This is a genomic window from Dolichospermum heterosporum TAC447, from assembly GCF_024584745.1.
Classification (GTDB): Bacteria; Cyanobacteriota; Cyanobacteriia; order Cyanobacteriales; family Nostocaceae; genus Dolichospermum; species Dolichospermum heterosporum.
This window is the reverse complement of record NZ_CP099464.1, coordinates 3,145,413-3,260,755: the sequence shown is the minus strand read 5'-3', so window position 1 is coordinate 3,260,755 and position 115,343 is coordinate 3,145,413. Positions and strand designations below refer to the sequence as shown.

The following is a 115,343-nucleotide window of genomic DNA, read 5'->3' as shown; positions in this document are numbered from 1 at the left end:
TAAAACCCCAAAGACGAGTATATATTTGGACAGTAACTCACGGTATCGTCGAGTACGGTCAACCCCGGAATACCACTCAACACAATACTGTCTCTCCCGAAGCAGCCATTGATTGGATTATTCGGCAAAAAGAACCCAGTATATTTATTCTTAAAGATTTACATCCCTTTATTGATGCGCCGGCAACAACCAGATCGCTCCGGGACGCGATCGCTAGTTTTAAAGGAACGCAAAAGAACATTATCTTAATGTCTCCTGTGCAGCAAGTTCCGATTGAATTAGAAAAAGAAGTTGTTGTTTTAGATTTTCAATTGCCTGACATGGCTGAGTTAAATAAGGTTTTAACCGCCCATCAAGAGCAAAATCGTGGACGACGGCTGACAACCGAGGCGCGAGAAAAGCTACTCAGAGCCGCTTTAGGTCTAACTAAAGATGAAGCTGAGAAAGTCTACCGCAAAGCACAGGTAACAACTGGGCAATTAACGGAAAATGAAGTTGATATTGTCTTATCCGAGAAAAAGCAACTCATCCGCCGCAACGGTATCTTGGAGTACATCGAAGAAGATGAAACCATTGATGCTGTGGGTGGCTTGGAAGAATTAAAAACCTGGCTCACCCAACGCTCCAACGCCTTTACAGAAAGAGCGAGAGAGTATGGGTTGCCCCAACCAAAAGGAATGTTAATTCTCGGTGTTCCTGGTTGTGGTAAGTCACTCATTGCCAAAACTACCTCCCGTTTATGGGGTTTACCAATTCTGAGATTAGATATGGGGCGGGTCTACGACGGCTCAATGGTGGGTCGAAGTGAAGCCAACCTGCGGAACGCCCTGAAAACAGCAGAATCAATTTCCCCCACGATTCTGTTTATTGACGAATTGGATAAATCCTTTGCAGGTAGCGGTGGTTCTGGCGATTCTGATGGGGGGACATCAAACAGAATTTTCGGCTCTTTCCTGACTTGGATGCAAGAAAAGAAATCTCCAGTTTTCGTTATGGCGACTGCTAACCGTGTAGAACGCCTACCTGGAGAGTTCTTGAGGAAAGGTCGCTTTGATGAAATTTTCTTTGTGGATCTGCCCACACCGGAAGAACGTCAGGATATCTTCGGTATTCACCTGACCAAACGTCGGGAGGAAATTGCTAGATTTGATCTAGAACAACTAGCAAAAATGTCCGACGGCTTTTCCGGGGCAGAAATTGAACAAGCGATCGTGGCAGCTATGTATGAAGCCTTCGCCCAAGATCGGGAGTTCACACAGTTAGATATTATTGCTGCATTAAAGTCTACTTTGCCGCTGTCACGAACGATGCAAGAACAGGTCACAGCCTTAAGGGACTGGGCTAGACAGCGTGCTAGACCCGCAGCCTCCGCTGTCGCTGAATATCAGCGCATGGAGTTTTAAAAGCTTTCCTCTGCTGTTTGTCAGGGGGAAAGGTTAGTCACAAGGCTAACAGATAGAAAAAAGCCGTTCCCAATTAATGCGGCTTCGCTGAAAAAGAACCGTTGTCGTTTTTCTCATCAATCTTCTTATTGGAGGAAACCCAAATGTCTCACTTTAGCACTCTGCGTACCAAGATCACCGATGCCGAAATTCTTAAGTCTTCTTTGCGCGACTTAGGTATCAGCGTTAAGACTGAAGCTGATGTCCGTGGTTATAACGGTCAGCGTCTCCGTTCCGACATCGTTGCTGTATTGGAAGGCGAGTACGATCTAGGTTGGTCTCGTAACAGTGACGGTTCTTTTGACCTTATTGCTGACTTATGGGGTGTCGCTAAGAAGCACAACCAGACCGAGTTGATCAACTCTATCAATCAAAAATATGCCGTTAACAAGACTTTGGCTGAAGTAAAACAGCGTGGTCTGCAAAATGCCAATGTTAAGTTGGTATTGCAGTAACAATTTCTGTAGCGCGTTCCCAAAGTGAAACGGGTTAACCTTCTAATAAGCGGTTAGCCCGCTTTTTTTTGTCTTTATTTGTCTTTATTTGTCTGAATCAGGATTTACAGGATTTAAGGATGTAGAGGATAAGAACGCAGATAAACGCAGATAAACGCAGATTGTCTGATAGGGAAGCGTGGCGTAGCTATATCAGGATTTCCAGGATTTGAGTACACATTTTAAACCCAAGACTCTAATGCAAAAGAGTAAACTTGCTGAATACGTCGAAAATCATTGTCTGTGGAAACTATAGTTAGATTATAGTGAATGGCGGTAGCCGCTATCCAAAGATCGTTATCTCCAAAGCCTAGAGTTTGGATATTAAATTTTCGCCGTTCTGCTTTTTCTTTAGGACCAAATGTATTAATGAGTTTGCCTTTGAGATCGCCGTAAATGTCTGATATTGATAAATTAATAGGGTAGAGATCAATGGTGTTTAAAAAAGCTTTCACCTGTTGGATATTGGCCGCTGTTTGTTGAGATTTGGCTGCCATGTAAAGTAATTCTCCACGGACAATGACGCTAGTAGCAACGCCGGCTTCGCAGTGGAGTTCTAGCTGTTGGATGAGATTAGTTTCACCAAAAATGAGGCGACTACAGTGATTAGTGTCTAAAAGATACATCAGAATTCAGCTTCAGATCGGGTATCATAAACAAGCTGGAGACATTTCTCAAAGTCATCACCTTGCCAAGTTCCAGCAAATTGTAGCAAATCTTTGGCTTTAGATCCGCGTAATATTGGTTCTCCATCTTGTACAGGAATACTGCTTGATTTAATGGTAGAGGCAGTTATTTTGGTTTTGAGATATTCGAGATAGTCGAGGGTTTGTTCCAGAATAGGTTCTGGTGCGTTTTCAATTGACGCAATGAGTTTTTCTTTAATGGTGGTCATCAAATGTTTAAGTCCTACTAGGAGTTGAGAATTGTAAATACTGAAAATAGTTTTAGCTACTTAATATTATTATTGTACAGTCACTAAAAATATAGAGTACAACTGATTGACTTAAATTGGGTAGTAGTATTATACTGTGTGATATAGTTTACTTTAACTTCATAGTATGAGTTATAAAAAATACTCAAGGCCATCTTTTCGTTACAAAGAATATGAGAAGGCTTCATTAAAACACTTAAAGGCTTGCCAAGCTATGCTTGCTGGTCTGAGTTGTAAAACGACAACTATTTCTGTAGCAGAAAAAGAATATTTACTAATGGATATTTTTTATTTATCCAGTTACACATTAGAGTGTATTATTAATTATGCTATATTAAAATTAATATATAAGCAATCTTATAATAAGTGGCATGATAACGAAAGTGTTCGCAAAGTTGTAGATCCTAATTATAGTTTTGCTTTTAAAAGTAAAGATCAGAATGGCAATAAATATAGGTTTTATATTGAAAGTCATAATTTTTGGAACAATATTGATTTATTAAATCAATTGCTTAGTGGTAATACTATTCCTCTGATTAGTAATAAGAAAAATTTGCCTCCCAATCACATTTCGCCTATTGTATTAGATATGATAGAAAGTTGGGAAGCTAGAAGTAGATATCATACATACCCAAAATATAATGAAAAAGAAATTAGAGATTTGGTAGAATTGACAGAAAAGGTTTATAACGCAATAATAAACCCGCTATCGGGCGTAGGTTTATAAAGATTTAAAAATTCCTCAGAGGTAATGATATGTTGACCTTATTTGAAGAAGCTCAAAACATAGATTTAGAATTAGCTGAATTTCGCAAAAAGAGGCTGATTTCAGATTATAGAATATTTATAAATTTGAATGTAGAAATCGAAGTATATCTTATTACTGAACATAGCGATGGATTACAAAGCTATTTTGATGGCAAAGAAGAAAAATATTGGATAAATTTTAAACCTTTTACTCAAGATGAAATAAGAAACTACCCTGCTCTAGAAAATATTTTCGTAGATGATCAAGATTCTAAAATACATTTAGGTTTAAAATACCGTTTTCATTCTCTTTTAGACAGTGTAGAAAAGATATCTAATAATGATAATGGCTCAGTTTGTCCTGTAGTTAATTTTTACAGCTACAAGGGTGGAATGGGCAGAACTACCACTTTGACCTCTTATGCAATTCATCTTGCTTTAGCTAAAGGTAAAAAGGTAGTCATTATTGATTGTGATTTAGAAGCTCCTGGTTATTTGAATTTCTTCAATTTATCTGAAAATAGAAGTCTGTTAGCAGGAGATAAAAACGGTATTGTAGAATATCTTTTAGATGAACAATTTATAAAAGAAGAGAAACCAAATTTATAAGACTATTATTTGCATTGGAACGATCCAAAAACAGGAGAAGGTGATATTTTTGTATTTCCTGCGGGTAATCTCAGCGATGAATTTACAGACGAAAGTAACACCTATACACACAGAGAACATTATTTACAGGGTCTTGCTCGTTTAGATACAGCTAGTAGAGAAAAAATAATAGAAGGGTTTAAACACTTATTTCAGGAAATAAATAAAGGCTTATTTCGTCCATCATTAGATGAAGAGTCAGAACCAGAAAAAGTAAAACCTGATATTATTTTAATTGATTCAAGAACAGGATTTAATGACATTTTTGGATTTACTGCATTAGCATTATCTGATTTAATTGTTGGTTTTTTTGGCAGTAGTGAACAAACAAAACCAGGTTTGTTATTTTTATTAGAAACATTTTATAAAAATAAAATAGCCAATGATAAGAATAATGAACTTCTTTTAATTAATTCTATTCTGCCAGCGAACCTAAAAGAAGAGTATTTTGCAAAATTTAATAGTAATATTCATGAGATCAAAATAGTCCAAGACCAACGTGATAATTATATGCCTACTGTACTTCCTTTAAGCAGAGTTGATAATTTAGAAGGAATAGGACTATTCAAAAACTCAGCGGAAGAAACTGATCATAATCAGAAAGAAAGGGAATGGATTAATTTTATACTTGGAAAAAGTTATGAAGATTATCAAACAATTTTTAAGATGATTGATGAAATTTCATTTCCTTTAGTACAAGAAATTGATTCAACTGAGATCCAATTAAGAAATGATATTCTCCGTGATTTACAAAACATACTTCCTGATCTTTATGCTGAAGATGTAGTATTAGAACCTAGTAAGTTTTTTTACAGAGATTGTATGAAAGATTTATTTAACACTGATATGTTCATAGTACAGGGTTTTAAAGGTACTGGTAAAACATTTCTTTATAAGGCTTTAAAAGAACAGAAGGAAATTCAAAATGAATTAAAAAAATTGGCAGAAATCAAGGAAGATTTTGAGTTTAACTTTATTGACATAATTTCAGAGAAAGGTAATAAAAAGAATAACAACAAAGATAAGCTATTTGATTTTAAGTCTTTAAAGTTATCAACTATTGAAGATAAAGACTATTATTTCAAATATTTCTGGCTGGTTTATACATGGAATTCTGTGATGCTGGATGCAGCAGATAAATTAGGCTATAATTCTCAACTAAAAGAGATAGTTCAACCAATTAAACCTGATCTAGATACTACTAAAAGATTTAAGGAAATAATTAAAAATGAATCTAAGTTAATAGATATTGAAAAAGACTTAACTAACTTAGACCAATTTTTGAAAAACAAGAAAGTAAAATTAATTGTTCTTTATGACCAATTGGATAATTTAGTAAGACCAGATAATTGGAGTTTTGTTATTTCACCGCTTATAGACTATTGGTGGAACTCACCATTTAAAAATATTTTTTCTAAAATTTTTGTAAGAACTGATTTATTTGACAGAATGAGATTAACTAATACAGAAAGATTAAAATCAAAAACTATTCAGATTGAATGGTCTAGAAATGAAATATATTCTTACTTTTTTAAATTAGTTTTTTCTAATGAGAAATGCAAACAAAATATCTTTGAATTAATGAGAAGAAGCGGAAAATGTGAAGATACTTTTATTCATAAAGTTAAAAGTGATTTAGATAAAAATAAAAATCAACTTATGTTTGAACGAAATATAATTGAACCTTTCATGACAGTATTTTTTGGTGAAGAAGTAAGAGCAAAATGGTCTTTAGGTAAACCTTATGATTGGTTCTATAAAAATTTGAGTAATGCAGATGAAAAAAGCATTAGTCTAAGACCATTCATTAACTTAATAAAAGAATCTGTCAAATTTGCTTCACAAAATGAAACTTCTTACCCACCGATTCTTCATTATGCCTATTATTGTAATTCGCAAAATCGAGCTAAAGCTGTAGAAGCTCATTTCAATGATTTGACAAAAGGAGAGTTTAACCAAGATTTAAGGATAATCTTTGATGATTTAAGAGCGTTTGGGGATGATTATAAACAAATATTTTTAACAAAAGAAGAATTAAATAGTTTTTTAGATGAAGTTTATAAGCGCAATCAAAGTGACTTAGAATCTAAATCAAGCGGTGATTTAATAAAACTTTTAGAAGCTAATGGTATTATACATGAAAATCCTACGCCAGATGGTCAAATTTATAAATTTGCTCAATTGTATCAATATTGGTTAGGGTTAAAAAGTAGAAAATATGAACTTCGTAGTAATAGACAACGTAGCACTAATAAACCTAGCACTAATAACTGGGAAAAACCCAAACCCAAGAAACACCAATAAGAAGAACTATAAAATTCCTCATTTTGCATTAAAAGTAGATAGAGATTGAGTTTTTAATATAGGAAAATTAATCGGGATTAAATAACATGATAGGATTAATCAAAGAATTTGGGTATATTTAAACATCCTGTAAATCCTTAAATTCTGTATATCCTGATATGGCTTGCGCCACGCTACGCTATCAGACAAATGATTTTTGCAATATAGTTTTCAGAAACCCGAATTTATGCTACAATTGTATCGTTATCAAAAATTATTAAAGTAAAAAATATTAATTGTAATTAGGAGGTCAAAATTATGAACTCTCTTGAATTAAGACAAAAAATCGAACAAAATTTATTAACTATTTCACCAGAAAATTTGAAATTTATTGATGAATTTGTGGAATTTATTAAATATAAACAAGAAACAAGTTTATCAGAAAAAACTAACTATAAGCCAGCTTCAGGACGCTCAATTTTACGTCATGCTGGTACATGGGTAGGGGATGACTTGGAAGAATGTCTGAAGTTAGTCTCTGAAACTAGAGGTAAAGTGAAAATTAATAATCGTATTAATCCTTTTGAGTGATGTATCTTTTAGACACTAATCATTGTAGTTTAATTTTTCTAAAAAATCAGCCGGTTCTGGATTATATACAGGAAGTTGGAGAAACCGATATAGCTACTACTATCATAACAGTAGGTGAGCTAACTTATATGGCAGAAAATTCTAGTTATAAGGAAGAAAATTTAACTCGTATTGAGCAATTTATCGCAGATATTAGAATTTATTATGTAGATGATGTAACTGCTAAAATTTATGGACAAATAAAAGCAGGATTAATTAACAAATTTGGACCAAAGCAAAAAACGTAACCGTTCACAGGGGGTGAGAATTTATTAAAAAACTTGAAAGCTTTGTCTGTTGGGTTTTTCAGGCAACTTGACATATTAACGAATGGTTCTTAAATTGGCTGGAAAACGATTTGCAAACCGATATAGAGATTTTGCGAATTTCAAATGACCTAAAAAAATTAAATCTATAACGTTTTTCATGCTGTTTTCGTGGAATCTCATATAGAGCGTTTTTTGTACCCCCCGTGAACGGTTACCACTATTGGTCATTCCAATCATACAATTGAAACATTTATCGAACTGTTACACCAACATCAAGTAACAGCCTTAGCTGACGTGCGTTCTAGTCCCTATAGTCGCCGATTTCCTCAGTTTAAGTTGGTATTGCAGTAACAATTTCTGTAGCGCGTTCCCAAAGTGAAACGGGTTAACCTTCTAATAAGCGGTTAGCCCGCTTTTTTTCTGGGTAAATTTTCCATCAATGCCTGAAACTGGGATAACTGAGGGATATAGACTGAAACTCCCTATAGAATCTCCGCGTCTTTAGACCGGAGACTGTTAATAGGAATCAAAATCCCATGTCGAGGACTAAACAACAAAGCCAACGTAAATAAACCCGAAACCACTAATACAATCGCTGGACCAGAGGGTAAATTATAAAAGTAGCTGAGATACATTCCACTAATACTAGAAATTACCCCAATTACCGCCCCCAAAATCATTACCTCATGTAAACGGTTCACCAATAAATAAGCAGTTGCCCCTGGAGTAATTAAAAGTGATAATACTAAAATTACTCCCACAGCTTTCATACTGGCAACAATTGTTAAAGCAATTAACAACATTAAACCAAAATTTAAGCGATTAACTGGTAAACCGGCAGCTTGTGCGCCCAAAGGATCAAAAGTGTAAAATAACAGTTCTTTGTATAATAAGAAAACTATTATTAAAACAATAGCTGCAATAATAGCAGTGTCTCGGACTTCGTCTCTAGTTACGCCCAAAATATTACCAAAAAGAAAGTGATTCAAATCAATTTTATTATCCTTTTGAATGACTGTAATTAAAGTAATTCCAAGGGCAAAAAAGGCAGAAAAAACTATGCCCATAGCGGCATCTTCTTTAATGGGAGATCGGGTTTTAATTACGGCTATAGCCATTGTACTCAAAACACCGGCAATAAACGCCCCGACAAAGATATTAGCACCAATCATGAAGGCGATCGCTAGTCCTGGTAATACTGAATGACTAATAGCATCACCCAGCAATGCAAGGCGTTGTACCATTAAATAACTACCAACAATGGCACACAATAAGCCTACTAATATGGCGATGATTAAGGAACGCTGCATGAAGCCATATTGCAACGGTTCTATTAGTGCTTGAAACATATTGCTGATTGGGAAACAAATTAATTATCCTAAAATAGTCGGTTAAAACCGACTTTAGCTATAAGACAGGGAATTTATTCCCTGGCTGATTCTGGCTGATTCAAACACATAATAAATTAAGCCGCAAAGTACATAACTTTACCACTATAAGCACGATATAAGTTTTCTTCTGTCAAGACTTGTTGGCGTGAACCTGTGGCAATTACTTCGCAGTTTAGTAAGATTAAATCATCAAAATGGGTGATTGATTCGCCTAAATCATGATTAACTACTAAGACGATTTTATTGTTTTTTGCTAATTCTTCAAAGACTTCAAAAATGATAGCTTGGGTTTTTTGATCTATCCCGACAAAGGGTTCATCAAAACAGAAAATTTCCGCTTCTTGAGTTAACGCCCTGGCTAGAAATACCCGTTGTTGTTGTCCTCCAGAAAGTTCACCAATGGGACGATTTTTTAATTCTTCTATTCCCACTCGTTCTAATGCTTGTTTAGCGATTTGACGGCTAACTGTGGAGAAGCTCCGTAACCATCCTGTTTTTTTGACACGCCCCATCATCACTACATCCCACACAGTAGCGGGGTAATTCCAGTCAATTTGGCTACGTTGTGGTACATAAGCAACTTTTTCTAGTTGCTGCATTAAAGGCTTGCTTTTATATAAAACTTGACCACTACTCATGGGAACTAATCCCAAAATAGCTTTCATTAATGTACTTTTACCCGCGCCATTGGGTCCAAAAATTCCCGTTAGCTTTCCTGGTTTAATTATGCAGTTAACATCCCGAAGTGCTTCTTGTGAGCGGTAATGTACACCTACATGAGTGATGTTAATTGCTGTTGATGAATTCATGTCAATAGATTTGATAATTTGTGCAGGTATATCTACTTGATTTACAGGAGATAGGCTAAATTTTTGGTAAAAAGAGAAGTTTTGCATAACTCTATTTAAAATACTTATTTTTTGAGCTTACCATAAAAATGAGAGAAATATGAGAATATCTATAACTAGAAGTAATCAGTGAGATAAATGAAACTAATAATTAATCCAATGTATGACTTATTACTGAAATCTCTCTCCAAACCTCTACCCTGTGAGGAGAGAGGCTTTTATTCTTACTCCCCTTCCCTCGCAGGGAAGGGGTTGGGGGTTAGGTTCTCTTTACTTAATCCCCTTTGGCTAGGAATGTTCTTATCTTTGGCTTTAATGAGTTGTACTCCCAACTCCCAACCCCAGACAAATACTCAGCCGCAGGTTGTAGCAACAAGTACCATTATTGCTGACTTGGCTGAAGAAATTGGTGGGGAAGAAGTACAGATTACGGGTATTCTTAAACCAGGTGCAGACCCTCACGTTTACGAACCTGTACCCGCAGATAGTCGGGTTTTGGAAAAAGCTAACTTGATTTTGTATAACGGTTACAATTTAGAACCGGGACTGATTAAGTTAATGAATGCAACTGGAGGGAAAGTAAAAAAAATCCCTGTGGGGGAAGTTGTTATATCTTTAAAGTTAGATAAAGGTAAAGGACAAATTGTTCCAGATCCTCACGTTTGGGGCAGTGCAGAAAATGTTATATCTATGGTGAAAGCCATTCGAGATAGTTTAATTGAATTGTCACCAGAGGACAAAAATAAATTTACTCAAAATGCCCAAAAGCTAACTGATGAATTACAGCAATTACATATTTGGATTCTTCAAGAAATTCAAACAATTCCCGCAGATAAACGGAAACTCATCACTACCCATGATGCTTTTCAATATTATGGAAATGCTTATAAAATAGCGATCGCTGGAACTTTAATTGGCATTAGTACGGAAGAACAACCCAGCGCCCAAACCGTGAAAAAGTTAGTAGAGTCAATTAAAAAAATCGGTGTTCCTGCCATATTTGCTGAAACAACAATTAATCCAGCTTTAATTAAAACAGTAGCCGAAGAAGCCGGAGTAAAATTAGCACCAACTTCACTTTATTCTGATTCTATTGGGGCAAAGGGTAGTAATGGCGATACTTATATAAAGATGATGGCAGCAAATACCCGCGCTATTGTTGAAGCATTGGGGGGAAAATATACGCCATTGCAATTAAAAAGTGAAAAATAAGGATTAGATCCCCGACTTCTCGAAGAAGTCGGGGATCTGATTGATTGATTAATTAACAAACTTGTTCACGAGTTGCTTCTGTGTTGATGGGTTTAATCAGAAAAATCTTGAACATATACCAAAAAATCATTAAAGTCAAGGGAATTTTTTGGATAAATTTCACAATTCCCCAATCATTAATTTGATTGAGATCAATTATTTTCTGATTATACAATGCACATTGTTCCAAATACCAGAAAAAGTATGGGTGATTGGTATTTAAAATAATTGGAAATGCCTTAGCTGCGGTTTTGTTGGTTTCCTCAATTACTTGAGTATTATATTTACGAGGGTGCATACCTAAGATTTCATAGAAATTCCCTCTTTCAAATACTGTCATAGTGTGGGTAGCGAATACAGTTAATAGGAAGAATCGCACCCATAGCCGAGATTTCCAATTATTCCATAACTGGGGTTGAGAACGTAACAAAGCCTTGAAAAAATCACCGTGTCTATTCTCATCTTGACACCAACTTTCAAACTTTCTAAATAGAGGATAAAACTGGTACTCTGGATTTTTTTCCATATGGCGAAATACCAAAATGTAACGCCAATAACCGATTTTTTCCGATAGGTAAACTGTGTAAATAACCCACTCGATTGGGAAAAATGTATAGGTACGATTTTTAGTGAGATAACTCAAGTCAAGGGAAAGGTTAAAATCTGCCATTGACTTATTCAAAAAGCCAGCATGACGGGCTTCATCTCGCGCTAAATAAGCAAATGCTTCTGATAGCAAAGGGTTACTATCCTTGAGACGACGAGATAATTCTTTAAATAGTAAAAACCCAGAGAATTCCGAAGTACAAGAACGTTCTAAAAAGTCAATAAAAGCAAGTCGTTTTTCACCAACAATGTGATCCCAACCTTGCTTAAATTCATCATCTCGCACAAAGTGATGACGGTTATAATCAGCCTTGAGTTCGTCAATTACAGCCCTTAATTCCGTTTCATACCCAGAAATATCCATTTTTGCCACCGTATCAAAGTCAGTGGTATAAAACCTGGGTGTTAATAATGTTTCTTGAACTGGTGTTTTTACACCCGATTTCGATAAATCAAGTGGCGGTTTATCCAACGATTTAACCATAAGTAGTCCCTTTACCATTATCTGCCTTAAAATTATATAAGCATAAATATTTGTTATTAGTCATCAGTTAAATTATTGAAACTAATTCTTACAAAAATACTGAATTATTCTTGATTTTCGTATAGTTTAAATACCTATTTACGGGACAAATGTATTTATGAAACCATAAATAAATATGAATACTCTTATAGTTATACAAAGAATAATAGTTAAATAATTTTAGGAGCAGTAGAAATAGCCGAAATCCACATCGGTAGTAATTTGTGCTAGAGAAATTATTCTCAAAACCCTATTCCCACAGAATAGCAATTTTCCTGTGATGATAACGACGGTGAACTGATAAACAAGTCGTTGAAATTTGCAAACCCTGACACATAAACAAGAAGGAACTAAGAATGAGTAATGATTTAGCAATGAAACTGCGTGTAGGAACTCAACAAGCACATACAGATTCAGAAAATCTCGGCTTCATGAAATGTTTTGTGCAAGGAGTTGTAGATAGAGATTGTTTCATTCAATTGTTGAGAAATTTCTATTTTGTTTATAGTGAACTAGAAACAGCAATCGAGAAACATAAACAGCATCCTGTGATTAGTTTGATTTATTTTCCCGAACTAAATCGCCAATCTTCCCTAGAGCAAGATATGTTATTTTATTATGGGAGTCAATGGTACAAGCGCATCACCCCTTCACCTGCTGCTCAAGCCTATATTGCGCGTATCCAACAAATTTCCACTCATGAACCTGCACTATTGTTAGCTCATTCCTATACTCGTTATTTGGGTGATCTTTCTGGTGGACAAATGCTCCAAAAAATTGCTCAGTCAGCCTTAAAACTTTCTGGATATGAAGGAACTGCATTTTACAATTTTCAGCAAATTCCAGACAAGCAGGCTTTCAAAGGAAAGTATCGTCAAGCATTAGATAAAGTTAATATTGATGATACAACCGCTGACAAAATTGTAGCAGAAGCTAACCATGCTTTTAAGTTAAATATGCAGATACTTCAAGAATTGGAAAGTATCTTAATCGAAGCTCTTGGTAGAGCCACTTACAATGATTTAGTTTAAGTCACTGCATAATTTACAAAAATATAATTCATCACCCAATTAACTTTAGCAACGATGAATTATATAAAAATCCATTCTCTTCCTCTGTGTTCTCTGTGCCTCTGTGGTTCGTCAAAAAATAATGCTAACTACAAACAAATAGAATAAATATATTCTATTTGCTAAATCCTAAATTACAACATTAAATCGGGAAAATTGATTACTTCCCAACAACACAGAAATATACTCACATTTATTGGAGACTGTAATGGTTTTTCTATTACCTGGCGTTAAGTTTGATTTTGATCTAATTCAAAAGTATGATACTCGCGCTCCTAGATACACGAGTTATCCCCCAGCAACAGAATTAAGTGAAAATTTCACCGCAAGAGAGTTTCAATCTGCAATTACCGCTTCCAATCAACGAAAAACTCCCCTATCTTTGTATTTTCATATTCCTTTTTGCCAAAGTGCTTGCTATTTCTGTGGTTGCAATACGGTAATTACCAATAACAAGAATATGGCTATTCCATATCTAGAACATTTGGAACAGGAAATCAAAAATACTTCAGCTTTAATTGATAAAGATAGAAAGGTACTTCAGATTCATTGGGGTGGAGGTACACCAAATTATTTAGAACTTAATCAAGTAGAATTCCTGTGGAAAAGTATTACCCATAATTTTCAAATTGCTTCAGATGCAGAAGTATCTATTGAAATTAACCCCCGCTATGTGACTAGAGATTACATCTTGTTTCTGAGGGATATTGGCTTTAATCGTATTAGTTTTGGTATTCAAGATTTTAACCCAGAAGTACAAAAAGCAGTGAATCGCATTCAACCAGAATCATTGCTATTTGATGTGATGAGTTGGATTAAGGAGGCTAAATTTGATAGTGTGAATGTAGACTTAATTTATGGTTTACCCTATCAAACTCTTGATACTTTTCGGGAAACATTACACAAGACAATGACGTTAGATGCTGATAGAATTGTTGTGTTCAATTTTGCCTATGTGCCTTGGATTAAACCTGTGCAAAAAATGATTCTTCAAGACGCATTACCGGGAGCAGAAGAAAAGTTAGATATTCTCAAAATGACAATTGAGGAATTAACTAATAACGAGTACCTGTTTATTGGCATGGATCATTTTGCTAAAAATAATAACGAATTAGCGATCGCTCAACGTCATGGTACACTAAAACGTAATTTCCAAGGTTATACTACCCATGCAGAAACCGAATTATTTGGGTTTGGGGCTACATCTATTAGTATGTTAGAAGATGCCTATGCTCAAAACCACAAGGAATTAAAGGATTATTACAAAGCAGTTGCGAGTGGTGTAATTCCTACTAGTAAAGGTATTAAACTCACTCAAGATGACATTATTAGACGGGATGTAATTATGTCCATAATGTCTCACTTTCAACTAAATAAGTTAGAAATTGAACAGAAGTATCATATCAATTTTGATAGATATTTCTCCTATGAACTCAAAGAATTAGCACCTCTACAAGCTGATGGATTAGTAAATGTCTTAGCTGATGAAATCCATATTACTGATATTGGCAGATTGCTAGTTAGAAATATTGCGGTTGTTTTCGATACTCATACAAGAACTAGAGAGACAAAATTCTCTCGTTCTATTTAATTAGAATTGCTATGCAATACTACTCGGTTAAGACTAAAAAACATTATATGGTAGGTTTGGTTAACGCAAAGAAACCCAACATTATCAAGAATTTTGTTGAGTTTTGCTGTGGCTTAAACCAACCTACATTTTATTAACCGAGCAGTATTAAATTGGTATGTGTGATGATTTATGAAGAGAACAAAACTACATACCTTTTGATTTATATAGTTTACGTCATTAGATAGAAATAAATAATATGAAGCTTTGATAAATTTAACATAACTTGAGTCAAATTTTTGAGGACATCCATGAATATTATTACTTGGATAATTTTAGGACTATTAGCTGGTGTAATTGCCAAATCAATCTATCCTGGTTATCAAGGTGGGGGGATGATATCCACCATGATATTAGGTATTGTTGGTGCTTTTATCGGTGGAACTTTATTTACTCTCATTCGTACAGGGACCTTACAACTTACATCTGCATCTTTAAGTATTCCTGGAGTAGTAGTGGCAGTTATAGGGGCAATTATTGCGATTTATTTATGGGGGTTATGGCAAAGAAGCAGCAGAGTATAACTTAACAATAGTTAGGATGATAAATTTTGTTTTTTAGGTGAAAGTTTGCAGGAGCTAAAATCATGCTTTTTCACAAAAAAGAATCAATTCACCCTGTCAAAGTTGAGTGAATGTCTTTTTGGTAATATTCAACCAGATGAAACTGTCTGCTAAATAAAAATTTTATTGTCAGAATCAGGATTTACAGGATTTAAGGATTTACAGGATTTATTAATCATCAAGCATCCTTAATCCTGATTATCCTGATATGGCTACGGTATCAGACATTTTTATGGTTCTACAGACTTTGCTATTACCCCTAATTGTAAACCTGGGGGAAAGCTCCCTTCCTCCTTAATTCGTTTAATTTCCGCAGCAGTAATTGGCAAATTTAACTTTTGTGCTAATGCTTGGACAATATCCCCTCTATCAATGACACCAGCAACAGCATCCGCAGGAGAAAGAACAGTAATTTGAGATAGTTGTTCGGTTTCTAATTTCCTAATTACCTCAGCCAAAGAAGCGGATTCAATCACAGTGGGAATTGTCGTCAAAGGGTGAACAATAGTTTGTAAAGTTTGAGTTTCCCATTCACTTCTTTGCGTTGTCCGCAAGTCATTAATTTTAACTAAACCCCGATAACGACCATCAGCAGCCGCAAAATAAACTTGCGATGTAGTAGTTTCTAAAAGATATAAATCAGCAAATTCTCGCAATGTTTGATTGGCATCAACTACCCGAAAATTACGAGTCATGCCATCGGCTGCTACTAACTTGAGTAAGGTTTCTTGTAATGTGGTGACACGGTCATAACTCTTAGCATTGCGGACTGCAAACCAGCCGATCAAAACCATCCATAAACCCGTGATAAATTCTCTGGTAAAGAAGTCAATCGCAAACCCCAAAGCGATCGCACAATAACCTAAAATTTGTCCAGCTTTTGCTGCCCAGTGTACCGCTAGAAAACGATCGCCTGTAACTTTCCACAAAGCCGCTTTTAATACCTGTCCGCCATCCAAAGGCAAACCAGGAATTAAATTAAATAAAGCCACCACCAAGTTAATCCTCGATAAATCTCCCGTCATTTCATTTAAGGGGTTACTATCAGGAATCAAACTTGAACCTAGACGCAGTAAGAAAAATAGAATCACACTTACCGCCGGACCAGCGATCGCCACCTGAAAAGCCTGACCAGGAGTTTTTGACTCCTCCTCAATTGCCGCCACCCCCCCAAACAAAAACAAAGTAATTGAATTCACCTTAATACCTTGGGATTGTGCAACCAAGCTATGTCCCAACTCATGTAGCAGCACCGAAGCAAATAACAGCAGTGCCATCATCAAACCAGCACTCCAACCCGCAATAGCCCCCCATTGCTGATAAGCTAACCCAAAATTGAGAGTTGTTAACCCCAAAATCACAAACCATAAGGGGTCTAAAAATAAAGGAATGCCAAATAAAGAACCTATTTGCCAATTTGTTTGCATTATTAGATATTTCCAGAAATTCTTTTATAGACAGAAATGTATGTATAAGTAGGTGAACACAATAAAACCAAACTATGTAAAGAAACGTAAAATCGCCCAAACCCTCTTCACTCTTGCCTCTTGCCTCTTGCCTTACTATAACGACAATTTTCAACGCCAACCTACTTAACTCTAGGATAAACAATTTTAAATAGCATAGATCCCCGACTTCTCCAAGAAGTCGGGGATCTGGAATTTGTTAATCTAACTTACAAACGACCAATATTAGTCAGTCCTAACACAATACCAATACCAATTACATGACCAAAAGCCATTGCTCCAATGAATCCTGGTACACTTACAGGCAATACAGGCATCGCGGGTCCAACTTTAGCAGATTTCAGTGCGAAAGTAAATAATAATACAACTGCGCTGCTGGCACTGATAATGATACCGACCGTAGGACTCCACACTGGTGTAACAGGAACGGATGCTGCGGCTAATAAAATTGATGACATGAAATTGTTTTCTCCTAAATGAAAAAATGAATATAGTCCTACAGAATTATAAAATTACCCAGGACAAAGCAAAAGTCTTTAACTTGAATTAAGATACTTTTGTGATTATTTGTAACTTTTCTGATAGAAATGCGGGTTAAAATTTGCGGTATTACTCAACCAGAGCAGTCTCTAGCTATAGCTGCCTTGGGTGCAACAGCACTAGGATTTATCTGTGTTCCCACTTCTCCTCGTTACGTTACCATAGCCCAAATTCAGGCAGCCATAGCTGCACTGGCTGAAGGCAACGCCCCGATTTCCAAAAATATTGATAAAATCGGCGTTTTTGCTAACACTACTATTTCTGAAATTAGTCAAATAGTCAAAAAGTCTGGTTTAACCGGTGTCCAGCTACATGGAGACGAAACACCAGAATTTTGCCAGCAATTACGTCAATCCCTACCCCAAGTGGAAATCATCAAAGCCTTGCGAGTCCGCAGTTTAGAGCATCTACAAACCACCATACATTACACCGATTATGTAGATACTCTACTACTTGATGCTTACCATCCCCAACAACTAGGAGGAACAGGACAAACCTTAGATTGGCATCAACTAAATCAGCAATTTAGCCCTAATCTTCCTTGGTTCTTAGCCGGAGGACTCACACCAGATAATATTTTGACTGCTTTAAGTCAAATTAAACCCAATGGTATTGATCTATCTAGTGGTGTCGAACATTCACCAGGTAACAAAGATTTAGATAAAGTAGCCCTATTATTTCAAAAGTTAGAGAATTGGTAATTGGTAATTGGTAATTGGTAATTGGTAATTGGTAATTGGTAATTGGTAATAGGCAATAGGCAATAGGCAATAGAAAGATAAATAATCTCCCTGCCCCCTACTCCCCCTACTCCCCCTACTCCCCCTACTCCCCCTACTCCCCCTACTCCCCCTACTCCCCCTACTCCCCCCCTACTCCCCCTACTCCCCCTACTCCCTACCCCTATCCCGCATTAAAATAATGACGCTTGATGACGAATCAAGTTGAAAAATTCTTCACGGGTTTTGTGTTGTTCTTGGAAAATACCTACCATCGAACTGGTAACTGTCCAAGAACCAGGTTTTTGAACCCCCCGCATCACCATACACATATGAGTAGCTTCCATGACTACAGCCACACCTTTGGGTTCGAGGACTGCTTGTAGTGCCTCAGCAATTTGTCGAGTTAGTCTTTCTTGAACTTGCAATCGGCGAGAATACATTTCCACAATTCTTGCCAGTTTGCTTAATCCTACAACTTTTTGATTGGGAATATAAGCAACGTGCGCTCTACCCATGAATGGCAGCATATGATGTTCACACAGGCTAAAGAAGTTAATGTCTCTTACCAAAACCATTTCATCATGTCCTTCATCAAATATCGCACCATTGATGAGGTCTTCTAGAGATTGATTGTAGCCGCTGGTAAGAAATTTCATCGCCTTAGCTACGCGCTTAGGTGTTTTTAGCAGCCCTTCCCGTTCAGGGTCTTCTCCTAATCCCACTAACATTGTCCGCACAGCTTGCATCATCTCATCCATTGTTTCTTCCGAGGGTGGATGTATTTCTGGTTCTTTGCCATTATGGGTATTGCGGTCTGGTCGGACATTGATAGCTTCTGCTAAATCAGGAATCAGAGGCGATTGCGAGGTATTAGAACCGTTTGAACCAGCGATAGTCATGATTAAATTTTAGTAATTTTTCAGTTGTCAGTTGTCAGTCGTCAGTGGTAATTAATCATTTAAAGGGATAAATGAGGAAATTACCAATTAGAGAACGCCAGCATTAGACATAATCGTCAATTCTTCAATTACTGCTTCTTGTGGTAATAAGACAGTATGTAAAATTGTTGTTGCCACAATTTCTGGAGTTAACATTTGGGAACGGTCAAAGTTAGCCTGGACGGTTGGAGTATCCCAAATTGCCGTATTGACAGAACCAGGACAAATGGCAATGACGCGAATACCATTAGCCCGTTCTTCTTGTGCGAGGGTTTGGGAAAGGAAAAGAAGTCCTGCTTTGCTGACGCAGTAAGCACCCCAACCTGGAAAGGTTTGTTTGGCTGCTATAGAAGCAATGTTAATAATTGTGCCTTGCCCTTGTTGGCGCATTCCTGGCAAAATTCCCATCATGCACTGAAAGACACTGGTGAGGTTCAAGTCAATGACTTGTTGCCAGTCTTCCAAGGGTGTTTCACTCAGGTTGCCTGTATATCCAATTCCAGCGTTATTAATGAGAATATTTATGTTGCCAAATTCGTCAGCTATTCCTTGAATTTTGGATTTAACTTGGGTAACTTCAGCTAAGTCTAGACAAAAGGCTTGGGCTTCTACTCCTAACTCCTGTGCGGCTCTAGCTACAGACTCTAGTTTATCCTGAGAACGGCTGACTAATGCTACATCTATTCCAGCTTTTGCAAATGCTAAAGCTGTTGCTCTGCCAATTCCGCTACTAGCACCAGTAATTAAGGCGCGTCTTTTTTGCTCAGAATTCATAAAATCAAGTAAATACAAATGCCTATAGCTCTTGAAGATTGTTAAAAATCTTTAAGCAGCCATAGGCAATTATAGCATTGCTATTATTCTATACCATTTTCTTGAGTATTTTTAGTGGGCAAGTTCTGTGAAAACGCCGATATTACGGAATTTATCATAACGGAGTTGGCGGCGCTCCGCTGGGGTGAGACGATTGAGTTCGTCTAAGTTTTCCACTAAGGCTTGTTTTAAGTTGGTAGCCGCTGTTAAGGGGTCTGAGTGTGCGCCACCCAAGGGTTCAGGGAGGATTTGGTCAATAATACCCAAGTTTTTGAGGTCGTGGGAGATGATTTTCAGGGCTACGGCGGCTAAGTGAGATTTACTGGCATCTTTCCACAAAATTGCGGCACAGGCTTCCGGGGTAGCTACGGTGTAAACTGAGTGTTCAAACATCAGTAGACGATCGCCTACACCAATACCCAAAGCCCCGCCAGATCCACCTTCACCGATAACTGTACAAATGATGGGTACGTCAAAACTGAACATTTCTCGCAGGTTATAGGCGATCGCCTCTCCTTGTCCTTGATGTTCGGCTTCGATGCCTGCCCAAGCCCCAGGAGTATCAATAAAGGTCAAAATTGGCATACTAAATTTATTGGCGTGTTCCATGAGGCGCAGAGCCTTCCGGTAGCCACCAGGAGCAGCCATACCAAAGTTGCGGGCAACGTTGTCTTTAGTATCTCGACCTTTTTGATGTCCTAACATCATCACTGGTTGTCCAGCTATGCGACCAACGCCACCAACTAAAGCCGGATCATCGCTACCACAGCGATCGCCATGTAATTCCATCCATTCATCGCTGATAGACTGGATATAATCTAAAGTGCTAGGGCGGCGGGGATGACGAGCTACCTGCAATCGTTGAGATGGTGTCAGACTGCTAAAAATCTCCTCCCGCAATTGCGTCGCCCGCGTCTCTAGTTGGCGAATTTGTCCAGAAACATCAACACCATTTTCTTCAGCTAATTGGCGAATTTGGTCAATCCGAGTAGCCAGTTCTGCTAAAGGCTTTTCAAAATCTAACAGTAGCGGTTTGCGCTCAGTGGTTGCCATAATTATGTTCGTTGTCAGTTGTCAGTTGTCAGTTGTTGGTTGTCAGTTGTCAGTTGTCAGTTGTCTTTTCTTTGCCACTGACCACTGACCAATGACCAATGACTAAACTAGTAATGGTCTAAAACCGTGTTTAATGGACACACGACCAATTTGCTCCATTTTGTCTACGGTAATCTGATTACGCCCCCAAGAAAAGTTTGTATATAACTTCTCAAATTCCAGCAGCATTGATTCGGCAAAACAAGCAAATAATTGCCGCCCTGGCACATCCATATTGACAATTTTCATGATTTTCCAGTCAATATCTAGGGAATGCTCCACAATGCCGCCATTTAATACATATACCCCCGGATGCTGAACTTTTGTGCCTAAGTTTTTAGGATAGCCCCCATCAATCAATAGACAGGGTTGTTTTAATGTTATTGGGTCAATTTCTACGCCTTTGGGCATACTCGCCACCCAGACGACAATATCCGCTTGGGGTAATGCTTCCTGTAATCCCATAATTTTACCCCGTCCTAGTTCTGCTTGCAGTTCTTGGAGACGTTCTTGATTTCTCGCAATTAATAATAATTCTTGAACATCTGTTTTTTTATCTAGCCAGCGGGTGACTGCGCTGCCAATATCCCCCGTTGCACCGCACACAGCTACAGTTGCTTTGGACAATTCAATCCCTAGTTGTTTGGAAGCTTCTTCTACTTGCCGACAAATAATGTAAGCTGTATGAGTGTTGCCTGTAGTAAAGCGTTCAAAATCTAGGTTAATATTGCGGACTTGTTTGAACTGCTCTAAATTAAAGTTCTCAAAAATAATTGAGGAAAATCCACCCAAGGCTGTAATATCAATGCCATGCTTTTGAGCATGAGCCATAGCATTAAGAATTTTGCGTGTTGCGGCTTTAATGCGGCGATTAGCCAGCATTTCCGGTAAAAAGCATGATTCTACATACTTTCCTTCTATTTTCTGCCCGGTGATACTGGTGACAGTGATATGATCAACTATTTGCGGCGGGGCGCTACACCAAAAGTCTAGCCCTTGATCGGCATATTCTGGATATCCCAATTCTTGAGCTACTGATTGAGCGTGTTCTAAACTAGTCAGATGTCCAATTAAACCAAACATGGAGTGATATATTAGGCGTGTGCTGTCGTGCAAAACCAATTTTAGATTTTAGATTTTAGAGAAATCGAAAAACTATGCCAACTTAGAATCAGATACAGCAGAATTCAGGAGTCAGGAGTAAAACAGGCTTGTTGTCAGGCTTTAAATTTAAGATCCTGTACCGCATCAATCTGCAATCTGCTATATGATGTCTAACTATTAAAAATACTACATAAAGTGTCCAAATAATTCGTAATTCGTAATTAAGTACGGCTTGCTGAATAAGTTGTCTGTGAGGGCAGGGAACTCTTAACTCTTAACTGGGAACAGTTTCAGCCATCTGGATATCCTCAATTTTCTAAATCCGACCCAGGAAAATGCACCAATTTTGAGACTCCATTTGCCAAAACCTTGCACATTCTTGTGATAAAAATCAGCGAAACCCCTATTAATAAAAGGTTTCAGTTTTATATGGCTTACGCCACAATACGCTATCAGCAAGCCCTAAATAACCCAGAAATTTTTGAGTAAACTTTAGATAAGTAGTGAGACAGAATTAATTGCACAATGTCATTGCGTTAGCGCAGCGTGGCGTTAGCCATATGGAACGAAGTGAAATGAAGCAATTGCCAGGGTTGTGATTGCTTCCCTTCGCTCGCAATGACTGTAAATATTTTTGTCCAATTACTTATTAGCCCTGATAGCGTAGCGTGGCGTTAGCCATAATCCATTTCAGGGTGGGTCTGTCAGCCAAACAAATAAACCATCTGTAGCTTAAATTGACACCAATGAAGCTCTTGCTAAACCCCCTACAAACACGGTGTTTTCGTGATTTTACAAAAGTCCATCTCCCAACCGCTTTGAGTATAAATCCTTTTTCTCCCTGCTCCCTGCTCCCTGCCCCCTGCCCCCAAAACCTAGGGTAACATAGTTGTCACCCTAAGGGCATTATTAAGCGGCTACAAGTCCGTAGGCAGAAAGACGCATGATATCACGGGTAGTGAAGCCAATGTTACTTAAGGCATCACCATATTGAATCATAAAATCTTCTACTAAAGCGTCTTTTTCCATAGCTAAAACTTTGGCATCATCTGCTACTTGATTGAGCATTCTCCATACTAGAGGCAGGTTTTGGCGGTTAGCTTGCTCTAATTCGGCTTTGGATTCTGTAAAGTTTTTTTGCAACCACACTTCACCAAAGTTGAGATGGCTGTATTCTTCTTTTACTACCCCTTCTGTGATTTTACGAGCAAAATCATCAGCCACAGGAATATAGATATTGTAGGCAGCGATCGCAAAACATTCGATAATTAATGATTGAATCAAAAGGCAAGTCACGACTTTGCCTTCTTTGGCTGCGGTTTGGAAATTGTCATGTAGTCCCAAGAAAAACTTTTTCGCAAATTCTAAATCTGGAGTCACTTTTAAGTTCCGTCCACAGGCTTCAAATCCTTTTTTGTGGCGACTTTCCATTTTCGAGAGAGCAATTAGTTCCTTTTCCTGTGCCGGCAGTAGTTGAGCTAATGTAATGTAATTTTCGTGGGCTTCCTGTTCCCCTTCAATTACAATGGCATTGATGCGGCTATAGGCATCTTTATATATTTCACTTTGAAAATCAATTGTTTTAATTTGGTCTACAAGTTGCTGCATTGTCTGTATTACTCCGTTAACCCTGCTTATTTGATACAAAAACTCAACTTACCCGATAAATTTGGGGTAATTATCACTGTGATTTAATTTAACTTAACAAGAAACTATAGTTATTAGATTAATTTTTACTGATAATTGTACTACCAGAAAAACAAATGTATGAAGTCATAGCCAATGTCCAAGCTAAACTGGAATCTCAAAAATGCCAATTTTGCAACCTGTTAGCCGTAGAAACAGGTACATTTAGAGTTTTGCTGCCGCTAATTGTGGTTTTCCTGACTTCCTTTGGGTTTGAAGCTACCACAAACAACAAAGTCTTCCCAGTATTATCTTGTGGTAGGGAAGTTTTTACTGGACTTTGAATATTCTACCTTAGTAGCGATCGCACTTACAACTTTTCCAATTTTCACTTAGGGATACACAACTAATGTAGTTATACTCAAAACGGCTAAAAGCTGGACTTTTTTATCATACAAAGAACAAGTTCAAAGCCTCTCCAATTATAAAAGCTGCTCCTTTTCCCTCCCTTGTAGGGGAGGGTCAGGGAGGGGTGCAAAGGAGAGGTTTACCAGAGGGGTTTCATACTTGGTTAAACTATGAACCGTTTGCAGTATAACCAAGGTCAAATAGCGTCAATTGCTTATAATTCGCTCTCTGATTGACCTTACTCGTAAGTTTGCTTTGAGGTTCTAGAGCCTGGGTCACTATCCTTGCCCGTTATCGCCTCGGTTTCCACTAGGGAATCGGTGAAACTTCTGAGTCCGTTCTAACAAGATTACCTTCACAAATGATAGTAGCAAGGATAATTGCTACGATAGCCGTAATAATGTTATTTTTAATTAGTCAAAGCGAATACTTTTCAAATTCAGGAATGATTGATCTAATTTTGTTCGCCACGAAGAAAAGCGATTAATTGTCATTCCACGTCTTGTTGAAATTCGCTAAAAGTTCTATGTGTCTTTTTTAAGTCGAAATCAGTCGCAATTAAATCAATACCATCAATAATTTTACTGGGTTCGGCAATTCGCAAAGCCGTAAAACATTTGTCTCGATAATTGGGGTGATTTTGGAAAAAAAGTATCGCTTTTTTTAAAGGTTCAATTACAGGATAAGCTGATTCTGCCTTCTCAATAGCTACTTGAGGAATGGGAGAATTGAGCCTTTGCATAGCCAAATCAATCAAATCTCTCGACTCTACTGAGGAATCATTCCATCTGTCAGAATTAGCTAAAAGTTTTTCTGCAAAACTGTCAATTTGATTTAAGCATGGGACAGGCGACCAAATGGGATAATTTGCTTCTCCCAATTCAATCCGTCCTTCCATAATTATCTCAAATTTAATCAGGGTTTCATCAACTATAATGGCAAATCTTATTCCGTACTGGTCAGCTTTAATTTGTCCGGGTAGATTGAGATTATTTTGAGTGTTGAAAAGGGCATTATATTGATTTTCAGCTATTTTTTGTCGTAGTAATCGGTAGCCTGTACCAGTAGAACAGAGAAAATCTATATCTTTGCTTAATCTATATTCTCCATGATTTAAACTAACCAGAGTCCCACCGCCAAAATATGCGCCACACTCTAATAAAAAATTAGCCTTTAATTGATTAAGAACATTTAAAATTTTTTGATGAAACTCCCTCTCAAACATTTTCGCTCCTAACCATGAATGATAATATTGAGCTAATTGTTGCACAAATAAGGTTTCTATTTGGCTTAAGTCGCCTAAAACTCCCCGGTAGTGCCACCCGCGTTCATATATTCTCAGTATTTCTAAAGGAGTAAGATCTTCGGTATTTTCTCTTTGCCAACATAATTTTTGCAAAAAGGGTAATTTTTCAAATTGGGTTAACATTTTCATCAATGAGATTGCAAACGCAGATGGACGCTGATTAACGCAGATGGGTTGGTGTTAGGTTTTTAACTCTTTTCTTAAATACTATCATTTTCTACTGCCCCTTCTAATAATTTGGCTGCATCAGCATCGGTTTTTCAATGGGATGTTCTTTGTCCCATTGCTGATTAAAATTTTAGGATTTCGATAATATTTTTACATTTCTACCAATTTCTCCGCCAACCGACTTAATGCAGGTCAGACAAACAAATCAAACGTCTGACCTGCGGATTTAACTTTTAAGCACAAAGAGCTAAAATCTGTTCCACAACTTGGGGGTTAACGTCTTTATTTTCCCCCAAAGCGGTCATCCCATGTTTTTCTAAATTTTTGATAACTGCGGGAATAGTTTCTACTCCCACACCATAATCAGATAAATGAGTGCGAACACCAACTGATTCAAAGAAATCACGAGTTTTAGTAATTGCGGCATTTACCCGTTCTTCCTCCGAACCACCGACAACTTGCCAAACTCTATCTGCATATTGTAGAAGTTTTTGCCACTTGCGATCGCGTCTAATCGTCAAAGTTCCAGGTAACACAACCGCCAAAGTTTGAGCATGATCCATACCATGTAACGCTGTCAACTCATGACCTATCATGTGAGTCGTCCAATCTTGAGGTACACCAGCCGCAATTAACCCATTTAATGCCATTGTCGCCGACCAAACCAAATTTGCCCGCGCATCATAATCTGTAGGATTTGCTAAAGTTTTGGGTCCTTCTGAAATCAAAGTTAGTAAAATTGATTCAGCCATGCGGTCTTGTAATGGTGCATTCACCGGATAGGTCAAATACTGCTCCATCACATGAGTAAAAGCATCAACAATACCATTGCTAATTTGCCGAGGAGGCAGGGAGAAAGTTGTTTCTGGGTCAAGAACGGAAAATTTCGGAAACACCAAGGGACTAGCGAAAAATAACTTTTCTTTAGTTTCCCACTTAGTCACAACTGAATTTGTATTCATTTCTGAACCAGTCGCAGGTAAAGTCAAAACCACCCCCATTGGTAAAGCCGCCGTTACTGGTGCGCCATGAGCTAAAATATCCCAAGGGTCGCCCACAAAAGAAACCGCAGCCGCTATAAACTTAGTCCCGTCTGCAACAGAACCACCACCCACAGCCAACAGAAAATCAATACCTTCTTTGCGGATTAACTCAACCGCCTGCATCAAAGTTTCAAAATGAGGATTGGGTTCAATACCGCCGAACTCAAATACATTTCTACCAGCCAATGCCGATTTTACTTGATCATAAACCCCATTAGCTTTAATACTACCACCACCGTAAGTAATCAGAATTTTCGCGTTCGCCGGGATTTCTGAACCAATATTAGCGATTTGACCCCTACCAAACAGGATTTTAACTGGGTTGTAAAAAACAAAATTTTCCATAACTTTAGTCACTCAAGAGAATTAGATTTCACCTTGAGTATTGTAATCACTTTCTTGATTTTTGTGCCTGTACCTACAGAATACTATTTTCCCCCAATCTAATTAAAAGTTGGGGAATTGTGTCCCAGACATTTTTATCAATTTAAACAAATAAACTGCCAACAAGACAAACAAAATCAGGAAATAAAGGTGTTGTCATTTACTCACTATCAACAGCAGTTTTATTAAATTTACCATTACGCCAAGTATCAGCGATATCTTTAATAAAACTAGCAAGAGGAATAGCAACCAATAACCCCAATACACCGCCTAACTTTGCGCCTATTAATAAAGAAATTACCACCCATACAGGATTTAAACCAGTTAAATTTCCTAAAATACGTGGGGCAATAATATTAGAATTAATTTGATCAATAGCCACACCTATAGCCGCAACCTCTAACCCTAAACCAAAGTCTTTTAAAGTTATTAATAAACTAACAATACCAATACCAATACCAGTACCAAAAGGAAATAGGGAAAACAAACCAATTCCTATGCCAAAAAGTAGTGATAAAGGCACTCGTAAAACGACAAAAGCCAATGTTATGGATACGGCTAAAATAGCCCCTAAAGTAGCTTGACCAATGAAATAATTATTAAAATCTTCTCGCAGTAATTCTCGCACCTTTTTCGCTGTTTCTGGGGGAAACCAAAGATAAATGCCATTCCATAAACTTTCCCCATTCAATACTAAATAAATAGTCAAAACTATGGTAATTAATAAATTCAATAAATTGCCAATAGTATCGAAAGCAAAACCTAAAATTTTCCCAGTAAAAGATTGCAATTGACTTGATATTTTTCCTAAAATTTCACCAGCTAATCCACTTAAATTTACTGGTAGTTGCTGAGTAGCTGCCCAATTTTGCAAAGCTTCTATTTGTTGAGTTGCCGATTCTATCCAATAGGGAAGAAGATTAGCTAACTCATTCAATTGTTCCAGAATAAGTGGTAGCAGAATTACACCTACAGCACCCAAAATAATAATAGATAACAGTAATACCACTACAACTGCTAAAATTCGAGGTACTCCCCGTTTTTGGAGAAGTTGAATGGGGTAATCTAGTACAAAAGCCAGAAGAATAGCAACGGAAATAACGCTAACCAAAGGCTGAAAATAGTTAATGAATTGAATTAATAACCATCCATTTAAAAGAATCACAGGAAAGGCTAATCCTATGTTTAACCATTTGGGTAAATTTGTTAGACTTTTTACTGGCTGCATGGCATTTATTAATAATATAATTTTGGCAAAATGTCTGGAAAACTCAAAAAGTTCGTGAATCGGATTATCAGACTATAGAGTTTTGATAAAATCCAGCATAATTTTCTGAGGCAAAGTTGCTAAAGGTCTAATATCTCCGGCTTTTTGAGAATAATATTCACCCTTGTCAATATCTGCTGCTGTTAATAAATCTAAATCCCACCCTTCAGAAAGTACAAGTTGACTCACTGGGACTAACAATGGTGCTTGAAATACATAACGCACAGCTTTTTCATCGCTATAAATTCCAAATTTTGTAAAGTCAGTCAACTCATAACCAATTTCTTCGACAACCTCGCGCTGAACAGCTATTTCTGGAGTTTCTCCTGGTTCTATATGTCCACCGAATAAAGCCCAACAACCAGGAGCTATAATATTAGGAATATTATCCCGTAATTGCATTAAAAACTTATTCTCTCGATAGAGAATGGCAACGGCTACATAAGCTAGTTGACTGTTCATAAATTACTTTTCCTCTAAATAAACTTCACCGTATTCTTTACCAGCCAAAGGCACACTTTGATACTGAACATTACCCTTCAATACTACCTGTTCTCCGACTTGGAAATTACCCTGATTAGTGATTACCCAAATTTTCCCAGTTGAGTCGTTAATTTGATATGATTTTTTCTTGATTAATGGAGCATACTTTTCTACTTTACCTTGAATGTAAACTGTCGTGTCCTGATTTTTTTGGGTAATTTTTTGAATCTGTGTTACATTAGCACCAATATTGAAATTTTGAAGATTGATACCAGAATTTTGTCTCTTACCACAAGCATAAAGTCCCGTTACCAGAGAGAAAGATAGTCCCACAGTAAAAATTTTTGCAGGTGGCATCAAAGCTATAGATTGAGCGAATTTTTGCATGACTGCCAATTTTATCTCCAGGTTACACAAATTAATCGCTATTGATCATAATGCTATTTGGTCGCAAAAAGATAGTCATTCTGTCAAAATCATAAAGAGATGCATAAATTCTCAGCGATACCTTCAGTTAGTAACCTTCTTATCTTTCTTGTTTGAGAACGAGTCAATATTGCAAATAATGGCTTTTTTATGTTATTAATTAATTTATACCAAAATAAGATGAATCTGCATAGAATCAGAGATCAGAAATAATTGACCGCAGATAAACGCAGATGAATTAACAGATTTGATGATTTTGTGCGGACTCATATAAAATTGGTATTAGCAATTTAGTACAATTTATCCTAAATTTATGTCTAACTTTAACCAACCTCTGACCTATCCTACTGTTAGCAAAAGTGAGCAGGTGGATAATTATCACGGAATGGCGATCGCCGATCCTTACAGAGCCTTAGAAGACCCGGATACAGACGTAACAAAGGCTTGGGTAGAAGCCCAAAATCAAGTTACCTTTAGCTATTTAAACGAAATTCCTGCCAGAGAAAAAATCAAACAGCGGCTAACAAAACTTTGGGATTATGAAAAATATGGAACTCCCTTTAAAGAAGGTGAAAGTTACTTTTATTTCAAAAATGATGGACTGCAAAATCAAAGTGTCCTCTATACTCTGCCAACTTTAGATGCAGAACCAAGAATTGTACTTGATCCTAATCAACTTTCAGAAGATGGTACAATTGCCCTTTCAGGAATTTCCATCAGTGAAAATGGTCAACTTTTAGCCTATGGTTTATCTAGTTCTGGTTCAGATTGGCAAGAATGGAAAGTTAGAAATATTGCCACAGGTGAAGATTTACAAGATTATCTCCAATGGATTAAATTTTCCGGTGCTTCTTGGACTCATGATCATCAAGGGTTTTTCTACAGTCGTTATGATGAACCAAATGAAAAAACCAAATTAGAAGATGTTAATTATTACCAAAAACTTTATTATCATCAACTTGGTACACCCCAATCAACAGACATCTTAATTTACCATCGTCCTGATGAAAAAGAATGGGGTTTTACTGGGAATGTCACGGAAGACGGCAAATATTTAATAATTTCAATCTGGCTAGGAACTGACTCCAAAAACTTAGTTTTTTACAAGGATCTAACAAATCAAAATTCTGAAGTCATCGAACTAATCAACCAATTTTTAGCAAATTATAGCTTCATTGATAATGACGATTATGTTTTCTACTTTCGCACAGATTTCAATTCTCCAAAAGGTAGAGTTATTGCCATTGACACGAGAAAACCAACTCCCGAAAATTGGCAAGAAATTATTCCTCAAGCAGTAGAAACATTAGAAAGTGTCAGTGTCTTAAATAATCAATTTGTGGCTGATTATTTACAAGATGCCCATAGCCAAATTAAGATATTTAATCTCAAAGGTAATTTTATTCGAGAAGTAGAATTACCCGGAATTGGTGCAGCCAGCGGATTTAGTGGTAAACGGTATGATACGGAAACATTTTATAGTTTTACCAGCTTTACTACCCCTGGAACTATTTATCGTTATGACATGAAAACAGGTAAGAGTGAACTTTTCCGTCAGCCAGAAGTAGATTTCAATGCTGATGAATACGAGACAAAACAGGTTTTCTATGCAAGTAAAGATGGTACAAAAGTGCCAATGTTTATTACTCACAAAAAAGGAATTAAATTAGATGGTAACAATCCTACTTACCTCTATGGATATGGTGGGTTTAATATCTCCTTAACACCAAGTTTTTCTGTTAGCCTTTTAATATGGCTAGAAATGGGAGGAGTCTATGCTGTTCCTAATTTACGTGGTGGTGGTGAATATGGAGAAGAATGGCATCAAGCAGGAATGAAATTGCAAAAGCAAAACGTTTTTGATGATTTCATTGCTGCGGCTGAATGGTTAATTGCTCATAATTACACCCAACCTGGAAAATTAGCTATTGGTGGAGGTAGTAATGGTGGTTTATTGGTGGGTACTTGCATGACACAACGCCCTAATTTGTTTGGTGCAGCCCTACCCGCAGTAGGCGTTATGGATATGTTGCGCTTCCATAAATTTACCATTGGCTGGGCTTGGGTGGCTGAATATGGTTCTTCAGAAAACGCAGAAGAATTCGCAACTTTATATGCTTATTCACCTTTGCATAATCTGAAGCCGGGAACAGCTTATCCAGCTACGTTAATTACTACCGCAGATCATGATGATCGTGTAGTACCTGCTCACAGTTTTAAATTTGCTGCGGCTTTACAAGCAGCGCATAGTGGTTATGCACCTGTATTAATTAGAATTGACATGAAGGCAGGACATGGTGCTGGTAAACCAACAGCAAAAATTATTAAGGAAGCAGCAGATAAATGGGGTTTCTTAGTCAAAGTTTTGAAAGTTGAAATTTAATTTCCCCTACCCATGTACCAGCATGACGTAAAATCGAGCGTCCTGAAACTAACCTTTGTCAGAATCAGGACATCCAGGATTTAAGGATTTACAGGATGATAATAAGATTAACTTGATAGATTACAAGTAGGTGAACACAATAAAACCAAACTGTGTAAAGAAACGTAAAAAGGCAAACCACGTTGTAGAGACGGTTCATGAAAGATCTCTACATCAGCATTAAACCATCCTGTAATTGATGAGATATGTAAGGGTAAAGCATGAGCTAAACCCCTACGATATATCGAAGTTCAGGAGTATGGCTAACGCCACGCTGCGCTATCAGGGAGTAGGGGCGCAGGGACTGCGCCCATTCAGGAGTATGGCTAACGCCACGCTGCGCTATCAGCAAACCCTAAATATCGCTAAAATTAATAACATTGCCAGGTTGAATACTACTTTTTTGTCAATTTGTCAATAGAAAATTTTTGCGATCGCTCAAATTAGATCATTTCTGAGCAAAAACGCCAAAGGGTGTATGAAATTCTACTTTTCCCAGAACAAACTGACCTAGCTTATATTTAGATTTAATATTTTCCGAACTTGTACTATCCATAAAAAATTATCTTCACCCAAGTTGCTAGTTACTCTTATCCTACTATTAAATTACCTAAATTTTTAATAACGAACCACAGAGGCACAGAGAACACAGAGAAAAAACATGAGTAATTTTGGAATGGGAAGGAAGTATCAAGTCGAGGTTTGTACAAGTGATGATACGTAATTAGTGAGAAAATTACTGTCTTCATCCTGTAAATCCTTAAATCCTGGACATCTTGATTCTGACATTCTCACATACAACAGGCTTGAGAAAAAAGTCAATTAGTCTGAATTTTAGTTACAGTTAGATCACAAATAAATCGTGAGGGGTGATACTATGCGTGTTTTGCTAGTTTATCCAATATTTCCAAGTACATTTTGGTCTTATGAGAAAATTCTGGCGCTAGTTGACAGAAAGGTTTTGTTGCCACCATTGGGTTTGGTGACGGTAGCGGCAATTTTGCCCCAAGAGTGGGAGTTTAAGCTTGTAGATCGTAACATCCGCGCTGCTACTGAGGAAGAATGGGCATGGGCAGATATGGTGATTTTCTCCGCCATGATTGTCCAAAAACAAGACTTACTTGAGCAAATTCGGGAAGCGAAAAGACGCGGTAAGCTGGTGGCTTTGGGTGGTCCTTATCCTACCTCTACACCCCATGAAGTGGAAGCAGCAGGGGCAGATTACCTGATTCTTGATGAAGGGGAACTGACTTTACCCATGTTTGTGGAAGCTGTGCAACGGGGAGAAAAATCGGGAGTTTTCCGGGCTGCTGAAAAACCTGATGTTACCAGTACACCTATTCCCCGCTTTGATTTATTAGAGTTTAATGCCTATGATATGATGTCGGTGCAGTTTTCCCGGGGTTGTCCTTTCCAGTGCGAGTTTTGCGACATCATTGTTTTATATGGACGCAAACCCCGAACCAAAACTCCTGCACAACTGTTAGCCGAGTTGGATTATCTCTATGATTTGGGTTGGCGGCGGGGTGTGTTTATGGTGGATGATAACTTTATTGGCAACAAGCGAAATGTGAAGTTGTTGCTGAAAGAGTTAAAAGTTTGGATGGAAGAACATCAATATCCGTTCAATTTTGACACGGAAGCTTCCATTGATTTGGCACAAGACCAAGAAATGATGGAGTTGATGGTTGATTGTGGCTTTAAAGCGGTATTTTTGGGGATTGAAACCCCAGATGAAGATAGTTTACAACTAACTAAGAAGTTTCAAAATACTCGCAGTTCCTTAACTGAATCTGTAGAAACCATTATCAGAACTGGACTGCGGCCAATGGCTGGGTTTATTATTGGTTTTGATGGTGAAAAAGCGGGTGCAGGCGATCGCATTGTCCGTTTTGCTGAACTCGCAGCTATTCCTTCTACTACCTTTGCCATGTTACAGGCGTTACCCAATACTGCGTTGTGGCATCGTTTAACTAAAGAAGGCAGATTGCGAGAAAACCAAGACGGGAACATCAATCAAACCACATTGATGAATTTTATTCCTACCCGTCCTCTAGAAGAATTGGCTAGGGAATATGTGGAAGCCTTCTGTGCTTTATATGACCCGACTGCTTACTTGGATCGCACCTATCGCTGTTTTATGATGTTGGGTTCTCCCAAGTGGACAGCACCGGCAAAAACACCAGAATGGGTAGTTGTCAGGGCCTTACTCATTGTGATTTGGCGACAAGGATTTAAACGACAAACTCGCTGGAAATTCTGGCATCATTTGTTTAGCATTCTCAAGCATAATCCCAAGGTAATCGAACAATACGTTTCTACCTGCGCCCACATTGAGCATTTTATGGAATATCGGCAAATTGTCCGCGATGAAATCGAAAGTCAATTAGCTGCGTATTTAGCCCAAGGTGCGGAAAAACCTTATGTACCTGTGAAGGAAAAAGTCGTAGAAAAGGCAGAAGCGGTAGTTTAATATAATTCAATATTTTTTAGATCCCCGACTTCTCTAAGAAGTCGGGGATCTATTTTGTTATCGGCAAAGTCACTGTAAAAGTTGAACCTACTCCTACTTGACTATTAACTGTAATTTCCCCTCTGTGGGCTATAACGCACTGTTGGACGATTGTTAATCCTAGACCACTACCAGGAATTATGCCTACATTTTCTCCCCGGTGAAATGGTTGAAATAATTTTTTTTGGTCTTTTTCGCTCATACCAATTCCCTGATCTTGAAATCTCAAAATTACGGTTTTTTCTTGTTTAATTAATTCAAATAGAACTGTACCTCCGGGAATTGAATATTTAATGGCATTATTGAGTAAATTATTGATAATATGCTTTAAGAGGGTTTCATCTCCCAGGAATTCAAAACAGTGTTCAGAACTGGTGAAAATTAAGTTCAATTGTTGTTCTTGGGCAGGTAATTGAGATTGTTCTACTAATTCAGAGCATAAGTTTTCTAAATTGAGTACGTGTGGTTGGTATGCTAGTTGTCCAGAATCAGATTTACCAATTAGTGAGGCTTCATCTACTAAATGTGATACATTTTTGATGGCAGAGCGGATGAGTTGTACATAGTCAATTTGGGAATTATTTGTCAGTTCTTTTTGATATTTTTCTAGTAATCCAGCCGCGAGAAGAATGGTGTTTAGAGGATTGCGAATATCATGGGAAAGCATAGCCATAAATTCAGATTTAAGCTGATTAATTTCTTGGGATTTTAAGAGTTCTGTGGTTTTTTCTTCGACTTGAGTTTCTAATGTTTGATTAATTTGATTTAATTGTTCTAAAAATTGTTTGCGTTCTACAGCATATCGCACAGAACGTACCAATGTATCTGGATTTACGTGCCTTTTGACTAGATAATCTTGCGCTCCTTGTCTCACTGCTTCAATGGCTAGTTCTTCATCATTTGTGTTAGTCAGAACTATGATGGGATTGCTGGGATTTTGCTGAAGTAACTGAGGGATGGAACATAATCCTTGACTGTCAGGAAGGGTCAAATCTAATAAAATTACGTCGTATTTTTGGCTATTTAATTGTTTGATTCCGTCTTGAAGTCTTTGGACGTGAACTAAACCAAAATTTTGAGATTTTGTGAGTTTAATAAACTCTTGCAATAACCTGGCTTCTGCTAAGTTATCTTCAATTAAGAGGATTTTTAGTGTGGAAGTTGCGGTAATCATTTCCTGGTTTTACCTTTTGCGAGTTCTTGGTTAAATAGACTTTTATTAGATTAGTTTTCAAGGATATATTGAATGTAGTAGTATCTACTTATAGGAGATATAAAATTTACAGTAAGAGCCAGAAAGTAAAAGACTATTATTCCTAATTCTTTCTTCTTCCTGAATGGGCGCAGGCCCTGCGCCCCTATCTCCTGATTCGGTAGTTTTATTCTAATGGTAAGGTAACGGTAGAAAACCAAAATTTCTCAATACTCTGGATGATTTGGAATAGCTGACTCAGGTTACGAGATTTGGTAATATAGCAATTAGCGTGTAAGTCGTAACTATGGAAAATGTCATCTTGATTTTTTGAGGTTGTTAAAATGACGACGGGAATGCGTTTGAGTTGAGGATCGGATTTAATTTCTGCTAATACCTCTCTACCATCTTTTCTGGGTAAATTTAAGTCTAATAAAATCAAGTCAGGACGTGGTGAGTTAGCATATTCTCCTTCTTGGTGGAGGTAATTCATAGCTTCTACACCGTCCCTAACTGTGATTACTTGATGAGGTAATAAACTGGTTTTTAATGCTTCTTGAATGAGACGAATATCAGCCTTATTGTCCTCCACTAAAAAGATAATTTTGTGTGTTTCTGCCATTTTGACGCTCATGATTACAACCTCTGACGGGAATTGTAAAGTAAAAAGTCGCACCCCGACCGAGTTGTGACTCTACCCAGATTCGTCCGCGATGACATTCAATTATTTTCTTACAAATAGCCAAACCTATTCCTGTACCCGGATATTTATCTCTGGTGTGTAGACGTTGAAAGATGGTAAAAATGCGATCGCTAAATTGCGGATCTAAGCCAATTCCGTTATCTTGAACTGAAAATAACCATTCATCTTCCAATCTTTTCGCACTAATATGAATCCTTGGTGGTTGACTACTGTGGAATTTGATCGCGTTACCAATGAGGTTCAAAAATAGCTGGATTAACTGTGTTTCATCAGCCATAACTGCGGGTAAGGGATCATGGGTAATAATTGCGCCGGTTTCCGCAATGCGTTGACGTAAATTCTTCAAGGTCCGATTTAAAGCTGTTTCGACTTCGGTAACTTGAAAAGTAATTCCTAATGTATCTACGTTGCAGTATGCGAGTACGTCATCAATTAAGGTCTGCATTAAAATTACACCTTCGACAACATAGCCAATAAACTCTTTTGCATCTGCGTCTAGTTCTGCTTCATAGCGCATTTCCAAAAGCTGCACATAATTGGCTACTTGATTTAATGGTTCTTGCAAATCATGGGAAGCGACATAGGCAAATTTTCTCAATTCTACATTAGAACGTTGTAAATCTTCAGCTAATTGGGCTAATTCATCAGCTTGACGGAGGATAATATTGATGATGGATTTTTGTAATTCTAATGCAGCTTTAACTTCTACATTTTGCCAGGGTAAAGATGTTAATTGAACTATTTCTTTCCATAATTCAAATGATTTACGGGGACACAAACGGACATTTCCTTCAGATTCATCAACTGAAAAAGCCTGATGGGGATTTCCACCCCAATTGACAGTTTGAATCATTTCTGGTCGAAACCATAATATATAATTTTTCCCAGAGATGGGGATAGCTAATAAACCACTCGCCACATTTTTAAAGCTAATCGCCTCTGGATAGATTTGCGGTAAAGAATCGGTGAAAAATACATCGTCTTCTCCATTGTTTCTCAGCCATTCTCCTAAAAAATTCAATTCTTCTTCTTGAGGAGTATTACCAATCAGAGTATATTTCCCACCAAAATAGATGGCTGCACCTTCAGCATTAGTTAAATTGAGCAGATTTATTTGATTTTTGACTAAACCATCAATAAAGTTCGGTTCTTGAGACATATATTCAACCAATAGTGATTGAATATGGTTTAAATTTAGCTGATAGTCGTAATCTTCAGTTTCTTCTTTGCCAGAAATTTCTGAAAATATGATTCTTCCTAAAAATTCACAAGCTTTTCGTAATTCATAGGAAACATATTTGGGTGATTGATGATGACAAGCAATTAAACCCCAAAGTTTGTGATCCTTAATTAAGGAAATTGTCAAAGATGCAGCCACGCCCATATTATGTAAATATTCTAGATGACATGGTGCAGCACTTCTGAGAATTGAATTAGTTAAATCAATGGGTTGTCCGCTAACTGGGTTAATTCTAGGGAAAAGTTCGGCTGATGATTGAATATTTGTATCGGGAATAACTCTAATAGAATTTTCTAGAAATAATTGTCGTGCTGGCTGAGGAATATCTGATTCTGGATAATGTAATCCTAAATAAGACTCTAAAGTAGCTATTTTTTCTTCAGCAATTACAGAACCATGTGCATCATCACAGAATTTATATAACATTACTCTGTCAAATCCGGTTATTTTGCGGATTTCTTGCACAATTATTTGACTAAAATCACGGAGACTTTTACTTTTTTCTAAGCGATTAATTGAGGATTTAGCTAAATGATAAAAACTCAAGAAAGGAATATTTTCTTGAGATGCTGTAGGTTCTAATTCTAAGATTAAAAATCCTTCAGAGTTACGATAGAAAGTGGCATCAAATATTGTGTATTCATCCCCTTCTTTCTTAATCCAAATTTTTGTAGGATTAATAAAATCCAGATTTTCTTCTGACAACCAAAATTTGATTTTCTGGATTTGGTAAGGATCTAGTAAATCTTCTAATTCCTGTTGCAGTATATCTTCTGGCGATATGCCAAAAGTGCTGAAAGTATTTTGACTAACTTGTAATATTTGTAAATCTGGCTCTTGTAAGACTAACAAAACCCCATGAGGCTGAATTTCACTAACCAAATGTATTGGTGCTTCTTTTAAGCTGGTGATATTAATATGCTGCTGCTTGACATTGATATCCATAAAACCCTTTCCCTATAATTTTGGAGCATAAAACCTACGGGTTTAATCTAAACTCCTCACACCTATAAAAATTCTTTTCGATTCAGTACCTGTGATAGTGGCAAAGCCCATAGTTATAGTTTCTCTTACTTAATATTCTTACACAGAAGAACTAGCTGTCACCAAATATATAGATAAGAAATGTAAAAATTTACATGATTGAAGCTACAGGATTTGTGTATATATATTAAGAAATTTCTATTAAATCCAGGAACTAAACCACATCCGCATTCTATATCCATCAGCAGAAATGGGTAAACCTAGATAAATAGGCATCCAGAAGATGAAAGCAGCAATAATGACAAAAGTTATAGTCACACCTACTGCCCGAATTTGCCGATGATAACTCAGCAGACATTGATCAACAACCCAAGCGATCGCTATAAATGTAAATACAACAGCAGACATATAATGATAGATAAAAACACACCTTGTTACCTCCACCCAAGGGAGGAGATTAGCCCCATAATTTATGACTAAAAATAAGCCAATCCAAGTATCAACGGTGAGATTTTTGGGGATAAATAACCGCTTTTTTGCGATTATCGGCATTGTAATTGTGATGATTACCATACCAATTAAAAAGATCATTGCAGCCAAGCCAAACCACCATAGAAAAGGATTCCCCATAGCATGAACATCATAAATTACTTTACCAGCACCATCAGGTAAGGGTGGTCCAAATACGGGTAAGGAATCCTTGGTACTTTGAGCAGTTTGATAATAATAAGCCATTGGTCGAGTTAATAATGGCCATTTATACCATGCAGCACAATAAGGATGAACGCTAGGACTATTACCACCTAATTGCAGATGAAAGTGTAAAATTTGTTTATGAACTTCAATAAATCCATATCTTTTATCTAGTTGGAGGTGAGGAATCCAAATCAGACTATAAATAATTGTGGGAATAATTCCTAAATAAGAACCCATTTGCCAAATATTTATTTTTGTCAGATTTTGTAAGGGTGATTTTATAGTATCCGTTGGGGAATTATTCGCAGAATTTAAGAATCGTAACCAAGAAAATAATGGACTACGAGATGGATGATCTTCATATTGCAACCAGCGAATTATCCAGGCTGCTATCCATACACCATAAGCACCCGCTAAAAACCATAAACCATTCCATTTTGTACCCATAGAAGCACCAAAACTAATGCCAGAGAGCATTAACCACAACCAACGGTTTTGTTTTTGCTGATCTAATGCCAATAATAATAACCATTGTCCGAGTAAACCAAAGATAACTATATAGACATTACTTAAAGCATAACGAGATTCTACTAAAAATAATCCATCACAAGCTGTAAAAAATCCTGCTAATAAAGCAAACCGATGACGATAACTAAATTGATAAGTTAATAAAGTCACGATTACGGGAATTAATGAACCAGTGAGCGCATTTACCCACCGATAATTCCAAGGAGATAATAAAGAATCTGTGAGACTATTGACAGTATCTCGACCAATAGGAATATATTGACTCATCCAAATCCCTAACCCAATCAGATATTGACTTAATGGTGGATGAGCATTGAAAAATGGTGTATGGGTCAGATAGTTGTTACCAAATTTAGCAAAATAAACCTCATCAAATACTAAAGTATTAAATCGGCTTAGTCCCCAAAAACGTAAGCTCAAGGAAAGTAGAAATATGCCTATTATGCCTAATCGAAACCAATTTTTTCTCATGATGTTCTTCAGGTATTTTTGCAAAAACGGGTTATATCCCCGACTTCTTAGAGAAGTCGGGGATATAGTTGTCGATCTTGTTGTCCACAAATGTAGAATAATAGCTCTAACACCTTCAGAAAACTTAATTTACTATGTCACAATTAGAGCGATTGTTAAAAATGGCAGAAGATGAACTTACGGAGTATAGCACTGATGCCCGCAAAATGGAAAAACTCCGCCGCAAGATTAGTCTATCAGTACCATTAGCAGAACAGAGGCAACTAAGAGCGACATTATTAGCTACAATACCATCTGGTAAAATTGCAGAAATTGTGGAAGAGCAAAGACAAACCGTAGCTTTGCCATTTTGGGGAATTGCTGGTTTGGGTTTGTTATTGGGTATTTCCCTGAATCAACCCATTGGCTTATTAGCAGCTATTGGGGGGACTGTAGCAGCCTTTAGGATTCAGAAATGGGGTTGGCAATTACAGGCAAATCGCCTATTATTGCGGACTTTGGAAGATATTGAAACCCGGATTTCTCAACCTAGTAATTGAGTACAAACAACAAATTAATTGAGGAGATAGAAGTTATGACAAAGTATGATTATATTTTCAAATCGAAAGAGACGATCAAAGAATCATTAAATGCACAAGAAGCGGTAGCGGCGATCGCTGTAATTACAACAATAGTTGATTCTGGCAGTGAAGACATAGATGCCGAAAGTTTAGCTGATATTCTTTGGGAGTTTGAGATATTTGATGAATACTCAGAAGAAGAAATGCTAGAAACGGTGGATAGACTCATAGAAATTGCCGGAGAGGTGGGATTAGGTTCTTTGTTTAATGCTGCTAATGCGGCGATTTCTGGTGAGGCAGTTTTAGATGGTTTTGCGGCTGGAGTGATTATGCTTTTAGATGCGGAAAATTTAATTATTCCGGCAAATAAAAAGGTTTTTCTGAAACAACTACAAATAGCTTTAGAACTGGATGATGAAGAAGCAGAAGAAATTATCCAAGAGATAATTGCCTCAGTAGAAGCTGGGGATGAGGAGGAATATGTCGAGGAAGAATATGAAGCAGTTATTTTCAATGAATCCGGTGAACAATTTTATCAATCACCTTTGGGTAACTTTATAGTTCCTATTCCTGTAAATTCTGAACAGGGAGGAACACTGCAAACTGAGGAAGGAATGGTGAGTTTTGCGGACGATACTGGGACTTTACTCAGAATTGATTATTATCCTCTCTCTCTAGAAGAAATTGATGATCTAGAATCCCAAGAAGATGAGGTATATCTACATAGAGTTTTGGTGGATAAATATGTCCCTCAAGCCATTATTTCTCATGTTCCTACGGCGGAAGTGAAACATAAAGAATATTGGCAAGATACTTTAGAAACTTATTACTATGTATTAGTAAATATGCCTCAAGGTTCAACTATATCCAAGCAAGAAACTAATGGCAATAATGGCATAAGATTAGATGCCTATAGAGGATTGCTGTCTTTTGTCAATAATGAATGTTTGTATATAGTTAGTAGTCAACGCAGCTTTTTAAATGGTGAAACATCTGGTTCTGTGAAGGAAGAGGCGAAGAAAATGAAAAAAGCTATTTTAGATTTTGTCAATACAATTGAGTTTGCCTAAATCTAAATTTCTCAATTTTAGGTACTCTTCTGGGGTCCGTCAGATTTTTGGGCGCAGGACCTGCGCCCCTACTGGCTCTGGTTATAAAAGATTTGAATTTAATGTAGGGGTAGCGCCCCCGTCCTACCCCTGTATTTGGGGCAACCACAGGGGTAGGCCCCCTACAAGATTGATGGGTTTAGTGATTTTGAAAATGTTCAATAAATTTTGCACAGGTACTTATTAGCGATCGCATAGGACACAATTGCGAGAAACTAAGAACAGGTCTATTGAAAATAAGGAGAATCTCATGGCTTGGACTCAAGTTTTAGCTGCTAACGCACTGGCTGCTGGTGCGCGGGAAGTAGTCAAAGTGGGCGATCGCAAGATATTACTCTTAAACCACGAAAATCAGCTTTATGCTGTAGATGATACCTGCCCTCACTTAAAAATGTCTTTGAAAAAAGGAAAAATTGAAGATGGGGCGATAGTTTGTCCCTTCCACCGCAGTGCATTTGACTTGGGTAATGGAGAAGTAAAAACTTGGTGTCCCTTCCCACCCGTAGTTGGTAAATTGCTGTCAATGGTTTCCTCGGAAAAAACCTTACCAACCTATCCTATTAAAGTGGAAGCAGGCAACATTTTAATTGATGTCTAAGCAGCATCATAGCAAAAGTAGGGGCGCAGGGCCTGCGCCCAGAAATCTGAATTTCACGATCAATTAATATGTGACTACCTTGTCCGGTTCTCAATTTCTCTCATTCCCATACTCTGTATGGGAATGAATTCTCAAAGGCTTTGCCTTAAATCATTTTTAGGTACAAAATCTCAATACACAAAGCCAGTTTTACTCCTGAATTCTGCTGTAAGTAGGTGAACACAATAAAACGAAACTGTGTAAAGAAACGTAAAATCGCCCAAACCCTCTTCACTCTTGCCTCTTGCCTCTTGCCTTTTGCCTTGCCATAACGACAATTTTCAACGCCAACCTACTTAACTGATTTCTGAATATTTAGTAATCATTGTTTTCACATTTAATAAATGTTCTTCAACAATTTCAGGAACTTCAGTATTGGTTTCAATAATTAATTCACCAATCGTATTACTAGCTATTTCATTAATAGCATCAATCAAAAGATTGGGCATAGTAATATTAGCTTCAGCAATTTCTTTAATAGTAGCTTTGGGGTTGTCTTGTTCCAGTATGGCTTTCAAAACCTGAATTTCATAACCGGGGAGATGGTTGAAAAAATTATTCCATTTCGCTGGTAAATTCTTGGTGTGATCAGGTTTCCCATTTATTGGATCTAATGGTTCTAATAATTCATCAAAAGGAAATAAATCTAAATTATTTTCTTCATTATCGGGCAATGTTGAGGGATTGATTGTTTCCACTTGTTGAAGTAATTCCCAAACTTGATTTTGTAATAAATCCCGTTCATCTTGTAAGACAGAAATTTGATTTTGTAGTTGATTAACTTCCGTTTTTTGTTCTAATGTCTTATTCTGTAATGATTTGAGCGTATTTTCCAGATTATTTTTAGTTATACCTGTTTCTACTAGTAGATTATTTTGTTTAGTAATTTCCAGTTCTTGATTTTGAATTTCTATTCGTAGTTCATAAAGCTTTTCTTCTAGTTGTGGTTTAAGTCTTTCTAATAAAATTACATCATTTTCTAATTCTTTTTTCTGCTGTTTGATCGTATCAATTTGAGGTTGAATTTGGTTGATTTCAACACGGGAGGCGTGACAATTTAGTTCTAATCTTCGCTTTTCTGCAATCAAATCATTGCAACTATTATTTAGCTCTATATTACTATTCTCTAAATGTACAAATTCATTTTTAAGATTATAAATTTCGGCTTCAATTTGCTTTTTTTGAGCCGCAAATGTCCCGATATCTCGATGTAAACTATCTCTTTGACTACGACAATCTCCAATTTGGTTTTCTAACTGCTGAGTTTCTGCATACAATAAATTTCTATATTCTTCTAATTGGTGTATTTCTTTGAGGATACGCGATTTTAACCCTTCTATATCTCGAATCCGTCTTTGGAGAGAACCAATCATTTTCCACTCATCATTTCTTCGCCGTTTATCAACGAAAAATGCGGCTGTATAAGTAGCTAATACCGTAATTATTCCCGTCAAAAAGGCTCTAGAAATATCCCAATTAGGAACAAGACTTAAACCAAAACTGACACTAAAAGCGGTTATTCCTAGTACGACTCGATGACTAACTATAGTTGGTTGCATCTTACTAGGTTTTATGGTAGCCAAGTTGTTAGAATTATTAGTAATTAACGTCATTATTCCTCACATTTTCACCAAATACAGCTAAATCTGCCTTTAAAAAGTCAATAAACTGCCTTGCGGTTCTGCCAGAACGACCATTATGACGGGTTGCCCATTGTAAAGCTTTGTATTCTAAATCTTCGGGAGAAATATTGATATTTGCTGCTAGGTGCTGGACTATTTGTAAATAGGTTTTTTGATCTGCGACTTCAAAAGTTAATGTTAGACCAAAGCGATCGCTAAAAGACAACTTTTCTTGCATTGTATCCCAACCATGAACTTCATTGTTATCCTTGGGGGCTGGTCTATCAGTAAAATATTCCCGGATTAAATGGCGACGGTTAGACGTAGCATATACAACTACATTTTCCGGTCTGGCAGTTACATTTCCCTCTAAAACTACTTTCATTGCTTTAAAACTATTATCATCTTCTTCAAAGGAAAGATCATCTACAAAAATAATAAATTTCTGGGGAACACCTCGCAACAATTCGACAATTTTTGGTAAATCTGGCAATTCTGACTTAGACACTTCTATTAAGCGCAAGTTTCGATGACTATATTCATTTAATAAAGATTTAACTAAAGAAGACTTACCTGAACCACGACTACCATAGAGTAAAACGTGCAATGCAGTTTCGCCTGACAATAAGAACTCTGTGTTTTTGACTAAAGCATCTTTTTGCCACTCGTAACCCACCAATGTAGACAGTTTTACCGCATCAGGACAAGTAATACCAACTAACTGCCCACTTTGCCAACGGAAAGCCCTATATTTGGCAAATGAACCAGTTCCATATTGCTGATAATAAGCGGCTAAATCTGCTACCGCATCACCCCAATTTGCCAACAAGGGAAGAGATACCATTAAACCCGTTTCTCCTGCTAGGGTTTCCGGTTCTCGATACCAAACCACAGGAGAAATCGGTAAATGCGCCGCCATTTGTACCCACTCGCTCAAAACCGCACTATTACATTCATACAAACTTTGTAATATTTGCAAATCATGTTGCACAGCCACTACTAAAGCCGAGGGTAATTGCCTAAACTCTTCTCGTTGTGCCAATTTGCTAAAAGGATTATCCGCAGTCAGAATTTGCTGAATCAGATATTCTTCCCAGGTTTGATGACTGTTGGCTAAAGCTTGGAAATAACTACCGTAAGCCTGGAGGCAATCCCGCCCATCTGCATCAGTATAACGGATGGTTTGTAATAAATTCAGAAACGCTCTGCCTACGTCGCTGTCTAGGACAGATTGGTACAGTAAAAGAGAGGCGGCTTGGCGTTGTAAAAGTTGAACCGCTGTATAAGATATAGTATTTGCCGTCAGCATTGGTAGATGATCCATCAATCAACTGGTTAAAAGGGAACAGGTAACAGGTAACAGAAAAATCAATTGTGTAATTAATTCTGTCCCATTACTTATGTCTAATTTATATTATTCTTGCCTCCCTCCAATTCTTTCTCCTGAACTCCGAACTCCAATTCTTCCTCCGAACTCCGAACTCCGAACTCCGAACTCCTGACTCCTGACTCCTGACTTCTGACTCTTGTACCTACAGGAATACAAGTGTAGTCATTTATATATTATACTAGAGGGGATTGGGGACAAAAGTAAACTAATACTGATTGTCAGGATAAATTGCTAACATACATACAGGAAACATGGATCACTGACAAATGTAAGTAACCGTTGTTTTCACTGGATATGTACCAGCAATTATTTTGGCAACAGTAATGTTTGATTCAAGGTGCAAAGCTCTACTACAGATATTGTAAAGATTTTATAGTTTCTTCCGTAGACTTGAAAGTAGAAAAATAGCTAATATTGCCATTTTGGCAGGTCTTTCTGACACAAATGGGATATTAGTAGATAGTAGCAATGGTTCGTAAATTTTTTACCATTAACTTAAGAACTGCTACAGCCACCTCAATATTGACTGCGGTAATTCTTTAGCCATTTAAATAACTAGGAAATAATTCATGTTATTATCACTGTCTTCTCAAAATGTTATCCAGTATCTGCACAAGGCAGGGCTGTGTAGCGCGGAAGATGGCGCTGCATATAAATCTGTATTGCCAGAAAATAGCAAGAAAAATGGGAATTTACTGGTAATCCTGGCAGATAATCGCCAACTGCTAATTAAACAAGAACGTCACATTAATAATGGGCAAAATTGCCATGAACTCTTTAATGAGTGGCTATTTCATCAACTATTACAGCAATTTCCAGTAATTGGTAATATTGGAGCGATCGCATCATCATTGTTACATTTTGATGAAGAGAATTCTATTCTGGTGCGGAGCTACTTCAGCGAATATGTGGAGTTAGGAAAATTTTATCAACAGAGTAGTATCTTCCCCACAGCGATCGCCAGCGCGATTGGTAATACGTTAGCAGGATTACACCGAGCCACGTTTAATAAACGTGAGTATCGTGATTTTATGTCCACTGCCCCCGCAGGACAGTTTCGCTATAATTTTTACAATCCTGCTCAAGGTATACCCTCAATAAATCCAGACACATTTGGGACAATTCCCACCGAAGCACTACAATTTCATCTCCTGTATCAGCGTTACGAAAGTTTAGAATCAGCGATCGCTGACTTAGCTTATGATTGGAAACCATCTTGCTTAACTCACAATGATCTACAATTAAGCAACATTCTAGTTCATTCTCGATGGGAACAGCTAGATAACTGCTTGACAAAATTAATTGACTGGGAAGCTTGCGGTTGGGGAGATCCAGCTTTTGATTTAGGAAACTTATTAGCCAGTTATTTAGGCGTGTGGCTGTCTAGCCTAGTAGTAGATCCAACATTAGACCTAGAAGAATCTTTAAATTTAGCCATGATTCCTTTAGAAACAATACAGCCTTCTATTTTAGCTTTAATTCAGGCTTATCTTGATGCTTTCCCCATGATTTTAGAATATCATCAAGACTTCATTTTACGGGTAATTAAGTTTGCAGGTCTAGCATTAATTCAACAAATTCAACACAGAATTGAATCCCAAAAATCCTTTGATAATAGTAATCTGTGTATGCTCGAAGTTGCTAAAAGCCTCTTAACAGTGCCAGAACAGGCAGTATTGACGATTTTTGGCATCTCCGCCGCAGAAATCCTCCAATCTGTCCCCACACTCCAGAAACTTCCTCAACCCCATAAAGAACAACAATTAGTGCGTCTTTATTACGAAAAAACTCGTCTACGCGGTTGTTAGTAATAATGATTCCATCATATTGTGAGGCTAAACAGAATCATAAAATCCATGAACTCATCCCTTCTTATCCGCGTTTATCTGCGTTTATCTGCGGTCAATTTTCTTGGAAATATTATGCCATACAGCCTCATCTAAACCTGATATTTCCCATATATTTTCCGAAAATTTGAGGTGCAAAACAAATTAATGCTTGATGACTCTACCAATCAAATTCTCAATTCATTATTCGATATTGCCAATAATATCCAGATTGAACCTAATTTTTGTATTTACCATCCCAATTATCAACCTTTTGCCTTACCCACAAATATAGCAAACAGGTTTCAACAAAACTCACCTTCTTTAAAACAGAAATATTTGAATATACTGTTGAGAAATTTCCTCTATGGTATTTATTACAACGGTTCACTACAAACAGTCTTAGCCACAAACAGTAATTGTCAATCTCAGATACATTTCCTAGAAAATAATAGTTTGGGTGTAGATGAAGAATTCTATGAACAACTACATCATCGCAATCATGGTACAGGTTATTATGAACCGAATTGGCAGATTTTGAGAATTGAACCTGATGGTAGTATGGCTGTAAATAAGGATGGATTAACCTTATATATTGAGCCAGAATGTCATCTGCAACCCCAGAAAAAGTCCCCTAAAGTGGGGGAATTAATAGCAATATGGATGCCTAAAAATCGCTTGCAAAATGGCTGTTATGTGGCAGTAAGTAATACAGCAATAGAAAATCAAGCTCCCCAAAATACTGATTTAGGAGGAGGACGAATTTATTTTCATGTGAGATCATCCGGGGCAATTGTCCTCATGGATAGCTTAACCAAAGCCTTGAATAATGTGGCAATTGCCTTTAGTTTCCAAGTTCTTTATAATCCCGCAGCATATCAGCGTTATGATGCAGGTGTGCTGCATTTTAACCGCCAAGATTACCCCACAATTCGGAATATTCTTCAAGATATTTATCAAAAACATCAAGCTTACTTTCAGCCGGAAATTCCCTTATTTACAAAATTTTTAGCACCGGGATTAGGGTTAGCCGAAGAACCAAATCAAAAATTTGCTCCTCAAGAAAGTTTTGGGATGAACCGTTGTCAAATTGTTGCCAATGCGCTGTTAGAATCTTGGCAAAGGGGTAAAAATGCTTTAGAAGAAAGAATAGAATTAATTAACCAACACTTTGCCAGAAATTTGATTGATGTGCAGCATCCCTATCTTAATCCGGCTTCTGAGGATATTTATCAGCCGTTAATTTGAGGAGAAAATGATTAGTGATAAGCTATCAATCATTTTATAAATTTAACCAGCTAAATACTTCTTGAACAGTTATATCTAATTCAACCCCTGTGAGAACTGGTAAGTGATTGCTATTTTTAAGTTCCCTAACTCGGCGATCGCTATCTACTACTAAAATACTCTCATCTTCAGGATCAAGCAACCAACCCAACTCAGTACCATACTCAGCACAGTGTAGTAATTTGGCTAGGACTTGTTTATATCTCTGATCGGGAGAGAGAATTTCAATAGCCCAATCTGGATGGATTTCAAAGCGATTGGCAATGCGTCCTGATGGCAACCGAGGGATTCGCTCCCACCGAAATACGGCTATATCTGGAACGATCGCTAATCCACCAAAAACACAGCGTAGTTCTGGAAAAGCTTTGGCAATTTTTTGAGGTTTAGTAATTTGATTAATAGTTTCGCATAGATCGATCTGAAGTTGGCTATGTTCCCCTTGAGGCATTGGTTTCTGTGTGATTTGTCCATGAATAAATTCAGAAGCAGGTTCTGTTTCTGGCAATTGCAAAAATTCTGCGATAGTTGTGGGTTTAATTGCTGCAGTAGTCATAGCTTTATAAGAAGATAGGCTATACTCAACATGGTTGAAATATGGACTTTTGTAAAATTACGAAAAACCTAGATTTGTATGTAAAGCAAGAGCTTCATTGGTGTCAACTTAAGGTAAAACCCATAACCCGACTGGGAATGATAGCGTAGCGTGGCGTAAGCCATATTCCCAGTCTCATAGCAGAAGTTGTCTTTTGATGACTGAATAACTAGAAAATTTTTGAACTTGTTTAGTTTAGTAAACTTTAGCTATTAGGACTGGAACTGAAGTTCCAGGCGGGTCTGTCAGCCAAACAAATAACCCATCTGTAGCTTAAGTTGACACCAATGAAGCTCTTGCTTTACTCCTACCCGGAGAATCAAATAATTAAGCCGTGTTGGGTATATATCTAAATCGGGATAGTGGGTTATGAACCCACTTGATAAAACTACACATTTAACGGCTTTTTTGTGATAACTGGCGTGTGATTATCACTATTTACAATTGGTACAGGGGCAATGGTTTCCTTACCTGTAATTAATCTCGCGCCACGATTGCGGGTAAAATAACTCCACAACCATTGAATCATCACAACTAACTTATTATCAAATTCAATCAAGAAGTAAATATGAATAAATAACCAAACAAACCACGCCAAGAAACCTCTGAGTTTGATAAATCCTAAATCAACAACTGCGGCGTGTTGCCCAATCATTGCTAAACTACCTCTATCCACATATTTGAATTGGGGTAGTGTTTCACCTTTCAAACGTTTTTGAATGAGTTTAGCTACATATTCGCCTTCCTGCATGGCGACTGGTGCAACTCCCGGTAAAGGTTTATCATTTTGATGGGCGAAATTTGCTAAGTCACCAACTACGAAGATGTGGGGAAATCCTTTAATACTTAAGTCTGGTTCAACCATAACACGACCAGCACGATCGCTCTCAACTCCCGTCTTCTCTGTCAAAACTTTCCCCATTGCTGAGGCTTTCACACCCGCAGCCCACAACACAGTTTTTGCTGCAATTTCTTTGACATCATCACCTTGCTTAATCGTCACAATATCATTTTCAATATGTGTTACCAAAGTTTTGGTTTGCACATCTACGCCCAAAGCCTTTAATGATGTTTCCGCTGTGTGGGATAATTCCGGGGCGAAAGGGGGAAGAATCCGATCTAAACCTTCTAACAATAAAACTCTGGTTTCTGAGGTGTCAATGTTGCGGAAATCTTCTGTCAGGGTTTTAGTTGCCAATTCAGCGATCGCCCCCGCCAATTCTACCCCAGTTGGACCACCACCAACAATCACAAAAGTTAACAAAGCTTGGCGTTTTACCGGATCACTTTCGCTTTCAGCCGCTTCAAAGGCAGAGAATATCCGCCGACGCATCTCAATTGCATCTTCTACAGTCTTTAAACCCGGTGCAAATTCTTCCCAGTTATCCTTACCAAAATAGGAATGCTTCGCCCCTGTAGCCACAATTAAGGTATCGTAGGGGACAGTTTCCTCACCCACCATCACCTTTTGGGCGTTAGCGTCAATATCATTCACCTCACCCAACAGCACTTTTGTATTCTTACTTTTGCTGAGGACAGCCCGCAAGGGAGAAGAAATATCCGCTGGGGATAAAGCACCTGTGGCTACTTGGTACAGAAGAGGTTGAAAGAGGTGAAAATTGCGTTTATCAATCAGGGTGATTTGCACATTAGCCTTAGCCATAGACTTAGCGGCATACAATCCACCAAAACCACCACCAATAATCACGACTTGATGAACCGGTTTCTTGTCAGCTAGATCAACCATAAAAAATATTTCCTTCCATTACAGGGCTGTAACTATTCTTAACAAATTTGTATCAAAATTGTCACAATTATTTCTGTTTATCTTGAACTTCTTAAAAAAAAAGAAAAGTAACAGATTTGGTAGGGGCGCAGGGCCTGCGCCCACCCAGGAGTCAGGAGTCAGAAAGAAATTCCCCCTATTCCCTATTCCCCAATTTGCGATACAATCATAAGTCTGCCAATTTCATGACAGCCTTTATAAACAGGAGATGCTTCTATGGCGCGTATGTATTATGATGAAGATGCTAATTTAGACCTTTTAAAAGGTAAAACCGTTGCTATTATTGGTTATGGTTCTCAAGGTCATGCTCACGCGCTGAATCTCAAAGATAGCGGTGTAAATGTCATTGTCGGATTATATCCCGGCAGTAAGTCCACAGCCAAAGCCGAAGCTGCTGGTTTGACAGTTAAAAATGTGGCTGATGCTGCCAAAGCTGCTGATTTTATCATGATTTTATTACCTGATGAAGTCCAAAAAACAATTTACAAAAACGAAATCGAACCCAATTTAGAAGCTGGAAACGTTTTAGCTTTTGCACATGGTTTTAATATCCATTTTGCACAGGTTGTACCCCCTGCTGATATTGATGTCGTCATGGTTGCGCCTAAAGGACCTGGACATTTAGTGCGTCGTACCTACGAACAAGGACAAGGTGTACCTGCATTATTTGCAGTTTATCAAGATGCCACTGGTCAGGCACGCGATCGCGCTATGGCTTATGCTAAAGGTGTTGGTGGTACACGCGCCGGTATTTTGGAAACTACTTTCCGTGAAGAAACCGAAACCGATTTGTTTGGGGAACAAGCAGTATTGTGTGGTGGTTTGAGTGCCTTGATTAAAGCTGGGTTTGAAACCTTAGTTGAAGCAGGTTATCAGCCAGAACTCGCTTATTTTGAATGTCTGCACGAAGTCAAATTAATTGTTGATTTAGTCGTAGAAGGTGGTTTAGCCACCATGCGCGATAGTATTTCTAATACTGCCGAATATGGTGATTATACTCGCGGTCCTCGCGTTGTCACCGCCGAAACTAAAGCGGAAATGAAGAAGATTCTCAGTGAAATTCAATCTGGACAATTTGCGCGGGAATTTGTCTTAGAAAACCAAGCTGGTAAACCTGGTTTTACTGCTATGCGTCGTCAAGAAGCTGAACATCCTATTGAAGCAGTTGGTAAAGATTTACGTGCCATGTTTAGTTGGTTGAAAAAAGCGTAATTTGGGGGAATTGGTAATTGGTAATTGTTTACCTTTTACCAAATTCTTTATTTTGCACGCAGAAAATATTTAGCAAAGTATGACAAATATTTGCATAGAAGTTAAACTAATATTTGTAAATAAAGAATTAAATGCCATGACACTCAAAATCAAATCTATTACTAGTCTTAAAGTCCAGGGGTTAATCTTAACTATCCTGCTATCAACCTTAATACCTGAAACTGTTCAGGCGCAAATTATTCCCCCCATCAAATTACCAACCACTACAGTTCCTAAGCCAACCATTAAATTTCAAGTACCTAAGCCAACCATTGAAACTCCATTAACCCCATTAGTATTTCAAGGACCTAAGCCAACCATTGAAACTCGATTAACCCCATCAGTATTTCAAGTACCTGCTAATTTTGTCGTCAGTCCAGCAGTTAATACAACTTCTAGCTTCGTTTCTGGGATCAAAGAGGGTAGTAATTCACCTCAAATTCAGACAAGGACAGTGACAGGGACGGGAAGTGAATCTATTGCTATTCCGGTCGCAACTACGACATCAGGAACTGTATCTACTATTAATGTAGTTCTACCTTCTAAAAATTCTGTTTCTAGTGGAGATGTCAATTTTAATGTTGATACAACTCCAATTTCTACCGTTGGTTCTGTAATAAATAGTGTTAACCTTTCATTTCCTGTACCAGTTTTAGATTAGACATCTCCGAAAATTGGCGTTGCTGAATTGAGGTATGAAATTCCCAAATTGAACCTTTAAAAATCTTACCTTTGCGTCTTTGCGCCTTTGCGTGAGACTAAAATTCATACCCTTAATCAGCAACGCCCAAAAATTAAGTATGCGTGGCATGAAACCCCTGTAGAGACGTTCCATGGAACGTCTCTACAATTTTTGCTGGAGATGTCTACTGATTTGGAAGCTAAAATTTAAGTTCTAGATTCATGTCCCCTCTAAAACCATCCTCACTTTTACCTAAACGAGAATTCATCACTAAACCAGAATTAGCACTTGCATAACGGAATATCATCCCATAGTTAGGATCTTTTAACTGACTTTCAAATCCTTTGGTAGCTGTAGAATAAGTTGAATAGTATGGACCAATTGTGACAGTCCCTAATTCTTTATCTTTCAAAACATCATAGGTAGCTTCAAGTTGATATGAAGGTTCTTGATTACCAAAAGAGAAAGAACTATTAAAATTCAAACCACTTTTATGAGAAAAATTAAGCAATAAAAAAGCGCTAATTTTATCTAAACTAGTAGATTGAATATCAGGATTAAGCATTTTAGGAGAATAACTCAATACTGGATAAAAAGTTATATTAAAATCTGGTTTGACAAACTGAAATACATTACCAATAGTCAGGCCTGATAGATTCAAACGATTAGGATTAGTGTTATAAGTTAGTGAGAAAAAAGGCGAATTAACTATAATCGTATGCCATTGTTGATTTTTATCATAAAAAGTATTGCGAAAATCTGCTTTAGTCGCAAACTTTAACATTCCTCCCAGAGAACTTTCTGCTGTAGCATTAGGATTCAACTTACCCAAATTATTATCAATCATTGGTGCAGAATCAGGAAATAGATTAAACCACATACCTGTGGATAGGGAATAACTTAAATTATCAATACTTCCAGACATGACAAATTCCACTGCTGGTAAATAAAGATTTCCAGTATAAGAAGATGTTTCAATTTCCCTTTGTCGAGACGTACTCATTTGAATTCTATCAAAATTTATATCAAAAGTTTTCTCTCCCCCCATAATAGGAGCTGCTGTAAACAAATTATTGAGATTATGACTAAAGACATAGGATTTATCAAATAAAACTCTTCCATCTGAAGTTTCTGCCCGCAAAAAGCTAAATCTAATCGTTTGAGGAGCATCAATTTCAGTTAAACTAGTAGGAATATTAATACCTGTAAAAAATATTGGACCAAAATCACTAAGATTAATTGAATCTATGACAACAGGAGTTTCATCAGTCCAAGGTTGGATGATTTGCTCAATAAATTGGACATTTCTTTGATAAATACCTGTTCTTAGTTGTAATAATAATGAACTATCTGAAGCGATATTTCCTAAAAAAGTATAACTTCCAGAAACTTGGGCAAGGTTACTATTAGTATTACCATAACTTAGTGTATTATTTAACCTTTCATTCATCTGTCTGCGTTGTTGAGATGTAGCTTTTGTCTTCAAAATTCCCAAAGGTTTTAAGGTGTTATACTGTTCTTTTGCTTCATTAATAGTTGCATCCAAATTACCCGGATTAATAGCACTAAAAACACTACCCAATATTAATCCTAAACTAGCATTTGTGGTCTGATTCAAATCCGTATCTTCCCATTGGGCTGTAGTTACAGATAAGCCAGGATTAGCAAAAACATTTAAATAATTTAATCTAATTTTTTCTGGGTCATATTCTAGTAAGGTGCGGTTATGTGACCAACTCAAAGTATATCTATACCAAGCTTGAGTTTTAGGACTTAATATAGAGTAAGTGGTAACTTCAGGGCTTTGTGGTCCAAAGTTATACCACATCAAGGAATTGAGATAATGAAAATCTTTCTGTTCTTTAGTTAAAAAGGGATTGCTAAGAACTGCCAGAAGATCATTATTATCCATTTGATTAACTTGTAAAGTTTTGATCCCAGGTAGAGACGTAATTGGAGCTTTGAATGAATATCCCTGTCCAGTAAAAAAATCACCTAATGTTAGTCCGGTAGCAAGGAGATTTTCACGGGGAATAATACTACCAGCTTCCAATTTGACACCATTATTTAATAAAGGTTGTAAATTGACAGTTGGAAAGCCTTGCAAAAATTTTGGTGCATTTGTAGCATCTAAATTACTAAACAAAGTGCCTCCTCCTAATAGTTCATCTGTAGTTGCTTTGTCTGTGTCATTTAGGAGAATAATTTTTTGGAATAAACTACCATCAGAGCGAGTAATATTCAGATTAAAACTGGCATTATCAGGTAGATTAACTCCCGGAGGTAGGACGATTTCCGCAGCCGCACTAGTAATATTTACGTCATTTAATTTCTTCTTATCTCCTACTAAATCTGCTAAAACACTAGGAAGACCAAATGCTGTTTGTAAACCCCAAAAGGACGTAGAAACTTTAGCAAATTGTCTCAATTTTTGTTGATAACTATTGCCCTGATACCCAAAATTTAGATGGTTTCCATGGGTTTCAATAACCACACGATTACCATCTAATACCCAATATAATTGTTCGTCATCGGGATAAATAGAAATATTAGCTGATTTAAAAAGGGGATCACTAAATTGCTCTTTTTGAAACGCATTATCCGGATCAAAGTTATCTAAATCAAAACCGAAATTTGCATAGAAAGTAAATTTTGAGGGTTGAAAATTACGAGGATTAATAATTAGTTTATCACTTGTGTTTACGAAAAATGGATATCTTGACGCGCTGTTTTCTAACAAACTACGCATTAAAATTCTCAGGGCTTGTTTATTTTGTTCTGGAGCTAATGCTGGTTTCTCCTCTGGTTTATCATCTGGAATCGGTAAAGAAGGTACTTCCTTGGGAAATACAGGTAGATTTGGCTCAACTGGAGTTAATTGCGCTTGCTGCTGATTGCTTGTTTCCTGTGCGATTAATGTCTTGCCACTAAGAGTAGTGTTGTAATTAGATTTATATAAATGAAAGTTATTAGTATTATTTATATTTAAATCTTGATCTGAAATATTATAATAAGTCCTATTAGCACTATATTCACAGCCAAAGGTGTGTCGCTTTAAATCTTCCTTCTTTCCTAGCCTATTTTCCTCACAACTAGACGTTGTCTGGAGGATATTTTCTGGTAACTGATATGCAGAATATTGATTGAGACTGATTTCTGTATCGTTTAACTTTTGTTGTGGTGAGAAAGGAGTAATAGTAGTTATCTCTGGGGTAGAAGAAGTTAATGCTGGTTTCTCCTCTGCTTTCGTTTCTGGTTTATCATCTGGAATCGGTAAAGAAGGTACTTCCTTGGGAAATACAGGTAGATTTGGCTCAACTGGAGTTAATTGCGCTTGCTGCTGATTGCTTGTTTCCTGTGCGATTAATGTCTCGCCACCAAGAGTAGTGTTGTAATTAGGTTTGTATAAATGAAAGTTATTAGTATTATTTATATTTAAATCTTGATCTGAAATATTATAATAAGTCTCATTAGGACTATATTCACAGCCAAAGGTGTGTCGCTTCAAATCTTCCTTTACACTGGGGATATTTTTCCTAGTGACGAGTATTGGTGCAGAATCCTTCAGCCTATTTTCCTCACAACTAGACGTTGTTTGGAGGATATTTTCTGGTAACTGATATGCAGAATATTGATTGAGACCGATTTCTGTATCATTTAACTTTTGCTGTGGTGAGAAAGAAGTAGTAGTAGTTATCTCTGGGGTAGAAGGAGTTAATGCTGGTTTCTCCTCTGGTTTCGTTTCTGGTTTATCATCTGGAATCGGTAAAGAAGGTACTTCCTTGGGAAATACAGGTAGATTTGGCTCAACTGGAGTTAATTGCGCTTGCTGCTGATTGCTTGTTTCCTGTGCGATTAATGTCTCGCCACCAAGAGTAGTGTTGTAATTAGGTTTGTATAAATGAAAGCTGTCAGTATTATTTATATTTAAATCTTGATCTGAAATATTATAATAAGTCTCATTAGGACTATATTCACAGCCAAAGGTGTGTCGCTTCAAATCTTCCTTTACACTGGGGATATTTTTCCTAGTGACAAGTATTGGTGCAGAATCCTTCAGCTTATTTTCCTCACAACTAGACGTTGTCTGGAGGATATTTTCTGGTAACTGATATGCAGAATATTGATTGAGACTGATTTCTGTATCGTTTAACTTTTGTTGTGGTGAGAAAGGAGTAATAGTAGTTATCTCTGGGGTAGAAGGAGTTAATGCTGGTTTCTCTTCTGGTTTCGTTTCTGGTTTATCATCTGGAATCGGTAAAGAAGGTACTTCCTTGGGAAATACAGGTAGATTTGGCTCAACTGGAGTTAATTGCGCTTGCTGCTGATTGCTTGTTTCCTGTGCGATTAATGTCTCGCCACCAAGAGTAGTGTTGTAATTAGGTTTGTATAAATGAAAGTTATTAGTATTATTTATATTTAAATCTTGATCTGAAATATTATAATAAGTCTCATTAGGACTATATTCACAGCCAAAGGTGTGTCGCTTCAAATCTTCCTTTACACTGGGGATATTTTTCCTAGTGACGAGTATTGGTGCAGAATCCTCCAGCCTATTTTCCTCACAACTAGACGTTGTCTGGAGGATATTTTCTGGTAACTGATATGCAGAATATTGATTGAGACTGATTTCTGTATCATTTAACTTTTGCTGTGGTGAGAAAGGAGTAGTAGTAGTTATCTCTGGGGTAGAAGAAGTTAAATTATTTAACTCAAAACCTATGTCTCTAGATTGTACCTGTATTTCAGTCTGATTATTGGTATTAACGCTGATAAAATCGGTTGCTTTTTCTTCGTCATTTGCCAGGACTTTTACGGGAAGCAGTGCCGACACCGACAAAGCTACCAGCAGTTCAGCACCGCAGAAAATATCTTGTTTCTTCATTTTATCGACAATATTTCAATGAGGTTAAGTAGGTAAACAAAATAAAAATGAGGGGTATTGCATTTTGTAAAATGACTGAAACTCAATCGGAATCTCGCATTGAGACAACTTTACATACCGTTATATACCTTTAAATTTTTCTGTTCACTTACTTAGGGATCACCAAAAAATAAATTACCCAATTTTGTGGGATGGGCATCCTGCCTGTCCTTGGTAATTAGCGGGCAAGATGCCCGCACCACAAGAAACTTTTGGGGATTTTTTTAATTGGAAGTCCCTTAGAGGATGTTTGAAAAATTAGTGAGTGTGTCAGAAGTGTTGACTTCTTTGTTAGTCCGTCAATGCGTAAGTTATATACATAATATTATTGCATTAGTGCAGCGTGGCGTTAGCCATATAAAACGAAGTGAAATGAAGCAATTGCCAGGGTTGTGATTGCTTCCCTTCCCTCGCAATGACTGTAAATATTTTTGTCCAATTACTTAAAGCCTAGTGTGTTACTTCTACATATTTTTGGAGGGACTGTCCGGAAAATTATTGATATTACCGTAATTTACATTTAAAACATCTGTTACAGGCACTTTCTCATAAAAATATGGCGACGTATTTTGTGCATTAAGTCTTATGGGATAAGGAATTCAGAATTAACACCCTACTTAAAGCCAAACATTATAAAGTTTTATTGCAGAAAAATTGTCTTAAAATTGTCTTGAATATAACTTGACAGACAAGAATATTCACTTATATAATAAAATTTCACATATATCCCACCAGTCAAAAAGACTACTAAACCATAAGTTTGTATAATTCACACTGGTGGGGATTTTTGGCATTTAAGTTCAATATCAAGGAATGAGTAAAATCATGAAAACATCTAACAAAGTATTAAAAGCTGCCGCCATTGCTTCTCTCTTAGCAGGTGGAACAGTTGCAGGTTCATTCATCAATGCTGAGTCCGCTCAAGCTGGTCCTCAATCTTCCAAAGTATCCGGTGCGCTGACTAGTGTTTTAAGCAATGGTGTAACCAATAGCTTTGCTTCTGAAGTTGTACTGCCACAGGAATCTATAGCCTCTACTGGTGCAGTCACAATGAATGTTACATATGCTTCAGTAGGTACTGATGGCAGTCAACTTGCGATTACAACAGCAAACATGAGCGCTGGTACAGCAACTTATTCTGCCATGACAGTTGAAGCTGCTACTGCTCGTACAATTGGTGCTGCTTCTGCTGCAAGTCGCTTCGGTGATATTATCGGTATCGTTAAATCTTTTCAAGGCGGTGGGTTGGACTAGTTAGAGAAAGTCGGCGATCCCTACTCATTAAAGGAAATAGAAGGAATCGTCAACCACCTTTATGGGACATAGGCTAAAAAATTGATGCCCTATGCTCCAGACTTTATCCCCTAGCTTCAACTAGGGGATAAGTTGATTTTATTCTAAATTTGAATTAATGTCTGCTATCTTTGCTCCAGATGTGAAAATTTGAGTTGGGAAATATTGGGATAGTCCAACACTGGAGTGTCCCAACCATGAATACCAACTGTATCCACACATCAAAAGCATCTGTCGTTACATTTTTGTTGACAGGGATAGCAGTTACCAGCTTATTTATCCCTGGGAAACCTGTTCAGGCTCAATCTGTTGGTAATAATTCCCAGTCTAGAGTTTCTGCGGTAGTTACTAGTATTTTATCGAATGGGACAACTAACCGTTTCGCCTCGGAAATTGTATTTCCCCAAGGTTCTATTAGCCCTAGTGGTGATCTGACAATAAAAATTATCTATGGTTCTGTAGGTAATGATCCCAGTCAGGTGGCAATTATTAAAGGCAATATGAATGCTGGAACTGTTAATTATCCAGATAACACCATTCAAGCTGCGATCGCTCGCGCCATTGATACTGCTATTAATGATCATCGCTTAGGTGACATTATTGGCATTGTTAAATCATGGCAAAGTGGTGGTTCTGCTGCTTTAGATTAACGATGTGATATTTGGAAAGTAACAAACTTATGCAAAAACCTCTCTCCTTGCTTTATACAAGGGAGGTTTTATAAACCCATTGTCATCTCAAAACAGTTTGTATAGTTTTTTCGCACTATCTCTAACAATATGACTATTTCTGAGAAAGAATACTTTGCCCAACGTAGTAAACAAATCGAGAACCGTAAACGAATTTTTACCATAGTTTCCATAGTTTCATTTTTCGGTTCTATTGCTTTTGGGGGTATCAGTGCGGTATTATCATCGCTATCATCAGCAAAACAGCAACCTCAGCAACCTGCTACTGAGTCAGTGATAACGCAATTGCAAAAACAGGCACAGGGTTATAAATTAGTTTTACAGCGAGAACCCAATAACCAAGTAGCATTGGAAAAGTTATCTATTATCCGGGTAAGGTCTGGAGATACACAAGGAGCGATCGCGCTTATAGAGAGACTAGTTAAGCTGCATCCTGATAGGCAGGATTATAAAACGGTGTTGGCGGAAGTGAAGAAAAGAGTGGGAAATTAAGAGCGATCGCTAGAAAAAGCATACAAAAAACTAGGTTGATGTTGTCAGCTTAAGTAATCTAATAAAAATTCTCTGACCAGATTCAATTAAATATTTAAACCCTATACAAACGGAGTTAGAAATAATGACATTTATTTCCTATGCCCAGAATTATGAAGATGTTCTGCTAAATCGTGTATTTAAAGATAAAACTCAAGGTTTTTATATTGATATAGGAGCATTGCATCCAACTTTTGATTCAGTAACAAAAGCTTTTTATGATCGAGGATGGACAGGGATAAACATAGAGCCTATCAAAGAATTCTATAGCATATTTATCAAAGACAGACCAAGAGATATTAACTTAAATATTGCTATTAGTAATACAGAAAGCAATCTGGATTTTTTTGAAGTATTAGGACAACCAGGAAACTCTACTTTAAATAAAGATATAGCTTATAAAATTGCTCAAGAAAAAGGTTTAGATGTTGTTCAATATGCTATTCCAGTGAAAACTTTAGCCTCTATTTGCCAAGAGTATGTTAATCAGAAAATTGACTTTCTCAAAATTGATGTGGAAGGATTAGAAGAAGAAGTTATTTTAGGTGGAGTCTGGGAGCTATTTAGACCTACAATATTATTAATAGAAACAACTCTGCCAAATACTAACATTCGCTGTGAAAATAATATTCCTGAAATTCTAAAACAAAAAGGTTATCAGCACGTTTTTTTTGACGGAATCAATGATTATTACATAGCTGAAGAGTCAAAAGATTTAGTCAGACATTTTTCTTACCCAGTCAATGTTTTAGATTTTTATGTAAATTACATATTCATTGAACAGCAAAGACAGATAAACGAGTTAAGCACAATGATAAATTTAAATAATAATGCACTTCAAATAGTGCAACAAAATAATTGTCTATCAGAAAACATAATTTTATATAACCCAATTATTCTCATAGACTGCGTATTCTTTCAACTCTACCAAACAGGTATAGCTCGTGTTTGGAAATCTCTGTTCCAAGAATGGGCCAACAATGGATTTGCTAAACATATTATCATTGTTGACCGGGCTGGAACTGCACCCAAAATACCAGGAATTAGATATCGCACTATTCCCGAATGCGACTATAACAATACAGAAGCGGATAAACAGATGCTCCAGCAAATCTGTAATGAAGAAAGAGCAGATTTATTTATTTCTTCATACTACACCACGCCAATTACAACACCGTCTGTATTCATGGCTTATGACATGATCCCAGAGGTAATGGGATGGAATTTGAATGATCCTATATGGAGAGAAAAACATCAGAGCATTAAACACGCATCTGCATATATAGCCATTTCCCAAAATACAGCCCGTGATTTGTGCAAATATTTCCCAAATATAGCTGTAGACTCTATTACCGTTGCCCATTGTGGAGTTAGCAATATTTTTGCACCAGCTAACCCATTACAAATCAATACATTTAAACATAGATATGGTATTAATAAGCCATATTTTTTATTGGGAGGTAATCTAGGTGATTACAAGAATAATATTCTATTTTTAAAAGCTTTTTCAAAACTCGCCAACAGGTACGAATTTGATATTATTTTCACTGGGTTCGGCGGAGTATTTCCACAAGAATTGAGAGATTATACATCTGGTAGTGCTGTACATCTTTTATCACTTAGTGATGAAGAATTAGCAATAGCTTACTCTGGTGCAGTGGCTTTAGTATATCCTTCTAAATATGAAGGTTTTGGAATGCCTATAGTGGAAGCAATGGCCTGTGGTTGTCCTGTAATTACTTGTCCTAATAGTTCAATTCTAGAAGTAGCTGGAGAAGCGGCTATATATGTCAATGATGATGACGTGGAGGCAATGGCAAATGCTCTGATTTCAGTGCAGAATCATAATTTACGCACGTCGTTAATTACAGCCGGTTTAGCTCAGGCACAAAAGTTTTCTTGGACTAAAATGGCAGAAAAAGTGAGTTCAGCATTAATTGATGCAACTTCTTTGTCGTTAAAACTCAGAGAAATTAATTTAATCATCTTCCCCGATTCTTCACAACCAGAACAATCAATTTATCAAGACTTGGTAAATGTTATTACAGCTTTAGAAAATCATCCTGATAGTGAAAAGATCACCCTACTGATTAATGCCAGTAATTTCCCTAGCCAATTTACACAAATATTTATGGATAATTTGTGTAAGCAAGATGAAGAAGAAATCAATGAAGGATTAGAAATTTCCTTAGTAGGTAAATTATCGCCTATGCAGTGGGAATCTCTATTACCTCAACTTACTGCTAGAATTATTTTGAGCAACGAGGATCAACAAGTAATAGAACAACTGCAACTAGAGAAACTGCCATCTTACCAGATTGATAATTTAGAAAATCAATTATTTACTCTATTGAAGGTAATAAGACAAAACAAATATCAAGTATACAAAAATTGTGTTACTTACCATATCAAAGAAATCCCTCTTAGCCTTCCTCCTGATCATGCCTTGCCGCAATATCAGAATATGTTTAGACTTTATGATAAATTTATTGGTGTTCTCGCTAAACATTTACCAAATAATGAGGATTTAATAGTTGACATAGGAGCAAACGTTGGTGATACAACAGCTTTATTACTTCAATACTGTGAAAATCCAATTTTATGTATTGAAGCAGATACAGATTTTTTCTCAATTATGGAATATAATCTTTCTGATTATAGAGAAAGAATTACCTTTGTAAATTCTTTTGTATCGGCAAAGGATTTAAAGAATGTAGAACTGGTAAAAAATAGAGGCACAGCAAGAGCAGTAGAAAGCAAAGATAAACTTGTGAAATCAGATTCATTAGTATCTATTATTAAGAATTCAGAATTAGGTAAATGTATACTTTTGAAAACTGATACAGATGGATTTGATCTTGAAATTCTACTTTCTAGTCTTAGTAGAATCGAGGAAGATAGTCCAATACTTTATTGGGAAAATGAAATTTCATCCCTAAAAGATATAGAAGATGTAAAAAAATTACTCGAAGAATTAGGAAAAATTAATTACACAAAATATATTGTCCTAGATAATTTTGGAAATCCCTTAATTTATGAAGGAACATCAGAATTTGTAAAACAAATAAACGAATACTTGTTAAATAATAAGTATAATAAAAACCAGACTTTTTATTATACAGACATAGCGGCTTTTCCAGATAAATATAGTTACCTAGTTGCAACAATTGCATCTGACTATAATAATTTTATGAGAAGCTCAAATGTATACCCATGATTTTAGCTGTTGTTTAATTGTTGTTTAATAAATACAGGACTGGTTTTGAAATATGATTATTTTTTGTGGTGGAATTAGTAATGATCAGAGAATTATTGCTTACGAACTGTGTCAATCTCTACTCTCTCAAACTGGGAAAATAAATATCCAAGGAACTATTTGCAATACTGCCTTGGAAATAGATGCTTATTTTCAGCTTTTACAACAACCCTCATCTGTAACACTAATTCAATATCAGATTCCTTCAAAATTAGCTTTAGAGAAAATTCAGCACGGTGAAGCTAAGAGTATTTATCTGCATCAAGACCCCCGTGAAATTTTGGCTGCTGTTCTTGCTTCTTTAGAACAGAAATTAACCTTTGAATCTACTTTTATCAAACTTTGGCAACAATATCAAGACAAGTGGTTTCCTGATAGCCATCAAACTTTATTAATGCGTAGAGAAAAATTAATTTCAGAACCACATTCAGAAATTTCTAAGTTAGCCACATATTTAAACATTGAATTTACAGAATCGGAAATTGATTTGTTATTAAAGCAGTGTCCGTTACCAGCACAGGCAACTGTACCACAATGGCAAGAAATTCTCAGTTCTGAGCAATGCTTAATTATTGAAACCTTACTAAAACCATTACTACTGCAATTTAATGACGAAGACGAGTTGAGTATATCTGAAAGATTAGAACAACATTTAGCAGCAATTCAATTAGAACCATTACTAATCCAAATTGATAAAATTATTGGTCAATTTAGCCAGATAAAGCCCGAAGTACGGGGGCAATTTTACGAATCCATTGATCAATATCTGATCACCACTTTAGCGGCAATGGGGCGGTTAAATGAAGCAGCGGAAGTCTGCCATTTACTAGGAACAGCCCTAACTTTACAAAATGACTTACAACTAGCAGTAAAATCGTATTTACGCGCTCTGAATATCCAACCTCAGTTAGCCAAATATCACTATAATCTAGGCTTTGTTTATGAACAAGAGGATGATTGGGAAAAGGCTATTGATCATTATACTCATGCTATCACCATTAATGATAATTATACTAAGGCTTACTATCGCTTAGGATTGATTTTTAAACGTCAAAAGCAATTTACTCAAGCCATAGAACAATTTTCTCAAGTCTTGCACCTAGATCCAAAGCATCAGGGGGCAAAATTCAATTTAGCTTTACTTTGGCAACAAGGAGAAGGTGCAGATTTCATTCAAAATTTGTTAGGAGAAACTGACCTGGAATTATTGCCTCATTTGACAGAAGAAATAAACGACACTGGGGCAATGTTGGTGGGTGAACGAAAATGGGAACAAGCTAAAAGCTGTTTTAAATCGGTGATTGAGCTAGATCCTGATTGTGTTTTGGCTCACTATAATTTAGGTTGTGTTTTACAAAATCAAAACCGCTATCCAGAAGCAATTACTTCCTATCTTCGGTCTTTAAAGATTGATGCAAATTACATTGATTCCTTAAAAAATTTAGGTTATGTTTACTATAGAAATGGACAAGCAGATTTAGCCCAAGAATGTTTCCAAAAAACACTAAAATTAAATCCTAATTATAGCGAAACTTATGAACTTTTGGGATTTATTGCTGGTGAACAAGGAAAATTATCAGAGTCTATTAGTCTGTTGAATGAAACTCTGAAAATTAATCCTAATAATCCTAAATTACATTCTGCTTTTCTGTTTAATTTATCTTCTCTTGTCAGTTTTACACCCCAAGAAATATTAGATTCTGCTAAATTGTGGTATCAACAGCAAGTAGTTAGTCAATGGCTACCGACTTTAACCACTCACCCTAACGATAAAACTTCACACCGTCGTTTACGCATTGGCTATATTTCCCCTGATTTTCGCAGACATTCGGTAAGTTCATTTATTAAACCCGTTTTTCAACACCACGACCGCACCCAGGTTGAGGTTTTCTGCTATGGGGAAGTCAAAGAACCGGATGCAATTACAGAGGAAATTATAGATATCTGCGATGGTTGGCGTTCTACTGTCGGTCTTTCTGATTTACAAGTAGCTGAATTAATTCAAACAGACCGCATAGATATTCTGGTTGATTTGGCAGGGCATACGGCAAACAACCGGATGATGGTCTTAGGAATGAAACCAGCACCGATTCAAACTACATATTTAGGCTATTTTGCTACTACAGGTTTACCCACCATTGACTATTGGATTACTGATCAGGTTCTTCATCCCCATGATACAGAGGAAAAAACCAGCGAAACTATATGGCGTTTACCCCGTTGCTATGTAGGTTATGAACCTCTGAAAAATGCCCCGGAAATTACTGGGCTTCCTAGCAAAAAAACGGGAATTTTCACTTTTTCATCTTTCAATAATTTACGCAAACTTACACCAGAAACTTTTGCGCTGTGGATTGAAATCCTCAAAGCAGTTCCTAATTCTCGCTTGGTATTAAAATGCGCTAGTTCTGATGTATTCAGTCCCTTAATTACTGAAAAAATCCAAACTCCCTTTGTGGAACAAGGTATTGATCCTAAACGGATTTTCTTATATGGTGCATTTGCTACTGATGAAGACCATCTGAATCTTTATAATCAGGTTGATTTGCATTTGGATAGTATTCCCTATACAGGATGTACTACGACTTGTGAGGCCTTGTGGATGGGAGTACCGACATTAACCCTAGCAGGGACTCGGAAAATGGAGCGCATGAGTGCCAGTATTCTCCACAGTGTTGGTTTGGATGATTGTATTGCCCATAGTGCCACAGAGTATGTTCAAAGAGCGATCGCATTAGCCCAAAATCCAGATTATCTCCAATCTTTGCGCTCAACTATGCGCGAACGAATGCTGCACTTTCCTTTGTTGGATGTGAAAAACATCGCCAGCACTTTAGAAGCAGCTTATCGCCAAATGTGGCAGATTTATATTGAAAAAAACACAGGATCTAACAGCGCAAATCTCCCTAATCATGCTTCTGTTCCGGTGGAATTAGAACCCGCTGATGCTATTAATTACTATCAGCAACATATCGAAAATCATCCTGATGATGCCCAGGGATATTATCATTTAGGTCTAGCTTATCAAGCCTTAGATGATGTAGAAAATGCGATTCCATCTTATTTGCAATCTCTTGCCATTAATCGCGGTTCTGCTGCTACTTATCAAGCTTTAGGTAAATTGTTAGAAGAACAGGAATTAATTGCAGAGGCTGAAAAATATTATCGGTGTGCATTGTTATTAGCACCTGATGATAGTGAAATACGAGAAACTTTCAAAGGTTTTTTACAGGAATATCGTTCTCAACCTGCTAATAAAATTATTCCCATTTTTCAGGAAAATGCTAACAATTCTGAAGAGCGTAAATACTTTAAATTCACTAATGCTGATCCTCATGAATGCCTAGTAGAGATTGAGGGTGGAATTAAAGTATGTGTTAAGAATGATATCAACAGCTTGACAACTTATGTTTTGCTAGAACAGGGTGATTGGTTGGAGTCAGAAATGGAGTTTATTCGCAAACTGATTACACCAGGGATGGAAATCCTAGATATTGGTGCTAATCATGGAGTCTATACCTTAACTATGGCTAAGTTACTCCAAGGAGAAGGTAAAATTACGGCTTATGAACCTGCTAGTTCAGTTGTTTCCTTATTGCGAAAAGGTGTAGAAGCTAATGGTTTCACGAATGTAGAGATAGTTAATGCCGGCTTATCAGATTGTCAGGGTGAAGCAACTTTATTTCTATCAACAAATAGTGAACTAAATTCTCTACAGCCTGATAATTTATCTCAACAACAAGAAATTATTAAACTGCTAAACTTGGATCAAGAATTAGCCCTGCGTAACTGGCAGAAGATTGACTTTATTAAGTTAGATGCAGAAGGAGAAGAAGCCAAGATTCTCGCAGGTGGTAAAAGATTCTTCTTTGAGCAATCGCCATTAATTATGTTTGAACTCAAGCATGGCAAACATATTAATATGCGGTTAATTCAACTATTTCAAAATCTCGGCTATGAGACTTACTACTTAATTTCTAGCATCGGTTGTTTAGTGCCTTTTGATGTAAATCAGCCAGTAGATGGCTATCAATTAAACTTGTTTGCTTGTAAGCCAGAGCGATCGCAACAATTAGCTGAACGTGGTTTACTAGTAACACAAGTTAAAGAAAAGCCTCTACTTCCACAACCATCCTACTGGTTAGAAGCAATAGCAGCTTATAGTTATGCAACTCCTTTCCTAAATCAGTGGCAAGAATACGCAACGGTTGCCAATGCTGATAATCAAGTTTATTTAGAAGGGCTAAATTACTTCTTTCTCTCAAAAACAGTCAGCCTTTCCCCAGGAGAAAAGTTTGCCTCCTTAGAACATTCCTTTGAATGTATTCAGCAAGCTGTTAAGGCTCAACCTTCGTTAACTAGATATTGTAGTTTGGCTAGAGTAGCGGCAGAGTTAGGGAAAAGACAAGTTAGTGTGGAAATACTGGAAAAATTAATTACCAATATCAATTCTGGCAGATTAATTAGGGTAGATGAGCCTTTTCTGCCTGTGAGTCAGCAATACGATCATCAGATATTTAACAATAATCTGCAAGACTGGTTCTTAGTAAGTGTTGTTGAAACCTGCGAGAATAGCCGCGTTTTCTCATCTTACTTCTCAGCTAAACAATCAGTATCTTTACTCAATCAGATTATTCATAAACCCTTCCATAGTCATCAGTCAGAAGGCCGATTACTTCTTGCCAACAAACGAATTGACGGATAACGATAGGATGAAATTAGTAATGCACCATTATCAAGGATTTGGTGCGTTACGCTGTCGCTAACACACCCTACGTATTTTTAACGTGAATTCGATAGCGTAGCGTGACGACGTAGGAGTCATTGAACCTCACCCCAACCCCTCTCCGACACGGAGAGGGGCATTTTAACTTATCATTATACTCAAAACGGCTAGAAGCTGGACTTTTTTATCATACAAAGAACAAGTTCAAAGCCTCTCCAGTATTAAATATTATTCCTTTTCCCTCTCCTAAGAGGAGAGGGTTAGGGAGAGGTGCGGGGAGAGGTTTACCAGAGGGGTTAAAAATTATTATATATTGAGTATATCATAGCCCCCTCATCGCTTGCGGGGAGGGGGTTGGGGGTGGGGTTCTTGTACCTCATAACATAAAATCCACATTACATATTTAGTAAGGTGCGTCAGATAGGGGAAATCTGTTTTTTACCAAATCATTGGGTCTGACGCACCCTACAAGAGATAAAATCCACATTAGATCAAAACTATGCACAATAAAGTTTAAAAAATGAATTACCAAGTTGTTAACCAATTAAATGAAACTCAAATTTTTGAACTTGTGGAATTATACAAACATGAATTTTGGAGTAAAAACCGAACATATCAAGGTGTTAGCAAAATGTTGACTGCATCTGATATTATTATTGCTTTAATAAATGAGGAAAAAGAACTAATTGCTTTTTGTCGTGTTTTGACTGATTTTGTTTATCGGGGAGTTCTTTATGATGTGATTGTTAAACCTAGTTATAGAAAAATGGGATTTGGTGCTAAATTATTAGATGAAGTCGTTAATCATACCCAATTAAAAGCAGTAGAAGATATTGCTCTTTTCTGTTTACCAGAAATGATTCCTTTTTATGAACGGTGGGGTTTTATATATGATGTAAATGCACTGAAAATAATGCACCGGTATGATTCAGTTATGGGAGGAATAGAACCATGATTATTAACTATGATAGTCTGAAGATTATTGACTAAAATTCGTCAGTAATGACTTTCTTGATGATATTTACAGTTTGATACTTGCACTATGTCTACTCAACGTCTAATTCAAAGTATATACACAGATGGTGCTTGCACAGGCAATCCTGGACCTGGTGGTTGGGGTACAGTTGTTTATTTTAATGATGGTTCAGTTCACGAAATGGGCGATTCATCCCAGCACACCACTAATAATAAAATGGAAATGCAAGCTGCGATCGCCGCCTTGGAATTTTTCCAATCATCTGGACAAACTCAACCCATTACCCTGTACACAGATAGTAAATATGTGATTGATTGTGTGACAAAATGGGTAAAAAGCTGGAAAAAGAACGGCTGGAAAAAGTCGGATGGAAATCCCGTCCAAAACCAAGACCTCCTAGAAATTCTTGATCAACTCAATAGCCAAAGGGTACAATGGCAGCACGTCCGGGGACATTCTGGTAATGTTGGCAATGAACGCTGTGATCTAATTGCCCGTTCTTTCGCAAATCACAAAATCCCCCACCTCAAACAGTCATTAGCCGACTTTCTTCACGAAACTTTACCTGAAATTGGGGAAATAAGCGTAGTAAAAGTACCTAATGATCCGATAAACTCTACAATAACTAATAAAAATACACTAGAAAGCAGTCTGTCTGCATCAGATACCAGCACTATGGAACTATCTACAACACCAACTGCGACTACAACCAACGAACAACCCACTGAAATCAGGGTTTTACAACTTCGCAATTTGGTGGAAACCTTGCGTATTGCAGACGAAATTGCCGAAAAAGGCTACCTAATTACCAGTTCAGAATTAGCAGACTTAATGGGTGTTCACTCTAGCGCCGTTACCAGCAGAGGTGATGAATGGCGTTGGCGAAATTGGATAGTTTCACGGGTCAGACGTGAAGGTAATCAAATCCTTTGGGAACTGGAACGTGTTGATACTCTGCGGTCTAAAGACACGCAGATTCTTTAATACTTGCTTAAAAAGGATAGTCAATTATCCTCCTAAGTAGGTGAACACAATAAAACCAATCTGTGTAAAGAAAAGTAAAATCTCCCAAACCCTCTTCACTCTTACATGATTGCCTCTTGCCAATTAATTTTACCATATCACAGCAAACCCTAAATAGAGCCTCCGGCTTCCGAAGGGATACGCCATTGGCACTTCCTCCACTGTCTGAAGCCAAGTGGCTTCTGTGCCTTTCGTTCTCTCTTGTGATTTGTAATTAAGTTTACACACAAGTTAAATTACCCCCCTTAATCCCCCCTTATAAAGGGCCCTTATAAAGGGGGGATTAAGGAAAAATTAGTTCCCTCCCCTTTATAAGGCAAGGGGAGGGTTAGGGAGGGGTAAAACATTTGATAGCAGCAACCATAAATTAGTGATTTAGATCATATAGATGCTGCACACCTTTGATTAAGCTCCTAACATTTGTAAATTGTGTAAAGTGGCATAAAATCCCTGTTGTTGTAACAATTCCTCATGACTTCCCTGTTCAATTAATTCTCCCCGTTTCAACACAAAAATTCTATCCACATTCCGAATCGTTGAGAGACGGTGAGCAATAATAATTGAAGTTCGTTGTATTAACAACTGATTTAAAGCTTCTTGAACTAAAGCCTCCGTTCCCACATCTAAACTCGCTGTAGCTTCATCTAAAACCAAAATTTGCGGATTACGAATAGCCGCCCTCGCAAAGGCTAAAAGTTGTTTTTGTCCACTAGAAAGATTAGTTGCTCGTTCTCGTAACTGAGTATCATAACCTTGAGGTAATTGGTTAATAAACGTCGCCACATTTGTTTTTTCTGCTGCTTGTTGAATTTCTGCGAAACTGTAATTGTCACCCAAAGTAATATTACTTTTGACATCACCAGCGAATAAAAACGCCTCTTGCAAAATCACCGTCATATAACGTCTTAGTTCCACCTGGGGAATCTCGCGGATATCCACACCATCAATCAGAATGCGCCCTTGGGTTGGTTCATAAAGACGACATAACAGGCGAATAATCGAACTTTTCCCGGCACCAGTTGGACCGACTAAAGCCACCTTTTCCCCTGGGTGAATGGTAAAGTCTAAATTCTTAATAACGTAATCATCATCTTTATAAGCAAAGGAAACATTTTCAAACTTAATTTCTCCCAAAGCCGGAACGGGTGTAAAATCTTGAGATTCTAACTTAGAAGCTATCTCATTAATATAGCCAAATTCAAAATCTACATTTAAACTTCGAGGCTGAGAGTAATCTTTAATTTCGATAGGTTCATCTAAAATATCAACTACCCGTTCAATAGCCGTAAAACCAGATTGAATCACCGTAAACTTTTCCGCAAAATTCCGCAATGGTTCAAAAAATTGTTGGGCATATAAAATAAATGCTGATAAAATCCCAAAAGAGATTTGTTGATTTAATAATAACCAACCACCTAAACATAGTACCCCAGCAACGGCAATTAAACTAATCCATTCTAAGGTTGCAGAAACTGCGGAATCATACCAAATGCTAATATCTACCTCCTTAACATAACGTTGGTTAGCAGATCGAAATAACTCAACATTAAATTTTTCGCGGCGAAATAATTGAACTATATTAATACCGACAATATTTTCTTGAAGTTGAGAATTGAGTGTAGAAAGTTCTTCCCTGGTTTTATAATTAGCCCTTCGATACTGCTGTTGAAAATAAATTATCAACCAACTTACTGGCAAGAGGATGAATATCAACAAAGAAGCAAGTTGCCATTGAATTGAGAACATCAATCCTACAATTACTACCATAGATAGTAAATCAGAAACAATGCCTACAGCCCCAGTGGAAAAAACATCTCCTAAACTTTCGACATCACTCGTTAGTCTAGTAATCAATTTACCTACAGGTGTCTGATCAAAAAACCGCACAGCTAAAGATGTCACATGAGTAAATAAATCCTCACGAATAGCCGCCGTAATTTTTTGCCCTAGTTTCTGAACTAAATAACCTTGGATACCTGTTAATACTAAGCGCAAGGTAGTTGCAATAAGCAACAGTCCAATCAGGATATTTAAGCCTTGCCATAAAGGCATATTTTGAAGAAATTGATATGTGCTAGGTTCTTTGCGAATTAAAGAAATTGCCTGTCCTACTAATAGGGGTTTGATAGCACTAGCAACAGCAATAGGAACAAGCATCAACATGGATACTGCTAATAGTTTGCCATGACGACGACCATAGGGAACTAAGCGTAAAAATAACCGCCAGTCATTTTCTCGACGACGGTATTCGGAATTGGATTTAGTTGGAGATGGAGAGATGCCCATAAATAACAATTTAGGAGGAAAATAATGTGAAATTCTGCCCTGGGGGACTAATTTTTTTCAAAATTTAAGCCATTGATTTCTTGACATTTTGCCTGTGCTGCTTGATAAGCTGTCAAATATTCTGGACCACCCAACATGACATCACCATAATAATCATAGGGGGCTTCGCCATAAATAGGTAAGGGATCATCTTCTGGATAATCTTCTTTGGATTCTTCAATAATGGCTTTGAGCTTTTTGGCACTCAGGTTTTGGGCGGGAAAATAATACAGTTCTTGGGGATTTTTCTGTAAATGGGGAAGTGTCGGATCTATAATTACATCATTAACTTCAATCCAACTATGTTCCACTGGTTTATAGGGCTGACCTGCAAATACTAAAAAGCCTTGAATATACTTTGCCCCTTCGGTGATTAAAACTGCTTTATAGGCATTATCAAAAGGTTTTTTGGCTTTACTTTTGATAGTTTTGGCAATTTCATTAGATAGGGTTTCATCTAATAATTTGTTCATGGAGTAAATTCTCCTTTAATTATTTTGTCAATTATTAATATACACTGTACTAGGCAATTTTTAATCACCTGGACTATATAGCGATCGTAAATTAGTTATGAAAAACAAGATCCCCGACTTCTCTAAGAGGTTGTTTGAAAAGTATTAAATGAAACCGATAATCTCCAAAAACCTAACCCCCCTGCCCCCCTTCCCTACGTTAGCGCAGCGTGCCGGTTAGTAACTTCAGGAATACCAGATGTGAGATGAGAATAGGGTTTTTTGTCATCACCACCTAATACTAAGGTAGGAAAAACCGTCGTAATTTTGGGAAAAATAGCTAACTTTTCGATTTGATGTAAACAATCATATTTAGAACGGATATAATCTGTACCGATTTCTCCGGCTTCTTTGAGTGGTTTGTTTTCGTTATTTAAAACACTGGCTGTGGAAAAATAAATTACCTGTTCACATCTTTCGAGATTTAGCAGATTCATTAATTCTAAGTAGGTGGGCGGAGGAAAATCAAAATATATTTCGTTTTTTGAAATGGCTAAAACGCAACGACAATAACCCATCGAGGTGAATTTACATATCGTTACACATTTTGGTTATTTCACGTCCACCTACTTATTAGCAGAAGGTAAATGGAAAGAAGCAGATGAGGAAACAAAACGAGTAATGTTAGCAGTAGCAAAAGTGAAAAAATCAGATTTTGAAAGTGAGGAAAATTGGCTGAAGTATATTAGTTTAGATTATGAAAGTATTGATAATTTTCCCTGTGAAGACCTCCGCAGTATTGACTGGTTATGGGTAAAATATAGTAATGGTAAATTTGGCTTTTCTGTGCAGAAACGGATTTATCAAGGTTTGGGTGGAACAGAAGAGTTTGATTATAAAATCTGGGATGCTTTTGCCGATAGGGTAGGATGGATAAATGGGAAGATATACCAAGGTTTTTTATACCACAGTGATGTTTCTTCTTATAATATAAAAAAAGCACCAGAAGGTCGCCTCCCTCACTTAGTGGTCGGTGGGTATCATTGTCCCCGTGGGTTGGTGTGTTCTCTCGCGTCGAGACTTGTGGACTGTAAAATCTAAAGATTACAGAAAAATATTTAGTCAGAATCAGGACTTAAGGATGTACAGGATGTTACTGTTAACCTATTCAAAAATAACAGAAATTTCTCTCTGTGTCCTCTGTGCCTCTGTGGTTCGTTATTTCCTCATCTGCGGTTAATAAAAATCAGGTGGGCAAAAAACCCACCCGAAAAACTAGACCAAAGCGTTGAGATTTTTGGCAGTTTCAAAGAAGAAAGCGACGTTTTCTTCTGGTGTTTCGGGGAGGACACCATGACCGAGATTGAGGATATGTCCCCAGTTACCAGCTTTGCGAACGGTGTCCAAAACGCGATCGCGGATAAATTCCTTAGAACCAAATAATACACCCGGATCAAGATTACCCTGTACTTTGACGTGCTTACCTAATCTAGCTCTGGCATCTGCCATATCTACTGCCCAGTCTACAGTAATGATATCTGCACCAGAAGCAGGCATTCTTTCCAAAAGTCCGGCACTACCTGTTACCAACAAAATTAATGGTGTGTCAGGATGAGTGGCTTTTACCTTCTGAAACACCATTTTTTGATAAGGTAGAGCAAAGGTATCATAATCTTGAGGGCTTAATTGTCCTGCCCAAGAATCGAACATCTGTACTACTTGAGCGCCACAATCAATTTGATAGCGGACATAATCAGCGATAGAATCAGCTAATTTAGTGAGTAGCTGATGGAGAATTGTCGGATCTGAGAAAGCCATGTTTTTGATGATGGAATAGGTTTTAGAACCCTTACCTTCCACCGCATAAGCTGCTAAAGTCCAAGGTGCGCCGACAAAGCCTAACACCGTTGATTGATTACCCACTTCCTGCCGTAATGCTTGCAAAATCGTTTTGATAAACGGCAGTGCTGTTTCTGGATCTAAGGAATGCAGTTGATCAACTTGTTGTTTAGTGCGTATGGGCGAATAAATAATCGGTCCCTTTCCTTCCGCAATATCCATATCAATCCCCATTCCTGGTAAGGGGGTGACAATATCGGAAAACAAAATTACTCCATCGGGTTGGAAAGCTCTCCAGGGTTGGAGGGAAACTTCGATCGCCACTTCGGGAATTTCTGAGCGATCGCGGAATGAAGGATATTTATCCCGTAAATCCCGGTAAGCTTTCATGTAGCGTCCCGCTTGTCGCATCATCCATACAGGGGGACGATCTACTTGTTCACCACGAGCAGCCCGAAGGAGGAGAGGAGCCGTTAAGGAAACACCCATTTAACACTTCGTCCTAAGTCACTTTTATATTTCACCATTTAGCTTACCATCCTCAGATTCCTCTTGATCTACCTATCTATACAGGTCTTAAGGTTGCTTGACTTAACTTAATAAAACGTTATGTTTTTCCTGGTGAATGGAGAAAAGAATCAAGTCAATGGCTGAATAAGCTAGTAGTTCGTCAAATTTATTTTGATAGGTAATGTCTTCCCTCCCCTGCCTCCCCTACCTCCCCTACCCCCCTGCCTCTTTTCTCCCCCTGCTTGCCTTCACCCGTCATTTTCGGGTTGACAGACTACTAGGACGCATTTAATTTTGATTTAGTGAAGTTAGAAAATAGACCATTCTCAAAATTACTAAGTAGGGTTTGCTGAAAAAGTTGTCTGTGAGGGCTAGAAGTATGGCTAACGCTGCGCTATCAGGAGGTAGGGGCGCAGGGACTGCGCCGATTCGGGAGTATGGCTAACACCACGCTGCGCCATCAGGAGGATTTAGAAGAAGTTATAAGTAATATCAAGTCTGGAAAACTGAGCGATAATCTGTGTATTTGCAGGATTTATGTAGTCTGACACTTGCGTAAGTTCTAATAAATAAGAAATATTAATAAAACTTGACTAAGCATCCTTTTTATTCATTCTTAAGCGACAATGGAAACATAAGAAAATAGAGTTAAAAAAAACAACTAGTTAAGCACTAGCTAGGTGGAGGTGGAATATGACAACCCAAAATTTGCTCATCCCTCATGCTTATACGTATCTGCTCGTAAAAATTAGTGTTTTAGTTTTAGCATTGTTGCTGTGGTTTGTGTTTACAGCCGCACCTGTTATTTAATTGCATTTGAAACTTAGAGATGTTGCAGAAAACGTCTCTATTTTATGGACATTAGCGGTGAATATCTTTTTTAAAATTAACAGAATTAGTCAGCCAACCCCGTCGCCAGAAAAAGTATATTAGACTAATAGCAATTAACCCCATTGCTCCTAAACATAGCGGATAGCCCCAATACCAATTTAATTCTGGCATATTGTGGGGTGATTTTTCAGTATTGAAATTCATCCCATATACCCCAGCAATAAAAGTTAAGGGAATAAAAATAGAAGAAACCACCGTTAGCAACTTCATAATTTCATTCATTTTATTACTGATTGCCGATAAATACACATCCATTAAACCAGCCACTAATTCTCGATAAGTTTCCACTATATCCATCACTTGGACTGCATGATCATAACAATCTCGCAGATATATTCTCACATCATCACTAATTAATTCACTACCATCTCTAATTAAAGAATTAATTGCATCTCTTTGTGGCCAAATTGCGCGACGTAGTTGTAATAATTCTCGCCGAATTTGATATATTTTTTGTAATGTTTGTTGACTAGGATTGACGATTACTTCTTCTTCTAAATCATCAATTCTTTCCCCATACAGTTCTAAAACTGGGAAAAATCCATCAATAATTGCGTCTAATAAAGAATAAGCCAAGTAATCACTACCTTGTCTGCGAATAATACCTTTATTCTTATTAATTCTCATTCTCACCCCATCAAAACAATCATGTTCTGGTTCTTCCTGGACTGTCAAAACATAATATTTGCCTAAGACTAAACTTACTTGTTCACTATAAAAACTGCCATTATTATGATTAGGTACAACCATGTGGGCAATAATTACTAATTGCTCTTCATAATCCTCAATTTTTGGTCGTTCTACCATGTTGACAATATCTTCCAAAATTAGAGGATGTAAATCAAAAGTTTGACCTAAACGCTGTAAAATATCTTTACTACCTAAACCTTGAACATCCACCCAAGAAACTGATTCTGTATCCAAATAATTAAGACATTCTTCAGGGTAACTTATTTGTTTATGAATGAGTTCAGTTTGATTATAGTCAATGAGAAAAATAATTGGTTGTTCAGCATTTTCATCAACAATGATTGTTCCTGGTTGAGTTCCTGGTTCGTGATAGAATTCCTTCCCCCGTGACTTCTTCATAGCTTTGGTAGCGCGGCGAATTTTTATAACCATAAATTTTTACTCTGTAGATATTACTGTCTAAAATTTTAACTCATATCGTATAATTTTCTTATTTTAGATTACGGAAATGGTAATTTCTCTAGACAAATAAAATAAAAATATGCTTATGCAACCAACTCAGCAAACATTTTGGTTAATTGAAACTGAAGCAAAACCATTGCAGCAGATTATAGGTGGTGGTTTTATTTTACCAGATGGACAGGTAGCGATTGCCCGAATCTTACCACATTCCAGTTACATCACCTTTCCATCTTTGGCATCCTTTCAACAACTGCAAAATCAAAGAGGGAGAACATTAGTATTTGGAGAAAACTCACGAGATAATTATCACCTACAAAGCTTTAAACTGGTAAGATATCAAGATGTAACAGGTATCAGCGGTACTGGTGTAGTTGCCATAGGATGTTATTTTCAACTTTTCCATCAAGATATTAGTCAAAATTCTGCTAATATTGCAGTTATGCAATGGTTGAAAGCGCCTAAATCCACAGCTTGGTATACTCAAGGATGCTCCCAAATTATATTAATTCATGGACATAAAGGTAAAACCAAAATTATTGTAGATTAAATATCCCCTATTCCAGAAGTCTTCCATTTATGAACACTAGTGAAAATCTCATCTTAGTTGTCGGTTCTACCGGTGGAGTTGGACAACTTGTAGTTAGTAAACTATTAGAAAAAGGCTTACCAGTTCGTATTCTCACCAGGGATGCCGAAAAAGCCGCAAAAATGTTTAATAACAAAGTAGAAATTGCAATTGGTGATATCTGTAAACCCAGCACATTGACAGCAGCAATGGCAAACATTACCGCCATTATTTGTTGTACAGGAACTACCGCTTTCCCTTCTGCAAGATGGGAGTTTAATCAAACCCCCAACATAATCGAATTAGGGATTACCGTATTTAATCCCCAATTCCTAGAAGATAAAGCCAAAAATACCCCCACTAAAGTTGATACACAGGGTGTAATTAATCTTATATCAGCAGCACCAAAAAACCTCAACCGCTTCGTATTTGTTTCTTCCTGTGGAATTCTGCGTAAACATCAATTTCCGTTTAATATTCTGAATCTTTTTGGTGTACTTGACGCTAAAGAAAAAGGAGAACAAGCCATTATTAATTCGGGAATTCCTTATACTATTATTCGTCCCGGACGTTTAACCGATGGACCATATACATCCTATGATCTCAATACCTTACTCAAAGCCACAAGTGGAGGTAAATCAAACATCATTTTCGGAACAGGAGACACAGTTTCTGGTGATACCAGCCGCATTGATGTAGCTGCAACTTGTGTAGAAAGTTTATTTTATCAAAGTTCTGTGAATAAAGTTTTTGAAATAGTTAATCAAGGAAATAGACCGACTATAATTGATTGGCAAAATCTTTTTTCACAATTATAAAAAAGAGAGCAAAAAACATGAAATTGAATAACTTTAACATCCCACTTCTTTTAATATTTGCTAGTTTTGTTTTTTCACCAGCAGGTTATACTCAAACCCCAGAATCACAAACATCTCAACTATCTGAAGAAGTTACTAAATTACGGACACAAGGACAAACAGGATTACAAACATTTCTCAAATTCCATATTAATAACCTAACATCTCCACCAAAACCACAAATTAAAACAGCTTTAGATCAATTGTGTCAACAACGAGATTGTTATGCTTCCAAATTATATTGGTATACCGATTTAGAACAAGCCAAAACTGCTGCTAAACTTAGTGGTAAACCAATCCTTTCTTTAAGATTATTGGGGAGATTAGATACAGACCTTAGTTGTGCCAACAGCCGGTTTTTTAGAGTAGCATTATATCCCAATACCGAAATTTCCCAAGAATTAAGAGACAAATTTATCTTGCATTGGCAAAGTGTTCGTCCTGTTCCCAAAGTCACAATTGATTTTGGTGACGGACGCAAATTAGAAAGAACAATCACCGGTAATAGTATTCATTACATTTTAGATAGTTCTGGTCGTCCCATTGATGCCATTCCCGGACTTTATGGACCAAAAGCTTTTCTTAAACAACTCCAGCAAGGGGAAGTAATCGCCAAAATTTTGAGTAACCAAAATGGTGAAAAATACAATTTATTATTACAACAATACCATCTGCACCGTCTTGACGACATTCAAAACCAATGGAGAACAGATTTATCTAAATTGGGTATTCAATCTCCACCCCAGTTAGTTCGCACAAATAATCCTACATCACTTCCTAGTGCTAGATTAGCAAGTTCCTTAGCAGTTTCTAAAGCAGTAGTTGAAAGACCAATTCTGAATTCTATTCAACCAGAACCAGCAGAAACTTCTTCAGAAATTCTTAACCAAGCAACTTGGAATGAATTATCTAGGCTATATCAAAACGATGCTAGACTGGATAAAAATAGTATAACTTTAATTGAAGATAAAAAGTTACCAAATACAACAGATAAAAATAATTTATCCAGAGTAATTCGTAATTTTGAAACCGTCATGGCTTTAGATACTGTCAAAAACGAATATCTGCTACACAGACAAATTCATCAATGGTTTTTAGCAGAAAATCAAACATCAAATATTAATCAGTTGAATGAAAAAGTTTATGCTGAATTATTTTTAACTCCCAGTTCTGATCCTTGGTTGGGTTTAGTCAACAATGATACTTATAGTGCCATAGATAACGGTGGTATTGTGGAAAAGAATTAGAGTTGAGGAGTGTAAATAACCTCAGCAAAAACTTTGATTTTCTGGCGTTGCTGAATGAAAGTATGAATTTTTCTCACGCAGAGACGCAGAAGCGCAAAGAGTAAGAGTTTGAGAAAGGGAATTTTTGATTTTCAGAGGATGTTTGAAAAAGGTAGGGAAGGGGGGTTAGGTTTCTGGAGATTATCAGTTTCATCTAATACTTTTCAAACAACCTCTCATACCGCCATTATCCAACGCCTATTTTCTTACCTGGTCCCTTTTTTTGTAATCTAAAAAAACTTCAAAGAATCTAATCTTCCCAGAATAGTCATATCTTCAGCATCTAATTCTACGGGAATACCACTACGAATTAGTTCCGAAAAATCCTCATTGGGAACCATAATGGTTAAGGCATAAAGACGGTTTTCACCAGTATTTTTAATTAAATGCGTCCCTGTTGGTGGTACTAATAAACTATCTCCAGCTTTGATATTTACCGTTTTCCCGTCACAAATTGCGATGCCTTCTCCTTTGAGGATAAAAAACATTTCTACAGCCCATTGATGCCGATTTGGTGGTGTTTCTCCAGCGACATCAAAGATTTCTATACAACAAGTTAAAGAAGTATTTGCACTTGCAGAATCAAAGATAATTGCTAATCGGTTAGAGTCATAGGGACTAATCCGATATGCTTGATAATCTTTGGGAGATTTAATAATGGGGATTACACAACGAGTATCGTACATATTGGTAATGGGTAATTGGTAATGGGTAATTGGTAATGGGTAATTGGTATTTTTACGACCATTAAATTAATGATGAATTGCGGTTACAATTGCAGAAGAATCTGTTACAAAACCGAAACATTGTTGGACATTATATAAAGTTGCTAACCAACAATATTCCGGTGAAGTTGTCGCGGTACAATCTTTGACTAAAATACAGTCATATCCTAAAAAATTGGCATCACACAAAGTTGATAAAACACATTGATCAGCATTTACACCAGCAAAGAATAGTGTAGTTATACCCAAATTTCGTAAAATACTGTCTAACGGTGTATCCCAAAATCCACTCATACGATACTTATCAACCCGGATATCTTCTGGTAGCTGTTCTAGTTCTTCCACCACAGCAGCAGCCCAACTGCCCTGCATTAGTACCTGAGAACCGTTGCTGGGAAGGGGATCACCTAATCCGACTCCTGCCCCTGTGGGGTTGTATACGTGCAATAAACCAGCGCTGATATTTAGTAAATCTGGACGATTTCCCCAATTTAGCCAAATTATAGGTATATCAGCAGGCCGCAGTTGTGGTAACAATTGTTGTAGGGGGGCAATCGGTTGACGGGCAGGGTTAACATCTACACCAATGTGTGCTAACCAACCATCAGGATGACAAAAATCATTTTGCATATCAATGACAATGATAGCAGCTTTGGATAAGTCGCAACGCAGAGTTTTAGTTTCTGTGGCTAAAATGGCTGGTCGTGGAGTCTTTTGAGGACGAGTAATATCTGCAAATGTCTGATTTACTTGCCAGTTATTGGGTGCAAATCCTAATTTCTGAGTGGGTAGATTCATAAATGCCAATTCTCGATATCGTTTTTTACGTTGTAGCTTAAAATTAGGCTAATAGATCAATTACTTAATTAAGATTAAAATCATGAACTTTACAATTAAGAATACTTTAATTAGCGTTGCCGATAGTTACGTAACTACAGACGTACAGGTTATAGATGGTAGAATCACCGCTATTACCCCTAATTTAGAAATAATTGGCACAGAAATTAATGGAGAGAACAAACTGCTGCTTCCTGGTTTTTTTAATGCCCATACCCATTCTTCGGAAATGTGGCAACGAGGAGTAATTCCCCCTTTACCTCTTGAATTATGGTTAGCACATTTATATGATTTTACTCCTTTAAATACAGAACAAGTTTATCTTAGTGCTTTGGGAACGGCAGTAGAAACTTTACTTTCTGGGGGAACAAGTGTAGTAGATCATTTAGTATTAATTCCTGGAGAAGAATTAGAAACTATTGCTACAGCAGTTCGCGCTTATCAAGAGGTAGGTATCCGGGCTTTTATTGCCCCTCTAATTCAAGATGAATCTTTGAGTATGGGCATACCTAATGGAGAATCACAGGCAAATCATGAACCTTATTTTCGTTCTTCTGGGGAAACTTTAGCAATTATGGAAACAGCGGTAAAACAATTTCATCAACCAGAGGTAGGAATTAATATTTTAGTTGCCCCGACGGGAATTCAATTATGCAGCGATGATTTATTTACAGGATGTATTTCATTAAGTAATAAGTATGATCTTTGCCGTCATACCCATTTATTAGAAACCAAAGCCCAGGAAACCCTGGCTAAAGAAAAGTATGGTTGTACTGCGGTTGCCCATTTACAACGACTTGGTTTTTTGAACAGTTGCACAACTTTAGCACATTGTGTATGGTTGAAGGAATCTGATATTAATATTCTTGCCCAAACACAATCTACAGTCGTCCACAATCCTTTAAGTAACCTCCGTTTAGGCAGTGGTATTGCCCCAATTATCAAATATATTCAAGCGGGGGTTAATGTGACCTTTGGCTGTGATGGTGCTTCTAGTAATGACTCCCAAGACTTGTTAGAAGCTATTAAAATTGGTTCGATTCTACATAATCTTACAGAACCAGATTATCAATACTGGATTACACCCCGTCAAGCTGTAAAAATGGCATCTTTAGGGGGTGCAAAAGGTTTAAATGTAGAAGAGGAACTTGGTTCTCTTACTGTTGGTAAAAAAGCTGATTTAGTTTTATATGATCTCAATAATTTATCATTACTTCCCCGCACAGATCCTATTGGTTTATTAGTTTTAGGTCGTCCTGTTAATGTTGTTAGTAATGCTTGGGTAAATGGTAAGCAAATTATTAGTAATGGAAAAATTACTACAATTAATATTGATGAACTACGACAAGAATTATTTAACCGAAGTCACTGGGAAACACAACCTAAATCAGTTAATGTAGATAAATTAACACCTCATTATCGGCAAGTTATGGGATTAGATTAATGTTAAGTTAAGCAAAATAAGGCGTTGCTGAATTGGCGTATGATTTTTGAAGGTAGAGACGTTCCATGGAACGTCTCTACAAGAGTCTTGAACGTGTGCAAAATTATTTTCATCCCTAAAATCAGCAACGCCCAAAATAATTGAGGACGGGGTTTCCCCGCCCCTACAGAGCAATTTCATCACCTTGCAGGTAGGTGAGGGTGGTATGAAGTCAAGTAACTAGTACAGGTCGGCGGAAATAAACAGACCATTCCAAATCGCTGGAAAGATCATTATATATTCGTTTTGACCTTTGACCTTTGACTTCCGCCCTGCGGTGCTAGGGTTTTTTCTCGGTCTTTACAATAGCTTCTAACTTGACACTTTTCACGCCAGGTATTGCTTTAATGAAAGTTTCAGCCTGTGTGATTTCTTTTTGAGAAGTTGCTGTTCCTTTGAGGATAATTTCACCGTCTTTGTTAGTTATTTCTAACTTGTTTCCGGGTAGAACTGTTTTCAGTTTTTTGCTAATTTCAGTTTTTAAGTCGGTTGTGGATTTAGAAGTTGTAGTGGGAGTTGTAGTGGGAGTTGCGGTAGGAGTTGCGGTAGAATTATCTATAATTCTTGTGGTATCAGAAGCAGGTTTGGCTGGAACAACGGGGGTTGCGGTGCTAGTACCAGTAGTTTCTGAACCTGTTTTTGGTGCTTCTTGACAACCAACCATGCCAGCTACTAAAACGCCACTAACTAGAAAAGGAATGAGCTTTTTCATGTTGATTTCCAAAGTTGAATACTTGAAGTGATGGAGTTTACTGTGAGTGATTCCCAGGAGCAAATCTTAAAAAAGAATTAAATTTCTACAACCAAAAGTCATGAACCAAACATCCAGATAACTGATAGAATGACAACTTTTCAATAACTAAATTAAAACGCTTTTATTGAAAAGAGCCAATTTAATTGTACTCATGGCTATCGAATATTAACGGTTTGATGCTCACAGGTAGCCACTATCTATATATTCTCTATCCTCAAGACTCAGCCGCATCTTTTTTGGGATTGGTTTACCGGTGATTGGGAATGGGTGACTGATTCGGTGACAAAGAGAGGATATTGCACCTTGAAGGTTCGGTTATACCACTTTCTATCTTTACCCCAATGACGATAATCTCGTGGATGTAGAGTGCAAATGTCTAATATAACCACCATTAGCTGCTGAAGCAATCAAGAGGTTAAAAACTGTGTACGAATGGATTTTGCCGAGTCTCAAGGAAGTTTTATCTAAAAATCAATCTCCTGTCGCTGAGTGTTCTACGGCTAAGGCGGAGCAGCAATGGCGTGTGAGTCTGGCAGCTACGGAGAACTTGCTGTTGAAAACTTTAGCCACAAGTTCATCTCATGATCCTCAAGGTTTGGTATTAGCCGCACCTGCACCTTTATTTAGTCACCCCGAACTAGCACAACGATTACAAACAATAACTTTTACAGCTAGACCTTTTAATCCTTTGGCGTTGATGCCATTTATGATGCCGTCAGAAGTGGCGCAGCATATAAATAATATAGAAACAAATACTTTCCATACTGCTACTTTTCAAGAATCTATTTTACCTTTATTGCCGGCTGATCCTCTAGGTGCGGAACAGTTTTGTTTGATATTTACAGATAAATTTAGATTAGTTTTGGTTTTGGCGGAAGATGAAAATGGCAAGAAGGAATTTTTGTTTTCTTTTGAATCAGCGGTTGTCCAAAAAGCTTGGGAATCTATAGGCGCTAGGGTGGTTTTGACTAATCCTGAATTGTTTACTGATTTAGATATTAAGGTACAAAATTATCCAGTTGTTGCCCCAGATTATCAGGTCATAATTCAATTTAGTCAGTTATTACTGCAAGAGTTAACTATTCCCACAGAAAGTAATCCAGTTACACATACTTCATTATCTTTTCATTCACCTACTCCACCGCCAAAATCTCCATCTCGTTCGGATGTGGAGTTGCTCCAAGCTTTTGCCCATGAGGTTCGCACTCCGTTAACGACTATTAGGATGATGACGCGGTTACTATTAAAAAGGAAGGATTTGCCTGTTAATGTTATCGGTCGTTTGGAGGTTATTGATCATGAATGTACTGAGCAAATTGACCGGATGGAGTTATTATTTAAGGCGGCAGAGTTAGAGAATTTATCACAACCTTCAAAATTTGCTAATTCCCAATTATCGCCGATGTGTTTGGATGAGGTTTTACAACAGAGTATTCCCCGTTGGCAATTGGCGGCAACTCGGCGTAATTTAACTTTAAATGTGGTTTTACCGAAGCAGTTACCGACGGTGGTTAGTAATCCGGCGATGCTGGATAGGGTGCTTACTGGTTTAATCGAGAATTTTACGCGCAGTTTACCTCCTGGTAGTTGTATTCAGGTGCAAGTAATTCCTGCTGGTGATCAGTTAAAGTTGCAATTGTCTCCTCAGTTTGATTGTCAAGATCAAGGCTACCGGATAACGCCACCAATTCGGAAGTCGTTGGGTCAATTATTGATGTTTCAGCCGGAAACAGGGGCAATTAGTTTAAATATGGCGGCAACTAAGCATTTATTTCAAGCAATTGGGGGGAAATTAATTGTGCGTCAACGTCCCCAAAATGGGGAAGTGTTGACTATTTTTTTACCTTTGGAAGTTAGAGGTATCTGAATGTGAATATGCTGCTGCCATATATTAATTGGGTTACTATTGTTAATTTTGGATCTTTCAGAAGATGTTAGTCTCAAACCCTTTATTGACAGTAGTTTCAGAAATTAATTTCCCAGGCTAATACAAAACTTTACAAAATTAATAGCTATTCCCTCAACAATTTTAGCCATGAATTCGCTCAGAAATGATCTAATTCGAGCGATCGCAAAAATTTCCTATTGACAAATTGACAAAAAAGTGGTGTTCAACCTGGCAATGTTATTAATTTTAGTGATATTTAGGGTTGGCTGATAGCGCAGCGTGGCGTTAGCCATACTCCTGAATGGGCGCAGGCCCTGCGCCCCTACTCCCTGAACTTCGATATATCGTAGGGGTTTAGCTCATGCTTTACCCTCACATATCTCATCAATTACAGGATGGTTTAATGCTGATGTAGAGATTTTTCATGAACCGTCTCTACAACGTGGTTTGCCTAAAGGATACCAGAAGCTACACCAAGGTGGTTGTAAAGTTATTGAGTCCTAAAGTACCAGTTAAACCTGTCACCTCAATGATGGCAATAAGCACCTCTTTTTTCAAGGTGGCTTTCAGGCTCTATCCCTGATGAAACAAGCTGTTTAGTCACCTTGTCACCCGTTAAGGGCTTCGCCTCCCGTTAGGGATACGCGGCTACATAAACGTTCGCGTAGCGTCCCGTAGGGATAGTCCGCCTACGCGGACTAACGAAAAATTAAGGAACCTAATTTTGGCTTTTTATTCTTTCCTGTAAAGCTTCTCGTGCTTGTTCTCTGTCGTCAAAGTGAATTTTTTCAGTACCGAGAATTTGATAATCTTCGTGACCTTTACCAGCCAATAATACACCGTCTCCAGGTTGAGCCTGTAAAATAGCTGTCCGAATGGCGGTAGAGCGATCGCTAATCACCATTGCCTGTACCAGATCAGGAATACCTGCCACCACATCCTCTAATATCTTTTCCGGGTTTTCCGTGCGAGGATTATCTGATGTCACCACAGCCATATCTGCGAGTTCCGCCGCTATTTTCCCCATTTTCGGGCGTTTAGTGCGATCGCGGTCTCCCCCACAACCAAATACACATATCATTCTACCAGGAATAAACGGCCGAGCCGCCTTGAGCAAATTCTCCAAACTATCGGGAGTATGGGCATAATCCACAATCACACTAATATCCTGTTGTGAACTAATTTGCACCCGTTCCATCCGTCCAGGAACACCGGGAAACCCAGGAATAGCACCTGCTACCAATTGCAAATCTAACCCCAAATGGACAACCGCACCCACCGCAGCTAAAAGATTTTCTAAGTTATATTGACCAACTAAAGGAGAACTAAAATCTACATTTCCCTGGGGAGTATGTAAAATTCCATTGACACCATTTGGTTGATAATTTAAATCACTCATCCAAAAATCTGCGGTACTATCATTAACGCTATAACTCCAAACCTGTTCCTGATTCAAAGATGCAATTATTCGTTGACCGTAGATATCATCAGCATTGATAATTGCTCGTCCTTGGAGATAATTAGGACTAAATAGCAACGCCTTCGCCGCAAAATAATCCTCCATATTCAAGTGATAGTCCAAATGATCTTGGGTGAGATTAGTAAACACCCCCACCTCAAAAGCACAACTCAAAACCCTACCCTGGTGCAAAGCATGAGAACTAACTTCCATCACCCCAGTATCACAACCGGCATTCATCGCCTTAGCCAATTGTTGCTGTAAATCCACCGAAAAAGGAGTAGTATTCACAGCGGTTTCCTCAAAACCAGGCCAGCGCGTATACAGCGTACCTATTAACGCCGTCGGTAAATTAGCCTGAGTTAAGAAATATTCAATCAAATGAGTAGTAGTAGTTTTCCCATTTGTCCCCGTCACACCCACCATTTTCAATTTTTGTCCTGGATAACCATAAAAAGCCGCAGCTATTTGGGCGCAAGCTTTAGTCATATTATCGGCACTAATGACCACAGAGTTTGCTGTAGGCGGATTTTTCCTCATAGCTTCGGGGGAAACAATCGCCGCTACAGCACCAGCAGCCAAAGCCCCCGACCAAAACTCCCCACCATCTACCCTAGTTCCTGGCATCCCAATAAACAAATCGCCCACACCACAGGTATGAGAATTAGTTTTCAGTCCTTGAATATCAATATCTGGTACATTTACAGACTCAATTCCATCCACAGCCGCTAATAATTCCCGCAATTTCATCTAGTGAACCTCGCCACAAGCTTGTCTTGCGCTTATTTAAACATTATTTTTTGTTTATTGGGAGAGTACAACAAAATTCAAGAAACGTCTTCAGGTGGATGCCAACCAGCAGAAACCCAGGCTTGTCTCACAGTCACTGCGTAGATATTATTAAGTTGTAAAGCTAAAACTGTAACACGACCACAGGCAGTTAATCCTATGATATGTGTACCATTGTTAGTCCAAGCAAAGTGAGATGACCATGTTTGCTGACGAGGATTAAATAGTTTTACCTTGCTGTCAGTAACTTGATCTAGACCATGAGTTTGAGTACCTTTGTATCCGTTGCATAGTCTACAAGCAAGCCATAAATTTTCTTCGTTATCAGTCCCACCTTTGGCTTTGGGAATAATATGATCAATCTCTAAAATACCCAATACATACTTTTGCAGACTAAGACAGTAACCACATTGATGATTAGCCTGGTTTCGCACCTTAACCCGAACTTCTTCAGAAATTTGACTAGAACTCACGCACCTAACTCTTTTATTAATCCACGTTTGACAGCTTCACTTAATGCAGTAGCTTTTCGCAATAGTCCTTCCTGATAAATTTGCATTAGTGTTTGCAATTCAGAATGTTCTGATTCTGTAACAATACCAGCTTGTTGTTTATCTAGTAACTCACTTAAACGAATATCTTCTTCAGATTCCATTTGTAATTCTGTCAAAGCTAAAACTTGCTGGTCAGAAAGTGCTGATACAGGTTCAAGGGTTGTTGCTTCTAGGCTAATAGGTGGGATAGAAAACTGGATAGTATCAACTAAGATGCTGGCTAAATCCCTGTTTGCTAGACGTGCAAAGTGTTCAGCTTTTTGATAAACGTCATCTGGTAGAGTAATTGTGATTTGGTTACTCATATTTTTTAGATAGGTTTCCTTCATATTATTGATTATAAATATTTGTTATATCTTATAAACCTTTATTTTTATAAAAAGTTACAATACAACTAGTCATACGAAATCCAAACCATGTCTGAATCAGTGCAGTATATAACTAATACCCAGGGAGAAACAGTTGGTGTATTGTTAAATCTGGAAACTTACCAACAACTAACCAACTTATCAGCAGATACTGAATTATTAATTGGGTTAAGTTTAGATGAATTACAAGCTTTGGTAGAAAGTGTATTATCTCCCAAAACTCACACTCAATTAGATAATTTATTAATGAAAAATGCTGATAATCAATTGCTACAGAAATTGTAGGACTTACACCTGTGGGGAGAGGCACTATTTCTGTTTTAAAAATGAACCGTCCACAATTAACTCGTGTACGGAAAATGTGGGTAAAAATGGGTGAACATCCACCAAATATTTGAGATTTTATAACCGATTGAGGACGATTTTATTCATCAAGATAATGACAGCAAAAAACTACATCCTTCGTAGGGGTTTAGCAGTGATCATAGGTGTCAACTTAGGCTACAGATGCCTTATTTTTTGGCTTCCACACCCACCCAGAAATGAATTTCCGGGCTAATAAGTAAAGTTTACTAAAGTAAACTGGGGATTTTTAGTCATCTTCAGATGACTTTTGCTATTAGACTGGGAATTCATTCCCAGGCGGGCTATGGGTTTTACGTTAAGTTGACAACAATGAGCTTTTGCTTTACCCCTACCATACTTGTCTGTTTACGATAAATAAAATCATTCATCAAACGCTGAAACAAGCTATTTTAAATAAATTTCCACATTACCTAAAATCTCTCTATGTCTCGTCCAAAACGCAATTTACAACTAGGTTTCTGTTATCACATTACTACCCGTTGCAATAACCGCGAATTTCGACTTACACGGTTAGAATGTCGGGAAGTGTTTCTGTTTGCGATTAAAAAAGCACAACAAAAGTATGGTTTTAAACTCTATGCACTGTGCATTATGAGTAATCATGTTCATTATCTCCTAGAACCAAAACAGCCAGAAGAATTACCAAAAGTTATGCACTGGCTAAACTGGTACACTGCTATGTGTTTTAATCGCATGATGAACCGTACAGGGCATTTTTGGGAAAAGCGATATCACAGTACAGGTTTTGAAAATACTGATTATCGTCGGGCTTTAAATACTTTGCGATATATCCATGCTAACCCCAAAGCAGCAGGAATACAGCAAGGGTTTTTTTATGACTTTAGTAATTACGGAACTCATGACCGTTTGAGTAATGATGGTATCACTCAATGGCATCCGGCGTTTTTGCAACTGGGGAGAACTTTGGAAGAATGTGCAGCTAAATATCGGCGGTTTTGCAAGAAGTATAAACCAAAGGCCAAACCAGAAAAAAGAAACTATTGGGGAAGTCGGTTTTTACCGTCTATGAAGAAAAGCAGTAAGGGAAAGAAGTCACCAGGACAGATGAGTTTACCTTGGGATAAGCAAAAGGTAACGGAAAGTACGGACGTACAGGAGGTAGCAGAAAAATTCATCCACGCAAATAGCTTTTTCTCTGCCGTGAATAGCTTTTTCTAATTGCTTCATAAAAGAAGACTTACCGCTACCCCATTCACCTTCTATAGAAATAGTCAGAGGTGGCTTAGTTTCGGGATTAGTTAAGAACTCAGCAATAGCTATAACGTAAGGTTCAAAACCAAGATAGTCGTTTTCTGAGGGTTGATCGCTTACACTAGCTTTGAGAATAGATTGATTATTATTGGTATTATCTGCCATGAGGATCTTACAATAGGCTAAAAAATGGGAATATTGGCTCTATCGTAGTTAAATTTACCATAGATGGGATAAAAAATATATAGGGGATACTTACGTTCTTTTAGATCCCCGACTGTTTACAAAAGTTGAGGATCTGAATAATAGAGTTTCAAGTTTTCACATAATCACTTAACATTTTTTCCAGACGTTCCACACTCAGACGAGGAGAAGGACGGGGTATCAGTTTTTCTTTACCGTCACCAATGAGTAAATGCAGTACCGGAATTTCATATTGATATGCTGCAAACCAATCATCACGGGTGGTAATATCCCGTACTTCCAACTCAAAACTAAGATTTTTGATTTGTTCTAGTTTTTCCTGTAATCCTTCACAAAGATGACAACCAGGTTTGCTGTAGAGAATTAATTGCATGAGTTGAGATTAAACAATGAAAATGTGTTTTATACTTATTTTAACTAAAAATACAATTTTATAGAAAAATATCTGATAGCGTAGCGTGGCGTAAGCCATATCAGGATATTCAGGATTACAAGATTAACAGGATAAAAGAATAGATGATAATTAATGATGATAAATAAAAACCCCAATTACAGCGATTTCCAATCATATAAGGTACATCCTAGCCCCCTCATCGCACCCCCCTAAATCCCCCCGCAGCGGGGGGAAGAAAAGGATAAGCTTTTGATACTGGAGGGGGTTGGGGGTGGGGTTCTTGTTCCAGGTTTGATGACAATTTGCTGTAAATTATCATCTGTTACAAAATAGACTTCTCCGGTAAAGATTGTAGAGACGTTCCATGGAACGTCTCTACAAGGGTTTCAAACGACGCACATTTAATTCTCGGAGATGTGTAATTAATATCAACGTAATGCACTCTACAATAATACTGATAATACTGACATTCACAAAACCTTACCAAATCCTCCACCTCCAGGAGTTTCTATCACAAAAACATCCCCCGGCTGCATCTCTACTGTAGCTGTATTCCCTAAATTTTCTTCAGTTCCATTTTTACGTTTTATCCAGTTTCTTCCTACTTTTCCGCTTTCTCCACCATCCAAACCAAAGGGAGGAATTAACCGATGACTAGAAAGAATATTAGCTGTCATTGGTTCGAGAAATTTAAGACGACGAATTACGCCATTTCCACCTGTATATTTACCTTTACCACCACTATCAGAACGCAAACTAAAGCTTTCTAATTGGACAGGATAACGAGTTTCTAAAACTTCTGGATCAGTTAAACGGGAGTTAGTCATGTGTGTATGAATTGCATCAGTACCATGAAAATTTATCCCCGCACCTGAACCACCACAAATGGTTTCATAATATTGATATTTTTCATTCCCAAAAGTAAAATTATTCATCGTTCCCTGGGAAGCAGCCATGACACCTAATGCACCATATAAAGCATCAACAATTGTTTGTGAAGTTTCTACATTTCCTGCTACCACTGCTGCGGGATAAATTGGGTTTAACATACAACCTTCAGGAATTATAATTTCTAAAGGTTTAAGACATCCAGCATTGAGAGGAATATTATCATCAACTAGAGTACGGAACACATACAAAATGGCTGCTTGTGTTACGGCTTTGGGGGCATTAAAATTACTATTTAGTTGTGCAGATGTTCCCGTAAAATCAATTTTAGCACTCCGATTTTCTCGGTTAATTGTCACTGAAACCTGAATTTTTGCACCACTATCCATTTCATAAATAAATGCACCATTTTTCAAAACATCAATTGCTCGTCTGACGGATTCTTCAGCATTATTTTGGACAAACTGCATATAAGTTTGTACTGTTGTTAGTCCATATTGATTAACCATTTTGCCTAGTTCTTGGACTCCCCTCTCATTAGCAGCTATTTGAGCTTTAAAATCGGCAATATTTTGGTCAGGATTGCGACTGGGATAGGGATGATTTAAGAGATAATTTCTCACGGCTGTTTCTTGAAAGTCTCCCTGTTCAACTAAGAGAAAATTATCAAATATAATTCCTTCTTCTGCTACTGTGGTACTGTGAGGAGGCATAGAACCAGGAGTAATACCACCTATATCTGCTTGATGTCCACGAGAAGCAACATAAAAGATAATTTGTGTTTTTTCTCCATCAAAAATTGGGGTAATGGCTGTGACATCAGGTAAATGTGTTCCCCCGTTATAGGGGTTGTTTGATAAATAAACATTTCCCGGTTTAATATTGTCACCTTGATCATTAATTAAACTGCGGACACTTTCACTCATTGAGCCTAAATGTACAGGAATATGAGGTGCATTTGCAACTAATAAACCGGAAGCATCGAAAATAGCGCAGGAGAAATCAAGTCTTTCCTTAATATTAACTGATGTTGCTGTATTTTGCAGCACAATTCCCATTTGTTCGGCGATGAATTGGTAGAGGTTTTTGAATATTTCTAAGCGAATGGGATCTGGTTGAGATGTGGTGTACATTTTTTTACTTAATTAATTTCAAGATAAACAATATGTTGGGTTTCCTTGCGTCAACCCAACCTACATTTTTTATTAAATTGTATCTGGATCTATATTTAATTCTCGTAGTTTTGCAGCTAAACGTTCTGCTTTTCTTGCTTCCTGTTCTGCGGTTTCTTCTGGTGTGGGGACTAAATTGCCTTCTGATGTGAAATAACGCAATAAACCTTCATGAATTCCTAAATATAAACCTAATTGTTGACTCCATAAATGCCCTTTTTCGGTGGCTTTTATAGGTTGATATTTTCCGTCTGTGATATGAAATCCTGCAAATTCTAATGTATAAGGATCAAACCAAAAATAGTCAGGTGTGCGGAAAGTTTCTTGATAAAGTTCTTTTTTTGATTCTCTATCTATTTTGGCTGTTGTTGGTGAGAGAATTTCGACAATTACATGAGGATATTTACCGTTTTCTTCCCACACTACCCAACTTTTACGAGTTTTTCTGTCAGTTCCTAAGACTACAAAAAAATCGGGTCCACGAAAATTTTCTGTTTTCTTCTGATGTGGACTATAATAAATACTCAGATTTCCCGCAGCATAGAAATCAGTTCTGTCTTTCCATAACCATTCCAAGCATTTGAAAAGTAGGATTATTTGTCGTAGGTGTAGTTCTGTTTCCACGGGGGGTTCATCACTATATAGGTCACTGGGAGGAAAAATAACATCTGGAGAGATGATTTTTTCAGATGCTATTTCTTGAGTAATCATCATGATATGATACCAAGTAGTTATTTGTTTATTCTAACATTAATTACCAATTGATAATTAATCCATTCAAGGTCTTATCTGTGTTTATCTGCGTTTATCTGCGTTCAAATATTCTGAAAATCTTATTTTCTTTGGAAATGTTGGGTTTCGCAAAGGCTCAACCCAACCTACGAAAAATGGCGTTGTAAAATCAAGTGATTTTGTTTAGTTAATCTTGCTTCCCAGTGAGGTTCAACGACAATTGTGCTGATTTTTTCGACAATGATAGCAGGTCCGACTATACTATCTTCTGGTTGTAAATTATCTCGGTAATAAACAGGGGTATCATGCCATTTATCAGCCGTAAACATTTTTACTATTTCTACAGGTGTGGGTTTTTGATCGAAAGCACAGTTACGAGTAATTAATGGTTCTTCAGGAGTATCCATTTTTTGAATTACTTCTACTGAGACTGATTCGACAATTAAGGTTTTCTCGGTTTGAATAAAACCATATCTATTTTTATGTTCAGTTTCAAATTCTTTTCTCATTAATGCCAGATCATCAGCAAAATTAATATTTAATGTAGAGTTAGTCCCATCATATTTTAAGTTAATTTTTTGGACTATTTTTTCTCTACTTGTTTCATCGGAGTTAATAGTAGTTCTTGCTTGGGTTTCCAAAGATGCTATCAATTGCTTTAGTTGTGGAATCAATGTTTGATTCAAGGGTTTTTCTACGCCTGTTTCTTTAATTGAGCGAATATCAGCTAATCCCATACCATAAGCAGAAAGAACTCCTGCATAGGGGTGAAGAAATATCTTTTTCATTCCTAAAGTATCAGCAATTAAACAAGCAACTTGTCCTCCTGCACCACCAAAACAACAAAGGACATATTCGGTGACATCATAACCTTTTTGTAAACTGATTTTTTTGATGGCATTTGCCATATTTTCCACAGCGATCGCTATAAATCCGGCTGCTACTTGTTCGGGTGTAGAAGTGTTGTCTGTGGCGGCTACAATCGCCTGGGAGAGTTGGATAAATTGTTTTTTGACGATATCTTTATCTAAGGGTAAATTGCCTGCAATGCCAAATACAGAGGGGAAATATTGAGGGTGAATTTTTCCTAACATGACGTTAGCATCTGTGACGGTTAATTGTCCTCCACGTCGGTAACAAGCTGGTCCTGGATTTGCACCCGCAGATTGGGGTCCAACACGATAACTAGAACCATCAAAATATAAAATTGAACTGCCTCCAGCCGCAATAGTGTTAATTGCTAATACGGGAACTCGCATCCGCGCACCTGCAATTTCTGAGTCTAATTGGCGTTCATATTCTCCTTTAAAGTGGGCAACGTCTGTACTTGTTCCACCCATATCAAAGGTAATTACTAATTCAAAACCTGCTCTTTTGCTGGTTTGAACTGCACCGACAATACCACCAGCAGGTCCACTTAAAATACTATCTTTTCCTTGAAATTGTTGTGCGTCGGTTAACCCACCATCAGATTTCATAAACATTAATTTAACTCCAGGTAGTTGACTAGCTACTTGGTTAATGTAGTGCCGCAAAATCGGAGTTAAATAAGCATCTACAACAGTTGTATCTCCTCGACTGACTAATTTCATTAATGGACTAACTTGATGGGATATGGAGATTTGTGTAAAGCCGATTTCTTGAGCTATTTGTGCTACTTGTTGTTCGTGGTATGGATAGCGATCGCTGTGCATAAAAACAATGGCACAACTGCGAATTCCTGTGTGATAAGCTGCTTGTAAGTCATTTTTAGTTTGTTCAATATTTACGGCTATTAATTCCTTACCATGAGCATCATAACGTTCCTCTATTTCAATTACCTGTTCATATAGCATGGTGGGTAAAATGATCTGTCTAGCAAAGATATTTGGACGATTTTGATAACCAATTCTCAACGCATCTTTAAAGCCTTTAGTAATAGCCAAAACTACCCGATTTCCTTTTCTTTCTAACAGGGCATTTGTGGCTACTGTTGTCCCCATTTTGACTATTTCTATGGCTTCACTAGGAATAGGTTTTTGGTTGGAAATACCCAAAATATCCCGAATACCTTGAATTACTGCATCTTGATATTGTTCGGGATTTTCTGAGAGTAGTTTATAGACTATTATCCATTCTTGATTAGGGAGAGGAACGATTAAAAACCGTTCTTGATGTTTTGAAAGTCTGTTGATTATTGTTTGATTATTAGTGACAGCAACTATATCTGTAAATGTGCCACCCCGGTCGCCAAATACTTTGAACATTATTTAATTTCCTCAATATTATAAAAATATAGGAATCCGGTTTGATTCTGTGAATTTACTTGTGTGGTCAGGGAACAGGGAAGAGGAAAGACAGAATTGATACCTACTGTTAGGTTTCTGGAGATTATCGGTTTCATCTAATACTTTTCAAACAACCTCTTACAGCAAATTGTCATCAAACCCGGAACAATAACCCCACCCCCAACCCCCTCCCCGCAAGCGATGAGGGGGCTAAGAGGATGTTTGAAAAGTATCAGAATTAATCGAGATCCCCCCAACCCCCCTTACGAAGGGAGGCTAAATTCCTCAAAGTCCCCCTTTTCAAGGGGGATTTAGTGGGATCTGCGGGTGTCAGATCCCACACGAAAAAGTTTTCAACTCCTAAACTTTCAACGTCTTTTCAGCTTGGAAATGCAGCAATAATCCATATTCCAAACCCTCAACCACAGCTTGATAAGAAGCCTCCAAAATATTACTAGAAACTCCTACAGTAGTCCACCGTTGTTGACCATTACCCGATTCTACTAAGGCACGAGTTTTGGCAGATGTTCCCGTATTTCCGTTAAGAATTCTCACCTTATAATCAGTCAACTCAAAATCGGCAATTTGAGGATAAAAATTCACTAAAGCCTTACGCAAAGCCGCATCTAAAGCCGCCACTGGTCCATTACCTTCTGCGGCTTCTAGAATATTTTTACCATTAACAGCTACTTTAACAGTTGCTAAAGAATTAGTAGTTTCTTTCACCTCTACTAAATCACAATGAACCTGAAAACCTTGAACTTCAAAAAACTGTTGACGACATGATAAAGCCTCATACATCAAAAGAATAAAACTAGCCTCTGCGGCTTCAAATTGATAGCCTTCACTCTCCAATTCCTTCATGCGTTGGAGAATTTGTCTAGCTTGAGGATGATCTTTATCTAATTCAATCCCACAAGTTTTAGCTTTAGCTAAGACATTACTTAAACCAGACTGTTCAGAAATGACAATACGGCGTTGATTTCCTACCAATTCTGGTTGAATATGTTCATAGGTTAAAGGATTACGTTCCACCGCAGAGACATGAATCCCACCCTTATGAGCAAAAGCTGAAAGTCCAACAAAAGGTGCGTGTTCGTCAGGTGCGAGATTAACAACCTCACTCACAAACCGACTAGCTTCTGTAAGTTGATTTAGCTGGTGTTCACCGATACAACTATAACCCAATTTTAGTTGTAAATTGGGAATCACAGAACACAGATTGGCATTCCCGCAACGTTCCCCATAACCGTTAATTGTTCCTTGTACCATCTTAGCTCCAGCCATAACTGCTGCTAAGGCATTAGCAACCGCCATCTCTGAATCATTATGGGTATGTATGCCAATTTGGGGAATGGGTAATTGGTAATTGGTGATTGGTAATTGGGAAAGAGTTTCTTCTGTATTCCCTGTTCCCTTAACTACAACTGACACAATTTGCGAAACTTCATGAGGTAAAGTCCCCCCATTGGTATCACATAAAACTAACCATTCTGCACCTGCTGTGACTGCTGCTTTGAGCGTCTGTAGAGCATAATCAGGATTTTGCTTATAACCATCAAACCAGTGTTCAGCATCGTAAATTACCCGTCGTCCTTGAGAACGGAGATACTCGATGGTATCACCAATCATGGCTAGATTTTCCTCTAGGCTGGTCTTGAGTCCGGCTGTAACGTGCAAATCCCAGGATTTACCGAAAATTGTCACCCAGCGCGTTCCTGCTGCCAAAATCGCTTGCAGCATGGGTTCATCTCCGGCTTTGGTATGAGGACGACGGGTGGAACAAAAGGGGACAACTTCTGCTTGTTTGAGGGGATTTTCTCGAAGTTGCCAGAAAAATTGGACATCTTTGGGATTTGCTCCCGGCCAACCACCTTCAATGAAAGGAATACCTAATTCATCAAGTTTGTGAGCAATGCGTAACTTATCTTCTATGGACACTGACAATCCTTCCCGTTGAGTCCCGTCGCGGAGAGTAGTGTCGTAGAGCCAAAGTTTATTTGAGGGAGTTTTGGTCATAAAAATTTGGTGAACCTTTGCTTCAACACTTACACCTAAGAGACAACTTTGCGGCGATATGCCAACATACTACAAAACGCTATTTCGGTAATTTCAATATGCCGATAAAAAAAATGCTAACAATGGCTAACATTTTTTTCCTGTTTCCCTCTGAAAGTGTTGGCAGTACCAATCCATAAGCTAACACAGTCTACCTGACCACTATATGTATCGTAGAAGCTGGGAAAACTTCTATGGGGTGAGGATGTAATGACTATTGTTAATAACTCAATTCTAGTACAGCACTGCGTAAATAAACCAAGCATTCTCAATTGCCAAAAAGCTTGCTCAATATTACCTTTGACTTTTGACTTTTGACTTTTGACTTCCGCTTTGCGGTACTAGGCTGTTTTAATGCAAAAGACAACCCAGGGGAATACAACCTAAAATCCTGTTAAATTTGAGTAGAGGCATTGGCACTTATGGTACTTATGCGGTTAAGGTAGAAGGTGAGTAGCCGCAGCAAATTGGCGTAAGTGAACACGGCGTTCCCTTTTTGCCAACTTTCCTGCAAGTTGCTTGGAATTAGCTTGTCACTTGATTTGGGATTGACGATTTTGGACTTCGACTTCGCTCAGTCGAACGATTTGGGATTGACTCCACCCTCAAGGACGGGGATTGTACCAAATTTTTGTAATCTAAAATCTAAAATCTAAAATCTAAAATTCTTTTCATGGGTTTTGGGATCAAGGTTCTCAATTAGTTTGGACACCAGAAGGTTTACAAGGAGAGAAACAAGATGGGTAGATGGACACCCTTGATTTTAATGGCTGGCGGCGTAGCAATTTTGCTAGGTACGTTACTGGGGATTAATTTTCCTATGGGCGGACAACAAACTGCTAATGTTCCTCAAGGACGGAAAGCATCTAGTGTTCTCCCGGCTAATATTAATGTTAATAGTGCTGCCAATGGGAAGGATTCAGAAAATATTAGTGGTAATGAGTCAGAAACTTCTAGCGGAAGTAATTCCACCAGTGAAAGCCGCCGTACTAGTGTAGCTCAAGGTAATTTTTCTACGGAGACTACTAACAATTCTTCTAATACTACTCAAGAAACAAGTGGTAGTAATGACAGTTCCAGTTCTACCAATGAAACTGCCACTACACAGAGTAACTCAAGTGCTAGTGGTAATGAAGGTCAGAAGAAAGAACCAATTCGCGCTTTGTGGTAAGTAGGGAAAAATTAAGTCAAAGGTCACTCGATTTGGGATTGATGTTAGCGAAGCGTACGCAGCGCAGCGAGTATTTTTCCGTCCTCAAGGACGGGGACTTGTACCAAATTTTTGGCATCTAAAATCTAAAATCTAAAATTCCCGTGACCAATGACCAATTTTCGCCCCCCTTGTGAGCCATTTATGAGTTATTAGTTATTTACTGATGACTAATGATTGGGCGCAGGCCTTGCGCCCCTACTGACTAATGACTAGTGATGTTTTAATTATTGGTGGTGGTATTATTGGGTTGGCTTGCGGTGTTGAACTGCGATTACGGGGTGCAAATGTAACTGTACTTTGCCGTGATTTTACTGCGGCAGCCAGCCATGCCGCAGCGGGAATGTTAGCTCCTGATGCGGAAAATATTCCTAATGAGGCAATGTTGGCTTTATGTAGGCGATCGCGTAATTTATATTTAGACTGGACACAAAAACTAGCAGAATTAACTACGGGAAAAGATTTAAACAATACAGGCTATTGGTCTTGTGGTATCCTCGCACCAGTTTATCAACAACCTAAAGACACAGGAGACAAAACGGCTTACTGGTTAGATCAAGATGCTATTAACCAATATCAACCAGGTTTGGGTGCAGATGTGGTGGGTGGGTGGTGGTATCCTGAAGATGGGCAAGTTGATAACCGGGCGTTAATTAAAGTTCTGCGGACTGCGGCTGACTCTTTGGGTGTTGTCTTCCAAGATGGAATTACAGTGGAAGCGATTTCTCAACAACAGGGAAAAGTTATTGGTGTACAAACTAATACTGGTTTATTTCGCGCTGACCATTATCTTTTAACTGCTGGTGCTTGGGTAAATCAATTGTTACCTTTACCAGTGCGTCCCCGCAAAGGACAAATGCTGAGTTTGCGAGTCCCAGATTTTCTGACTGAATTACCCTTAACTAGGGTGTTATTTGGTGAAAATATTTACATTGTTCCTCGAAGGAATCGCTCTATCATTATTGGTGCAACTAATGAAGATGTAGAATTTACCGCCGATAATACCCCTGGGGGAATTCAAAACTTACTGCAATCAGCCATTCGCCTATATCCGCAATTAGAAAATTATCCTATTCAAGAACTGTGGTGGGGATTTCGTCCCGCTACCCCCGATGAATTACCTATTTTGGGTCATAGTGATTGTGATAATTTAACTTTTGCGACTGGTCATCACCGCAATGGGATTTTACTTGCACCAATTACAGCCACATTAATTGCTGATTTGATTTGTGAACAAAAAGCAGATCCTCTTTTAGCTAATTTTCATTATTCTCGCTTTTCTACTGTGTCATCTACTACTATACCGATGTTAATTCACGCGACTCCTGCCACTAACGGACACCGTAACCCGGAGATATCAGATTTAATTATTCCCGATTCACCATTAGTTATTGCGGGAAAAAGCTTTAAATCTCGGTTAATGACGGGAACCGGTAAATATCGCCATATCCAAGAAATGCAGCAAAGTGTCACTGCAAGCGGTTGTCAAATTGTCACGGTGGCTGTGCGACGGGTACAAACTAACGCCCCAGGACATGAAGGTTTAGCCGAAGCCTTGGATTGGAGTAAAATCTGGATGTTACCCAATACCGCTGGCTGTCAAACTGCGGAGGAAGCTATTCGGGTGGCACGGTTGGGACGAGAAATGGCTAAGTTATTAGGACAGGAAGATAATAATTTTGTCAAGTTGGAAGTTATACCTGATGCTAAGTATTTACTACCTGATCCCATTGGCACTTTGCAAGCTGCGGAACAGTTGGTAAAAGAAGGTTTTGCTGTATTGCCTTATATTAATGCTGATCCTATGTTAGCCAAGCGGTTAGAAGAAGTAGGTTGTGCCACAGTCATGCCTTTAGCTGCCCCCATTGGTTCGGGACAAGGGCTAAAAACTACCGCCAATATTCAGATTATTATTGAAAATGCCAAGATTCCAGTAGTGGTAGATGCTGGCATCGGTGCGCCCTCTGAGGCTGCTGAGGCGATGGAATTGGGGGCGGATGCGTTATTAATTAATAGTGCGATCGCCCTGGCTGAGAATGCTCCAGCAATGGCTTATGCGATGAATTTGGCAACAGTAGCCGGTCGTATGGCTTACTTAGCCGGCAGAATGCCCATGAAAAATTACGCTAGTGCTAGTTCTCCTTTGACGGGAACGATTACAGGTTAGTTTTGTTTTGTTCAGATCCCCGACTTCTTAAAGAAGTCGGGGATCTGAATTTTGTCTTTTTTATGTCTACCAAAAGTAAAATTAATTGTATAAATAAATCCCTCTTTTGATACACGAAACTCTCTTCTATTATCCCCAATAATGAGGTCAGAAAAAGATTAGTAATCCTATCTTCTCAAAAGGGAGAATTATCATGGATAACATCATTAATTATAACAATGATAAAGGACTCTTAGCATACATTCAATTTCTCGCCTCAAGAGCATTAAGAACCCAAGACGCTGGAACTGATCCAATCTTTGATTTTGAAGATGCACTTGACCAAACAGAAATAGCACATTTAACTGTAGACGAACTGAAAAAAGATCCTGAAATCAACTCTTTATTTACAGAAAGATGGCTACCTAAACCCATAAATTTAGATGAATTAAGCAAACTTCCCGAAGGAACTTTAGGTTATATTTATGCTAAAGGAATGAAAGCTAGAGGCTTCGATCCTCATTTCTATAAAAAAGTGCCTGTTGTTGATGATATTTCTTATATGAAAATGCTGTGGAGAACTACCCATGATATTTATCATGTAGTCACTGGATTTGAAACTAATGTGGTGGGTGAATTGGGTTTACAAGCTTTTGTTTTAGCACAAACTCCCACACCTATTAGCATCATGTTAGTAAGTTTTGGCATGGTTTCTATTAGTCTTTATCAACCTACTAAATTCAAACCTTTAATGACGGAAATATCTCGTGGCTATTATCTAGGTTCTCATACTCCCGTCAAATTTATCTCCAAAAAATGGGATCAGTTTTGGAATGTCCCCATTAGTGAAATTCGCACTCAATTAGGAATGAATTATATTCCTGAATTAGCAGTCAGGTAAAATAGAAGTTCTGAGGAAATAAGGTTTTTTAATCTATTTTGAGATTATGCTACCGCATATTATCAGATCAAAAAATATTCGTAGATTGTTGGGAGTAGAAGTTTGTATGCTGTTCAAATACTTTCTTCTAAGACCTTACTTTTATACTTGATCAGATCACCAGAATCTTTACCATTATGTTTTTTCAGACGGTTCTTAAGTTTAATTTCTACAGAACTATTAATATCAGGAGTTGGATTTCTATTTAAGACAATGCGCGCATAAATTTTGAATTCTTTTATTTCAGTCATCAGGTTAGTTAGAGATGAATCTATTTGTCCTATTGCTTTTTTTAAATCATGTCCTTTTAACTCTACAAAAAACGCTGATTTATCTTCACAGGACAAGATTAGGTAATCACATCTTTCAGATTCTTTAATTAAGCACCCATCAACCTTAATCTTACAAATTTCTTTACCGTTATTATTGGTGACTCTATACTCTTGTTTATTCCCAGAATCTTTGACAACTATGGTTTTTCTTGAATCACAAAATTCCTGACATTCACTTTCTCGAAAAAAATCGTTACACATAGTTATTCATCCAGATTGAACAAATCATTAAATTTGTCATTAATTATACTGGATGCACTATCTATTTTTTCCGCTTGAATTAATTTTAGTTCTTCATCAATAATTGATTCATAGCCATTTTCTGAGATAAAGTAAGCTGAAATGCGATCAGGATCAATCCAACTTTTACTATTAACAATACTTGCTACGGCTTCTCTTTCATCACCAACTTTATTTGCACCCACTTGGTGAGCATATAAAAGATTGTTAAACGATGATAAAATATAAGGACTATGAGTAGTTATAATTATTTGATTGTTGCAAACATTTGCTAATAATCCAATCAGTTCTACAATATCACTTTGGGTTTCAGGATAAAGGTGTGCTTCCGGTTCTTCAAAAACCATAAATACACTTGTTCCATCTAAAATATATCGAAATATCAGCAATAAAATCCAAACAGATTCTTGTTGTCCTGAAGAAGCATATTGTAGTTTAACATATTGGTTATTTTTAAAATAAATTCTTTCTTTATCAATATCAGCATTAAACCTATATTCACCCTTGAGGATTTTTTTTAATAGTCTTGATAAATCATCACCTAGATTTAAAGCGATATCTTTATTTTGAATGAGAGTATTTAAGTCATCAGTAAAGTAAGTTTTTAATAGATTAATTCTCTCTACAAAAGATTTGGTAAAATAGTCTAATGTATCTGGATTTTTGATTTCTTGAAGTTGATCTGTTAATGTAGACATCAAACTTCTACCAGCAGGAATAAATACAGATGAGTGCTTTTCCTCAAATATTTGATCAATACGTGATTTAAAATTTTTAAACTGTAATCTTTTATCTGATTCTATTTCTCGTAATTCTTCTAATGATTTAAATTTATTTTGTTGTTCTTGAAAAATTATTTTGTAATTTAAAATTTCTGTAATTAGCAGATTTAATTCTTGTTCAAGTGTTGAACTAATTTTGATTTCTAGGTTATATGTTTCCGAACTAGAAACTGTTATATATTTTTTATTTGAATATTGATATTTTACAATAGATCCTTCACGATCTAGTTGAATTTCAAAATATGTGAGAATTTTTCTGATTATGTAATTTAATGATAATAGATTCTCAAAAGTATTAATATATATATAATTAAGAATTTCATCTTTCAGAGACTTAAATAGAACAATAGATTTACTAATTGTACTTTTACCACTTGCTTGGGGTCCAATTAACAGCATTATATCCGTAACATCAGCCTCAAATTTTTTCACTGGTCCAAAATTTTCTATAGAAATTCTTTGCATAATTTTGGTTTACTGTTGATTGAGATTCAGAAATATAAGATAACTATTGACAGTGTAACAAAAATTTTATGCCAAATAATCATGTAACTGAACTTCGCACTCAATTAGGAATGAATTCTATTCCTGAATTAGCAGTCAGGTAAAATAAAATAGCACAAAATCAAGCATGAGTTGTCTATTTTGTCAAGAGATAAATCAAAATACCAGAAATGTAGATTCATGTAATTATTTTTTTATTTTTATGAGAGTGCTGTAAAATTTATTTAACATTAAGTAAAGAAAGATAATAAGGAATCACTTCATGCCTTACACAAACGAAGAGGGCGGTCTTCTCAATAACTTTGCTAAAGAACCCAAGCTTTATCAAGCTGAACCACCAACAAACTCTCAAAAGCGTACTTATATTATATTAGGAATTGCAGCGGTGCTTTTAATTGGAGGGGTAATTTTTGTCGCTTTCACTGTCTCTAATGTTAGCTAATTGGAAAACTGTCCTTTAATAGCCTTTCCTGATTTCAGGTTCTTATTTTGATCAAGAGCCTGATTTTTTGCTATAATTGCAAAATACAAGTATAATTATAGTCTTTTTTTTGGTATTCTAGCCCGTAAAACTTGATTCATCCTGAAAAAGATAGCATCTCCGTGAAAATCCAAATTATGAGATGTGACATTAATATTTAATTTATTCAGTCGGGATGTATACAGAAACAAGGGGTAAAACCCAACTAAATACAAGCGTGAATGAAACTGTCCACACAGAAAACACTGGTTTGAATCGGCAAGTATATCAACGCCTAAAACTTGCTCTGAGTCTGGGTTTACGTAGACAAATTTTATTTGCTATATGTGATGATTTACATTTAAGAAACCGGATAGCAGCACGTTTACACTCAACCCTTGCTTATCCAGTGGGCAAGGTTTTATATCAACGAGATAATGTGGGAGACTTTAGCACACCAGCCTATCCACGATTGGTGACAATACGATTAAATCTCAGTGATCCTAATCCCATCGCGCAAATTAACCAATGGTTAGCTAATTACCCACCTCCACTGGTTGGAGGTTCAACAGAGAATCCTGGTCGTCCTTTACCAATTCCAGGATTTCAGATTGTGGGGGTGGAAATGCTGACTAAAGAACCAGTTGCAGTCCAACGTTTATTTTTGAATTATCTCCATTTAAGTGAACAACATTTATCTGGTTATGAATCTAGTCGCTTTTTAGAATCTAGTTTGTTATTTTGGGTTTCTCGTCCTTGGTTATCGGCAATTCAGCAATCAGCACCCAAATTTTGGCATTGTCGCACGGGTGTATTTGTATTTGAGGGAGAACCGACACCAACTATAGATAATAGGGGTTATTCAGAGGTTGTGGCTGACTCCCGTAGTTTAGAACGAGAAAATTTAGATAATTTAATTGTGAATGAGGAAAAGATTTCTCCAGACATTAAAGCCACAAATAAACCTGATTTACCTTTAACAACAACTACAGATTTAAGCACAGAAATACCGGAAAAATCTCCTGTTCCATCTCCTCAAACTACCAATAATCAGCGCGAACTTGCCTTATCTCATATTAATCAGGAGTTGCAAGGATTAATTAAGGAAACAATAACTGCTGATAATAGTGATCAAATTCAACAAATACTTGGAGAAATTGAACAGTTACATATTCAAAAGGCTAAGGAAGAAGAGTTAGGGATAGCTTATCAGAATCTTGGTAATTTCTATCGGTTGCAGATTGAGGAAGGAAAAGCAACGGCGGAAAATTTAATGATAGCAATTCTAGCTTATCAGGAGGCTGTTAGTTATGATGAAAGTTCTCCACAACTTCCAGATGTTTTGAATGATTTGGGGACTCTTTACTGGATGTTGCACCGTATCCCCGATAATTCTGAAGAAGCAAAGATTTATATTCAGCAAGGGATAGATTTTTATAAGTTAGCACTCAAGTTGATTACAGGTGATACTCAGCCGGAAACTTATACTCGTATTCAAAATAACCTGGGTACTGCCTACGGTGATTTGGCTAGGTTTGCTGACGCGGTGGAAAACTGGAATTTAGCGATTGTGGCTTATGATGAGGCGTTGCGTTACCGACAGGAGGATATAGAACCTTTAAAATATGCTGCTTGTCAGAATAATTTAGGTACAGCTTACTGGCATCTAGGACAGTATAATCAGCCTGTGGAACATTTGACAAGGGCGATCGCTGCTTATAAATTAGCAGTTATTCACTATCAACCGACAGATGAACCCCTAAAATATGGCATGATTCAAAATAATATTGGTACTGCTTATTGGAATCTTTCCCAGTATGAACAACCAGTAGAAAATCTCCAGTTAGCAATTCAGGTTTATAATGAAGCACTAAAATATCGGACATCTGCTGATGTTCCCCAAGCCTATGCTGCTACTCAAAATAATCTGGGTATCGCTTACTGGCACTTAGCAAATCAGCCGCAAACAACAAAGGAAGATCAACAAAAACTCATAAAATTATGTATTAATGCCTATGAAGAAACTGTGAATATAGCTCACTCATTTACTAATCTGCCTTTAAATTTTGATTTATATGTGACACACAATAATTTAGCATTAGCTCATCATGATTTAGTGACAAATTTATCTTTTAATGGTGACAAAAAAACACTGTCTCAACATTTAGAAGCTGCTTTAGAAAATCATTTACACGCACTCAGTGGATTTGATAGAAAAACAGAAAACTATCAAACAACAATCGGTTATATTGTTAACATAATTCGTACTTTTCACAATGAGTTAGGAATTCAAGGACAAAATTTAGCTTTGTCTAAACTTCCAGGACAATTGCTACCAGATATTTTGCGGAAGTTGTAAATTAGTAATTGGTGTTATGAAAGAAATAGTTTTAGGGGTTCGCAATCTACAAGTTGAATTTATCAGTGATAGCAGTAAAGTAAAAGCTATTGATGATATTAGCTTTCAGCTACATCAGGGTGAGACTTTAGGAATAGTGGGAGAGTCGGGAAGTGGAAAGTCAGTTACGGCTTTAGCAATTATGGGTTTGTTGCAATATCCGGGAAAAGTGAGTGGAGGGGAAATTTTATTTTCTCGGACAAGTGGACAACCGTTGGATTTATTAGCATTATCACCTGACGAAATGCAGCTTTATCGAGGTGGTGATATTGCGATGATTTTTCAAGAACCAATGAGTTCTTTAAATCCGGTTTATAGTATCGGGTTTCAGTTGCAAGAAGCTATTATGCGCCATCAAAATGTGAATGCAATTGAAGCAAAAAGAATTGCGATCGCCGGGTTGCAAGAAGTTAAACTTTTACCTAGTGATGAACAAATTGAGGAACAGTATCTTGATCATGATTTGTCAGCACCCGGTAGTTTTAAATTGGCACAGTTGGTGAAAGAACACAAAGAAGCTATGCTGGAAAGATATCCTCATCAGCTATCTGGAGGACAATTGCAACGAATCATGATTGCAATGGCTATTTCTTGTAATCCATCTGTATTAATTGCTGATGAACCAACCACAGCTTTAGATGTAACTGTGCAAGCGACAATTCTAGCATTGTTATATGAACTGCAACAAAGCCGCAATATGGCAATGATTTTTATTAGCCATGACTTGGGTTTAATTTCGGAAATTACTGACCAAGTAGCAGTGATGTATAAAGGTAAAATTGTTGAATATGGTGCAGCAGCACAAATTTTCAATAACCCCCAACATCCCTATACTAAAGGACTTGTAGCTTGTCGTCCTAGTCTGAATCGTCGTCCCCACAAACTACTGACTGTTTCTGACTACATGAGTGTAACAGAAGATGAATTTGGAAAAGTGACAATTCAGACTAAAGAACCTGCACAACCAGCGGAAATTACTGGGGAAGAGATTAATGCAAGATTAGCAAATATTCGTTCACAACTACCTCTGTTGTCCGTTAGTAACTTGGAAGTCGGTTTTCCAGTCAGGGGAGTATTTGGCAGTACAAAACGTTACCATAAGGCTGTAAATGGGGTTTCCTTTGATGTTTTTCCGGGAGAAACTTTGGGATTGGTGGGAGAATCTGGTTGCGGTAAAACTACTTTAGGGAGAACGTTGCTGCGATTAATCGAACCGATGAGCGGTAAAATATTATTTAATAAACAGGATATTACTCACTTGACTGGGAAAACTTTGCAGCATTTACGACGAGAAATGCAGATTATTTTCCAAAATCCTTTTAGTTCCCTCAATCCCCGGATGAAGATTGGGGAAGCGATTGTAGAACCTCTGTTGATTCATGGGGTGGGGAAGTCGAAACAACAGCGACAAGCTAGGGTAGTGGAATTGTTGGAACGAGTGGGTTTAAGTGCGGGTGATATGAAAAAATATCCTCATCAGTTTTCTGGTGGTCAGCGTCAACGGGTTTGTATTGCTCGCGCTTTGGCTTTAAATCCTAAGTTTATTATTTGTGATGAATCAGTTTCAGCTTTAGATGTATCTGTGCAAGCGCAAGTTTTAAATTTATTGAAAGAATTACAAGAGGATTTTCAACTAACTTACATTTTTATTTCCCATGATTTAAGTGTAGTCAAATTTTTGAGCGATCGCATTTTGGTGATGAATCAAGGGAAAATAGTGGAGTCAGGGACATCTGAAAGTATTTATCTCCACCCCAAAGAAGAATACACCCAAAAACTAATTGCTGCAATTCCTACAGGTAGTCCAGAAAGGATCAGAAATCGGCACAATGAAATTATGCGGTCGTGAAGCTTAAATTCCTGGATGAAAAAAGGCTGAAACCTCTGCCAGGATTACTTGTGTGTTTTCAAACACCCTCTTAGCGACTTTGCGGGAAACAAAATCAAGATTTGGTTCATTCACATAAAAATGGCTAGAAATGTCAAAATTTGATAGCGAAGCGCTGCTGCAAGCAGATCGGGAAAAACTCAGGTAGATGCAAAATGGATATCAAAAATGGATTTGTTGGTACAATTGGTAACACCCCATTAATTCGTTTAAACAGTTTTAGCGAAGAAACAGGTTGTGAAATCTTGGCTAAAGCCGAGTTTCTGAACCCTGGTGGTTCTGTCAAAGATCGGGCTGCGCTGTATATTATCGAAGATGCAGAAAAAAAAGGACTTCTCAAACCCGGTGGTACAGTAGTAGAAGGAACAGCGGGAAATACGGGAATTGGGCTGGCACATATCTGCAATGTCAAAGGCTATAAATGCTTGATTTTTATTCCCAATACCCAATCCCAAGAAAAAATAGATGCTTTAACTACCCTGGGTGCGGAAGTTCGTCCTGTTCCTGCTGTACCTTACAAAGATCCGAATAATTACGTCAAACTATCTGGTAGAATTGCGGCAGAAATGGAAAACGCCATTTGGGCTAATCAATTTGATAATTTAGCCAATCGTATTGCCCATTATGAAACCACAGGTAGAGAGATTTGGCAACAGACTCATGGTAAAGTAGATGGCTGGGTGGCATCCACTGGTACGGGTGGTACTTATGCTGGTGTGGCAATGTACCTAAAAGAACAAAATCCGGGCGTTAAATGTGTTGTGGCTGACCCTTTAGGTAGTGGACTATATAGCTATATCAAAACTGGGGAAATCAAAATAGAAGGTAATTCTATTACTGAAGGTATTGGGAATAGTCGGATTACTGCTAATATGGAAGGCGCACCTGTTGATGATGCGATCCAAATTGACGATTCTGAAGCCTTGCGTGTTGTTTATCAACTATTAAGAAAAGATGGTTTATTAATGGGTGGTTCAACGGGAATTAATGTCGGTGCGGCTGTGGCTTTAGCTAAACAATTGGGTCCAGGACATACTATTGTGACTATTTTGTGTGACAGTGGTTCTCGCTATCAGTCACGAATATTTAATAGTGCATGGTTAGCCACTAAAGGATTAGTGATCAGTTAGGATTTTTTAGCGATCGCCACACATACAACATATAGTATCATAGTGGCGATTTAGCCTATTTTTAAGGCAAGGAAGGACGAGGAGGTAATTCCGGTTTTGGTGGCTGTTTTTGCTTAGTTGATGATGGTGATGACGGTTTTCCTGGTAATGAACAAAAACGAATTAATATTGATTTCCCAATTTGGATGATTGCAGCTTTAGAACATGAAGCTAAGAGGATGTTTGAAAAGTATCAGAATTAATCGAGATCCCCCCAACCCCCCTTACAAAGCTTACAAAGGGGGGCTAAATTCCTCAAAGTCCCCCTTGGAAAGGGGGATTTAGGGGGATCTGCGGGTGTCAGATCCCACACGAAAAAGTTTTCAAACAACCTCTAAGGGTTTGGGTGTTACTTCTGATTCTATTATTAAATTATGGCTGGCTGAACGTCTGGATAAAAAAGTTACTAGCGGGTAAAAACAGGGAACGGTCAACAGTTATTACTGATCGAAATGATATAATCAGAATTATTACCGTTGTCCGTTTTCCTAACTAGGGGGTAAATCCATCATGGAAAAAATAGAACTTGAATTAGATAGACTGACTTTTGAACGGGCAAAAACTATTGCAATAGTCAATCAGTCAACGTTATCAGAATTGATTACTCAAGTAATTGAACGTTTAGCAGAAATTCAGGAAAAGAAAGATCCCTTAATGGGATTATATGCGGATGTTCCAGAAATCGTTGATGAAATTGTCGTTGAGGCAATGGAAAAAAGAGGATATAGTTGATAAAATGAATAGAGTAGAGAAATCCCTACTTGATACTGATATTCTTTCAGAAATTATTAAACGGGCAAATCCTCAGATTATTGCCAAAGCCGATATTTACTTATATGTTATTTTTTATTCTCAATTTTATTTCTTGCCTATGTAATTCCACTCCTGTGACAGTTGGGGTGCGGAATGTGGGTTAGAAATAACAGGAAAGAGGATTGGTTATCCTGATTGCATGATTGCTGCTATTGCTATTAGTCATAATCTTACCTTAGTTACAGGTAATTTATCTCATTATCAAAGAATTCAAGATTTGGGTTATTCACTAATACTAGAGAATTGGCGTTTATAGTCAAAATGGCGATGAATGAATTAATATCAAATATCCAAAGTCAGGAACAGCCCCTTCTGATTTCTGTAAAAGTATGTCAACATCGTACTTGTAGAAAACAAGGTGCAAAGGAAGTTTTAGCGGCTTTACACGATTTACCTATACCTAATGTGACAGTCACATCTAGTGGCTGCTTAGGTCAATGCGGTAATGGTCCAATGGTGCTAGTTTTACCCGAAATGGTTTGGTATTGTCGGGTGTTACCCCAAGAAGTACCCAGATTGGTGGAACAACATTTATTAGGTGGTAAAAGAGTGAAGAAAATGCTTTATTATCGGTTTCATCCCCAGGGATAAAGATCACTGAAAATATATAAATGCTGTAATTTGGTACAGTAAGAAGTGAGGGAATGAATGGATATTCAGCATTTACGTCAATCATTAAAAAAGAAGTGGCTAATTTATTACGAACAAAATCGTCCTTGGCTAGTGAAAATGCGAATATGGAAAGATTATTATGGTATTCGCCGACCTTCTTCTGGTTACATCTTAGCGACTTTATCTACTTTAGAACCAGAGTTAAAAAAAATTCTCCCTTTCATTTTGGATTTAAACAATGATCCTGATCAGATAATTGCAGCTTTGTGTTTGCACTTCAATCCTGAACAGGAGTTAAACTTATTAAAATCCCAGCATTCTACCGCCAAAAATGAGATTGTTAGTACCTCTCCGGCTCATATAGCCCTGACAGACTCACCTGTACCCAAAGAACATAAACAGGTGTTATTGAAAATGACTACAGGCATTTCTGTGATTGCAGTTGCTACACCGATTCATGATCATTCTTCAGTTAAGCTACCTCTCGGATTGGGAAGGGAACAAATAGATAAACGATTGATAACTACGGGATTTCCTAGCCCAAATATTCCCCGGATTTCATCTACTCATAGCAGTATTTTGCCTTCTTGGATAGATGAATTGTGTCCAGGTAGGGGAAATGGGTAATGGACAATTAGACATGAATTGATGGATATTCGTGGGAGACAAAGGGAATAGCAATTATTTCTCCTGCTACTTCTCCAACTTGCACTTTTAAGCCAACTCCACCAGCTTTACTCCTGATGTAAACTAGTCCAAAATGACCATCAGGAGTGGTTGTATAGCTAGTGAGTTTACCTACTTTTTCTTCGCCAATGGTGATTACTGTTCCTGGTTCAGCCGCAGCACTAAGACGAATTCCCCAAAGGTATTGTTTTACACCTTTATATGTATTAAGTCTGGCAATGGTTTCTTGACCGATATAACAACCTTTATTAAAGGAAACTGCCTGCCATAAGCCCACTTCCAGAGGGTTATAATCATCCGTGAGTTCCGAGTCGGGAGCGGGACGACCTTGTAATATTCGTAACATTTCCCAAGTGCGATCGCTCAATTCCACAGCCCCCAATGACCGTATTTTCTCCCACCATGTTTGTTTTTCAGCGCGGGGTAAAATCAATGTATATCCGGGTGCAGCCAAGCCGCTACCCACCGCAACTATCACCCCACCAACCAAAATGTGATTACCATTTGGTTGACCAATTAAATCACCAGCCCCCAATTTTTCGATAACAGCATGACTTTGGGGTCCAATGAGGCTTAATATTGCTGTTTCTTCTGTCACATCAGTTAATTTAACCTGATCAGAAGGGAAGATATACCGATCTAACCATTTCATAAGTTCCTGACGACGGTTCGGGGAAACCAATAATAAAACAGCATCATTTAAGACATAAGCCGTGACTAAATCTATCGTGCGGGCTGTAGATGTCACCATCACAGTATCGCAGCCCTGACCAGGTTTACGAGATTTAAAATCATTAGTGCTTTGATTGTGTAAGAAGCGAAGACGATCATCGCCAGAAATACGGATAAGTCCCCAGGGAGAGCGATCGCACACTACCACCCCTTCCCGTACCGATTGCATAGCATTTACATCTTTAGTATCAATTGCGGATGTTAACATAGTGGTACAAAGTTATCCTTAATTTTAATATTATCTTTTGAAAAAAATTAGCAAATAATTTGGTAATTAGCAAAAACTCTTGCCAATACCCTATTCTGCCATACAATAGCGATCGCGTCCCTGTTCTTTATCATGATATAACCGTGAAGGCAGGAAACTCTTAACAGAGAACAGAGAAAATTTTAATAGTCATATTATTTCCGCCAAGCTGTACTAGTAGATTCTGACCATGAAAAATTCAGAAAGTAGGGGCGCAGGGTCTGCGCCTAGAAACGATTCATCAATAACAGCATGAAATTGATTTACCCCAACCCGTAATGGCTATTAAGAATGGTTGCTTTATTTGCACCATGCTGTACTAGATTTACCCATAAACTTTCCTGTGCTTTAATAGTACCTAGTGACTCTTATTTCATAACATAGCAAAAGTCCTGAACAACTGAGGATGATTTTTCGCACTCAGCCGTCAGGACTATCATTTTAGAATAAATTGACATAAATCTAATTATGGATGAATGCTGAGGGAATAGGACAAATCTCCCCGGTGTCAATTTTAGATCCTATTAGTGACATACTCAACACACCCCCTTATGCCTTGCGGCACGCTTGCGCGAACAAGTGAGTGTGGGCTTCTCGGCGACTCTTCCATGAAGACATTGACCGAGCTTTAAAGCCATAAGCACTAGTACAACAAGGTGTAAGTGAACGAACCATTTTCAAGCCCTTAATCAATCAAATTTTCGGAGCTTTTAATAGTCATATTATTTACGCCAGCCTGTACTAGGTTGTTGACGAAATTATTTTTTTGGTGAAATCAGCATCATCATATTCCGCCCTTCTTTCTTCGGTGCTTGCTGAAGTTCACCAAAAGGCTCTAAATCCGTAGCCATTCGTTTAAGCAACGTTTCTGCCAAGTCACTGTGTTGAATTTCCCGCCCTCGGAACATCACAGTAGCCTTAACTTTATCGCCATCTTTGAGGAAGCGTTCGGCTTGTTTAACGCGCACATTATAGTCATGTTCTTCTATCTTGTAGCGCATCTTCACTTCTTTTACATCAGCTGTGTGCTGCTTCTTCCGGGCTTCCCGCGCCTTCTTCTCCTGCTCAAACTTATATTTCCCATAGTCCATTATTCGACATACTGGCGGATCAGCCTTGTCACTAATTAGCACTAGGTCTAATTCCTTTTCCTCTGCTAATTGTATCGCTTCCTGCGGAGTTATAATTCCCAGTTGTGCGCCATCAGTGTCAATCACCCGAATTTTCGGGAAGCGAATCCGTTCGTTAATTTGGGGCAGATCGCGAGTTCTTTTTTTCTCAATCACAGGCATTATGATTAGTGGCAGCTCTTTAGTTAAGATTTTGGACTGGTCTTGATTTAGTTAGTTTAGTTTGATATGCCATTGAAGGCAAAATACAACAGTAACTCAGAATTGGAAAATGAATATCCCTCTCTAGTGTAGCAAATTTATAAGAGAAGTTCGATCAAGTCGTTGACTGTATAGCCGGACTCTGAGTTGATTCCACTGCATTATTTAATGTAAATTACATGATATTTGACACTAATAACTATTGTTACAATTTTCTTCTGAGATACATAGAGGTATGATATCTAGAAGATGTTTCTATGATAGCAAAATTAGGTATACATTGAAGCTAACCAAATATAATGTAACATATTAAGAAACAACGCACAAAATTAGTAGTCTCCAACTAAGTAGGTTGGCGTTGAAAATTGTCGTCATAGCAAGGCAAGAGGCAAGAGGCAAGAGGCAAGAGGCAAGAGGCAAGAGGCAAGAGGCAAGAGGCAAGAGTAAAGAAGTTTTCAGCAATTTTACGTTTCTTTACACAGCTTGGTTTTATTGTGTTCACCGACTTAATCATTAAGAGATAACTGTGACTACCGCAAGAGATTGGCAGCAAAGAGTTGGTAATCAAAGGGATTGGGTGTGGCGTGGTTGGCAAACCCGTTATACTTATATTCGTCCTCCCCATGATTATGCAAGAACAACACCCTTAATTTTACTTCATGGTTTCGGTGCTTCCATTGGTCATTGGCGACATAATTTAGAGGTTTTGGGTAAGTCTCACACGGTTTACGCTTTGGACATGATTGGTTTTGGGGCTTCGGAAAAAGCTGCAACTAACTACAATGTGGAATTGTGGGTAGAG

Annotated in this window: 97 protein-coding genes and 1 pseudogene (2 of these 98 cut by a window edge); 51 read left to right on the top strand and 47 right to left on the bottom strand. The window is 37.5% G+C overall.

The window, feature by feature from the left end; translation table 11 throughout:
* Window positions 1-1,403: the 3' portion of a stress-responsive protein Ycf46 gene (gene ycf46, locus NG743_RS14690; RefSeq protein ID WP_027403478.1), read on the top strand. Its footprint begins 109 nt before the window's first position; 1,403 of the gene's 1,512 nt are visible here — the last part of the coding sequence; its start codon lies beyond the left edge, outside the window; its stop codon occupies window positions 1,401-1,403.
* A gap of 143 nt (window positions 1,404-1,546) precedes the next feature.
* Window positions 1,547-1,897: a DUF1257 domain-containing protein gene (locus NG743_RS14685; protein WP_015081375.1), complete on the top strand. Its 351-nt coding sequence runs from the start codon at window positions 1,547-1,549 to the stop codon at window positions 1,895-1,897.
* A gap of 221 nt (window positions 1,898-2,118) precedes the next feature.
* Here NG743_RS14685 and NG743_RS14680 read toward each other — a convergent pair whose 3' ends face one another.
* Window positions 2,119-2,562 (bottom strand): type II toxin-antitoxin system VapC family toxin, encoded by a 444-nt coding sequence (locus NG743_RS14680; RefSeq protein ID WP_027403477.1) that lies wholly within the window; start codon window positions 2,560-2,562, stop codon window positions 2,119-2,121.
* Window positions 2,562-2,831, bottom strand: a complete 270-nt coding sequence (locus NG743_RS14675) for a hypothetical protein (protein ID WP_027403476.1) — start codon at window positions 2,829-2,831, stop codon at window positions 2,562-2,564. Before NG743_RS14675 ends, NG743_RS14680 begins: the two co-directional genes overlap by 1 nt.
* A gap of 166 nt (window positions 2,832-2,997) precedes the next feature.
* Between NG743_RS14675 and NG743_RS14670 the strand changes: the two genes are divergently transcribed.
* The 6 genes from NG743_RS14670 (at window position 2,998) to NG743_RS14645 (ending at window position 7,798) form a co-directional block, all read left to right on the top strand.
* Window positions 2,998-3,597 (top strand): hypothetical protein, encoded by a 600-nt coding sequence (locus tag NG743_RS14670; protein WP_152540476.1) that lies wholly within the window; start codon window positions 2,998-3,000, stop codon window positions 3,595-3,597.
* Between the two features lie 29 nt (window positions 3,598-3,626).
* Window positions 3,627-4,226 carry a CpaE/TadZ family protein gene (locus NG743_RS14665; protein WP_257120325.1) on the top strand — a complete coding sequence of 200 codons (600 nt, stop codon included), beginning with the start codon at window positions 3,627-3,629 and terminating at the stop codon, window positions 4,224-4,226.
* 9 nt (window positions 4,227-4,235) lie between these two features.
* Complete coding sequence (locus NG743_RS14660) at window positions 4,236-6,569, top strand: hypothetical protein (RefSeq protein WP_257120324.1); 2,334 nt, start codon at window positions 4,236-4,238, stop codon at window positions 6,567-6,569.
* A gap of 297 nt (window positions 6,570-6,866) precedes the next feature.
* Window positions 6,867-7,139, top strand: a complete 273-nt coding sequence (locus tag NG743_RS14655; protein WP_027403473.1) for a hypothetical protein — start codon at window positions 6,867-6,869, stop codon at window positions 7,137-7,139.
* Entirely contained in the window at window positions 7,139-7,426 is a 288-nt protein-coding gene (locus NG743_RS14650) for a type II toxin-antitoxin system VapC family toxin (RefSeq protein WP_236630611.1), read from the top strand. The genes NG743_RS14655 and NG743_RS14650 overlap by 1 nt, the downstream gene beginning before the upstream one ends.
* 240 nt (window positions 7,427-7,666) lie before the next feature.
* A complete protein-coding gene (locus tag NG743_RS14645) occupies window positions 7,667-7,798 on the top strand; it encodes a DUF488 family protein (RefSeq protein WP_080683929.1) in 132 nt (43 codons plus the stop codon).
* Between the two features lie 131 nt (window positions 7,799-7,929).
* Here NG743_RS14645 and NG743_RS14640 read toward each other — a convergent pair whose 3' ends face one another.
* Window positions 7,930-8,796: a metal ABC transporter permease gene (locus tag NG743_RS14640; protein ID WP_193964115.1), complete on the bottom strand. Its 867-nt coding sequence runs from the start codon at window positions 8,794-8,796 to the stop codon at window positions 7,930-7,932.
* Window positions 8,797-8,912: 116 nt separating this feature from the next.
* On the bottom strand, window positions 8,913-9,734 hold the full coding sequence (locus NG743_RS14635) for a metal ABC transporter ATP-binding protein (protein WP_027403471.1): 822 nt from the start codon (window positions 9,732-9,734) through the stop codon (window positions 8,913-8,915).
* 246 nt (window positions 9,735-9,980) lie between these two features.
* Here NG743_RS14635 and NG743_RS14630 point away from each other — a divergent pair, with 246 nt between their 5' ends.
* On the top strand, window positions 9,981-10,898 hold the full coding sequence (locus tag NG743_RS14630; protein ID WP_228043971.1) for a metal ABC transporter substrate-binding protein: 918 nt from the start codon (window positions 9,981-9,983) through the stop codon (window positions 10,896-10,898).
* A 52-nt stretch (window positions 10,899-10,950) separates the two neighbouring features.
* Here the strand turns inward: NG743_RS14630 and acsF are convergent, their stop codons facing one another.
* Window positions 10,951-12,027, bottom strand: coding sequence for a magnesium-protoporphyrin IX monomethyl ester (oxidative) cyclase (gene acsF, locus NG743_RS14625; protein WP_027403469.1), 1,077 nt, complete (start codon window positions 12,025-12,027; stop codon window positions 10,951-10,953).
* A gap of 395 nt (window positions 12,028-12,422) precedes the next feature.
* Between acsF and NG743_RS14620 the strand changes: the two genes are divergently transcribed.
* The 3 genes from NG743_RS14620 to NG743_RS14610 all read left to right on the top strand — a co-directional run bounded on the left by NG743_RS14620 (window position 12,423) and on the right by NG743_RS14610 (window position 15,290).
* Complete coding sequence (locus tag NG743_RS14620; RefSeq protein ID WP_027403468.1) at window positions 12,423-13,097, top strand: biliverdin-producing heme oxygenase; 675 nt, start codon at window positions 12,423-12,425, stop codon at window positions 13,095-13,097.
* Between the two features lie 247 nt (window positions 13,098-13,344).
* The gene (gene hemN / locus NG743_RS14615) at window positions 13,345-14,727 is read left to right on the top strand and encodes an oxygen-independent coproporphyrinogen III oxidase (protein WP_027403467.1); all 1,383 of its coding nucleotides are present in this window, start codon (window positions 13,345-13,347) and stop codon (window positions 14,725-14,727) included.
* A gap of 290 nt (window positions 14,728-15,017) precedes the next feature.
* Window positions 15,018-15,290, top strand: a complete 273-nt coding sequence (locus NG743_RS14610) for a GlsB/YeaQ/YmgE family stress response membrane protein (protein ID WP_027403466.1) — start codon at window positions 15,018-15,020, stop codon at window positions 15,288-15,290.
* A gap of 269 nt (window positions 15,291-15,559) precedes the next feature.
* Here the strand turns inward: NG743_RS14610 and NG743_RS14605 are convergent, their stop codons facing one another.
* Entirely contained in the window at window positions 15,560-16,756 is a 1,197-nt protein-coding gene (locus NG743_RS14605) for a site-2 protease family protein (protein ID WP_193964285.1), read from the bottom strand.
* 248 nt (window positions 16,757-17,004) lie between these two features.
* Window positions 17,005-17,253: a photosystem I reaction center subunit PsaK gene (gene psaK, locus NG743_RS14600; RefSeq protein ID WP_027403464.1), complete on the bottom strand. Its 249-nt coding sequence runs from the start codon at window positions 17,251-17,253 to the stop codon at window positions 17,005-17,007.
* A gap of 129 nt (window positions 17,254-17,382) precedes the next feature.
* Here psaK and NG743_RS14595 point away from each other — a divergent pair, with 129 nt between their 5' ends.
* Window positions 17,383-18,036, top strand: coding sequence for a phosphoribosylanthranilate isomerase (locus NG743_RS14595; protein ID WP_193964287.1), 654 nt, complete (start codon window positions 17,383-17,385; stop codon window positions 18,034-18,036).
* 212 nt (window positions 18,037-18,248) lie between these two features.
* Here the strand turns inward: NG743_RS14595 and folE are convergent, their stop codons facing one another.
* The 5 genes from folE to NG743_RS14570 form a co-directional block, all read right to left on the bottom strand.
* Window positions 18,249-18,956, bottom strand: a complete 708-nt coding sequence (folE, locus tag NG743_RS14590) for a GTP cyclohydrolase I FolE (RefSeq protein ID WP_027403462.1) — start codon at window positions 18,954-18,956, stop codon at window positions 18,249-18,251.
* A gap of 87 nt (window positions 18,957-19,043) precedes the next feature.
* Window positions 19,044-19,769 (bottom strand): SDR family oxidoreductase, encoded by a 726-nt coding sequence (locus NG743_RS14585; RefSeq protein WP_027403461.1) that lies wholly within the window; start codon window positions 19,767-19,769, stop codon window positions 19,044-19,046.
* A gap of 111 nt (window positions 19,770-19,880) precedes the next feature.
* The gene (locus NG743_RS14580) at window positions 19,881-20,861 is read right to left on the bottom strand and encodes an acetyl-CoA carboxylase carboxyltransferase subunit alpha (protein WP_027403460.1); all 981 of its coding nucleotides are present in this window, start codon (window positions 20,859-20,861) and stop codon (window positions 19,881-19,883) included.
* A gap of 102 nt (window positions 20,862-20,963) precedes the next feature.
* Complete coding sequence (locus NG743_RS14575; protein ID WP_027403459.1) at window positions 20,964-21,983, bottom strand: long-chain acyl-[acyl-carrier-protein] reductase; 1,020 nt, start codon at window positions 21,981-21,983, stop codon at window positions 20,964-20,966.
* Between the two features lie 930 nt (window positions 21,984-22,913).
* Entirely contained in the window at window positions 22,914-23,612 is a 699-nt protein-coding gene (locus NG743_RS14570) for an aldehyde oxygenase (deformylating) (RefSeq protein ID WP_027403458.1), read from the bottom strand.
* A gap of 155 nt (window positions 23,613-23,767) precedes the next feature.
* Here NG743_RS14570 and NG743_RS14565 point away from each other — a divergent pair, with 155 nt between their 5' ends.
* Entirely contained in the window at window positions 23,768-23,974 is a 207-nt protein-coding gene (locus NG743_RS14565) for a hypothetical protein (RefSeq protein WP_027403457.1), read from the top strand.
* A gap of 554 nt (window positions 23,975-24,528) precedes the next feature.
* On the opposite strand, the gene NG743_RS14560 is transcribed toward NG743_RS14565, so the two are convergent.
* From NG743_RS14560 to NG743_RS14540, 5 genes are all read right to left on the bottom strand, one after another.
* Window positions 24,529-25,467, bottom strand: a complete 939-nt coding sequence (locus NG743_RS14560) for a nucleotidyl transferase AbiEii/AbiGii toxin family protein (RefSeq protein ID WP_228043631.1) — start codon at window positions 25,465-25,467, stop codon at window positions 24,529-24,531.
* A 278-nt stretch (window positions 25,468-25,745) separates the two neighbouring features.
* Window positions 25,746-26,900 carry an iron-containing alcohol dehydrogenase gene (locus NG743_RS14555; protein ID WP_027403455.1) on the bottom strand — a complete coding sequence of 385 codons (1,155 nt, stop codon included), beginning with the start codon at window positions 26,898-26,900 and terminating at the stop codon, window positions 25,746-25,748.
* Window positions 26,901-27,099: 199 nt separating this feature from the next.
* Entirely contained in the window at window positions 27,100-28,167 is a 1,068-nt protein-coding gene (locus NG743_RS14550; protein ID WP_027403454.1) for an AI-2E family transporter, read from the bottom strand.
* Window positions 28,168-28,239: 72 nt separating this feature from the next.
* Window positions 28,240-28,668 (bottom strand): NUDIX hydrolase, encoded by a 429-nt coding sequence (locus NG743_RS14545; RefSeq protein WP_027403453.1) that lies wholly within the window; start codon window positions 28,666-28,668, stop codon window positions 28,240-28,242.
* Between the two features lie 3 nt (window positions 28,669-28,671).
* Window positions 28,672-29,076, bottom strand: coding sequence for a hypothetical protein (locus NG743_RS14540; RefSeq protein WP_193962005.1), 405 nt, complete (start codon window positions 29,074-29,076; stop codon window positions 28,672-28,674).
* 352 nt (window positions 29,077-29,428) lie between these two features.
* On the opposite strand from NG743_RS14540, the gene NG743_RS14535 reads away from it, so the two are divergent.
* The 3 genes from NG743_RS14535 to NG743_RS14525 all read left to right on the top strand — a co-directional run bounded on the left by NG743_RS14535 (window position 29,429) and on the right by NG743_RS14525 (window position 34,010).
* Window positions 29,429-31,498 carry a prolyl oligopeptidase family serine peptidase gene (locus NG743_RS14535; protein WP_257120323.1) on the top strand — a complete coding sequence of 690 codons (2,070 nt, stop codon included), beginning with the start codon at window positions 29,429-29,431 and terminating at the stop codon, window positions 31,496-31,498.
* Between the two features lie 298 nt (window positions 31,499-31,796).
* Entirely contained in the window at window positions 31,797-31,958 is a 162-nt protein-coding gene (locus NG743_RS14530) for a hypothetical protein (protein WP_257120322.1), read from the top strand.
* A gap of 456 nt (window positions 31,959-32,414) precedes the next feature.
* On the top strand, window positions 32,415-34,010 hold the full coding sequence (locus tag NG743_RS14525; protein ID WP_027403450.1) for a B12-binding domain-containing radical SAM protein: 1,596 nt from the start codon (window positions 32,415-32,417) through the stop codon (window positions 34,008-34,010).
* Between the two features lie 49 nt (window positions 34,011-34,059).
* Here NG743_RS14525 and NG743_RS14520 read toward each other — a convergent pair whose 3' ends face one another.
* The 4 genes from NG743_RS14520 to NG743_RS14505 form a co-directional block, all read right to left on the bottom strand.
* The gene (locus NG743_RS14520; RefSeq protein WP_027403449.1) at window positions 34,060-35,223 is read right to left on the bottom strand and encodes a hybrid sensor histidine kinase/response regulator; all 1,164 of its coding nucleotides are present in this window, start codon (window positions 35,221-35,223) and stop codon (window positions 34,060-34,062) included.
* Between the two features lie 205 nt (window positions 35,224-35,428).
* Window positions 35,429-35,875: a response regulator gene (locus NG743_RS14515; RefSeq protein WP_257120321.1), complete on the bottom strand. Its 447-nt coding sequence runs from the start codon at window positions 35,873-35,875 to the stop codon at window positions 35,429-35,431.
* On the bottom strand, window positions 35,820-38,129 hold the full coding sequence (locus NG743_RS14510; RefSeq protein WP_027403447.1) for a sensor histidine kinase: 2,310 nt from the start codon (window positions 38,127-38,129) through the stop codon (window positions 35,820-35,822). The genes NG743_RS14515 and NG743_RS14510 overlap by 56 nt, the downstream gene beginning before the upstream one ends.
* Window positions 38,130-38,369: 240 nt before the next feature.
* Complete coding sequence (locus NG743_RS14505) at window positions 38,370-39,863, bottom strand: dolichyl-phosphate-mannose--protein mannosyltransferase (protein ID WP_027403446.1); 1,494 nt, start codon at window positions 39,861-39,863, stop codon at window positions 38,370-38,372.
* 134 nt (window positions 39,864-39,997) lie between these two features.
* Here NG743_RS14505 and NG743_RS14500 point away from each other — a divergent pair, with 134 nt between their 5' ends.
* The 3 genes from NG743_RS14500 (at window position 39,998) to NG743_RS14490 (ending at window position 42,130) form a co-directional block, all read left to right on the top strand.
* Window positions 39,998-40,402: a hypothetical protein gene (locus NG743_RS14500; protein WP_193962000.1), complete on the top strand. Its 405-nt coding sequence runs from the start codon at window positions 39,998-40,000 to the stop codon at window positions 40,400-40,402.
* A gap of 35 nt (window positions 40,403-40,437) precedes the next feature.
* Window positions 40,438-41,493 (top strand): tellurite resistance TerB family protein, encoded by a 1,056-nt coding sequence (locus tag NG743_RS14495; protein WP_193962001.1) that lies wholly within the window; start codon window positions 40,438-40,440, stop codon window positions 41,491-41,493.
* A 289-nt stretch (window positions 41,494-41,782) separates the two neighbouring features.
* Window positions 41,783-42,130: a Rieske (2Fe-2S) protein gene (locus NG743_RS14490; RefSeq protein ID WP_027403443.1), complete on the top strand. Its 348-nt coding sequence runs from the start codon at window positions 41,783-41,785 to the stop codon at window positions 42,128-42,130.
* Window positions 42,131-42,465: 335 nt separating this feature from the next.
* Here NG743_RS14490 and NG743_RS14485 read toward each other — a convergent pair whose 3' ends face one another.
* Window positions 42,466-43,782 carry a tellurite resistance TerB C-terminal domain-containing protein gene (locus tag NG743_RS14485; RefSeq protein WP_027403442.1) on the bottom strand — a complete coding sequence of 439 codons (1,317 nt, stop codon included), beginning with the start codon at window positions 43,780-43,782 and terminating at the stop codon, window positions 42,466-42,468.
* Window positions 43,766-45,115, bottom strand: a complete 1,350-nt coding sequence (locus tag NG743_RS14480) for an ATP-binding protein (protein WP_257120320.1) — start codon at window positions 45,113-45,115, stop codon at window positions 43,766-43,768. Before NG743_RS14480 ends, NG743_RS14485 begins: the two co-directional genes overlap by 17 nt.
* A 635-nt stretch (window positions 45,116-45,750) precedes the next feature.
* Here NG743_RS14480 and NG743_RS14475 point away from each other — a divergent pair.
* Window positions 45,751-46,989, top strand: coding sequence for an aminoglycoside phosphotransferase family protein (locus NG743_RS14475; protein WP_027403440.1), 1,239 nt, complete (start codon window positions 45,751-45,753; stop codon window positions 46,987-46,989).
* Between the two features lie 186 nt (window positions 46,990-47,175).
* Window positions 47,176-48,255: a T3SS effector HopA1 family protein gene (locus tag NG743_RS14470; protein WP_027403439.1), complete on the top strand. Its 1,080-nt coding sequence runs from the start codon at window positions 47,176-47,178 to the stop codon at window positions 48,253-48,255.
* A 34-nt stretch (window positions 48,256-48,289) separates the two neighbouring features.
* Here the strand turns inward: NG743_RS14470 and NG743_RS14465 are convergent, their stop codons facing one another.
* Together NG743_RS14465 and NG743_RS14460 are read right to left on the bottom strand one after the other, a co-directional pair.
* The gene (locus tag NG743_RS14465) at window positions 48,290-48,847 is read right to left on the bottom strand and encodes a Uma2 family endonuclease (protein ID WP_027403438.1); all 558 of its coding nucleotides are present in this window, start codon (window positions 48,845-48,847) and stop codon (window positions 48,290-48,292) included.
* 427 nt (window positions 48,848-49,274) lie between these two features.
* A complete protein-coding gene (locus NG743_RS14460) occupies window positions 49,275-50,633 on the bottom strand; it encodes an NAD(P)/FAD-dependent oxidoreductase (protein WP_027403437.1) in 1,359 nt (452 codons plus the stop codon).
* A gap of 255 nt (window positions 50,634-50,888) precedes the next feature.
* Here NG743_RS14460 and ilvC point away from each other — a divergent pair, with 255 nt between their 5' ends.
* Window positions 50,889-51,884, top strand: a complete 996-nt coding sequence (ilvC, locus tag NG743_RS14455) for a ketol-acid reductoisomerase (RefSeq protein WP_257120319.1) — start codon at window positions 50,889-50,891, stop codon at window positions 51,882-51,884.
* A gap of 79 nt (window positions 51,885-51,963) precedes the next feature.
* The gene (locus tag NG743_RS14450; protein WP_257120318.1) at window positions 51,964-52,584 is read left to right on the top strand and encodes a hypothetical protein; all 621 of its coding nucleotides are present in this window, start codon (window positions 51,964-51,966) and stop codon (window positions 52,582-52,584) included.
* A 220-nt stretch (window positions 52,585-52,804) separates the two neighbouring features.
* On the opposite strand, the gene NG743_RS14445 is transcribed toward NG743_RS14450, so the two are convergent.
* Window positions 52,805-57,490 carry a hypothetical protein gene (locus NG743_RS14445; protein WP_257120317.1) on the bottom strand — a complete coding sequence of 1,562 codons (4,686 nt, stop codon included), beginning with the start codon at window positions 57,488-57,490 and terminating at the stop codon, window positions 52,805-52,807.
* Window positions 57,491-58,354: 864 nt separating this feature from the next.
* Between NG743_RS14445 and NG743_RS14440 the strand changes: the two genes are divergently transcribed.
* The 7 genes from NG743_RS14440 to rnhA all read left to right on the top strand — a co-directional run bounded on the left by NG743_RS14440 (window position 58,355) and on the right by rnhA (window position 69,984).
* Window positions 58,355-58,783, top strand: a complete 429-nt coding sequence (locus NG743_RS14440; RefSeq protein WP_027403434.1) for a hypothetical protein — start codon at window positions 58,355-58,357, stop codon at window positions 58,781-58,783.
* Window positions 58,784-59,019: 236 nt separating this feature from the next.
* A complete protein-coding gene (locus NG743_RS14435) occupies window positions 59,020-59,472 on the top strand; it encodes a hypothetical protein (RefSeq protein WP_051424385.1) in 453 nt (150 codons plus the stop codon).
* Window positions 59,473-59,601: 129 nt separating this feature from the next.
* Window positions 59,602-60,003, top strand: coding sequence for a tetratricopeptide repeat protein (locus NG743_RS14430; protein WP_027403433.1), 402 nt, complete (start codon window positions 59,602-59,604; stop codon window positions 60,001-60,003).
* 124 nt (window positions 60,004-60,127) lie between these two features.
* Entirely contained in the window at window positions 60,128-63,259 is a 3,132-nt protein-coding gene (locus tag NG743_RS14425; RefSeq protein ID WP_051424384.1) for an FkbM family methyltransferase, read from the top strand.
* Window positions 63,260-63,311: 52 nt separating this feature from the next.
* Window positions 63,312-68,003 (top strand): FkbM family methyltransferase, encoded by a 4,692-nt coding sequence (locus tag NG743_RS14420; protein ID WP_257120316.1) that lies wholly within the window; start codon window positions 63,312-63,314, stop codon window positions 68,001-68,003.
* Window positions 68,004-68,544: 541 nt separating this feature from the next.
* Window positions 68,545-68,979 (top strand): GNAT family N-acetyltransferase, encoded by a 435-nt coding sequence (locus NG743_RS14415; protein WP_257120315.1) that lies wholly within the window; start codon window positions 68,545-68,547, stop codon window positions 68,977-68,979.
* Window positions 68,980-69,066: 87 nt separating this feature from the next.
* Window positions 69,067-69,984, top strand: coding sequence for a ribonuclease HI (gene rnhA / locus NG743_RS14410; protein WP_027403430.1), 918 nt, complete (start codon window positions 69,067-69,069; stop codon window positions 69,982-69,984).
* A 444-nt stretch (window positions 69,985-70,428) separates the two neighbouring features.
* Here the strand turns inward: rnhA and NG743_RS14405 are convergent, their stop codons facing one another.
* From NG743_RS14405 to NG743_RS14395, 3 genes and pseudogenes are all read right to left on the bottom strand, one after another.
* A complete protein-coding gene (locus tag NG743_RS14405; protein ID WP_257120314.1) occupies window positions 70,429-72,309 on the bottom strand; it encodes an ABC transporter ATP-binding protein in 1,881 nt (626 codons plus the stop codon).
* 47 nt (window positions 72,310-72,356) lie between these two features.
* The gene (locus NG743_RS14400; RefSeq protein ID WP_027403428.1) at window positions 72,357-72,821 is read right to left on the bottom strand and encodes a hypothetical protein; all 465 of its coding nucleotides are present in this window, start codon (window positions 72,819-72,821) and stop codon (window positions 72,357-72,359) included.
* A gap of 218 nt (window positions 72,822-73,039) precedes the next feature.
* Window positions 73,040-73,309, bottom strand: a pseudogene (locus tag NG743_RS14395) (NAD-dependent epimerase/dehydratase family protein); the annotation flags it as partial.
* A 73-nt stretch (window positions 73,310-73,382) separates the two neighbouring features.
* Between NG743_RS14395 and NG743_RS14390 the strand changes: the two are divergent.
* Window positions 73,383-73,901: a GUN4 domain-containing protein gene (locus tag NG743_RS14390; protein ID WP_051424382.1), complete on the top strand. Its 519-nt coding sequence runs from the start codon at window positions 73,383-73,385 to the stop codon at window positions 73,899-73,901.
* Between the two features lie 174 nt (window positions 73,902-74,075).
* Here the strand turns inward: NG743_RS14390 and hemE are convergent, their stop codons facing one another.
* Window positions 74,076-75,128 carry a uroporphyrinogen decarboxylase gene (gene hemE, locus NG743_RS14385; protein WP_027403426.1) on the bottom strand — a complete coding sequence of 351 codons (1,053 nt, stop codon included), beginning with the start codon at window positions 75,126-75,128 and terminating at the stop codon, window positions 74,076-74,078.
* Between the two features lie 882 nt (window positions 75,129-76,010).
* Window positions 76,011-77,162, bottom strand: coding sequence for a magnesium/cobalt transporter CorA (gene corA, locus NG743_RS14380; RefSeq protein ID WP_027403425.1), 1,152 nt, complete (start codon window positions 77,160-77,162; stop codon window positions 76,011-76,013).
* Window positions 77,163-77,271: 109 nt separating this feature from the next.
* Here corA and NG743_RS14375 point away from each other — a divergent pair, with 109 nt between their 5' ends.
* From NG743_RS14375 to NG743_RS14365, 3 genes are read left to right on the top strand one after another with little or no spacing between them, the layout of a single operon-like run.
* Window positions 77,272-77,739 (top strand): hypothetical protein, encoded by a 468-nt coding sequence (locus NG743_RS14375; RefSeq protein WP_257120313.1) that lies wholly within the window; start codon window positions 77,272-77,274, stop codon window positions 77,737-77,739.
* A gap of 29 nt (window positions 77,740-77,768) precedes the next feature.
* Entirely contained in the window at window positions 77,769-78,575 is an 807-nt protein-coding gene (locus NG743_RS14370; protein ID WP_027403423.1) for an SDR family oxidoreductase, read from the top strand.
* 17 nt (window positions 78,576-78,592) lie between these two features.
* Window positions 78,593-79,861 carry a thioredoxin family protein gene (locus tag NG743_RS14365; protein WP_257120312.1) on the top strand — a complete coding sequence of 423 codons (1,269 nt, stop codon included), beginning with the start codon at window positions 78,593-78,595 and terminating at the stop codon, window positions 79,859-79,861.
* A gap of 269 nt (window positions 79,862-80,130) precedes the next feature.
* On the opposite strand, the gene NG743_RS14360 is transcribed toward NG743_RS14365, so the two are convergent.
* Both NG743_RS14360 and NG743_RS14355 read right to left on the bottom strand, forming a co-directional pair.
* Window positions 80,131-80,586 carry a cupin domain-containing protein gene (locus tag NG743_RS14360; RefSeq protein ID WP_027403421.1) on the bottom strand — a complete coding sequence of 152 codons (456 nt, stop codon included), beginning with the start codon at window positions 80,584-80,586 and terminating at the stop codon, window positions 80,131-80,133.
* Between the two features lie 66 nt (window positions 80,587-80,652).
* Window positions 80,653-81,423, bottom strand: coding sequence for a cysteine hydrolase family protein (locus NG743_RS14355; RefSeq protein WP_027403420.1), 771 nt, complete (start codon window positions 81,421-81,423; stop codon window positions 80,653-80,655).
* 82 nt (window positions 81,424-81,505) lie between these two features.
* Here NG743_RS14355 and NG743_RS14350 point away from each other — a divergent pair, with 82 nt between their 5' ends.
* The gene (locus NG743_RS14350) at window positions 81,506-82,906 is read left to right on the top strand and encodes an amidohydrolase (protein WP_257120311.1); all 1,401 of its coding nucleotides are present in this window, start codon (window positions 81,506-81,508) and stop codon (window positions 82,904-82,906) included.
* Between the two features lie 319 nt (window positions 82,907-83,225).
* Here the strand turns inward: NG743_RS14350 and NG743_RS14345 are convergent, their stop codons facing one another.
* Window positions 83,226-83,657 (bottom strand): BON domain-containing protein, encoded by a 432-nt coding sequence (locus tag NG743_RS14345; RefSeq protein WP_027403418.1) that lies wholly within the window; start codon window positions 83,655-83,657, stop codon window positions 83,226-83,228.
* 466 nt (window positions 83,658-84,123) lie between these two features.
* On the opposite strand from NG743_RS14345, the gene NG743_RS14340 reads away from it, so the two are divergent.
* Entirely contained in the window at window positions 84,124-85,566 is a 1,443-nt protein-coding gene (locus NG743_RS14340; protein ID WP_027403417.1) for a sensor histidine kinase, read from the top strand.
* A gap of 739 nt (window positions 85,567-86,305) precedes the next feature.
* Here NG743_RS14340 and NG743_RS14335 read toward each other — a convergent pair.
* The 3 genes from NG743_RS14335 to NG743_RS14325 all read right to left on the bottom strand — a co-directional run bounded on the left by NG743_RS14335 (window position 86,306) and on the right by NG743_RS14325 (window position 88,694).
* A complete protein-coding gene (locus NG743_RS14335; RefSeq protein ID WP_257120310.1) occupies window positions 86,306-87,796 on the bottom strand; it encodes a UDP-N-acetylmuramoyl-L-alanyl-D-glutamate--2,6-diaminopimelate ligase in 1,491 nt (496 codons plus the stop codon).
* 77 nt (window positions 87,797-87,873) lie between these two features.
* The gene (locus NG743_RS14330; protein ID WP_027403415.1) at window positions 87,874-88,308 is read right to left on the bottom strand and encodes an HNH endonuclease; all 435 of its coding nucleotides are present in this window, start codon (window positions 88,306-88,308) and stop codon (window positions 87,874-87,876) included.
* Window positions 88,305-88,694 carry a hypothetical protein gene (locus NG743_RS14325; RefSeq protein ID WP_027403414.1) on the bottom strand — a complete coding sequence of 130 codons (390 nt, stop codon included), beginning with the start codon at window positions 88,692-88,694 and terminating at the stop codon, window positions 88,305-88,307. Before NG743_RS14325 ends, NG743_RS14330 begins: the two co-directional genes overlap by 4 nt.
* A gap of 111 nt (window positions 88,695-88,805) precedes the next feature.
* On the opposite strand from NG743_RS14325, the gene NG743_RS14320 reads away from it, so the two are divergent.
* Window positions 88,806-89,042, top strand: a complete 237-nt coding sequence (locus tag NG743_RS14320; protein WP_228044045.1) for a hypothetical protein — start codon at window positions 88,806-88,808, stop codon at window positions 89,040-89,042.
* Window positions 89,043-89,546: 504 nt separating this feature from the next.
* Complete coding sequence (locus NG743_RS14315) at window positions 89,547-90,302, top strand: transposase (protein ID WP_257120309.1); 756 nt, start codon at window positions 89,547-89,549, stop codon at window positions 90,300-90,302.
* Here the strand turns inward: NG743_RS14315 and NG743_RS26910 are convergent.
* The 6 genes from NG743_RS26910 to cimA form a co-directional block, all read right to left on the bottom strand.
* Window positions 90,195-90,500, bottom strand: a complete 306-nt coding sequence (locus tag NG743_RS26910; protein WP_371316422.1) for a P-loop NTPase fold protein — start codon at window positions 90,498-90,500, stop codon at window positions 90,195-90,197. The genes NG743_RS14315 and NG743_RS26910 overlap by 108 nt on opposite strands.
* A 148-nt stretch (window positions 90,501-90,648) precedes the next feature.
* Window positions 90,649-90,912, bottom strand: coding sequence for a glutaredoxin family protein (locus NG743_RS14310; RefSeq protein WP_053537509.1), 264 nt, complete (start codon window positions 90,910-90,912; stop codon window positions 90,649-90,651).
* Window positions 90,913-91,403: 491 nt separating this feature from the next.
* Entirely contained in the window at window positions 91,404-92,954 is a 1,551-nt protein-coding gene (locus NG743_RS14305) for a hydantoinase B/oxoprolinase family protein (RefSeq protein WP_257120308.1), read from the bottom strand.
* 72 nt (window positions 92,955-93,026) lie between these two features.
* Window positions 93,027-93,707 carry a Uma2 family endonuclease gene (locus NG743_RS14300; protein ID WP_027403410.1) on the bottom strand — a complete coding sequence of 227 codons (681 nt, stop codon included), beginning with the start codon at window positions 93,705-93,707 and terminating at the stop codon, window positions 93,027-93,029.
* Window positions 93,708-93,871: 164 nt separating this feature from the next.
* The gene (locus tag NG743_RS14295) at window positions 93,872-95,971 is read right to left on the bottom strand and encodes a hydantoinase/oxoprolinase family protein (protein ID WP_257120307.1); all 2,100 of its coding nucleotides are present in this window, start codon (window positions 95,969-95,971) and stop codon (window positions 93,872-93,874) included.
* Window positions 95,972-96,352: 381 nt separating this feature from the next.
* Entirely contained in the window at window positions 96,353-98,011 is a 1,659-nt protein-coding gene (gene cimA, locus NG743_RS14290) for a citramalate synthase (RefSeq protein ID WP_027403408.1), read from the bottom strand.
* 778 nt (window positions 98,012-98,789) lie between these two features.
* Between cimA and NG743_RS14285 the strand changes: the two genes are divergently transcribed.
* The 3 genes from NG743_RS14285 to NG743_RS14275 all read left to right on the top strand — a co-directional run bounded on the left by NG743_RS14285 (window position 98,790) and on the right by NG743_RS14275 (window position 102,307).
* Window positions 98,790-99,221: a hypothetical protein gene (locus tag NG743_RS14285; RefSeq protein WP_027403407.1), complete on the top strand. Its 432-nt coding sequence runs from the start codon at window positions 98,790-98,792 to the stop codon at window positions 99,219-99,221.
* A 247-nt stretch (window positions 99,222-99,468) separates the two neighbouring features.
* Window positions 99,469-101,427, top strand: coding sequence for a glycine oxidase ThiO (thiO, locus tag NG743_RS14280; protein WP_257120306.1), 1,959 nt, complete (start codon window positions 99,469-99,471; stop codon window positions 101,425-101,427).
* A gap of 193 nt (window positions 101,428-101,620) precedes the next feature.
* Entirely contained in the window at window positions 101,621-102,307 is a 687-nt protein-coding gene (locus NG743_RS14275) for a Coq4 family protein (protein WP_027403405.1), read from the top strand.
* Between the two features lie 113 nt (window positions 102,308-102,420).
* On the opposite strand, the gene NG743_RS14270 is transcribed toward NG743_RS14275, so the two are convergent.
* Window positions 102,421-102,879 (bottom strand): hypothetical protein, encoded by a 459-nt coding sequence (locus NG743_RS14270; RefSeq protein WP_027403404.1) that lies wholly within the window; start codon window positions 102,877-102,879, stop codon window positions 102,421-102,423.
* Window positions 102,880-102,881: 2 nt separating this feature from the next.
* A complete protein-coding gene (locus NG743_RS14265; RefSeq protein WP_027403403.1) occupies window positions 102,882-104,165 on the bottom strand; it encodes an AAA family ATPase in 1,284 nt (427 codons plus the stop codon).
* Between the two features lie 301 nt (window positions 104,166-104,466).
* On the opposite strand from NG743_RS14265, the gene psb34 reads away from it, so the two are divergent.
* The 8 genes from psb34 to NG743_RS14225 all read left to right on the top strand — a co-directional run bounded on the left by psb34 (window position 104,467) and on the right by NG743_RS14225 (window position 112,171).
* The gene (gene psb34, locus NG743_RS14260) at window positions 104,467-104,646 is read left to right on the top strand and encodes a photosystem II assembly protein Psb34 (RefSeq protein ID WP_015083315.1); all 180 of its coding nucleotides are present in this window, start codon (window positions 104,467-104,469) and stop codon (window positions 104,644-104,646) included.
* A gap of 214 nt (window positions 104,647-104,860) precedes the next feature.
* A complete protein-coding gene (locus NG743_RS14255) occupies window positions 104,861-107,023 on the top strand; it encodes a tetratricopeptide repeat protein (RefSeq protein ID WP_051424380.1) in 2,163 nt (720 codons plus the stop codon).
* 16 nt (window positions 107,024-107,039) lie between these two features.
* Window positions 107,040-108,911: an ABC transporter ATP-binding protein gene (locus tag NG743_RS14250; RefSeq protein ID WP_027403401.1), complete on the top strand. Its 1,872-nt coding sequence runs from the start codon at window positions 107,040-107,042 to the stop codon at window positions 108,909-108,911.
* Window positions 108,912-109,105: 194 nt separating this feature from the next.
* Window positions 109,106-110,080 carry a cysteine synthase A gene (locus NG743_RS14245; protein WP_027403400.1) on the top strand — a complete coding sequence of 325 codons (975 nt, stop codon included), beginning with the start codon at window positions 109,106-109,108 and terminating at the stop codon, window positions 110,078-110,080.
* 549 nt (window positions 110,081-110,629) lie between these two features.
* The gene (locus NG743_RS14240) at window positions 110,630-110,851 is read left to right on the top strand and encodes a hypothetical protein (RefSeq protein ID WP_027403399.1); all 222 of its coding nucleotides are present in this window, start codon (window positions 110,630-110,632) and stop codon (window positions 110,849-110,851) included.
* A 4-nt stretch (window positions 110,852-110,855) separates the two neighbouring features.
* Window positions 110,856-110,996 carry a hypothetical protein gene (locus NG743_RS14235; protein WP_257120305.1) on the top strand — a complete coding sequence of 47 codons (141 nt, stop codon included), beginning with the start codon at window positions 110,856-110,858 and terminating at the stop codon, window positions 110,994-110,996.
* A 203-nt stretch (window positions 110,997-111,199) separates the two neighbouring features.
* Entirely contained in the window at window positions 111,200-111,523 is a 324-nt protein-coding gene (locus NG743_RS14230; protein ID WP_051424417.1) for a (2Fe-2S) ferredoxin domain-containing protein, read from the top strand.
* Between the two features lie 57 nt (window positions 111,524-111,580).
* Window positions 111,581-112,171, top strand: a complete 591-nt coding sequence (locus tag NG743_RS14225) for a DUF5331 domain-containing protein (protein WP_027403396.1) — start codon at window positions 111,581-111,583, stop codon at window positions 112,169-112,171.
* A gap of 7 nt (window positions 112,172-112,178) precedes the next feature.
* Here NG743_RS14225 and ygfZ read toward each other — a convergent pair whose 3' ends face one another.
* Window positions 112,179-113,171 carry a CAF17-like 4Fe-4S cluster assembly/insertion protein YgfZ gene (ygfZ, locus tag NG743_RS14220; protein WP_027403395.1) on the bottom strand — a complete coding sequence of 331 codons (993 nt, stop codon included), beginning with the start codon at window positions 113,169-113,171 and terminating at the stop codon, window positions 112,179-112,181.
* 797 nt (window positions 113,172-113,968) lie between these two features.
* Window positions 113,969-114,502: a translation initiation factor IF-3 gene (infC, locus tag NG743_RS14215; RefSeq protein ID WP_015083285.1), complete on the bottom strand. Its 534-nt coding sequence runs from the start codon at window positions 114,500-114,502 to the stop codon at window positions 113,969-113,971.
* 565 nt (window positions 114,503-115,067) lie between these two features.
* On the opposite strand from infC, the gene NG743_RS14210 reads away from it, so the two are divergent.
* On the top strand, window positions 115,068-115,343 hold the start of the coding sequence (locus tag NG743_RS14210) for an alpha/beta fold hydrolase (RefSeq protein WP_193962355.1). The gene runs 627 nt beyond the window's last position; the window shows 276 of its 903 coding nt (coding positions 1-276); the start codon lies at window positions 115,068-115,070; its stop codon lies beyond the right edge, outside the window.

Coding starts and splice junctions, on each gene's coding strand:
- NG743_RS14685 (WP_015081375.1), top strand. CDS start 1,547: ATGTCTCACTTTAGCACTCTGCGTACCAAGATCACCGATGCCGAAATT.
- NG743_RS14680 (WP_027403477.1), bottom strand. CDS start 2,562: ATGTATCTTTTAGACACTAATCACTGTAGTCGCCTCATTTTTGGTGAA.
- NG743_RS14675 (WP_027403476.1), bottom strand. CDS start 2,831: ATGACCACCATTAAAGAAAAACTCATTGCGTCAATTGAAAACGCACCA.
- NG743_RS14670 (WP_152540476.1), top strand. CDS start 2,998: ATGAGTTATAAAAAATACTCAAGGCCATCTTTTCGTTACAAAGAATAT.
- NG743_RS14665 (WP_257120325.1), top strand. CDS start 3,627: ATGTTGACCTTATTTGAAGAAGCTCAAAACATAGATTTAGAATTAGCT.
- NG743_RS14655 (WP_027403473.1), top strand. CDS start 6,867: ATGAACTCTCTTGAATTAAGACAAAAAATCGAACAAAATTTATTAACT.
- NG743_RS14650 (WP_236630611.1), top strand. CDS start 7,139: ATGTATCTTTTAGACACTAATCATTGTAGTTTAATTTTTCTAAAAAAT.
- NG743_RS14640 (WP_193964115.1), bottom strand. CDS start 8,796: ATGTTTCAAGCACTAATAGAACCGTTGCAATATGGCTTCATGCAGCGT.
- NG743_RS14635 (WP_027403471.1), bottom strand. CDS start 9,734: ATGCAAAACTTCTCTTTTTACCAAAAATTTAGCCTATCTCCTGTAAAT.
- NG743_RS14630 (WP_228043971.1), top strand. CDS start 9,981: ATGTTCTTATCTTTGGCTTTAATGAGTTGTACTCCCAACTCCCAACCC.
- acsF (WP_027403469.1), bottom strand. CDS start 12,027: ATGGTTAAATCGTTGGATAAACCGCCACTTGATTTATCGAAATCGGGT.
- NG743_RS14620 (WP_027403468.1), top strand. CDS start 12,423: ATGAGTAATGATTTAGCAATGAAACTGCGTGTAGGAACTCAACAAGCA.
- hemN (WP_027403467.1), top strand. CDS start 13,345: ATGGTTTTTCTATTACCTGGCGTTAAGTTTGATTTTGATCTAATTCAA.
- NG743_RS14610 (WP_027403466.1), top strand. CDS start 15,018: ATGAATATTATTACTTGGATAATTTTAGGACTATTAGCTGGTGTAATT.
- NG743_RS14605 (WP_193964285.1), bottom strand. CDS start 16,756: ATGCAAACAAATTGGCAAATAGGTTCTTTATTTGGCATTCCTTTATTT.
- psaK (WP_027403464.1), bottom strand. CDS start 17,253: ATGTCATCAATTTTATTAGCCGCAGCATCCGTTCCTGTTACACCAGTG.
- NG743_RS14595 (WP_193964287.1), top strand. CDS start 17,383: ATGCGGGTTAAAATTTGCGGTATTACTCAACCAGAGCAGTCTCTAGCT.
- folE (WP_027403462.1), bottom strand. CDS start 18,956: ATGACTATCGCTGGTTCAAACGGTTCTAATACCTCGCAATCGCCTCTG.
- NG743_RS14585 (WP_027403461.1), bottom strand. CDS start 19,769: ATGAATTCTGAGCAAAAAAGACGCGCCTTAATTACTGGTGCTAGTAGC.
- NG743_RS14580 (WP_027403460.1), bottom strand. CDS start 20,861: ATGGCAACCACTGAGCGCAAACCGCTACTGTTAGATTTTGAAAAGCCT.
- NG743_RS14575 (WP_027403459.1), bottom strand. CDS start 21,983: ATGTTTGGTTTAATTGGACATCTGACTAGTTTAGAACACGCTCAATCA.
- NG743_RS14570 (WP_027403458.1), bottom strand. CDS start 23,612: ATGCAGCAACTTGTAGACCAAATTAAAACAATTGATTTTCAAAGTGAA.
- NG743_RS14565 (WP_027403457.1), top strand. CDS start 23,768: ATGTATGAAGTCATAGCCAATGTCCAAGCTAAACTGGAATCTCAAAAA.
- NG743_RS14560 (WP_228043631.1), bottom strand. CDS start 25,467: ATGTTAACCCAATTTGAAAAATTACCCTTTTTGCAAAAATTATGTTGG.
- NG743_RS14555 (WP_027403455.1), bottom strand. CDS start 26,900: ATGGAAAATTTTGTTTTTTACAACCCAGTTAAAATCCTGTTTGGTAGG.
- NG743_RS14550 (WP_027403454.1), bottom strand. CDS start 28,167: ATGCAGCCAGTAAAAAGTCTAACAAATTTACCCAAATGGTTAAACATA.
- NG743_RS14545 (WP_027403453.1), bottom strand. CDS start 28,668: ATGAACAGTCAACTAGCTTATGTAGCCGTTGCCATTCTCTATCGAGAG.
- NG743_RS14540 (WP_193962005.1), bottom strand. CDS start 29,076: ATGCAAAAATTCGCTCAATCTATAGCTTTGATGCCACCTGCAAAAATT.
- NG743_RS14535 (WP_257120323.1), top strand. CDS start 29,429: ATGTCTAACTTTAACCAACCTCTGACCTATCCTACTGTTAGCAAAAGT.
- NG743_RS14530 (WP_257120322.1), top strand. CDS start 31,797: ATGGCTAACGCCACGCTGCGCTATCAGGGAGTAGGGGCGCAGGGACTG.
- NG743_RS14525 (WP_027403450.1), top strand. CDS start 32,415: ATGCGTGTTTTGCTAGTTTATCCAATATTTCCAAGTACATTTTGGTCT.
- NG743_RS14520 (WP_027403449.1), bottom strand. CDS start 35,223: ATGATTACCGCAACTTCCACACTAAAAATCCTCTTAATTGAAGATAAC.
- NG743_RS14515 (WP_257120321.1), bottom strand. CDS start 35,875: ATGAGCGTCAAAATGGCAGAAACACACAAAATTATCTTTTTAGTGGAG.
- NG743_RS14510 (WP_027403447.1), bottom strand. CDS start 38,129: ATGGATATCAATGTCAAGCAGCAGCATATTAATATCACCAGCTTAAAA.
- NG743_RS14505 (WP_027403446.1), bottom strand. CDS start 39,863: ATGAGAAAAAATTGGTTTCGATTAGGCATAATAGGCATATTTCTACTT.
- NG743_RS14500 (WP_193962000.1), top strand. CDS start 39,998: ATGTCACAATTAGAGCGATTGTTAAAAATGGCAGAAGATGAACTTACG.
- NG743_RS14495 (WP_193962001.1), top strand. CDS start 40,438: ATGACAAAGTATGATTATATTTTCAAATCGAAAGAGACGATCAAAGAA.
- NG743_RS14490 (WP_027403443.1), top strand. CDS start 41,783: ATGGCTTGGACTCAAGTTTTAGCTGCTAACGCACTGGCTGCTGGTGCG.
- NG743_RS14485 (WP_027403442.1), bottom strand. CDS start 43,782: ATGACGTTAATTACTAATAATTCTAACAACTTGGCTACCATAAAACCT.
- NG743_RS14480 (WP_257120320.1), bottom strand. CDS start 45,115: ATGGATCATCTACCAATGCTGACGGCAAATACTATATCTTATACAGCG.
- NG743_RS14475 (WP_027403440.1), top strand. CDS start 45,751: ATGTTATTATCACTGTCTTCTCAAAATGTTATCCAGTATCTGCACAAG.
- NG743_RS14470 (WP_027403439.1), top strand. CDS start 47,176: ATGCTTGATGACTCTACCAATCAAATTCTCAATTCATTATTCGATATT.
- NG743_RS14465 (WP_027403438.1), bottom strand. CDS start 48,847: ATGACTACTGCAGCAATTAAACCCACAACTATCGCAGAATTTTTGCAA.
- NG743_RS14460 (WP_027403437.1), bottom strand. CDS start 50,633: ATGGTTGATCTAGCTGACAAGAAACCGGTTCATCAAGTCGTGATTATT.
- ilvC (WP_257120319.1), top strand. CDS start 50,889: ATGGCGCGTATGTATTATGATGAAGATGCTAATTTAGACCTTTTAAAA.
- NG743_RS14450 (WP_257120318.1), top strand. CDS start 51,964: ATGACAAATATTTGCATAGAAGTTAAACTAATATTTGTAAATAAAGAA.
- NG743_RS14445 (WP_257120317.1), bottom strand. CDS start 57,490: ATGAAGAAACAAGATATTTTCTGCGGTGCTGAACTGCTGGTAGCTTTG.
- NG743_RS14440 (WP_027403434.1), top strand. CDS start 58,355: ATGAAAACATCTAACAAAGTATTAAAAGCTGCCGCCATTGCTTCTCTC.
- NG743_RS14435 (WP_051424385.1), top strand. CDS start 59,020: ATGAATACCAACTGTATCCACACATCAAAAGCATCTGTCGTTACATTT.
- NG743_RS14430 (WP_027403433.1), top strand. CDS start 59,602: ATGACTATTTCTGAGAAAGAATACTTTGCCCAACGTAGTAAACAAATC.
- NG743_RS14425 (WP_051424384.1), top strand. CDS start 60,128: ATGACATTTATTTCCTATGCCCAGAATTATGAAGATGTTCTGCTAAAT.
- NG743_RS14420 (WP_257120316.1), top strand. CDS start 63,312: ATGATTATTTTTTGTGGTGGAATTAGTAATGATCAGAGAATTATTGCT.
- NG743_RS14415 (WP_257120315.1), top strand. CDS start 68,545: ATGAATTACCAAGTTGTTAACCAATTAAATGAAACTCAAATTTTTGAA.
- rnhA (WP_027403430.1), top strand. CDS start 69,067: ATGTCTACTCAACGTCTAATTCAAAGTATATACACAGATGGTGCTTGC.
- NG743_RS14405 (WP_257120314.1), bottom strand. CDS start 72,309: ATGGGCATCTCTCCATCTCCAACTAAATCCAATTCCGAATACCGTCGT.
- NG743_RS14400 (WP_027403428.1), bottom strand. CDS start 72,821: ATGAACAAATTATTAGATGAAACCCTATCTAATGAAATTGCCAAAACT.
- hemE (WP_027403426.1), bottom strand. CDS start 75,128: ATGGGTGTTTCCTTAACGGCTCCTCTCCTCCTTCGGGCTGCTCGTGGT.
- corA (WP_027403425.1), bottom strand. CDS start 77,162: ATGGTTATAAAAATTCGCCGCGCTACCAAAGCTATGAAGAAGTCACGG.
- NG743_RS14375 (WP_257120313.1), top strand. CDS start 77,272: ATGCTTATGCAACCAACTCAGCAAACATTTTGGTTAATTGAAACTGAA.
- NG743_RS14370 (WP_027403423.1), top strand. CDS start 77,769: ATGAACACTAGTGAAAATCTCATCTTAGTTGTCGGTTCTACCGGTGGA.
- NG743_RS14365 (WP_257120312.1), top strand. CDS start 78,593: ATGAAATTGAATAACTTTAACATCCCACTTCTTTTAATATTTGCTAGT.
- NG743_RS14360 (WP_027403421.1), bottom strand. CDS start 80,586: ATGTACGATACTCGTTGTGTAATCCCCATTATTAAATCTCCCAAAGAT.
- NG743_RS14355 (WP_027403420.1), bottom strand. CDS start 81,423: ATGAATCTACCCACTCAGAAATTAGGATTTGCACCCAATAACTGGCAA.
- NG743_RS14350 (WP_257120311.1), top strand. CDS start 81,506: ATGAACTTTACAATTAAGAATACTTTAATTAGCGTTGCCGATAGTTAC.
- NG743_RS14345 (WP_027403418.1), bottom strand. CDS start 83,657: ATGAAAAAGCTCATTCCTTTTCTAGTTAGTGGCGTTTTAGTAGCTGGC.
- NG743_RS14335 (WP_257120310.1), bottom strand. CDS start 87,796: ATGAAATTGCGGGAATTATTAGCGGCTGTGGATGGAATTGAGTCTGTA.
- NG743_RS14325 (WP_027403414.1), bottom strand. CDS start 88,694: ATGAGTAACCAAATCACAATTACTCTACCAGATGACGTTTATCAAAAA.
- NG743_RS14320 (WP_228044045.1), top strand. CDS start 88,806: ATGTCTGAATCAGTGCAGTATATAACTAATACCCAGGGAGAAACAGTT.
- NG743_RS14315 (WP_257120309.1), top strand. CDS start 89,547: ATGTCTCGTCCAAAACGCAATTTACAACTAGGTTTCTGTTATCACATT.
- NG743_RS26910 (WP_371316422.1), bottom strand. CDS start 90,500: ATGGCAGATAATACCAATAATAATCAATCTATTCTCAAAGCTAGTGTA.
- NG743_RS14310 (WP_053537509.1), bottom strand. CDS start 90,912: ATGCAATTAATTCTCTACAGCAAACCTGGTTGTCATCTTTGTGAAGGA.
- NG743_RS14305 (WP_257120308.1), bottom strand. CDS start 92,954: ATGTACACCACATCTCAACCAGATCCCATTCGCTTAGAAATATTCAAA.
- NG743_RS14300 (WP_027403410.1), bottom strand. CDS start 93,707: ATGATGATTACTCAAGAAATAGCATCTGAAAAAATCATCTCTCCAGAT.
- NG743_RS14295 (WP_257120307.1), bottom strand. CDS start 95,971: ATGTTCAAAGTATTTGGCGACCGGGGTGGCACATTTACAGATATAGTT.
- cimA (WP_027403408.1), bottom strand. CDS start 98,011: ATGACCAAAACTCCCTCAAATAAACTTTGGCTCTACGACACTACTCTC.
- NG743_RS14285 (WP_027403407.1), top strand. CDS start 98,790: ATGGGTAGATGGACACCCTTGATTTTAATGGCTGGCGGCGTAGCAATT.
- thiO (WP_257120306.1), top strand. CDS start 99,469: ATGACTAGTGATGTTTTAATTATTGGTGGTGGTATTATTGGGTTGGCT.
- NG743_RS14275 (WP_027403405.1), top strand. CDS start 101,621: ATGGATAACATCATTAATTATAACAATGATAAAGGACTCTTAGCATAC.
- NG743_RS14270 (WP_027403404.1), bottom strand. CDS start 102,879: ATGTGTAACGATTTTTTTCGAGAAAGTGAATGTCAGGAATTTTGTGAT.
- NG743_RS14265 (WP_027403403.1), bottom strand. CDS start 104,165: ATGCAAAGAATTTCTATAGAAAATTTTGGACCAGTGAAAAAATTTGAG.
- psb34 (WP_015083315.1), top strand. CDS start 104,467: ATGCCTTACACAAACGAAGAGGGCGGTCTTCTCAATAACTTTGCTAAA.
- NG743_RS14255 (WP_051424380.1), top strand. CDS start 104,861: ATGTATACAGAAACAAGGGGTAAAACCCAACTAAATACAAGCGTGAAT.
- NG743_RS14250 (WP_027403401.1), top strand. CDS start 107,040: ATGAAAGAAATAGTTTTAGGGGTTCGCAATCTACAAGTTGAATTTATC.
- NG743_RS14245 (WP_027403400.1), top strand. CDS start 109,106: ATGGATATCAAAAATGGATTTGTTGGTACAATTGGTAACACCCCATTA.
- NG743_RS14240 (WP_027403399.1), top strand. CDS start 110,630: ATGGAAAAAATAGAACTTGAATTAGATAGACTGACTTTTGAACGGGCA.
- NG743_RS14235 (WP_257120305.1), top strand. CDS start 110,856: ATGAATAGAGTAGAGAAATCCCTACTTGATACTGATATTCTTTCAGAA.
- NG743_RS14230 (WP_051424417.1), top strand. CDS start 111,200: ATGAATGAATTAATATCAAATATCCAAAGTCAGGAACAGCCCCTTCTG.
- NG743_RS14225 (WP_027403396.1), top strand. CDS start 111,581: ATGGATATTCAGCATTTACGTCAATCATTAAAAAAGAAGTGGCTAATT.
- ygfZ (WP_027403395.1), bottom strand. CDS start 113,171: ATGTTAACATCCGCAATTGATACTAAAGATGTAAATGCTATGCAATCG.
- infC (WP_015083285.1), bottom strand. CDS start 114,502: ATGCCTGTGATTGAGAAAAAAAGAACTCGCGATCTGCCCCAAATTAAC.